The sequence below is a fragment of the Microbacterium sp. M28 genome (assembly GCF_025836995.1).
Taxonomy (GTDB): Bacteria; Actinomycetota; Actinomycetes; order Actinomycetales; family Microbacteriaceae; genus Microbacterium.
The window spans coordinates 3,115,015-3,225,043 of record NZ_CP107546.1 but is presented as its reverse complement, the minus strand read 5'-3'; the positions used below and the strand labels follow the sequence as shown (position 1 = coordinate 3,225,043).

Below are 110,029 nucleotides of genomic sequence, written 5' to 3'. Positions count from 1 at the left end.
GTCCGTGACGGGCTTGGGCATGGTGGTGCTGTTCGCCACCAGCGGGGCGCCCGATCTCGCGCTCACCCAGATCCTGGTCGAGACGGTGACGCTGGTCACGTTCGCTCTCGTGCTGCGTCGCCTGCCGTCGCGGATGGGCGAGCACAATGCGTCCGTCGGACGGGTGCCGCGGGCGATCCTCGCGATCGCGGTCGGTGTCACCATGGCGCTCGTCGCGATCGTGGCGACGCAGTCGCGGGTCGCCGATCCGATCTCGATCATCTTCCCCGACCTCGCCTACGACATCGGACACGGCAAGAACGTCGTCAACGTCGCACTCGTCGACCTCCGAGGGTGGGACACGATGGGCGAGCTCTCGGTGCTCGTGCTCGCCGCGACGGGCGTGGCGTCCCTCGTGTTCGTCACGCACCGCGCCGATCTGCTCGCCGCCACCCGCACGCTGCCGCGCTCCACCCGGCGCAAGGCCCGGCTCAACCCGCTCGTGGAGACGACGGACGGCGTCCGATTCCAGACCGCCGAGAACCGCAGCGCGCCGCGGGCTTGGCTCATCGGCGGGCAGAAGATGAAGCCGGAGAACCGGTCGATCCTGCTCGAGGTGATCGTCCGCATCCTCTTCCACACGATCATCGTCGTGTCGATCTATCTGCTGTTCGCCGGGCACAACAGCCCCGGCGGCGGGTTCGCCGGCGGCCTGGTCGCCGGCATGGCGCTCGTGATGCGCTACATCGCCGGCGGACGCTGGGAACTGGGTGCCGCCGCCCCGACGGATGCCGGGCGCCTGCTGGGCGCCGGACTCATCGTCGCCGTCGGCACCGCCGTCGTGCCGCTGTTCTTCGGGCTCTCGCCGCTGACCAGCACGTTCTGGGAGTGGGAGATCCCGCTCATCGGTCACGTCGAGTTCGTCACCTCGACGATCTTCGACATCGGGGTGTACCTCGTGGTCATCGGGCTGGTGCTCGACGTGCTGCGCAGCCTCGGTGCCGAGGTCGACAAGCAGGCCCTCGAGATGCGCGCGCGGGGGGTGAACGTCTGATGGACATCTCCCTGACCCTCGTCTTCGTGATGGCGGTGCTCTTCGCCTGCGGCGTGTACGCGATGCTCGAGCGCAGCCTCACCCGCGTGCTGATCGGCTTCCTCCTGCTGGGCAACGCGACCAATCTGCTGCTGCTGATCGTGATGGGCGTCCCCGGCAACGCGCCGTTCTACGGCGAGACCGACGTCAGCGACCCGCTGCCGCAGGCGCTGACGCTCACGGCCATCGTCATCACGTTCGCCGTGTCGGCGTTCCTGCTCGCCCTCATCTACCGCTCCTGGCAGCTCGGTCAGGCCGACACCGTCGAGGACGACGAAGCCGACATCGCCCTGCGCGAGCGCACGGATGCGGATGAGGACGTCCTCGACGACGAGGGCGACATGGAGGACGAAGAGGCGACGACCGACTTCGTGGGTGTGCAGACCGCGCCCATCACAGTCCTGCACGCGCGGGACCACCCCTCGATCCAGGACGACGCGCCGGTGGATTCGCCCTACGCGCCGCGTGCATCCGACCAAGAGGAGGACCGCCCATGAGCGCGCTCGTCCCCCTCCTCGTCGCCCTTCCCCTGCTCGGCGCCGCCGTCACGCTCGTCTTCGGACGCAGCCCTCGTCTGCAGATCGTCGTCACAGCGGCGACTCTGGGAGCCGTGGCGGTCATCGCCGCCGTCCTCCTCGTCGTGGTCGACGGCGGAACCCCGCTGGCCGTCTCGGTCGGCGGCTGGCCGGTGCCGTTCGGGATCATCCTCTACGTCGACCGCCTCGCCGCTCTGCTCGTGCTCGTGTCGAGCATCGTGCTCGTCGCGGTCCTGCTGTTCTCGATCGGGCAGGGCGCCGCCGACGGGACGGACGAGACGCCGATCTCGATCTTCAACCCGTCGTACCTGATCCTGGCCGCCGGCATCTTCAACGCGTTCATCGCGGGCGACCTGTTCAACCTGTACGTCGGATTCGAGATCCTGCTGGTCGCCTCGTATGTGCTCATCACGCTGGGCAGCACGGAGTCCCGCATCCGCACCGGCGCCGTCTACATCGTCGTGTCGCTGGTGTCCTCGATCCTCTTCCTCGCGTCGATCGCCATGATCTACGGGGCGCTGGGGACCGTGAACATGGCGCAGATCGCCGAGCGGATGACCGAACTGCCCCAGGAGACGCAGCTCGTCCTGCACCTGATGCTCGTCGTCGCGTTCGGCATCAAGGCCGCGATCTTCCCGGTGTCGTTCTGGTTGCCGGACTCGTATCCGACCGCCCCTGCGCCGGTCACGGCGGTGTTCGCCGGTTTGCTGACCAAGGTCGGCGTCTACGCGCTGATCCGCACCGAGACCCAACTGTTCGCCGAGAACAGCATCGACACGATCCTGCTGATCGTCGCCTTCGCGACCATGATCGTCGGCGTGCTCGGCGCCGTGGCGCAGGCCGAGCTGAAGAGGATCCTCTCGTTCACGCTCGTCAGTCACGTGGGCTACATGATCTTCGGTCTCGCGATCGCGACACCGGCGGCCATCGGGGCGACCGTGTACTACATCGTCCACCACATCGTCGTGCAGACGACCCTGTTCCTCGCGGTGGGCCTCATCGAACGAAGAGCGGGCAGCACCAGCATCCTGCGGGTGAAGGGCCTCATGAAGGCCGCGCCGATCCTGGCCGTGCTGTACTTCGTGCCGGCGATCAACCTGGGCGGACTGCCGCCGTTCTCGGGGTTCATCGGCAAGTTCGCACTGTTCGAGGCCGCGGCATCCGTCGGGACGCCGATCATGATGGTCCTCATCTTCGGCGGCATCGTCACGTCGCTGCTGACGCTCTACGCACTGATGCGTGCCTGGAACCTGGCCTTCTGGCGCGAGGAGGAGGACTCCGCCGAGACCGAGGGGCGCATCTCCTACCTGGGCAACGCGCCGGCCGCGGATGAGCAGCAGGAGCGCCGCCGCATCCCGAAGATCATGACGATCGCCACGGGCGGCATGGTGACCGTGACGCTCGCGCTGACCGTGTTCGCCGGTCCGCTGTACGCGCTGTGCGATCGCATCGGTGACGCCCTGCTCGAACCGGTGAGCCTGGTGCAGCTGGAAGAGGAGGTGCAGCCGTGACCCCCGACGCCCGCCCCGGTCTGTTCCAGGCCGTCCTGCTGCAGCTGCCCTTCCTCGCCTGGCTGGTCGTGCTCTGGATGCTGCTGTGGGGGCAGTTCACCGTGCTCGCGTTCGTGACCGGACTGGTGGTCGCGATCTTCGTCACGCGGGTGTTCCGCCTGCCGACGATCGAGCTCAGCGGTCGGATCAATCTCTGGTACGGAGCCCTCTTCCTGGTGCAGTTCCTCTTCGCCGTGCTGCGCGGCGCGCTGGGCGTCACCGTGCAGGTGTTCGACTTCCGACACCAGCCGGGGGCCGCGATCATGGCCGTCCCGCTCAAGTACGCGGATGATCTGGTGATGACGCACGTCGCCGTGACGGCATCCCTCATCCCTGGATCGCTCATCGTCGAGACCGACCGGGACCGACGCATCCTGTACCTGCACGTGATCGGAGTGCGGACCGTCGCGGATGTCGACCGTCAGCGCGAACAGGTGCTGCGCTGGGAGCAGCGCATCGTGCGGGCGCTGGGCAGCCCGGCGCAGTACCGTGCTCTCAGGGACGACGAGCGCGCGCTCGCCGCTGGCGGACGAGCGGGAGGCCTGCGATGAACATCCTGCTGATGGCGATCATGGTGGTCTTCGGCGTCGCGGCGATCCTGACGCTGATCCGGATCGTACGAGGCCCGTCGATCCTCGACCGAGCCGTCGCCTCCGACGTGCTGCTCACCGAGGTGATGTGCGTGCTGGGTGCCGAGATGGCGATCAACGGGCACTCCCGCAGCATCCCGGTGCTGCTGATCATCGCGGCCGTCGGGGTCTTCGGCTCCATCTCGGTCGCGCGGTACGTGGCGAGAAGGGACAACACCACACCATGAACCTTCTCGGTCTCGAGATCCCCGGCGCCGTCATCGACTGGATCGTGCTCATCCTGATCCTGTGCGGAGCGCTGCTGTGCCTGTCGGCCGCGGTCGGGCTGCTGCACTTCCACGACGTGCCATCGCGCCTGCACGCGGCGACGAAGCCGCAGGTGCTCGGTCTGCTGCTGATCTGCATCGCGATCGCGTTGTCGCAGCGGTCGATCGGCGGCATCCTCCTCGGCGCGGCGCTGGTCGCCCCCGTGGTCCTCATGCAGTTCGCCACGGCACCGCTGTCGGCGCACATGGTCGGACGGCAGGCGTACCGCAACGGCACCACCGATCAGCGGCACCTCGTCGTGGACGACCTCGCCGATTCGAAGCAGACGCCGCCCGCCGCCGGGTGAGCCGGGCGGGCTGGCGCAGTCCGGCGGTCCGGCGCGTTTCGCGTTCACAACTCCTCATTGATCGCGGGAAGATGCGGATTCCATCGCGGTGACCGTGGTTTCCGCGCAATCGATGAGGAGTTGTGCGCCGGCTCCCCACCCGCCCTGCACCGCGACGGAGTCGCTGCAGGTTCTTCTCATCCGCGCGTTCGCGCCCCACGGGACCCGCCGGATGGCCGAAGGTACCGTGATGAAGAGCGAGCAGACCGTCCCGCAGCGCACCGCCCAGGCTTTCGCGCGAGTCATCGTGACTCGATCCGACCTCCGTCTGGCCGGCATGACGGGACGGGACATCACGGCTTCCGTGAGAGCGGGAACGATCGTGCGGTTGCGGCGCGATCGATACGCCGTGCGACCCGTCACCGCGGACATAGCAGAGGCGGTCCGCATCGGCGGACGACTGTCCTGCCTATCGCTGCTGCGGATGATCGGTGTGTTCGTGCTGACGTGCACGGCGCTGCATGTGCACGTCGTGCCCGGCACGTCGCGCGTGCGAGCGCCGAGAGCGTCGACGACCCGCGTGCACTGGGATGCCGTCACCGACGACCGTGCGCCGCTGCACGTCGGGTCGCTTCGTGACGCGGTGCGTCTGTCGATAAGGTGCCAGCCACCGCGCGCGGCGATCGCCACTCTCGACAGTGTCCTGCACCATGGACTGCTGTCGGCGGAGGAGTTGCGGGAGATCTTCGAAGGCCTGCCTGCCCGTTTCCGACCGCTGATCGGGCTCGTGGATGCCTCGGCCGAGTCCGGGCCGGAGACGTTCGTGCGGCTCGTGCTGCGGAGCCTGGGGGTGCGCTTCGAGACGCAGGTGACGATCCCGGGGATCGGCCGGGTCGACTTTCTCGTCGAGGGCTGGCTGATCGTCGAGTGCGACAGCAGGGCCTTCCATGAGGGGTGGGACAAGCAGGTCGACGACCGCCGTCGTGACATCGCCGCGGCGCGCGCAGGCTACGTCACCGTCCGTCCTCTGGCGACGGACATCCTGGACGGTTCGGACACCGTCCGGCGGCAGCTGGCCGAGGTGATCGACGCGTTCGCGGCCCGACTTGGCGCTCATAACTCCTCATCGATCCCGGTCCGCTCCGGGGCGAACGCCGGAACGGCGCCGGCCGGCCGCCGCTCATCCGCGCTCCATGAGGAGTTGTGAACGGAGTCAGAGCCGGTCGGCGAAGGCCTGGATCAATTCGGCGGCCGGACTCGCGTCGCTGATGAGCGTCTCGTGGCCGTGGCCGCGGATCACCTCGAGTTCGGCGTCAGGGACCAGGTCGAGGATCTCCTCGCACCAGCTCATCGGCGCGAGCGGGTCGGACTCGCCGCGCAGCACCAGCACGGGACAGTCGATGCGGGGGAACGCGTCCTCCGGCCGGTGCACGATCATCGCGCGCATCTTGCGGATCAGATGCGGCCCACCGCGCAGGTACTCTCTGGCGCCGCGCCACAGCACGACAGGGGACTCGCCCAGAAGATCCCACAGCAGGTAACCGGCCTGGGCGCCGATCGTGCGCGCCGCGCTGTTCACGCTCGGACCGGCGAGCACGGCTCCGGCCACGAGCTCGGGATGCCGCGCGGCGAGCTCGGCGGCGACCTGGCTCCCCATCGAGTGGCCGATCACGACGACACCGTTGAGGTCGACGGAGCGCAGGTAGGCGGCGACGAGATCGGCGTGGCGTTCCATCGTCAGCGTGCGCACCGGTTCGGGCGCCTCGCCGAAGCCGGGGAGGTCAACGGCGACGACCTCGCCGCGCAGCCGGCCGGTCAGATCGAGGAACACACTGCGGCCCATGCCGATGCCGTGCAGCACGACGAACGGACGCCCTTGGCCGAATCTCTCGACGACGAGCGTTGCGCCGCCGTGTTCGAACTCCTGGATGCTGGCGGGGATGCCCTCGGGGGCGAGCAGGCGGGACGGCATATGAGGACGATATCCGAACGGCGATGTCCGTCGGCCGTGTGAGACTGGCGTGTGACCTTGCAGGATGCTCCCCACCCGATCGCGTTGAAGCCGAGTCTGCGTACACGCATCGCCCAGTCGTTGTCGGATCCCCTGCTGCGGGCGCTGGTCGCGTCCACGGCCGTCTCACGGATCGGCCGCGGCGTCTTCCTCTCGGTCACGGTCCTGTACTTCACGCTCATCATCGGCTTGTCAGCCGGTGAGGCGGCGGTGGTCCTCGCCGTCTCGAGCGCGTTCGGCGTCCTCGCGTCATTCCTCGGGGGATGGCTCGCCGATCGGTGGAGCGCGCGTCGGATGACGTTCGTCTTCGAAGCGGTCGGGGCGGTGCTGTTGGCGACGTACGCGTTCGCCAACACGTTCGTCGCCGCGCTGGTGATCGCCACCCTCGCCGGGTTCTTCGACACGATCGCGCATTCGTCCCGGTCGGCGATCATCGCCCGCGGCTTCGCCCCGGACAAGCGGGTGCACGCGCGTGCCGTGCTGCGGACGGTGACGAACCTCTCGATCGCCATCGGCTCCGGCATCGCGGCGATCGCTCTCGCGCTCGGCACGCCGGAGGCCTACCGGGCGGTCATCGTCGGTGCCGGTGTCATCGGCATCCTCGGGACTCTGCCGCTGCTTCGCCTGCCGGAGTCGGTCGACGCGCCGACCCGCAGCGTCGAACCGGTGCGGACCGAGACCGGCTCCATCGATACGCTCACGACGGCGGATGCCGTGCGCGCGGCCCGAGCGGACTGGCGTCGCCGCTCACCCTGGCGCGACCGCCGATATCTGCTGCTCACACTGCTCTCGGCGGTCTTCGGGATGCAGTTCGGCGTCGCCGAGCTCGGCGTCCCGCTCTGGATCACGACGCGCACCACGGCGCCGGAGGTCGTGGTCGCCGTCATCCTGATCCTCAACACGGCCCTCGTGGTGCTGTTCCAGGTCCGCGCGTCCCGCGGCACGCACGACGTGCGCACCGCGGGACGTGTCACACTGATCGCCGGGTGGCTGATGGCCGCAGCGTGCATCGTCTACGCGCTCGCCGCCGGTCTGCCGACCTGGGTCGCGATCGCCGTGCTGCTCTCGGCGGCGGTGCTGCACACGTTCGCCGAGATCCTGTCGCAGGCCGGGGCATGGGGATTGAGCTTCGAACTCGCCGACTCGGTACGGGCGGGCGCCTATCAGGGCGTGTTCGGCATGGGGTTCTCGGTCGGCGCGCTCGCGGCCCCGATTCTCGTCAACGCCACCGCGATCACGTACGGGCTGGTCGGCTGGGTGGTGCTCGCGGCGCTCTTCCTCGCGTCCGCCGCTGGCATCTGGCTGATCGCTCGCCGGGCGGCTGAGCAGCCGGTCCTGCGAGCATCCGATGCGGCCGAGGCGGCCGACGCGAGCTAGACGCGCACCACAGGGGAACGCCTGCGCCGATGACATCCTGCCCATCGGGATGGCGCAGACGCCCGTCGGCCCGGACCGGAATACGGTTGCCGAGACGGATCGGAGACCGTGATGATGCACACACCCCTCGACGGCGGTACGGCTGAGGCCGTCTTCGCCGAAGCACGCTTCCCAGGGGTGTGGCGCGAGCCGATCCGCAATCGTCGGATCGCCGAGCGCGCGCAGCAGTTCCTCGACCGGGCGCTCGTCGAGGCGGGGACGCCGATCCCGTGGTGGGGATTCGCCGACTACGTCCGGTTCGACGTGAACGGGGACCGGCAGCAGTTCGAGGATCTGTACTTCGACCGCCGGCGCCGCCTGTTCGCCGCGGCCATCGGCGCCTTGTTCAGCGATGACGTCCCGATCTCGGCGACCGAGGACGTGATGTGGGCCATCTGCGACGAGTACGCGTGGGCGCTGCCCGCGCACATCGCGCAGCTGTCGTCACCGCATCCCGAGGTCCCGCACGACGAGAGCATCGACCTGTTCGCCGCCGAGACGGCCTTCGCGCTCGCCGAGATCGTCGCGCTGCTGGGACGACGGCTGCATCCGCTGGTCGTCGCCCGCGTCCGGCGAGAGGTGGAGCGTCGCGTCCTGACGCCGTTCCGCGAGCGATCCTGGCCGTGGGAGACCTCGGAGACCAACTGGTCCGCGGTGTGCGCGGCGAGCATCGGCATCGCCGCCATGCACCTCGAGGCCGACGGCCTGGAGAGCATCCTGGATCGCTGCACCGCCGCCATGGACGTCTTCCTCGCCGGGTACGGGAACGACGGCATCTGCGTCGAGGGACTGAACTACTGGAACTACGGGTTCGGACATTTCGCGTTCTACGCCGAGGCGCTGCGCCAGCGCACCGGCATCGACCTCTGGCACGGTCCGCATCAGGACAGGCTCGCCGCTATCGTCCGCTACCCCCGTGGCGTCTCGCTCGGCGGGCGCGCGGTCGCCGCGTTCTCCGATGCCGAACCGTACGGCATGGTCGCCTCCGCGCTGGCCGGCATCACCGAGACTCTCGACCCGTCCTCGGCGGTCTCGCGCGAGCTGTGGTCGACGTCCGGCTGGGCGCACAACTGGGGGCCGGTGATCCGTCAGTTCGTGTGGGCGCGCGACCTGGCCGACGAGGTGGCCGACGCCCCGGCATCCGCCACCTGGTTCGCCGACGCGCAGTGGCTGGTCATCCGTGCGTCTGCGGGCGCGAACGAGCTGGGATTCGCCGCCAAGGCCGGCCACAACGACGAGCCGCACAATCACAACGACCTCGGGTCGTTCGTGCTCGCAGTGAACGGGGAACCGCTGCTGAGCGAGCTCGGCATGGGGTTCTACGACGCCGCCTACTTCCAGCCCGGTACGCGGTACGACAGCATCTCGGCCGGATCGCAGGGCCACAGCGTGCCGACCATCGGCGGCGTGCGTCAGCGTCAGGGCCGGGATGCCGCGGCGATCGTCGAGGAGGTCTCGGCGGGCGACGGCCACCTCGTGCTCGATCTGACCTCGGCCTACGATCACCCCGATCTCCGCAGGGCGCGCCGCACGCTCGCGTTCGCGGACGGGACGCTCACGATCTCGGATGAGTTCGCGCTCACGGACGCCGTGGAGATCGTCGACCGGATCGTATCGCTGTTCCCGATCGCCCTCGCGGGGGAGGCGGCGGTGATCCGCGGCGACCGCGGCGCTGTTCGGCTGACGTGGTCGGACGGCTGGGAGCCCAGGCTCGACGAGGCGCCGTTCCGCACGCACGACGGCGACCCCTCCACCGCGCACTTCCTGGATCTGGTGCGCACGGCGTCGAACACGCGGTGCACGATCACCGTTTCGGTCGTCTGATTACCTGCCCCGCGTTCGAATCGCTCTGTTTGCTCGAAATCGGCTGATTCCGAGCAAACAACGCGATTCGAACGGGCCCCGATCAGCCCGCCGGCCGCAGCACGAGCGTCTCGACGGTCGCGGCGTCCACCGCCTTCGCCGTGTACGCCCATCCGCGCTGTACTCCCGCCGCCCAGTCCGCGGTCTGATCCGTGTAGTGGTCGTCGAACGCATGGCCGGATGCTCCGGTGAGGTGGATCCAGCTGGACGCGTCGAAGTCGGACAGGTCCACGACCATCCGCATGGAGGGCACGGTCGTCGTCGCATAGGACGTCCCGAGCTCCCACCCCGTCGCGTTCACGATCGAGGCGCCGCCGCCCACCTTGTAGGGGCCACGGTTGAACAGCCACTCGATCGGCGCGATCCCGGATGAGCCGAGCGTGTCGCTGACGAGGGTGAGCGCGTGCAGGTCGCCCCAGCTCCAGCGCGACGGCGTCTCGCCCTGCAGCCCCGCCAGCTCGTCGTAGGCCTGCTCGGCCGACAGCGTCAGCATGGCGTCCATGCCGTCCACATCGATCGCCTCGTTGACCCACAGCGGGTCCTCCGGGTCGTCGAGCATGGCGCCGACGACCGTGAACAGGCGGCTCTGGCTCCCGAGCGGCAGCGGGGTCTCGCGGTTCGCGAAGATGTTCTGCGCCAGATTCGACCACAGCACGTTCGCGTACGCCGCCCCCGCCGATGAGGCGGCGTTCTGGGCATCCCAGGTGCGCAGGAGCTCGACCGCCTCCTGCGGCCCCTCGCCCTCGAGCTCCACCTCGCCCATGGCCGTGGCCAGCTGCTTGCCGATCCACATCTCGTCGTCCATCTGGATCGCCCGCATGTCGTGCGCGGTCAGCGGCGCCGCGGCCGCCCGACGCTCGATCAGGTGGGCGATGCGCCCCGCGCGGTACCCGTAGTCCCAGTCGCGGGAGAGGAAGTGCTCGTAGTCGTCCGTCACGATCGCATTGTTCGCCGTCACGATGTACCCGGATGCCGGGTTGTACGCCACGGGCAGCTCCTCGAACGGGATGTACCCGGTCCAGTCGTAGGCGCTGTCCCACCCGGGCTGCGGCAGCCAGCCGTCGCCGGCGCCCCGCGTGGGCAGGCGACCCGGAGTCTGGTAGCCGATGTTGCCCTCGACGTCCGCGTAGATGAGGTTCTGCGCCGGCACGTCGAACAGCGACGCGGCGTAGCGGAAGTCGTCGAAGTCCTGAGCGGTGGACAGCGCGAAGATCGCGGTCGACGTGGTCCCGGCATCCAGCGCTGTCCAGCGCAGACTGACCGCGTACTCGCCGTCGGGGACCTCCGGCGCTCCGGCCAGAGGCAGGACGGTGCCTCCCGTGCCGACCACCGGGTCGTCGCCGACGGCTGTGAAGTCGTCCGTCAGGCCCGAGATGATCGGACCGTGCGCGGTCTCGCGGACCGTGAGCGGAATGTCCTCGCCGCCGGCGACCTTGATGGTCTCCTCGCGGATCTCGAGCGGGACCAACTGGCCGTCGCGCCAGTACGAGTCGCCGTCCACGCGCTCGACATACAGGTCCGTGACGTCCGTGGTGAGGTTGGTGAAGCCCCACGCGACCTGGGCGTTGTGTCCGATCACGATTCCTGGCAGGCCTGAGAACGAGAAGCCGCCCACGTCGAACGGGCACTCCTCGGTGACCTCGGAGCACTTCAGCTGCACCTGGTACCAGACGCTCGGCAGGGAGGCGCCGAGGTGCGGATCGTTCGAGAGCAACGGCATCCCGGTCTCGGTGAGGTCGCCGGAGACGACCCACGAGTTAGACCCGATGCCCTCGCCGACGTCGCCGATCAGCAGGCTCGCGGCCTCGATGACGGAGTCGGCCTCCTGCCAGTCGACCGTCGTGAGGGCGGCCTGCGCGTCGGCCTCGTCCTCCGTCGGTGCCGAGTAGGCGGCCGGCTCCGCCGTGGTCTCCGACCCGAGCGCCGGCACGGAGGAGATCTTCGGGACGATCACGGGGTTCCGCTCGAACGGGTACTCCGGGTAGAGCTGCTCGAGCATGGCCTGGGTCTCGGCGGCGTCCGAGCCGTCCGCCCCGAGCTGCGACGCGAGGATCGCGCGCTCGGTCTCGTCCTCGATGTTCGTGCGCAGATCCCAGGCCATCGCCTTGAGCCATGCGACCGAGTCAGCCGGCTCCCACGGCTCGACCTCGTACTCCGGATTCTGGATGCCGAGCACGGCGTACTCCAGGCTGAGATCGGCGCCGCTGCGCGTCGCCAGATACGCGTTCACGCCGTCCGCATACGCCTGGTAGTAGCCGAGCGTGGTCTCGTCCATCGCCGCGACCTCATCCTCGGCGACGTCGCGCCAGCCGAGGGTGCGCAGGAACATGTCGGTCGCGACCTGGGACTCGCCGAACATCTCGGCGACCCGGCCGCTGGTCACGTGCCGACGGAAGTCCATCTCGAAGAACCGGTCCTGGGCGTGCACGAACCCCTGAGCGTGGAAGAGATCACTCGAGCTGTCGGCGGTGATGGTGGGGATGCCGGACGCGTCGCGCTGCACGGTGACCTGAGCCTGGAGCCCGTCCAGGTCCGCCTCGCCGGTCGTCTGCGGGAACGAGCGCCCGACGGTCCAGGCGAGGAAGAAGCCGGCGATCACGGCGATCACGACCAGGCCGGCGATCACGGCGAGCAGAACCGTGCGGACGCGTCGGCCGATCGATCGGTGCGGGGCCGCGGAGGTGGGCTCGTCTGTCGTCATCGTCAGGCTTCTTTCGGGTGGAGCTGTGAGACCGGGTTCCACCGGGTCGGGGTCCGCGTGTCGGGCCACGCGCACCTCGGCATCCTAACCCGGCGGGAGCCCTCCCACGGAGTCGGCGCCGTCACCCGATCAGGCTCGGCTGCAGGTCGCGCAGCGTGCGGCGGTGCGTCATGCGGGTGACTCCGACCATCGCGAGCAGGAGCGCTGCGACGAGCCAGATCGCGAGCACGGCGAGATCCCATCCGGCGCGGGCGAGGTTCCCGCCGTACATCAGCTGGCGCATGGCGTCGACGACGTACCCGAGCGGCAGCACGTGATGCAGCGCGGCCAGCGGCGCCGGCAGCGTCTGCCACGGGAACGTCCCACCGGCGGTGACCAGCTGCAGCACCATCAGGACGAGACCGAGGAACTGCCCGACCGAACCCAGCCAGACGTTGAGCGCGAGGATGATCGCGGCGAACGTCGCCGAGGCGAGCATCAGCACGCCGAGCGTCCCGATCAGGTTGTCGAACCGGAACCCGAGCGTGATCGACAGGACGCCCATCAGCCCGACCATCTGCAGCGCGCCGAGCGCGGCGGGTGTGAGCCAGCCCGCCAGAGTGACCCTGATCGGCGAGTGCAGCGCGGTGACCGCGCGACGCGAGATCGGCTTGACGATGAGGAACAGCGCGTAGATGCCGATCCAGGCGGCCAGCGCGGCGAAGAACGGCGCGAGTCCCGCGCCGTAGTCCTCGGCGGAGGCGACCTTGTCGCTGGACACGGCCACGGGGTCGGCGATCGTATCGGCCTGGCTCGTGCGCAGCTCGGGGGTGGAGGCCGGGATCCGATCGACGCCGCCCTGAAGGCCGTCGCGGAGCTGGACGGTTCCGTCCGCGAGCGTCGACAGCCCGTCGCGCAGCCGGGCGGCGCCGTCGTTCGCCGCCGCCGCTCCGGTGGCGGCGGTACCTGCGCCGGTCGCGAGCGTCGAGGCGCCGTCGGCGAGGGTCGAGGCGCCCGCCGCGACCGACGCCGACCCGGCGGCGAGCTGATCGACCTTGTCGACCGCGGCCTGCACGTTGCTGTTCCCGTCCTGGAGCCGCTGGCCGAGGGGATCGAGGCGGGCCAGTACCTGGTCGATCTGCTCCGCGGTGAGACCCTGGTCGGTCAACAGGGTCTGGATGTCGGTGCGCACCTGCGGGAGGGTGTCCGCGGCCTGCTGCACCGCGGAGCCGGCGCGATCGGCGGTGTCGGCGAGCTGCCGATTGCCGTCGCTGACCTGCTGCGCTCCGCTCGCGAGTGTCGCCGCTCCGTCGGACAGCGTGCGGGCGCCCGTGGCGAGCTGGGCCGTGCCGTCGGCGAGCTGCGCGGTGCCGTCGGCGAGTTCCGAGCTGCCGGATGCCGCGGATGCCGAGCCGTCGACGAGCTGCGTCGCGCCGTCCGTCGCCGTGACCATGCCGTCGCGGACGTCGCTGAGCCCCGTGAGGAGCTTCTCGGCCGCCTCGCTGCCGACCATCTCGGCCACCGAGCTGCGGATCTTCTCCACCGCCTGGGTGCCCATCGAGGAGGCGAGGTAGTTGTTGGCGTCGTTGGTCTCGAGTTCGATCCGCGCCTGGTGCGGGTCGGTTCCGGATGCCGAGGTGAGCGCCTCGGAGAAGTCGGCCGGGATCGTGACGGAGAAGTCGATGTCGCCGTCGTGGAGGGCCTGTGCGGCCTGTTCGGCGGTCATCTCCTGCCAGTCGAACGCGTTCCCCTCGATGAGGTTCTCGGCGACGTCTTCGCCGTAGTTCGCGGGGTCGTCGGCGGTGCCGGATCCGGTGTCCTCGACGACCAGGGCGACCGGGACCTCGGAGAACTTGCCGTACGGGTCCTGATTGGCCCACAGGTACAGGCCGCCGTAGAGGATCGGCACGCACATCAGCGCGAGCAGCGCGACGACGCCCATCCTGCTGGCGGTCAGCCGGCGCAGCTCCGCGGCGATCATGGCCGGCACCTTCATCGCACGTCCTCCTCTGCTGCGTCTTCCACGTCCTCCTGCGGCAGCGCGAGCGGCTCGATGGGTCCCGAGGCGTTGATGGCACCCAGCTCCTGCATCCGTTCCAGTGCCACAGCGGCCGAGCCGCCGAGGATCACGAGCATCGCGATCCCGCGGTCGGCGAACTCGCCGGCGATGCGCCACCACCCGTCGGGCCTCCCGCCATGCCGGTCGGGGGAGACCAGCACGATCGCTTCGACGCCCTCGCGCAGCACGGCGAGTTCGCACAGGATCCGCACGCGCGCGGCGGGGTCCACGGTGCCGATGGGGGCTGCGGCGATGTCGTCGTATCCGAGCCCGGTGAGCCAACGCCGCGCGTGCAACGGCGTCGCCGGCCTGCCCGCGAACATGAGCTCCTCGCCGACGACCCCGGCCAGGGTGATGTCCGGGTGCGGATCGCTGACGTCCGGGGCGTCGACGAGCGCGACCGTTCTGCGCAGCGCCTTCGCATCGGTGGCGCCGTCGATGCTCACGTGCCCTGTCTCGGGCTTCATCCGGCCGCTCGCGATCAGCCCGAGGACGGTGGGGCGCTGCTCGGTCTCGGCGAGGGCGTAGCGGACCGCGCCGCTGTGGAACTCGAGGCTGGTCGTCGGCAGGGCGCGGCCCTTGCTCACCTCGTGCAGTGCGACTCTCATTCCTGCGCCTCCGGGCGTGCGATCTCGGGATGAGCGGCGAGCAGCTCATCGGCCTCGCGCCAGGAGAGTCCGGCAATGCTCAGCACCGACCGCACGGCCAGGTTCTCGGCGCCGGTGCTCGCGGCATCCGTGCGGGAGACCACGGTGCGCGCCATCTCCTCGATCAGGCGACCCACGGTGGGGGCGGCGAGGTCGGTGCGGAAGCTGCCGTCCTCCTGGCCGCGGCGCACGAGCGCCGCCACGGTGCGGCGCAGCGGGGCGAGCGCCTCGGCCGTGTCGGCGACGTGGGCTTCGTCCAGCGCCAGGGCGGCGGCGACCTGCACGTGCGCGGCCTCCTGCCACAGCCGCGATGCGAGGCGGGCGAGGGCGATGCGGGCATCGGCGTCGTCGACCGAGGCGGCGATCTCGTTGAAGCGCTGGGCGCCGTTCGCGATCAGCTCGCGGATCAGCGCGTCGCGGTCCTCGAAGTGGCCGTACAGGGTGCGGCGGGAGAGGCCGGCGCTGCGGGCGATCACGTCGACCGAGGCGTGGGGGTGGTTCGCCAGGGTCTGGCGGGCCGCGTCCAGGATGCCGGCGCGGTTCTCGACGGCGTCGCGGCGGAGTGCACGGGAGGTCATGCCTCCAGGGTAACTATCATGCACAACCGTGTGCAAGTTAATCCAGTCGACTCACAGCATCCGCTCTGCCGCGCACAGAAACGGGGGCCGACACGCCGGATGTCGGACCGAACCGTGGGAACGGTCGGACAGATGGCGTGTCGGCCCCCGAACGGAGTCGACGGCGGGCGTCAGTCGGTGCCGGAGTCGAACGCGGCACCCTCGGATGCGGCGTCGACGGCATCCGCCAAAGCCTCGTCCGTCTCGGCGAGCGTGGTGCCCTCGACCGAGTCGGTGATCTCGTTGGCCTCACCGGCGGTCACGCGGCCGACGAGCTCGCCCGTCGCGCCGCCCACGAGTCCCAGGCCCGCGTACTGCTCGAGGCGTGCGCGCGAGTCGGCGATGTCGAGGTTGCGCATCGTGAGCTGTCCGATGCGGTCGACCGGACCGAAGGCGGCGTCGCCGACGCGCTCCATCGAGAGCTTCTCCGGGCCGTACGACAGGTTCGGCGAGACGGTGTCGATGATCGTCCAGTCGTCGCCGCGACGCAGACGCACCGTGACGGAGCCCGTGATCGTCGAGCCGACCCAGCGCTGGATGGATTCGCGCAGCATGAGCGACTGCGGCTCGAGCCAGCGGCCCTCGTACATCAGGCGGCCGAGGCGCCGACCCTGCTCGTGGTACGTCGCGAGGGTGTCCTCGTTCAGGATGCCGTTGACCAGGCGCTCGTACGTGATGAACAGCAGCGCCATGGCCGGGGCCTCGTAGATGCCGCGCGACTTCGCCTCGATGATGCGGTTCTCGATCTGGTCGCTCATGCCGAGACCGTGACGTCCGCCGATCCTGTTGGCCTCGTCGACGAGCGCCACCGGGTCGGGGTACTCGACGCCGTTGATGGCCACAGGGCGGCCGCGCTCGAACGTCACGGTGACGTCCTCGGTCTCGATCTCGACGGACGGGTCCCAGAACTTCACGCCCATGATCGGGTCGACGGTCTCGAGCGAGACGTCGAGGTGCTCGAGGGTCTTGGCCTCGTGGGTGGCGCCCCAGATGTTGGCGTCGGTGGAGTACGCCTTCTCGGCGGAGTCGCGGTACGGGAAGTCGTGGGCGACGAGCCAGTCGCTCATCTCCTTGCGCCCGCCGAGCTCGGTGACGAAGTCGGCGTCCAGCCAGGGCTTGTAGATCCGAAGGCGCGGGTTGGCCAGCAGGCCGTAGCGGTAGAACCGCTCGATGTCGTTGCCCTTGTAGGTCGAGCCGTCGCCCCAGATGTCGACGCCGTCCTCCTTCATGGCGCGCACCAGCAGCGTGCCGGTGACGGCGCGGCCCAGCGGCGTCGTGTTGAAGTAGGTCTTGCCGCCCGAGCGGATGTGGAACGCGCCGCAGGCGAGGGCGACGAAGCCCTCCTCGACCAGGGCGGTCTTGCAGTCGATCAGGCGCGACTTCTCGGCGCCGTACTCGAGTGCGCGCCCGGGGATCGATTCGATGTCGTCCTCGTCGTACTGCCCGAGGTCGCCCGTGTAGGTGTACGGGACGGCGCCCTTGTCGCGCATCCAGGCGACGGCGACGGAGGTGTCGAGGCCTCCGGAGAAAGCGATGCCGACGCGCTCGCCGACGGGGAGGGACTGAAGGACCTTGGACATGGCTCCCAGTCTATCGGCGCGCGGCGTGTCGCCTTGGTCGGGCGACTCGGAGGCCCGCCGCGAACGAATCCTGGGCGAATTCGTGACGAATCCGTGCCGACGCCGTCTTACCAGTAGAGGTTGATGATTTCGCCTCGTCGACGGCGCCCCTCCGGCGCCCTGACTTAAGGAGCAGACATGGCTGAGCAGGTTTCCGGGATGACGGCCAAAGCGCGCACCGCGGGGACGGTGTCGGGCGAGCAGGGACGGACGGTCATCGACGACGCGGTCGTCGCGAAGATCGCCGGCATCGCGACCCGCGAGGTCGAGGGCGTCTACGCACTCGGTGGCGGTGCCGCCCGTGTCGTCGGTGCGATCCGTGATGCTCTGAACTCCACCGATCTCAGCCAGGGCGTCAGTGTCGAAGTGGGTGAGCGTCAGGTCGCGGTCGACATCACGATCGTCGCCGCCTACCCCGTCTCGCTCCAGAAGGTCGCCGCGGACGTGCGTGTCGCCGTCTACCGCGCGATGGAGGAACTCGTCGGCATGGAGGTCGCCGAGGTCAACGTCACCGTCAACGACGTGCACATTCCATCGGACGACGAGGACGGCTCGGAGGAGGCGCGAGTCCGGTGACGCCCACCGTGACGGGGGCGGTCATCGCCGGCGCGCTCGCCGTGTGCTGGGTCGCTTTCGGCTTCTGGGCGTTCGTGCTCGTCGCCCTCGCGACCCTGGTCGGAGCGGGGATCGGCTGGATCGTCGACGGCCGCGTCGACGTCAGGGCGATCGCCGATGCGCTGCGCGGACGTCGCTCGTCGTCATGACGATGAACGGACCGTTCGGCGGTCGGACGACGATCACCGCGCGGGCGCTGCACCGGCTTGCGATCGGGGTCTTCTCCGACGCCGCCGGGGTGCGCATCGATCGGGTGCGCGTCGAACTGGAGGACCAGCGCGGCTCGCTTCGGGTCTCGGTCACGGTGCCGGTTCTGCTCGGCCGCTCCGACGACCTCGTGCAGAGGGGATCGGGAATCCGCAGGAGGGTGATCTCGTCGCTGGAGGACCTCGCCGGGCGCCGTGCCTCGGCAGTCGACGTCCGGTTCTCGGGGATCGAACGCACAGACAGGAGAGTGCAGTGATGGACAAGGCGCGCGTGTACCGCCGTGTGCTGCGCAGGGAGACGCACGCTTCGCGCACGACGCCGGCGGTCGTGGCGGCGGCTGTGCTGATCGTGCTCATCGTCGCCGGCTTCGGCGTGATGGCATGGTCGGTGCTCGATGTGGGGATCGCGCACCAGGTGTCGACGTATCCGGCGAGGGCGGGGATGGGGATCTTCGTCGCCGTCGGATGCATCGGCATTCTCCTGGCCGGGTTCTTCCTGGCCGCGGCGCTGCTGCCGGGCCGTCGCGCTCGCCGGGCCCGAACGGACGATGAGCATGCACTTCTCGTGGATGACGGTGTGCTCGCGGATGCCACCGCAGACGCCGTCGCGGCGCGATGTGGGATCGCGCGCTCGCAGGTCAGCGTCGTCGTGGGGCGACGCTCCGTGCGCGTCGAGGTGGTGCCGACCAGCGGCGTCGTGGTCGACGAGGAGTCCGCACGGCAGGCCGCCGTGCGGGTGTTCGATGAACTCGGATTCGTCGTGGATCCCACGGTCGTGGTGGCGCAGCGCGGGGTCGTCGCATGAACGCGACCAACCGCGTCGTCAATCGCGTCGTCCTGGTGGCGGCCGCCCTCGTGCTGGGCGCCGGGGGCGCCGCGCTCCTCCTGTACGGCGCGGGGTGGGCGTGGGCGGAACCAGTGCGCGACGGGGTCGATGCGGCCGTCGCCGGGGCGAGTGACCTGCTCGGGGGCGCTTCGGTCGCCGTGGCCGACGACCGCCGCATCCCCGTGGCAGCGCTCCTCGTGGCCGGTGCGGGCCTGATCCTGGTGGCGCTCGCGGTGATCTTCATCGCGACACGAGGTGGCGGACGCTCCTCCACCGTGCTGTCGGCCCGCGAAGCCGGCGGCGTCACATCGGCCGACGCGAACATCGTCCGCGCGATCGTCGACGACGCCATCGGCCGCCGCTCGGACGTGATCGCCGGGCACACCGACGTCCACATCGTCCGTGGCGAGCCCGTGGTGCGAGTGCGGGTGCGTCCGCGTCGCGGCGCGGATCTGGTCGGCGTGGTCGCGTCCGTGGCCGCGGCGATCGACGAGTGGGCGGTGTTGCGCGGAACGCGGATGCCGGTGCTCCTGCATCTCAGTGAGCTCCGCGTGGTGGACCGACTCCGATCCACGACACGGGTACGGTGACGCGGATGACGGTGACACGTCTGGAGGACGTCGACGACGCGTTGATCGTGACGCGTGCAGTGGATGGGGACACTGCCGCGTTCGCGGTCCTCGTACGCCGTTACGGGCCGATGATGCGGGCTCATACGCGTCGGCTGCTCGGGGGAGCGCCGACGTCGACGACATCGTCCAGGACACGTTCGTCGTCGCGTGGCAGCGTCTGGACGAGCTCGACGACCCCGCTGCGGTGCGGTCGTGGCTGATGCGCATCGTCAGCCGTCGCGCCATGGACCGCCTTCGCGCGACACGACCGCATCTCGATGTCGACGATCTCGACCACGCGGCGCCGGCGGAGACCGCGCCTCCCCGGATCGTCGAGGCGAGAGCGCGCGCCGCTGCGCTCGACGCGGTTCTGGCGGAGCTTCCGGAGGCGCAGCGGCAATGCTGGATCCTGCGCGAGCTCGGCGGGCAGTCGTACGAGGAGATCGCCGACGAGCTCGCCGTTCCGGCATCCACTGTTCGGGGCCTGCTGGCCCGTGCCCGCAAGTACATCATCGTGAGGATGGAGCAATGGCGATGACCCCAGACTTCGACCATGAACACCTCGATGGACACACCATCCAGGAGCTGAGCGCTTATCTCGACGCCGGGCGCGAGCCGCCCGATCCGTCCATCGACGACTCGCCCGGATGTCAGCTCGCGCTGGATGCCCTCGAGCGGCTGCATGGCATGGCACCCGAGCTGCTGCAGGCCGACGAGGAGGACGTCGCACGTGTCGATGACACGTGGGTGGATGCGGTGATGGCCGGCATCGCCCTGGACGCACGCGCGGGAAGGCGGATCCCGTTCACCAGCGAGGACGGCGACCTGGCGATCACCGAGGGGGCGGTGCGCGGGCTGGTGCGAGCTGCGGAGAACCGGGTGCCCGGCGCATTCGTCGGACGATGCCGGTTCGACGGCGACGTGACGCAGGTGGGTGCGCCGATACGGGTCGACGTCGACGTGAGCGTGCTGTACGGGCACCGCGTACGCGACGTGTCAGAAGCCCTCCGGGCCGAGATCTTGCGCAACCTGCGACGTCACACCGATCTCGTGATCGTCGGCGTCGACATCCGCGTCCATGACGTCCACCTGCTGCCTGTCGCCCAGAGAGGGGAGTGAGCGATGACCGACGAGGAACTCGCCACGGTGCTGGAGACCGCCGTCACCGGTGTACCGGGAGTCGTGGGCGTGTTGCGGTCCGGCTCGCTGCTGGGCAACGCGCTCGGAGCCGCGACCGAGGCGGTCGGGCTCCGCGACGGGGGTGCGCGGTTGCGCGCCTCCTCGGGCGCCGAACGCACGCGCGTGGAAGCGGCGATCGCCGTCGGGGATTCGAAGGCGGCGTCGGCCACGATCGCGGCCGCGCGTGATGCGATCGTGAGGACCGTGGCAGAGCATTCGCTGCCCCCGGCCGACGTCGTGCTGACCGTCGTGCGGGTGGAGCCGGTGTGAGCAGGCCGCACAGGTGCGCGGGATAGCCTGAAGGCTCCTGCGCTTCTGGAGAACCATGCCCCGCACCCTCGGAACCCTGCTCGCCGCCGGCCTGCTCGCCATCGGCCTGACGGCCTGCACGTCACCGGATGCCGCGCCGGACGTCCCGACGACGCAGGCTTCGGCCCCATCCGAGGCTCCGGAAGCGGATGCCGGTGCGGCCGCCACCGATCTCTGCGCGGCGGGCGACGGCGGGGGCCAGGCCTGCGTGATCAGGGGCGGCACGGTACCCGGTGATCTCGCGTTCTCCGGATACGAGGTCGTCAAACTCATCGACACGACGTTCGATGGCACTGTCACGGTCGACGGCGTGCGCGAGCTCGTCGTGACGAACGCGCGGTTCGGCGCCGACCTGTCCGTCTCCGGCGTCGACGGCGTCGTCATCAAGCTCTCGCAGGTCGCCGGTTCCGTGAGCATCGCGGATGCCCAGCACGCCATGCTCGTCCAGAACACGGTGTCCGGCGACCTGACCTGCGAGGCTGTCCCCGCTGACGGCGACGGCAATCAGGTCGGCGGCACGGACACCTGCCCCACGCGCTGACGCGGGACACGCCGCAGGGCGCTCGACCCGTCCGGGGATTTTCGCACCAGAGTGATGCTCGGAGGTGCGACATGGTCGAGGCGATCCTGTGGGGTTCGGTGGCCGCGGCGCCGCTCATCGTCGGTGCCGTTCTCGCCACGCTCAGGGCGTGGCCGCCGAGATGGCTGGGCATCGTGCTGGGTTTCGGCGCCGGCGCGCTGATGGCGTCGATCGCGTTCGAGCTCTGGGAGGAGGGGCTCGAGCTCGCCGGTGCGCTGCCGTTGACGATCGGGGTCGCCGCCGGAGCGATCTGCTATTTCATCGCCGACCGCATCGTCGAGAGGCGGGCGACCTCGTCCGCGGGTCAGGGCGCTCCGCTCGCCGTCGGCGCGCTGCTGGACGGCATCCCCGAGCAACTCGTGCTCGGCATAGGGCTTGCCTCCGGCGAAGGGGTGAGCGTCGCTCTCGTGATCGCGATCCTGGTCTCCAACCTGCCGGAGTCGATCGGCTCGGCATCCGACCTGCTCGAAGGCGGGATGAAGCGCACCCGCGTGCTCGGCCTGTGGGCGGGCGTCGCCGTCGTGTGCGCGCTGGCGACCGTCGCGGGCTTCGCTCTCGCGGACGCCGTGACCCCCGAGTTCCGCGCCGCTGCCAGCGGGTACGCGGCCGGCGCGCTGCTGGTCATGCTCGTGGACTCGATGGTGCCGGACGCGCAGTCCAAGGCGAAGGACCTCACCGGCCTCGCCACGGTCCTCGGATTCGCCGTCGCCGCCGGGCTGTCGTTGGCGGGCTGAGCCCGACGCTCAGTACCCCGGGTACTCCTCGAGCTTCTGCTCGAACTCGGCTCGGTCGGCTTCGCTGAGCAGCTCGGGCGCGAGGAACATGATCTGCAGTCCTTCGACCGGTTCGCCGGTGCGCGCGGACTGCGCCTCGCGGGATGCCGTGAACTCGCCCGTCTCGTCGTGCGAGGTGTCGTAGATCGTGGCGTAGAACCGGCGCGGGTCGGGGTAATCGTCGCTGTACCACTCCCAGGTGTCCTGCGTGCGCGGATCAGCCGATCCGTAGAGCTTCTCGCGCATGGACTCGTCGAGCCCCGATGTCTCGTCGTTCAGCGAGATGATCCCCCACATCCCGTGCTCGGTCAGCACCTCGTCGATCACGTCCATGACCGCGAGCTTGCGATCGTGGTCGTGGATCGGCTCGTTCGTGCCCCACTTGGCCGACGTGTACTGCACGAGCATGGACTCGCCCCCGTAGCCGTTGCGCTCCGGGCGCAGGTCCTCGTCGCCCGCCTGGGTCCAGGTGTAGCCGAACTCGGCGCTGAGGCGGTCCCGCATGTCCGCGAGCGCGGCATCCGAGGATGCGCGGATCTCCTCGAGCGACGGCTGCGCGAGGATGTCCGCGTTCGAGGTCCCCTTGATCCCGGGGTAGGCCTCCTCGTGCTTCTGCTCGGCCGTCTTGCGGCCCTCGTAGCTGCCGGATGCCGACGTCTGCACCGCTCCCATCGCGCCGACGGTCGCGGTGTTGAACAGCAGGGCGATGGACAGCGCCACGGCTCCGAGCCGACGACCGCGCCGCGTGAGCAGCGCGGCGATCGCGATGCCGACGACGACGAGCTGCAGGGCGAGCATCGTGACGCCGTAGATCGTGTCCGTTCCGCCGGCGAGGAACGTGCCGAGCAGGATCACGGCGAACAGGATGCCGGAGACCAGCGCGATCCACCCGATGGCGTTCGCCGGCCGCTTCGGCTCCTCGATCGTCGCGACGGCGTTCTGCACCGCGATCGCAGCGGGATCCGGCGTCCGGCGCGCACCCCGGTAGCCGCCGGGAGGCGGCAGGGGCGGAGCGCCGTCGGAGTTCGTGACGTAGCGGGACCGCTGCTGTTCGGGATCTACCATGGCTTGTCCGTCCCGGAGCCCGAGCCGTCGCCCTCGTCGTTCTCCTGCCGCTCCTCGCGGCCCTGGTCCAGCCGGTCCTCGAGGTTCTCGAGCTGGTCCTCGGACGGCTGCTCCTGCTCCTCCTGCGGCTCCTGGGGCTGCTCAGGTTGCTCCTGCTGCTCCTGCTGTTTCTGCTTGAGCCGCTCCTCGAGCTCGTCGATCGTCTCGCCCATGCTGCGTTCGGGGTCGGAGGACTGCTCGTCGGCCTCGGGTTCCCCGCATTCTGCGGGAGTCTCCAGCGTGACGGTGAGCGCCTCGGCGTACAGCGCGGTGGCGCCTGGTCCGTCACCCTCATCGCGCGCCGCGTCGCCCATCTGCTCGATCACGAGCGCGAGGTTGACGCGGACGCCGCAGACCTCGAGGCCGTGCGCCAGAGGCAGCGCCTCCTCGAACTTCGCGCGCGCCTCGGGGAGCTGCAGCGAGGCGGCGAGCCCTGTGCCGACGTTGAAGGGCGCCTTGTACGGCTCGAACCAGTTCAGGAGCTCCTGCCCGTGGGCGGCGCGGATCGTCCCCTCGTAATCGCCGACGACATAGGAGGTGATCGACTGATGCGCGAACGCGTACATGCTGAGGAGCTTGCCGGTGAGCAGCAGCGCGGCGATCGTCAGCGGGAGCGTGCCGATCACGATCCATTTCCGGATGCTGCGGCGGCGCCGGTTCGCGGCGAGCAGTGCGGCCGCGGCGTCCGTCGGCGTGGGAGCGGGCGCGGTCATACGTCACCCCCTGCCCGCACGGTGAGTCCGCGCAGCCGTGCGACACGCGCAGTCGCCACCGCGAGCTCCACGGCCAGCAGCAGCATCATGAGCGCCGCGGCGATCCAGTACAGCTCGATCACGTTGCCCACCTCGCCGGATTCGGCGTAGTTCGTGGTCGTCGTCGGCGCCTCGGGCAGATCGATCGCGGCATCCGCCGTCCGATGCTGGTACGGGATGCCGAGCTCATCGGCGATCGTCTGCAGGGTCGCCTCGTCGATCACCGACAGGGCGTCAGCGCCCTGGTACTGGATGTACGACCCGCCGGAGTCTCCGAGGGAGGTGTCCTTCATGGGGCCGCCCTCGGCCGTGCCGTAACCCAGCACGGACCCGCCGTCGGTGTACTCCGCGCTCGCGGCGAACGACTCCGGCTCCGTGGCAGCCGTCTGCTCGCCGTCGCCGAAGTAGAACACCATCCGGGACCGATCCGGCGAAGTCTCGGCCGCACTCTGCAGCGTCTCCGACACGAGCGCGCTCGCGATGCCGACCGACGACCCCTGCGACTGCGCGGTGACCTCGGGGCGGAGCACCTCCATCGCCGAGGCGAGAGCCGTCGTGTCGGTGGTCAACGGCATCCGCAGTTCCGCATCGGCGTCGAACGTGACCAGCGCGAAGCGGGCCCCTGGGTACTCGTCGATGATGGACTGCACGTCCGCGCGGACGCCGTCCAGGCGCGGCTGATCACCGGCCCAGTCCTCCGCGACGATGCTCGCGGTCGTGTCGACGACCAGCACGATGTCGGTGTCGGTCGCCAGTGTCTGGCTCGTTCCCCCCGGGATGCCGGGGCGCAGCAGCAGCGCGCAGCATGCCAGGACGAGCACGAGACGGAGAGCCCACAGCATCCGTCCGCGAGCAGCGGGAGCCTTGACCAGGCAGTACACCGTCAGCGCGACGAGCGGCAGGCCGATCGCAGCGATGAGCCAGGGGTTCAGCACGGGCTGGAAGATCACAGTCGCACCCTCCACAGCACCACGATGAGACCGAGCACGGGGAGCACGAGAAGGACGATCCACAGGTTCGGGTGGTCGCTCCAGACGACCTGTGCCTGCCCACGGAGCTCGGTGGCCTCCTCCTCCTGCACCTGCGTGACGATGTCGCCGACGGTCGTCGTCTCGCGCAGACCGAAGGCCGCGCCGCCGGTGGCCTCCGCCGCCGCGATGAGCTCCTCGCTGGGGCCGGCGTCCTTGCCCTCTACGGGGTTGAGCGCGAACACGCGGATCGCCTTGGATGCCGCGTACGCCGCGGCTTCCTCCAGGGTCACGATGGAGGCGCCGTTGACCTCGTTGTCGGTGGCCAGGATGATCGATCGGCTGCGCTCGTCGCCCTCGTGATCGAAGCCCATGGCGCAGGAGGCGAGTCCGTCGCCGATGAGCGACGCACCAGGACCGTTCAGGGTGCCGACCCAGTGCTCCGGGATCTCCTCCGCGTACTCGAAGCTCTCGCTGATGCGCTGCAGGTGCTCGCGGACGAAGTCGTAGTCGTCGGTCAGGGGGAAGATCTGCACGGCCGAGCTGTTGAAGATGACCAGCCCGATGCGCTCGCCTTCGAAGCCGTCCAGCAGTTCGTCGAAGACGGTCAGCACTTCGATGTCGACATCGGTCATGGAGCCGGAGACATCCAAACACAGCATGATGTCGCGGCTCGTGTTCACGGGCTGGATGGTCTGCGACGACATCGGGCGGGCGGCCACGACGCCTGCGATCAGCACGGTGACGGCCGCGAGAGCCAGCAGGCCGGTCAGCGCGAGAGCGCGTCGGTGGATCGCCTGGCGGAACGACGGCAGGATGCGCAGCCGCTCGGCGCGGGCGATCGGGGCGGCGTCGACCGCGGCATCCGCTCTGCGACGGCGGAACCCGGCCAGCAGGCCGATGCCCACCGCGATCAGCACGGCGAGGACGGCGCCGACGAGCATCCAGATGTTCGCTAGTTCCATGCCGTCACCACCGTTCTGGCGGCGGCGATTCCCGCCGCAGGGTCGATGGCGGGTCCGCGGCGGAAGACACTCGGGTAGTAGTGCCGGTGAAGCGCGTCGATGAGCGCGGGGTGGACCCCGAGCGCGATGAGGTCGTCGAGCGCGAGCACCGGAGCCTCGACGCCGCTGTACTCGTTGACGAACGCGCGCACCGTGCGGCTGAGCTCGAGGTTGGCGCGCTTGGCGTCGATCTCGCCGGAGCCGTAGGCCGCCTCGATGCGATCGATCTGCTGCAGGTACTCGGCCCGGAGGACCGCGAGCACCTCGTCGATGCGCGTCGGGCCCAGCGGTGCGACGCCGGCGAGCTCCAGCCGACGCTTCGGCCTGGTCAGGACGACGACGATCCAGGCGGCCAGGATCAGGACGGCCAGGATGCCGAGCGCGAGCAGCATCCAGCCCCAGCCGTACTGGGCCGGCGGGTAGAGCTCATCAGAACCGGACATTCGCCCTCCGGTTCAGCATGCGCAGGAGTGCCGTGACCGCGCCGTCCTGCGTGTCCAGGTCGACCCGGCTGATCTCGAGCCGGTCGAGCAGCTCGTCTCGGCGGGCGGCGTCGGCGGACGCGAGAGCCGTCAGCTCCCGCACGATCGCCTCGTCGCCCTGGACGAAGTCGGGTACCTGCCATCGGCTGTACACGTCGGCGCGCACGCGACCGGTGGTGTGGTCGAGCACCGGGTCGGCGTCGCGCAGGGCGATCCAGAGCACGTCGTGCTGCACGCGCAACCGGCGCAGCAGCCGCTCGGTCTCCTGGGTCACCGGGGCCTCGTCGGTGACGACCACGAGGATCATGCGCCGCGAGATGGTGCGCGCGACGTAACCGAGGAGTCCGTCCCGGTCGCTCGGGGCCGTGCTGGTGTCGACGGCGTGGTCGATGCGTCGGAGGGCGTGCTCGAGGGCGCCCTCGCTGCGCGCCGGGGCCATCCGCCGGATGCCCGAGGCGTCGCCGTGCACCACGGTGAAGTCGTCGCCGTGGCGCAGCGACAGGATGCCGAGAGCCCCTGTGGCGAGGATCGCGAGCTCCTTCTTCGGACGCTCGTCGTGCGCCAGGGCGGTCATGCCGCGGCCGGTGTCGACGACGAACATCACGGTGTGCATCCGGAGGGCCCTGTGGCGCTTGACCAGTGGCGTGCCCTGTTTCGCCGTGGCGCGCCAGTCGATGTCGCGCACCTGATCGCCGTACTCGTAGGCGCGCAGGTCCTCGAAGTCGTGGCTGCGCCCGCGCATGAGCGAGGCGTACGCGCCGTCGAGCGCGTGCATCGACTTCTGCGACGAGTGGATGAAGAGCTTCGCCCTCACCCTGGTGATCAGGCTGGTCATGCGTTACGGGGTCGGCACCGCGGCGAAGATCAGGTCGATGATGTCCTCGCTGCGGACGCCCTCGGCATCCGCTTCGAACGTCAGCAGCACGCGGTGCCGCAGGACCAGGTGGCGGAGCGTGCGGATGTCCTCCGGGACGACGTGCGTGCGCCCCATGAGCAGGGCGAGGGCCCTGGAAGCCTGCAGGAATGCGATGGATGCCCGAGGGCTCGCGCCGTACTTGATGAGGCGGGCGCGCTCCTCGCCGATGTAGGGCGCCGGGTTCCGCGTGACGTACGCGAGCTGGACGATGTAGTTGCGGATCGACGCGTCCACGTAGACGCGGCTCGCGATGTCCTGCAGCTGCTCGATGTCGGCGAGGGACACCGCGCTGCCGACGTGGCGGTCGGGGTCGAGCACACCGGAGTCGATCCGGTTGAGGATCTCGAACTCCTCCGCAGGGCTCGGGTACTCGACGATCTCCTTGAGCAGGAAGCGGTCCATCTGCGCTTCGGGGAGTTCGTAGGTGCCCTCCTGCTCGATCGGGTTCTGCGTCGCGATGACGAGGAAGGGTCGGGGGAGGTGGTGCACCTCGCCGCCGATCGTGGTCTGGTGCTCCTGCATCGCTTCGAGCATGGCCGACTGCGTCTTGGCGCTGGAGCGGTTGATCTCGTCGAGCAGTACGAAGTTCGCGTGCACGGGGCCGAGCACGGTGCGGAACGAGCCGGTCGCGGCGTCGTAGATCTGGTTGCCCGTGATGTCGCTGGGGAGCAGGTCGGGGGTGCACTGGATGCGCTTGAACTGCGCGCGGACCGTGTCGGCCAGCGTACTGGCGGCGGTGGTCTTCGCGAGCCCTGGGACGCTCTCGAGCAGGATGTGTCCGCCGGCGATGAGCGCGATCAGCAGGCTCAGGCGCAGCCGCTCCTGGCCGACCATCTTCGCCGAGTACGCGTCGGTGATGATCCGGAGGATCTCCGTCGCGCGGGAGAGCTCGGCGTCGTTCGTCTGTGGGCCGGACGCCTGACCGGTTGCTGCGGGCGGCTTGGGTGCGGTCGCGGCGGGGACGCTGCTGATCGGGGGAGTGGGCGCCGGCGGGGGCGGCGGGATCGCCGGGCCGCCGTTCGCCGCGGGATAGGGCTGGCTCATCTCGGTCTCCTCGCTCGCACCCGGGAGACACGTCGATGCCGTCCCCCGGGGAACAGCGTAACCCGCGGGCGGAATGCGGGTCGGCCTTCGAGCGCCGTCGAAGAGATCCGGCGGCCGACGTTCACGCGAACGGGGGATTCGCGCATTGGGGAGGGGGGAACGTCGGCCGCCGAGCTTGTGGGGAACCGGGTCAGCGGCTCCGTCCGTCTTTGTCGCGACGGTCGTCGTCGCCGCCGCGATGGCCGCGGTCGTCATCGCGGTGACGGTCATCACCGCGATGACGGTCATCGTCCTTGCGGAAGTCGGCGTCATCGGACGGGCTGCGCGGTTCGGGATTCACACGGACCGGCTCGTCGCGGTCGTCACGATCGCCTCGGTCATGCCGGTCGCGACCGTCGCGTCCGCCGTTGCCGCCGGGCGTCGTGGGGGAGACGGGTGCCGGGGCGACGGTGGAGCCGCCGTCACCTTCGCCATCGCTGTCACCGTCGTCGACCGGCGCAGGCGCCGGGACGACAGGGGCCGGGACGGGAACGGCGGATGCGGCGGGCGGAGCCGGGGTCGGCGTCCGGATCGTTTCGTTGCGGTCGAGGATCACCTCGTCCGTCATGACGACGTCCGTCACGACGCCGCCGGGGATGACGACGCTGGTCGACTCCGGCTCGGCTGCGCCGAATCCGGATGCCACGGCAGGAGCGGTCACCACGACGAGGCCGAGCGCGCCGGCGACGGCAGCCGTCACCAGGGTCTTCCTGTTCATCGGGTCCTCTCCCCAGACCGCGCGAAAGCGCTGTGTCCCGTATATCAGGATGACGGACGGATCTAACGGCCCGGGTAAAGGAAGATGAAAGCTCTTTTAGATCCGAAGGCATGGGTTCCGGCATCCGCATCCCCGACAATGGTTCCCATGCCAGTGCGCGAGCCGAACGCACCCGACGCGCGTTCCGACGCTGCCGGGTTCTCGGTGCGGGCGCGGCTGACGATCGTCATCACGCTGGTCGCGGCGCTCGGGATGCTGGCCGTCGGCCTGGCCGTGTACGCGGTCGAACGGCATCGGATCACCGAGAGCGTGCAGGATCAGCTCCGGGCGGATCTGGAGTCGGTGCGTCTCATCGTCGGGACGCCCCCGGATGGCGGGTGGGCCGACGCCACGGAAGCGCTCACCAGCGTGATGCGCGTGATCGTGCCCGGCGTGACCGGCGGCACGATGGGAGTGATCGACGGCGAGGTCGCGCTCGTCCCCGGCATCGGACGAAGCGTCGACCCCAGCGCGGACGAGGACTTCGTTGCGCTCGTGGTCGACGAGACCGCCGGTGGAGAGGTGGTGGCCGGCACGTATCGGGAGAACGGGCGGAACTGGGCCTACCTCGCAGCACCCATCGAGGTGTCGTCCGACCAGGACACCGCAGCGGTGTTCGTCACGGTCTATGACCTCGACCTGGAGTACGGCGGGCTCGAGCTGTCGGCCCGCGCCTACCTGATCGCCGCGGCCGTCGCTGTCGCGCTGATCGCGGCGGTGTCATGGTTCGTATCGACGCGACTTCTGCGGCCGTTGCGCGACATGCGGGAGATGGCGGAGCGCGTCTCGGCGCAGTCGCTCGACGAGCGCCTGCCCCAGCTCGGACGGGACGACGTCTCGAGCCTCGCCCGCACGATGAACGGGATGCTCGACCGCCTCGACGAGGCGATGGCCGCGCAGCGGCGGCTGCTGGGAGACGTGGGTCATGAGTTGAAGACGCCGCTGACGATCGTGCACGGCTACCTCGACGTCATGGACGCGAAGGATCCGATCGACGTCGAGCACACCCGGCGTCTTGCCGTCGACGAGATCGAGCGGATGGGGCGCCTGGTCGGCGACCTCGTGGACGTGGCGGTGCTGCTCGACGATGAGGGCCTGCGTCGCGCGCACGTTCCGGCCGGGACGCTGCTGCGAACGATCGCGCAGAAGGCGACGATGATCGCGGACTCGGAGGTCGTCCTCGGCGAGATCGCCGAAGCGGATGCCGAGATCGACGCTGCGCGCATCACTCAGGCCATGCTGCAGCTCATCCAGAACGCGACGACGCACGGCGGGGGCGCGGTCGAGCTCTCCTCCGCGATCATCGGCTCTCGACTCCTGCTGCGCGTCAGGGACCACGGCCCCGGCATCCCTGATGAGGACAAGCAGCGCATCTTCGAGCGCTTCCAACGACTCCAGGACGGCGGCCGCGGCCCCGATGGCAGCGGCCTCGGGCTCAGCATCGTCCAGTTGATCGCCGAACAGCACGGCGGCGAGGCTCTCGTCGAGGATGCCGAGGGCGGCGGTGCACTGTTCACGCTGAGCATCCCGATCTCGCCCGACGCGGCATCCGAAGCCGACGACGCGGATACGCTGGAACCGCAGGCGCGACCGACGGGAGGCGAGTGAGATGCCCTCGATCCTCATCGCCGATGACGAACCGCGCATCGCCGGTTTCCTCGAGAAGGGTCTGCGGGCCGCCGGGTTCGCCACCCGGGTCGCGAACAACGGGCGTCAGGCGCTCGAGCTCGCCCTCACCGACGAGTTCGACCTGCTCGTGCTCGACGTCAACATGCCGGAGATGACCGGGTTCGAGGTGCTCGAGCAGCTCCGCGGTACTGGCTCGCAACTGCCCATCATCATGCTCACGGTGCGCATCGAGTTGCGCGACACCGTCGCGGGTCTCGAAGGCGGCGCGGACGACTACATCGCCAAGCCGTTCCGGTTCGAGGAACTGCTCGCCCGCATCCGCCTGCGCATGAGGCAGTCCAGGACGCCCACGATCAACGAGCTCGTCCACGGTGATCTCGTGATCGACCTGTCCGCTCGAAGGGCGCGAGTCGACGGCGTGGAGATCGACCTCACCGCGCGTGAGTTCGCCCTGGCGGAGGAGTTCGTGCGGCATCCGGGGCAGGTGCTCAGTCGCGAGGTCCTGCTCAGCCGCATCTGGGGGTACGACTTCGACCCGGGGTCCAACGTCGTCGACGTCTACATCGGGCACCTGCGCGGAAAGCTCGGAGCCGAGCGCATCGAGACCGTCCGCGGCATGGGCTACCGGATGCCGTGATGCCGGTCCGTCAGGCGCGGATGCCGCGGCGCCGGCCGATCCACACCACGAACGCGCCGACCAGCACGATGACGGCGGCGATGCCGACGACATAGCCCGCGACGCCGATGTACCCGCCCGGCACCTGGTGCGGGTCGAGGAACGGGTAGGGGTACCACCACGGGCGACCGTAGAGCGGCGAGGTGATGTGCTCGGCGCGCAGCAGCGTGTACACCGCCCACACGATCGGGAACGCCGCGACGATCCAGAGCGCCGACCACGACAGGCCGCGGCGGCGCGGAGCGAACAGCACGTCGAGCAGCATCACCAGCGGCATCACCACATGCAGCGTCTCGTTGGTCCACACATCCGAGAGCCCTGCCAGCGGGATGTTGCGCAGCAGGATGTTGTAGACGATGCCGGTGACGATCATGTACGAGCTCGCGCAGACGAACAGCGTCGCGAGCCAGGCGGGCTCGGCATCCGTGTCTCGCCGGTGGCGCAGCAGCCAGATGCCGCCGATGATCAGCGCGACGACCGCGATGAGGTTCGACAGGATCGTGAAGTAGCTGAAGAAGTTCGTCACGACCGTCGGAACGTGCGATCCCCATTCCGTGTCGGAAGCGAACGCGTTGCTGATCGCGAGCCAGGCCTGCCGCGTGATCGCGGCTGCACCGAGCACGGCTGCAGCGAGTCTGACGTACGGCCACCAGGTCATGTGTTCCTCCGGGCGTCAGCGTAGCGGGCATCGCGCACGGAGGGATATATCGCGCACGCATATCGCCGATTCGGGGTGACGGAGCGCTCGATCGAGCCCGGACGTGCTTAGGGTGGGTGGGAACTGGGGGGTTCGCGGCAACAGAAAGGCCGAGAACATGGGGATAGCAGACGCGAAACTGGATGAACGACTGCGGCTGCACGAGAACGGCGCCGTCTCGCTCGGCGACCGGGTCGACGACGTCCTTCGGGACGCGATCGTGGCGGAGCAGCTGGAGCCGGGAGAGCGGCTGAGCGACAAGGAGATCGCCGAGGTGCTCGGCATCTCGCGCACGCCGGTGCGCGAGGCGCTGCAGCGGTTGACCTGGATCGGGCTGGTGGAGGTCTCGCCGAGTCGGTACACCCGCGTGACCGAGGTGTCCGACGAGCTGGCGGCCGGATCACTCGAGTACACCGTTCTGCAGGCGGGGCTGGCCATGCAGCTCGCCGTGCAGCGGATGGACGAGGCGGAGCTCGCCGAGGCCGTCTCGTATCTCGACCGCATGATCGAGGCCGCCGACCAGGATGACTCCCGGGCTCTGGTGGGCGCGGCGCGGGTGTTCATCGGATACCTCGCGCGGCACTCCGGCAACGCCGTGCTCGCACGCGTCATGCTCGAAGCCGCGCCGCTGCTCGAACGCAACCTGCGCCGGGTGCGCTTCGACACGAGCCCGCGCTCGGAGACCTATCGGCAGATGCGCGAGGCGATGCTCGCGCGGGATGCGGATGCCGCCGAATCCCTGCTGCGCCGCCCCCTACGGCCCTGGGGGGACTGACTGATACCGACGCGAATCCGTCGATCGAAGGGCTTCCGCGGCCGGGCGGTATATCGCTAGAGTCGTGCCCGGAGAGGGGCGTCCGTGGCGTGGCGGCGACGGCGAACGTCGCGTCGGCCCCGGACCGGACGAGGGGATGCGATGTCGGAGATAGCGGCGACGGTCGAGGAGAAGCGGGCGAGGCGACTGCGCAAGACGCGGCGCTTCGGGATCAGCATCCAATCGAAGCTCCTGCTCATGCTGCTCGCGACGGCGCTCGTCACGGCTCTCGTCGTCGGGATCATCGGCGTCGTCAACGGTCGGCAATCGCTGCTGCAGGCGGCCCAGGCGCACATGACCTCGATCCGGGAGATGCGCGCGCACGAGATCGAGCAGTCGCTCACCGCATTGCAGAAGTACGTGGTGGCGCTGTCCTCCCGGGAATCGGTCATCGAGTCCACGAAGGCGTTCGACGCGGCGTGGCACGAACTCGAGGATCAGCCCCTCGACCCGGCACGCGAGGAGGCGCTCGACGTCTTCTACGACGATGTCTTCGTCCCCGCTCTCGAGGAGCGCTCCGGGTTGGACTTCGACAAAGTGACGCTGCTTCCGCAGACGGATGCCGGCAAGTACCTGCAGTCGGTGTACACCGCCTCGACGCCCGAATCGGCGGATCGGCTCGAGATCCTCGACCCGGGCGACGGCAGCACGTACTCCGCGCTGAACGAGCGCTACCACCACATCTACCGGACGGCCATCGAGGATCTCGGTTACCAGGACCTGCTCGTGGCGAACGAGCACGGTGAGATCGTCTACTCCGCCTACAAGGGGGAGGACCTCGGCCTGAGCCTGCACGAGGGCGCGTACGCGAATTCTCTGCTGACGGAGGCGTTCGAGCGCGTGATGACGTCCGGCTCCGCTTCGGCGGTCGTCACGACGGACTTCGAGCGCTGGCAGCCGTCGGAGAATCGACCCAACATGTGGGTGGTGTCCTCCATCGCCGACGACGAAGGCGTGTACGGCGCTTTGATCGTGCAGGTTCCGATGTCGACCATCAACGACCTCACGACGGCGAACGGGGATTGGGTCGAGCAGGGCTTCGGGAACACCGGTGAGGTGTACGTGGTCGGTGCCGACGACCTGATGCGCAGCAACTCGCGCCTGCTCGTGGAGGATCCCGAGGCATTCGCGCAGCGCTCGCGCGCCGGCGGAACGGCGCAGGCGACGGTGGACACGATGCTGCGGCACGGCGGGAGCATCCTGCAGCAGCCGATCGTGTCGGCGGCCGTCGAAGCGGCGCAACGAGGCGACTCGGGGGTGATCGTCAACCGGGACTACCTGGGCGGCGAGAGCGTTTCGGCATATCAGCCGTTGCAGATCGGCGACCTGGACTGGGTCATCGTCGCCCGGGCGGACACGAGCGAGGCGTACGCTGCTGTCAACGACTTCACGCGGAATCTGATCCTGTCCGCTCTCGCCCTGCTACTGCTGGTGAGCTTCGCCGCTCTCGCCCTCGCGCAGACGTTCTCGCGTCCGATCCGCAAGCTCGCCGGCGCGGTGCGCGAGGTGGCGGCCGGCGATTACAGTGTTCGGGCTCCGGTGACCGGCAGGGACGAGGTCGGCGAGCTCGGCAACGCCTTCAATGACATGGCCGAGAGCCTGCAGCTCAAGCAGCAGCTCCTCGACGAGGAGCGCGCCGAGAACGACCGCATCATGAGCACCCTCATGCCGCCGGAGGTGGCGGAGCGCTACCGCGCCGGTGAGGAGGCGATCGCGCAGGCGCACAAGAACGTCTCTGTCGTGTTCGCCGAGCTCACCGACTTCGACGCTTTCGCACGCGATCTGAGCGAGCAGGAGGAGATCACCGCGCTCAACGAGCTCATGCGCCTGTTCGACGAGGCCGCCAAGAAGACCGGCGTCGAGAGCGTGCGGACACTGCGGGGCGGCTACCTCGCCTCGTGCGGGCTCATGTCGCCCCGGGTGGATGCCGTGCGCCGAGCCGTGCAGTTCGCCATCGAGATGCGGGCCGCTGTGGGGCGCTTCAATGCGCAGCACGGTTCGAGCATCGACGTGCGCGCCGGCGTCGACTCCGGAATGGTGACCAGCGGCGTCGTGTCGCGCTCCAGCCTCGCGTACGACCTGTGGGGTGATGCTGTGAACCTCTCGCAGCGCGTCCGAACCGTCACCTCGGAGCCCGGCGTGTACGTCAGTGACACCGTGCGCGGCCGCCTGCAGGAGACGGTCGGCTTCGAGGAGGCCGGAACGCTCGAGGTCGACGGGTCGGAGCAGACCGTGTGGCGGGTGATCGGGTGAGCGGCGTCGTCAACCCCTTCGATGAGGGCTGGGGGTGGTGGGCGCTCGCGCTCGCCGTCGGGCTGCCGCTGCTGCTGGTCGTGACGAGCGAGGTGCTGCACGAGCTCACCCGACGAGGGTCGCCGGCGGCGAAGCCGGTGCGATTCCTGCGCAACTGGGTGCTGCCGTTCGCCGCCCTGTTCGTTCTCCTCGCGTTCGCGCTGCAGTCCCCGGCCGACCAGGTGTGGCTGCGGATCGTCGCGACGCTCTTCGGCACGTTCGTGATCCTCCTCGTGCTGTCCGCGTTCAACGTGGGCATGAACCTGCGCCGCGGGGCGGGAAACGCCGCCTCGTGGCGGGGACGCGTTCCGAACATCTTCTTCGAGCTGGTGCGGCTGATCCTGGTCGTCATCGGTGTCGCGATCCTGCTCCAGTTCGTCTGGGGCGCGGATGTCGGCGCGATCTGGACCGGTCTCGGATTCGGATCGATCGTGCTCGGCCTCGCGCTGCAGAAGGCGGCGGGCGGCATCTTCTCCGGGCTCCTGCTGCTGTTCGAGTCGCCCTTCAAGATCGGGGACTCGATCGAGGGCGGCGGCGCCTCGGGACGTGTCGTCGACATCAACTGGCGCTCCGTGCACGTGCAGACCGCGAACGGGCTGCAGATCGTCCCCAATGCCGCGCTCGCCGACGGAGTCATCCTCAACAAGAGCCGGTCGGGAGGCATCTACAACGCTTCGGTCGATGTCGAATTCACCACGGACGACCCGCCCCACGAGGTCATCGAGTTGCTCGCGTCCACTGCGGCATCCCTACCGATGCTGGCTACCGACGCGCATCCGCGCGGCTCCTACCACGGGGCGGGCTCCTATTCGGTGTCGCTGCCGCTCGAGACGTCGGCCGACGAGGGGCGGGCGACCAGCCTCTTCCTGACCTGGCTCTGGTACGCGGCCCGTCGTCGCGGACTCGGGTTCAACGGCGACACCACGGACCCGCTGCAGGAGCCGGAGATCCGGGCGCGTGCGCTCGCCGTCGTCGAGAATGCCGTGCAGTTCGGCGATGCGCAGCGCGCTGCCGTGGATGCCGCGGCGGACCTCGAGCGCTACGGCATGGGGGAGACGATCATCCACAGGGGCGACGTGCTCGACAGGGTCGGGTTCATCGTCGACGGCGCCGTGCAGATGGTGCTGGAGACGGAGGAGGCCGGTCGGGTCGAGGTCGGCATCGCCGAGGCGGGCGAGTACATCGCGTCGACCGCGCTCGTCCGCCAGGCCCAGCTCGTGACGTGCCTCGCGCCGGGGGTGACCACGCTGATGTGGGTGCCGGTCGCGGTGCTCGACGAGCTGATCAATCAGCGCCCGGCCATCGCCGCTGAGTTCGGCGAGATGATCGAGGCCCGCCGCGGGCAGATCGCGAAGGCGCTCGAGCGTGCGGGACTGACGAAGGCGTGACACGTCGGGGGGCGTGTCCATCCCCCTTCGATAGGATGGAGCCGCCCGAAGCGGGCCAGCTCATCGGCCGGTGCAAACCCGGCGAAAGCAAGGGGGTTCACCCATGCCAGGAATCGTTATCGTCGGCGTCCAGTGGGGCGATGAGGGCAAGGGGAAGGCCACCGATCTGCTCGGTGAGCGCACCGACTGGGTCGTGAAGTTCAACGGCGGCAACAACGCCGGGCACACGGTCGTCGTCGGCGACGAGAAGTACGCGCTGCACCTGCTGCCCTCCGGCATCCTCTCGCCCGGAGTGAACCCGGTGATCGGCAACGGCGTCGTGATCGATCTCGAGGTGCTCTTCAGCGAGCTCGAGGCGCTGTCGGCGCGCGGCATCGACGTGTCGCGTCTGCGCGTCAGCGCGAACGCGCACATCATCACGCAGTACCACCGCACGCTCGACAAGGTCACGGAGCGCTTCCTCGGCAAGCGTCAGATCGGCACCACGGGCCGCGGGATCGGTCCGGCGTACGCCGACAAGATCAACCGCGTCGGCATCCGGGTGCAGGACCTGTTCGACGAGAACATCCTGCGGCAGAAGGTCGAGGGGGCGCTCGATCAGAAGAACCACCTGCTGGTGAAGATCTTCAACCGTCGCGCGATCACCGCCGATGAGATCGTCGATGACCTGCTCTCCTACGCCGAGCGGCTGCGCCCGATGGTCGCCGACACCGGTCACCTCATCGACGAGGCGCTCGGCCGCGGCGAGGTCGTCGTGTTCGAGGGCGGTCAGGCCACCATGCTCGATGTCGACCACGGCACCTACCCGTTCGTCACGTCGTCGTCTGCGACGGCCGGTGGGGCATCGACCGGGTCCGGTGTCGGCCCCGGTGCGCTCGATCGCATCGTCGGCATCGTCAAGGCGTACACGACGCGCGTCGGCTCGGGTCCGTTCCCGACCGAGCTGTTCGACGAGCAGGGCGAGTGGCTGCGCAAGCAGGGCTTCGAGTTCGGTACGACCACGGGTCGTCCGCGCCGGGTGGGCTGGTACGACGCTCCGATCACCCGCTATGCGACGCGCATCAACGGCATCACGGACCTCGTCCTCACCAAGCTCGACATCCTCACCGGGCTCGAGCGGATCCCGGTGTGCGTCGCGTACGACGTCGACGGCGTGCGCTTCGACGACGTGCCGGTGAATCAGACCGACTTCCACCACGCGAAGCCGATCCTGGAGTACTTCCCCGGTTGGAGCGAGGACATCTCGAAGGCGCGCAGCTTCGAGGATCTGCCGCAGAACGCGCAGGACTACGTGCTCGCGCTCGAGAAGATGAGCAGAACCCGCATCTCGGTGATCGGCGTCGGCCCGGAGCGCGACCAGGTCATCGTGCGCCACGACCTGCTCGACTGATGACCCGGTTCTGGCTCGGCGGCTACGGCGCCGGCATGGACGGTTCGGCCGACGGCATCGGTCTGCTTGCCGGAGACGCGCAGTCGGCCACCGCGCTCGCCTACCGCGGCGCGGTCGCCGAGGCGCCGTCGCCGTCGTGGCTGGCTCGGCATTCTCGGCTCGACGTCGTCTACGCGGCGCTGGAAGGGGATGCCGCGGTGCAGGCGTTCGTCCGCACGGGCGAGTCGAAGCTCGCACCCCTCGGTGAGCGCGTGCCCGTGGGCGAGTCGGTGTGCCATCTGGCCGTCGCGCCGAGCGGGCAGTACCTCGTCGCGTCCTGCTACGGCGACGGCAAGGTCGTGCGCATCGGTCTCGATGCCGACGGCCGCCCGGTTCCGGATGCCGTGGACAAGGCGGCGGCGCTGCGCGCCGCGCTGTTCGGCGAGGATCCGGATTCCGGAGCCGCCCCCCGGGCGGGCGTGGGCGCGGCGGCATCCGACCCGTACGACACCCCGGTCGGCACCGAGCCGAGGGTCTCGCATGCGCACGCGGCGGCGTTCCTACCGGACGGGCGTATCGTGACGACGGATCTCGGGTTCGATCTCGTGCGGTTCTGGCGTCCGACGGCGACCGGGCTCGCCCTCGATCACGAGGTCGTGCTGCCTCGTGGAACCGGTCCGCGCCACATGGTCGTGCACCCGAGCGGTCACCTTCATGTGGTGACCGAGTATTCGTGCGAGGTCTTCACGCTCGCGGCGGGCCCGGACGGCACCTGGGCCGTCGTATCCGCGACCCTTGCGAGCCCGATCGCCGAGGTCGGCGTCGACTTCCCTGCCGAGCTCGCGCGCAGTCACGACGGTCACGTGTTGTACACGGCGTTGCGCGGCAGCAATACGATTGCGGCTCTGCGGGTGCACGGCTCGGGCGATCGGCTGGAATCGATCGCGCTGGCCGATTCCGGCGTGGACTGGCCGCGTCACCATCTCGTGTTCGAAGGCAAGCTGCTCGTCGCCGGTCAGCGCTCCGACACGGTCGCGCTGCTCGACCTCGACGAGCGCACCGGCGTGCCGGTCGGTATCCGGCACACGACGCAGGCTCCGACCCCGACTCACTTCCTGCCGGTGCGCTGAGCGCGTCTTCTCGGGAGGGCGCCGGCACGATTCGCCCTGGGGGACGCTGAGGGGCGAGCTTCCGAAACGGCCTGGGCGCATGGTGGCGACGTCCGGCATCGCCTGGCCGCCCGGCTGGTGCTGTGGTCCGGTCGCGCAGTGTGCGGGGGCGTCGGGCATCGGCTCGGTGACCAGTCCGGTGCGTTGACCGGGCGCACGGGGCGTGTGCGCGTCGGATCGGAGCAGTGCGACATGTCGGCTTGTGGGCTGCGGAGGGCTCACTGGCTGAGGTGCTCTCCGTGCGGAGTCGCTGATCAGCTTCGCCGTCCGGTGGGACGCCTGGTGACGCATCGTAGTCCGAACGCTCGCATGATCGCACCGGGTCACCGGGTCACCGGGTCACCGGGTCGGTGAGTCGGTGGGTCAGCGGGCCGCCGGCATCAGTGGGCCGCGGGCGTCGTGTGGGCGCCGTCGGTCATCGCCTGGGTTGCGCTGGCGGGTTTGTCAGGCGGCGAGGTTGTAGCGGGCGGTGCCCCCGAGGCGTGGGGTGCGGGTGGGGTCGATGTGTGGGGGTGGGATGAACCAGACGCGGGCGGCCAGACCGGTACCGTCGATGCGGATGTCCCAGCCGTTGTCGTGGATGCGGTGGTGGCAGCTCTCGCACAGCAGGACGCCACGGTCGATGTCGGTGCGTCCGTTGTCGCGTTGCCACCAGTCGATGTGGTGGGCGCGCGTCATGGATGGGGGCAGGGTGCATCCTGCGCATCCGCCGTCGCGTTCGGCGAGGGCGAGTCTTTGCGCTCGGGTGAAGAGGCGTTTCTCGCGTCCCCAGTCGAGGATCTCGCTGTCGGTGCCGAGAACGGCGGGGATGATGCCGCCGCCCGCGGCCATGCGGCGGGCCGCTCCGATGCTGACGGGCTGGTCGATGCCGTCGATGGTGGCGTATCCGGTGCCGGTGGTGAGGTCGTGCAGTCCGACCCGGACGATCACGGTCGCCCCGGCCAGCAGGGGCGCGTCGTTGTCGCAGCCGAGGGCGTGGGCGCAGAGGTCGGCGAGCCCGTCGGCCTGGATCTGCGCGACGGTGCGCCGGTCGGCGTCGGGGGCGTCGGGGTCCAGTGCCTTGGCGCGTGCGTGGAACACGGCGGTGACGTATCCCTCGAGTGCGGTCTTGATGGGGGCGGCGGTGGCGACGTCGATGTCGGCGTCGAGGTGCAGGCGCCCGTCGCGTTCGTAGATGACCATGCGGTTCTGCGCGCGTGCGGCTTCTTCGCGGGGCAGGACCCCGTCGGGGTCGAGGTGTGCTTCCGCGTGGGTGAGGAGCTTTCGGACTTCGTCCAACGACAGCCCGGCCGCTTTCTCGGCCAGCAGGGCCTCCACCTCGACGAGTCGGTCGGTGTCGATCTTCAGCCGCACCCGGTCCAACAACCCGATGATCAACCCCGCTGCCGGGGCACCGATCGCACCGGCCGCCAGAGCCCCCTGCACGGCCGCGTACTTCGCCGGCAACCGTGCCCCGAGCAGGTCCGTGCGGGGGGCGGGCGCTTCACCGACCTTCACCAGCCGCGACGCCTCGCCGGAAGACCTTCCGGTCACCGTCGCGACGAACTGGGCCGCCGTGCGGAACCCCTGCTCCTTCGCGAGCGAAGCGGCCCCGAGATCGGCACGCGACTCCCGAGCGATTCCGGCGGCGACTTCGGCCTCGAGCGCATCCACCAGCCGATGCAGGGCGCCCAACGCCGCATTCGCCGCGACCAGACCCGCCCGATCCAACTCCGTCGCATCCGCGGCCTCCGCCCACACCGCATCGAGGCGGGAGACCGCCTCGTGCAGAGCATCCAGATGCGTCGTCGTCGACATGTCCCCAGAATACTCCGCCCGCAACAGGAATGGAAGAGATCTTCGAAAGAAATATTCGAAAGTCGCGAACGGTCGCGGCGGATCGCCAGGAAGCACGGATAGCGTTTCCCGACAGCGCCCGACAGCGCCCGACAGCGCCTCGCCCGACCCGACCGAGATCAGATGACCCACGCCCTCCTCGCGCCCGCGCGGCAGCCGTACGCCGCGCCCGCGCCCTCGTGGCGGCGAGCGTGCTGCTGGCCGCATGGATCGCCGCGGGTTGGATGCCCGGCCAGGCGGGTGCGCTCGTGGCCGCATCGCTGCCCTGGGTGGGGATTCCGATCGTGGCCGTCGTGATCACGAGCGCAGTGCTCGCCCGTCGGGCCCTGGTTGTGCCGCTCGCGGCCCTCGTGCTCTGGCTGGTGGCGATGGCGCCGGCTCTTCCCGCCATGCCGGTATCGGCCGCAGGCGCATCCCTCAGCGTCGCCAGCCAGAACGTCCGAGCGGATTCGGATGCCGCGGGCGACTCGGCGGCTGCTCTCGCCGCGACGGGGGCGGACGTCGTCGCGCTCGTCGAGTTGGCAGCCGCGAGTCGTGACGCGGCCGCAGCCGCGCTCGACGCCCAGTATCCGCATTCGTACCATGTCGGCACCGTCTCCCTCTGGAGCGCGTACCCGATCGTCGACGCCGAACCGCTGGAGCTCGGCCTCGGATGGAAGCGGGCACTGCGCGCGACCGTCCAGACCCCGCAGGGCGGCGTGCGCGTCTATCTCGTGCACGCGGCATCGCTGCGTCCGGGCGAGCAATCGGCACGCGACAGGATGCTCACCGGCATCGCCGACGAGATCCGCGCCGACCAGGCGGAGCGGGTGATCGCCGTCGGCGACTTCAACGCAGCGAGCACGGATCCTGCTCTGGCGGATCTTCGAGACGTCGCCGACCAGGTGCGACCGACCGACGGCAGCCTCGGAATGACGTGGCCCGCGGCCTTCCCCCTCGTGCGGATCGACCACGCCTTCGAGCGTGGGCTGAGCATCCTCTCATCGACGACGCTGCCTGTCGGGGCGAGTGACCATCGGGCGACCCTGACCACCGTGGGGTTCTGATCCGAGGCGCTGCTAGCGTGTCGACGTGAGCGACTATCGCGCGGTGTTCGACGCCCGGATCTCCTTCGTCAACGGCGGCGGCCTGACCGCCGAGGGCTTCCGGCTCGACCTCCCGGACCCGGACGTCACAGAGTCGGACGTCGCGCGCCTGCTCGTTCAGCACCTCGGCCTCGCGCTCGTCGGGGAGGTGCGGCTGGACGGGTTGCAGATCGTCGAGGAGCAGCACCGCGGCAGCCGCGGCATCCGGACCCCGAGCGACGCCGACGCGCCCGCAGGCTTCCGCCTCGTCGACCTCAGCCACACGATCCGGCAAGGCCTTGTGACGCTACCGGGCATCCCGGCCCCCGAGATCAGCCCGCTCGTCACGCGCAAGGATGCCGAGAGCCGCTACGCCCCCGGCACCACGTTCGTGATGGACACCATCTCGCTGCCGGGCAACACCGGCACGTACCTCGACACGGCGTTCCATCGCTACGAAGGCGGTGCCGACCTCGCGGCCCTGGCACTCGAGACGCTCGTCGACCTGCCGACCGAGGTGTTCCACCTCGACGATGCGCAGACGCGCGGCATCCCCGCGTCGGTCTTCTTCGACCGCGACGTGCGGGGCAAGGCCGTCCTGCTGCACACCGGGCGCGACCGCCTCTTCGGAACGGACGGCTATGCGACCGACGCGCCCTTCCTGACCGCCGACGGCGTACGCCACCTCGCCGATCAGGGGGTGACGCTCGTCGGCATCGATTCGGTGAACATCGACGACATGTCGGCGGATGCCGGAGGCGAACGCCCGGCGCATTCGGTGTTCCTGGCATCCGGCATCCACATCGTCGAGCACATGACGAATCTCGGGGAGCTGCCGCCGAGTGGGGCATCGCTCACGGTGGTGCCGCCGAAGGTCGAGAGTTTCGGGACGTTTCCGGTCCGCGCGTTCGCCAGAGTTCCCGCCGCTTGACCTCAAGTTATGTTGAGGTCCTAGCGTCCTCATCATGACAACGAGAACAGATGCGACGCCGACGACTGCGGCCGCTTCGCCCGGCATCCTGAGCGGAACCTACCTGTGGATCACGATCGGCGCCTGCGCTCTGGTCTTCCTCGGAGCGTTCGAATCCCTGGCGGTCACGACCGTCATGCCCGCCGTCAGCGCCGATCTCGACGGGGAGCGGCTGTACGCCCTCGCGTTCGCCGGACCGCTCGCGACGGGCGTGATCGGCATGGTCGTCGTCGGCAACTGGTCGGATCGCCGGGGCCCCGTGGCGCCGCTGTACACCGCCGTGACCGTCTTCGTCCTCGGCCTGCTCATCGCAGGTCTCGCACCGACCATGGAGATCCTCGTCGCGGGCCGGTTCGCACAGGGACTCGGCAGCGGCGGTCTGATGGTCGCGCTCTACGTGGTCGTCGCCCGTGTCTACCCGCAGGAGCTCCACCCCGCGATCTTCGCCGGATTCGCCGCAGCCTGGGTGATCCCATCGCTGGTCGGCCCGACCATCGCGGGCCTCGTCGCGGAACTTTGGGGCTGGCAGTGGGTCTTCCTCGGCGTCGTAGTCCTGGTGCTCGCCGCGCTGCTGATGGTGGTCCCAGCGCTGCGAGGCCTGTCGGGCGGGGGAGACCGGACGACGCCGTGGGCGATCGGCCGCCTCGGCTGGTCGGTGCTCGCCGCCCTCGCGGTGCTGGCATTGAACCTGCTCGGCGACATCCCCGGTGCGGGTCCCGCGCTGGCCCTCGCCGCCACCGTCGTCGCCCTGATCGCCGTTCGTCCGCTCGTCCCGAGAGGTACGCTGCGGGCCCGCCGCGGCCTGCCCTCGGTCATCCTCGTCCGAGGAATTGCCGCGGCCGCGTTCTTCGGCGCGCAGGTCTATCTGCCCTATCTGCTGACCGACCGCTACGCGCTCACCCCCACCCTCGCCGGCCTCGCCCTCACCGGTGGCGCGCTGGCATGGTCGGCTGCCGCCACCGTGCAGGGGCGTTGGGGCGCGCGCCTGTCGAGCGTGACGGCGGTGCGCGCCGGCACGATCTTCGTGCTGATCGGCATCGCTCTCGTGCTCGCGACCGCGGCGCTCGGACTGCATGCCATCGTGATCGCTGCAGCCTGGGTCGTCGCAGGGCTCGGGATGGGGCTCATGAGCCCCCGGACCAGCGCACTGACACTGGCGATGTCGACGCCGAAGACGCAGGGCTTCAACAGCTCGGCCATGACGGTCGCCGACTCGTTCGGAAGCGCCCTGGCGCTCGCGATCACGGGCACCCTGTTCACGTCCGTCGCGGCCGTGTTCGACCCGTTCACGGCGGTCTTCGCGCTGGCCGGCGGGCTCGCGATCGCCGCCGCGGTGCTCGCGCCACGGGTGAGACCCGACACGGCTGGAGTCGCGGCATCCGAGGAGGTGGCGGCATGAGCGCGGAGGCGAAAACCATGCGCGCGATCGTGCAGCGCGAGTTCGGCGCGTCCGACGTGCTCGTCCTCGAGCACGTCCCACGGCCGGAGCCCGGTGACGGTGAGGTGCGCGTGCGCGTCGCGGCCGCCGGTGTGCACGCGGTCGACATCGACCTGCGTCGGGGAGAGGGGCCGGCCTCGATGCCTGAGGTCGAGTTGCCCATGACACCAGGTCGCGAGATCGCCGGAACGGTCGACGCGGTCGGAGCGGGGGTCGAGGCAGCCCTTCTCGGCACGAGCGTCGTGGCGCACGTCGGATTCCGAAGCGGGGGCTACGCCGAGTACGCGCTGGTCTCGGCCGCGGCGCTGCATGCCGTCCCGGACGGCGTGACGTTCTCGCAGGCCGTCGCGTCCATCGGCACGGGCCGGACGGCGCAGCTGGTGCTGGATGCCGCGGGGCTGACGGCCGCGGACACGGTCATCGTCCCCGGAGCGTCCGGAGGGCTCGGAAGCCAGCTCGTGCAACTGGCGCTGTCGAGCGGCGCGACGGCCGTCGCACTCTACGGAGGCGAGGGCAAGCGCGCCGTCATCGAGCAGCTCGCTCACGTCGACGGATCGCACCCAGGACGCATGGTGGCCCTGGATGCGACGGACGAGTCGTGGCCGGCGCGCATGGCAGCCGCGCTCGATGGTGAGGCGCCATCGCTCCTGCTCGACGGCGTCGGCGGTGCGACAGCGCGCGCAGCGATCGAGGCCCTCGCGCGCGGGGCGCGCGTGGTGATCTTCGGATGGTCGAGCGGTGAGGTCGTGCGCATCGACACCGACGACATCGTGGCGCGTTCCCTCACGGTGACCGTGCCGCTGGGGCGGCCGATCGCCGATCTGCGGGCGCTCGAGGCACGGGCCATCGCCGCGACCGCCGAGGGGCGCACCGTGCCGCCGGTCGATGAGCATCCCCTCGCGGAGGCCGCCGCCGCGCATGCGGCGATCGAGCAGCGACGACAGCGCGGCAAGGTCGTGCTGGTCCCGTAGCCGGATGGCGATGATCCTTACGGTTCGAAGACGCCAGGAACAATTCCCGTGACTCGACGTTGCACATCGGCAAGACTGTGGAAGGTGCAGCGGATGACAGACGAGTACGACCTCATCGTCGTCGGGGCGGGCCCCGTGGGCGAGAACGTGGCGGACAGGGCGGTGCAAAGCGGAATCACCGCGGTCATCGTGGAGAGCGAACTCGTCGGCGGTGAATGCTCCTACTGGGCCTGCATGCCGTCGAAGGCGCTGCTGCGCCCAGGCCAGGCGCTGCGCGCGGCGCAGCACGTCGCCGGCGCGGCCGAGGCCGTCACAGGGACGCTGGATGCCGCGGCCGTCCTCGCCCGTCGGGACTCGTTCACCAGCGACTGGTCGGACGCGGGACAGGTCGCCTGGCTCGACAAGGCAGGCATCGCACTCGCCCGAGGGCACGGCCGGATCACCGGCGAACGCGAAGTCACCGTGACCGATGCCGACGGCGGCACGCGCGTCCTCCGCGCCAGGCACGCGGTCGCCATCAGTACAGGAACGGATGCCGTGATCCCCGGCATCCCAGGCCTCGCGGAGGCGCAGCCGTGGACGAGCCGCGAGGCGACCAGCGCCCACGAGGTCCCGGCATCCCTCGCGGTCATCGGCGGCGGCGTCGTCGCCGTCGAGATGGCGACCGCCTACGCATCGCTCGGCTCCCGGGTGACCGTGATCGCGCGCGGCGAGATCCTCGGGTCCCTCGAGCCGTTCGCGGGTGAGCAGGTCACCGCAGGGCTGCGCGAACTCGGCGTCGATGTCCGAACCGGCACCGCGACCGACCGCGTCGAGCGCGACGCGAACGGTGTCACGATCACACTCGGCGACGGCGAGCAGGTCACCGCAGCCGAAGTGCTCGTCGCCACCGGGCGCCGCCCGCGCAGCGGCGATATCGGCCTGGAGAACGTCGGTCTCGAACCGGGGCGGTACATCGACGTGGACGACACATTGCGCGTCCACGACTCCGATTGGCTGTACGCCGTCGGCGACGTGAACGGGCGCGTGCTGCTCACTCATCAGGGCAAGTACCAGGCGCGTGCCGCCGGTGACGTGATCGCCGCCCGCGCGCAGGGCGAGGACGTCCGGGACGCCGCCTGGGAGCGCCACGCAGCGACGGCCGATCATCGTGCGGTGCCGCAGGTCGTCTTCTCCGAGCCGGAGGTCGCAGCCGTCGGCCTGACCGCCGCACAGGCGCGCGAGGCCGGTCACGAGACCGAAGTGGTCGACTACGACCTCGGCTGGGTCGCCGGCGCGAGCCTGTACCAGGACGGCTATCGAGGGCAGGCCCGGATGGTGGTGGATGCCGAGCGCGACGTGATCCTCGGCGTCACGTTCACGGGACCGGATGTCGCCGAGCTGCTGCATGCGGCCACGATCGCGGTCGCCGGCGAGGTTCCGATCTCCCGGCTGTGGCACGCGGTCCCCGCGTATCCCACCGTCAGCGAGATCTGGCTCCGGCTGCTCGAGGAGTACGGTCGCCGATCGGCGTGAGGCGCGCGCAGCGACCCATCCGATTCCGCACCCGCTCCGAAGGCACAGAGGAGCATGAAAGGACCGTCCATGGATGAAGCCGCTCATGACGCGCCGAGAACCGGACCCCACGGTGTCCGTGGCGTCCCCTACGCTCAGAACCTGATCCAAGGAGGACAGAAATGAAGGCTGTACTCGCAGGAACCACCATCGCCGAAGCGGACGAGGACGACCTGATCCGCATCGAGGGCAACTGGTATTTCCCTCCGGCATCCGTCGCGCCGGACGTCCTCGTCGAGAGCCCGACGCCGTACACCTGCCCCTGGAAGGGCGAATGCCAGTACTACTCGGTGCGCATCGGCGACGACGTCCACGTCGACCGCGCCTGGGCGTATCCGCATCCCTACCCGTCGGCGTTCGACCGGGTCGGGCGGGATTTCTCCGGCTACGTCGCGTTCGCCCCGGACGTCGAGGTCGTACCGTAACCACTTCCCGAACGACCGGAGACATCACCGCATGATCGAGTTCCGATCCGTGTCCAAGCGCTTCCCCGACGGCACCCTCGCCGTCGAGGACTTCAGCCTCGTACTGCCCTCCCGCAAGACCACGGTCTTCGTCGGGTCTTCCGGATGCGGCAAGACGACGCTGCTGCGCATGATCAACCGTATGGTGGAACCCACCTCCGGGGATGTCGAGATCGACGGCGACAGCGTTCTCGACGGCGACCCGGTGGCTCTGCGCCGTCGTATCGGCTACGTCATGCAGAACTCCGGGCTGATGCCGCACTTCACCGTGATCGACAACGTCTCCACAGTGCTGCGGCTGACCGGCGTCGCCAAGAAGCAGGCACGTGAGCGCGCGCTCGCTCTGCTCGACACCGTCGGGCTGGACCGTGCGCTCGCCGACCGCTATCCGAGCCAGCTCTCGGGCGGTCAGCAGCAGCGCGTCGGCGTCGCCAGGGGATTGGCCGCCGATCCCAACATCCTGCTCATGGACGAGCCGTTCGGGGCGGTCGACCCGATCGTCAGGGCCGACCTGCAGCAGGAGTTGATCCGGCTCCAGCAGGAGCTCGACAAGACCGTCGTCTTCGTCACGCACGACATCGACGAGGCCTTCCTGCTCGGCGACCAGGTGGTCATCCTCGACAAGGGGGCGCGGATGGTCCAGGTCGGGACCCCCAGCGAGATCATCGAGAACCCGGCGGACGACTTCGTCGCCGCCTTCATCGGTGCCGAGCGCGGACGGCGGGCGCTGCGCCTCAAGAAGACGGCGCACGGCACCGTCGTGGTCGACTCGGAGGGGCGCACGCAGGGCGCGCTGATCGAGGACGGCCTATGACCTGGGTCCTCGACAACCTCGACCTCATCCTCGCGCTGAGCGTCGAGCACCTGCGCCAGAGCATCATCCCGATCGTGCTCGGCCTCGTGCTGTCGTTGCCCCTGGGGTGGGTGGCGTGGCGGTACCGGCTCGTCCGAGGGCCTGTCATCGTGCTCACCGGCCTGCTCTACACGATCCCGTCGCTGGCGCTGCTGATCCTGCTGCCGGCGTCCCTCGGATATTCCGCGACCAGCCCGCCCAACCTGATCATCGCGCTGACGATCTACGCCGTCGCCATCCTCGTCCGCTCGGTGGCGGACGGCCTCGACTCGGTCGACCCCGCCGTACGCCAGTCGGCCACGGCTGTGGGCTTCGGAGGCATGCGGCGGTTCTGGACGGTCGACATCCCGCTCGCCGGTCCCGTCATCCTCGCCGGACTCCGGGTCACCGCGGTCAGCACGATCTCGCTCGCGACGGTCGGCATCCTGATCGGCGTCGAGAACCTCGGCTACCTCTTCACGAACGGGCTGCAGCGCCGCATCATCGCCGAGGTGCTCGCCGGCATCCTGGCCGTGGTGCTGATCGCACTGATCATCGATCTGCTCCTGGTGCTGATCGGGCGGATGATGATGCCGTGGACGCGCGCCACCACGACGCGCCGCGTCGCGATGCCGATGAGGTCCGCCGCATGAACCTGTTCGCAGAGGCGCTGGCCTGGCTGTTCTCCCCTGAGCGGCTGGAGGGCCCGTACGCGCTGCCGATCCTGCTCGGCCAGCACCTGTACTACACGATCGTCTCGGTGCTCATCGCCGCCGCGATCGCGGTGCCGGCCGGCTGGCTCATCGGCCACACCGGCCGCGGCCGCGAGATCGCCGTCGCGATCTCGGGTGCGGCGCGCGCGATCCCATCGTTCGGGCTGATGATCCTGCTCGTCCTGCTGCTCGGGGTCCTGCGCGTGCCGGAGGCTGCGGTCATCACGTTCGTCGTGCTCGCGATCCCCTCGCTGCTCGCCGGCGCCTACACCGGACTCGAGGCGATCGATCGACGGACGATCGACGCCGCACGCGCCATGGGAATGACCGCGTGGCAGGTGTTCTGGAAGGTGGAGGTTCCGCTCGGCCTTCCGCTGCTCATCGCCGGCGTGCGCGCCGCGCTGCTGCAGGTCATCGCCACCGTCACGATCGCCGCATACGTCAACCTCGGCGGGCTCGGGTGGCCGATCATCCAGGGCATCCCGCTGCAGCGGTTCGACCAGGTGCTCGGGGGTGCGATCCTCGTCGCCCTCCTCGCCCTCATCGCCGATCTGCTGATGGCGCTCGCACAGCATGCGGCGGTGCCCACCGGCATCCGCGTCCAGCAGACCAGCCGAACCGGACGTCGGGCGCGCGCCACGGCATCCGCACCAGCCTGAATCCAGACCACCAAGAGAGGAACACCATGTTCACCGCACGAAAGTCCCGCATCGCGCTCGTCGGCGCGACGGCGATCGCCGCGTCGCTCGTCCTGGCCGGATGCTCGAACAGCAACCCGCTCGAAGAACCGACCGAGGAGGGCGCAGGCGGAGGCGGCGACACGATCGTCGTCGGCTCGCAGGCCTACTACTCGAACGAGATCGTCGCCGAGATCTATGCCCAGGCGCTCGAAGCCGAGGGGTTCACGGTCGAGCGGAAGTTCAACATCGGTCAGCGCGACGCGTACATCCCCGAGCTCGAGTCCGGCGCCGTGGACCTCTTCCCGGAGTACACGGGCAACCTGCTCGAGTTCTACGACGCGGAGGCGACCGCGACGAGCCCGGACGACGTCTACGCCGCGCTGCAGGAGGCGCTGCCGGAGGAGCTGACCGCGCTCGACTACGCAGAGGCCAGCGACCAGGACACCTACACGGTCACGAAGGAGTTCGCCGAGACGAACGGCCTCACCACGATCGCCGACCTCGCGAAGGTCACGACGCCCGTGACGCTCGGTGGCGCCCCCGAGCTGGAGCAGCGGCCGTACGGACCCGCGGGTGCCAAGGAGGTCTACGGCGTCGACCTGCAGTTCTCGGCCACGGGCGAGACGACGCTCGAATCGCTGCTGGCGGGCGAGATCCAGGTCGCCGACATCTACACGGCGGCTCCCGCGTTCCAGACCGAGGAGATCGTCGCGCTGGAGGATCCGGAGAACCTGATCCTGGCGTCGAACGTCGTCCCGATCGCATCGTCGGATGTCGCAGACGAGATCGCCGACGTCATCAACGCCGTCAGCGCGGAGCTCGGCGCTGACGACCTCGTCGCCCTCGGCGTGCAGAGCACCGAGGACCAGATGTCGCCCGACGACATCGCGGCGCAGTGGCTCGAGGAGGCCGGCCTGAGCTGACCCTCCCCGGAACAGCCGATGCCCGGGAGCCGCACGGCTCCCGGGCATCATCGCGCTCGGGGCGAGGTGCATGCGTGCGTGCGTGCGTGCGCTGCGCTGGCCGCGCTGTTCCGCGTGTCGCTGCGCTGGTCCGCGTGTCCGGGTTGTTGCGGGTGGAGCCGGCTCGGACCCGCGCGAAGCCGGACGTCCGCTCCGGGTGTGTCCGGGAAGTAGTGGGAGCAGCGCGCTCTTACCCGCACGAACCCGGACATGCGGGCGGGGCGGGCGTCCCGGTCCGGACATCCGCTTCGGATCGCTGCACCGGCCGGCGGCTCCCGAGAACCGCCGGCCGGCGGCATCCCGGCCCCGGAGAGGACCGGGCTAGATGCGGGAGTCCTGGCGCGGCACCCAGACCTTCTTGATGATGATGAGGATGGATGCCGTGACCGGGACGGCGACCAGCGCACCCAGCAGGCCCAGCAGCGTGCCGCCGACCATGGCGCCGATGACGACGAGCGAACCGGGCACCGAGACGGCCCTGCTCATCACGCGCGGCGTGAGGAAGTACGCCTCGAACTGCATGTACACGAGGTAGATCGCGGCGAAGATCAGCGCGAGCAGCGGGTCGCTGAACAGCGCGATCACCGAACCGATCATCCAGAACAGCACGGATCCGACGAGGGGGATCAGCGTGATCATGAATGCGGTCACCGCCAGCAACAGCGGGAACGGCAGGCCGAGCACCGAGTAGAGCAGCAGTACGACGAGCGAGTTGATGAATGCCAGCGTCACCATGCCCATCACGTAGCCGCCGACCGAATCGGTGATCTGCTCGGTGATGATCGCGGCGTTCGCGCGGTCGCGCGCGGGGATCAGACGCAGCATGGCCTGCTTGATGCCGGAGAGCGTCGCCACGAAGTAGATGATCAGCACCAGCACGATGATCGCGCCGGAGATGCCGCTGGCGATCGAGGCGCCGACCTGGAGCGCGCCGCCGCCGATCGCGGCGATGTTGCCGGGGTCGGTGAGGAAGCCCTGGACCTGGCCGACGAGGTCTTCGAAGTTGTCGCCGAACTGCGCCTCGAGAGTGGCGTACAGATCGCTCGCCTCGAAGTCCGCGATCATGCCGGGGACGTCTTTGATGAAGCTCGCGATCTGCTGCACGACCACCGGGACGACGGCCCAGATGACGAGGCCGAGCAGCACGAGCAGCGACACCAGCACGGTGACGAGCGCCCAGGCCCGCGGCATCCGATGCCGCTCGAGGAAGCGAACCGCCGGATCGAGGCCGAGCGCGGCGAACAGCGCCAGTGCGATGTAGATCAGGACCGTCGACAGGTTCGTGATGGCCAGTCCGAGCGCGATCGCGGCGAGACCGCCGAGCGTCACCAGGAAGCCGAAGGCGAACGGCCGGTCGATGCGCGTCCAGAACGAGCGCGACGACGGCGTCGGCTCGACGTACGGCCTCCTCGTGAGTTCAGGCTCCGGCTCCGGCGCGGGTCGTTCGGCGCGGCGGCGCGTGTGCGGCTTCTCGGCGATGGGACTGTCGTCCTCGGTCGCGCCCGCGGGGTTGTCGGTCGTCATGCGTTCACTCTAGGGGAGGGCGATATCGTGGGGATATGACCGACGACGCCGCCCGGAACGAACTGCTGCGCCTGCGGGCCAGCATCGACAACATCGACGCCGCACTCATCTTCATGCTCGCGGAGCGATTCCGTGCCACCCAGCAGGTCGGTCTGCTCAAGGCGCAGCACGCCATGCCGGCATCCGACCCCTCTCGCGAGGAGCAGCAGGTGTCCCGACTGCGCGCGCTCGCCGAAGAGGCCCACCTCGACCCCGAGTTCGCCGAGAAGTGGTTCAACTTCGTCGTCGCCGAGGTCATCCGCCACCACACCGAGGCGGCCGAGGGACGCTGACGAGCCGGCTCTCGCGATCGAGCGACGACCGGCATTCCCGACGCCAGGGGTTGACGTTCTCCCTTCGTGCGCGCATAGTTAAGCAATTCGCTAATTAAGGAATCGCTTACTTGGTTGCATCGGCCGACGATCTCAGCCTCGTTTTCCAGGCCCTCGCCGACCCGACCAGACGCGCGATGATCTCGCGCCTCAGCACCGGCTCGACGACCGTCGGAGAGCTGGCCGCACCGTTCGCGATGAGCCGACCCGCGATCTCGCAGCACCTGAAGGTGCTCGAACGCGCCGGCCTCATCGAACGCACGGTCGACGGCCAGTGGCGCCGGTGCACGCTCCGCACGGAACCCCTCGACGAGGCAGCGGCCTGGGTCGAGCGGAACCGCAACGAGTGGAACGGGCGCTTCGACATGCTCGACGAGCGACTCCGGCAGCTGAAAGGACAGACCGATGCCTGAGCAGACGGCGCCGAGCCGGAAGCAGTTCACCATCACCCGCGTCTTCGCCGCGCCCCGCGAACTCGTGTGGCGCGCCTGGATCGATCCCGACGAGGTCGTCTTCTGGTGGCATCCGCGGGGCGTCGTCACTCCCCGCGAGAGCATCGAGATCGACGCTCGACCGGGTGGGCGATACCGCTACACGATGATCGCGCCGGACGGAACGGAGTATCCCACCGCCGGGGTGTACCGCGAGATCACGCCGCCCGAGCGGCTCGTCTTCACGTGGGGCTCGCCCGAGGATCCGGACGACGCCGCTGCGGTCATCACCGTCGACCTCGTGGAGCACGGCGACGCCGCAGACGAGACCCGGATGACGTTCCATCTGCAGGGCATCGACGGCGCACGGGGTGATGAGAACGTCTACGACGGCTGGGACTCGGCTTTCGACATTCTCGATGAGCGCATCGAGGCGCAGGAGCACTTCGAGCCGGGGGCGCTCTGATGGGCATCCTCACCGTCGAGCAGATCGTGAGCATCGACGGCTACGCAGCCGAGCCGGATGGCGGCATCGGCTTCATGGATGCCGCCGACGTCGGCAACGCGAACGACGCCGACCAGCTCGAGTTCCTCCGGGGCGTCGACGCGATCCTGCTCGGTGCGAACACGTATCGGATGTTCGCCGCGTACTGGCCGACGGCCGACCCCGAGGTCGAAGCCGTCGCAGAGCCGATCGACCGGCTGCCGAAGTTCGTGCTCTCGAATACGCTGACCGAGGCGCCCTGGGGCGACGGCTCGATCGAGATCCTCTCGGGCGATGCTGCGAGCGCGGTCGCCGACCTCACGCAGCGCTACTACCGGATCGTCGTGTGGGGCAGTCTCAGCCTCACCGACGCCCTGTTCGAAGCGGGTCTGGTCGACGAGCTGCGCCTTCGCGTCGTGCCGGTGCTCATCGGTGCGGGACGCTCGTTCTCCCCTGCCGCGCTGGGGCGGCGTCGCGTCGACCTCGTCCGCGTGGTCTCGCATCCGAGCGGACACGTCGGGATGACGTATCGCCTCGAGCCGACCACATGAGAGGGGGCCCGGATCGCCGCGGCCATCCGGGCCCCCTCTCCGCGGGACTACTTCGACGTGCCCTGCGACACCGAGCCCTGCAGCTGGCGCTGGAACAGGATGTAGACGATCAGGACCGGCACGATCGTGATGATCACGGCGGCGAACATCTCACCGAAGTCGAGCGCGTAGCCGGCCGATGAGGCGTACGACGCCATGCCCTGCGAGAGCACGTACTTGCTCCGGTCCGTGTTCAACGAGATCGGCAGCAGGAACTGGTTCCACAGCCCGAGGAAGTTCATGATCGCCACGGCGGCCATCCCGGGCCTTGCCATGGGCAGCATCACCTGGAAGAACGTGCGCCACTCGCTCGCCCCGTCGACGTACGCGGCTTCCTGGATCTCGTACGGCAGCGACTTGAAGAACGAGAACAGGAAGAAGACCGTGAAAGGCAGCGCGAACGCGACGTAGGTGATGATCAGACCGGGCAGCGTGTTCAGCAGCCCCATCCCCTGCAGGATGAAGAACAACGGCACGATCGCGAGGAACACCGGGAAGGTGAGACCGGCGAGCATCAGGTAGTAGATCACCTTGCTCCCCGGGACGGAGAACCGTGCCAGCACGTAGGCGCACATCGCGCCCAGCACCATCACCAGGACGAGCGAGACGCCGACGACGATGATGGTGTTGATGAACATGCCACCGAAGTTCTCGCCCACCCATGCGTTGATGTAGTTGTCGAAGTTCCAGCTCGCAGGCAGACCGAACGGCGAGGCGAAGATCTCCTTCGTGGTCTTGAACGATCCGATGAAGGTCCACAGCATCGGCAGGATGACGACGAGCGACCACAGCGCGAGGATGACGTGGGATGCACCGCCGACGGCCTTGTCGCTCGCGGTGGACTTCGTGGTGGTCGGCCGGGTCTTCGACGTCGGGTCGACCGTGACAGCGGCACGTGTGTCGACGCTCATGCGCGTCCTCCTTCGTCTCTGCCGCCGACGAGGCGGAATATGCCGATCACGAGCGCGGCGAACAGCAGGGTGAGCACGGCGAGGACGACGCCCATGGCGCTGGCCAGACCGAACTGGCCCTTCTCGAATGCGGTCCGGAACAGGTACTGGCTCATCACGAGCGTGCTGTTGCCCGGGCCGCCCGTGGAGTTGAGTCCTGCCATGTAGACGAAGGCGTCCAGGGCCAGGATGCCGAGGTAGATGTATGCCGTCTGCACGTTGTCGCGGATCTGGGGGAGCAGGATCGCCGTGAGCGTGCGGAACCTGCCCGCGCCGTCGATGCGCGCGGCCTCCAGCGTCTCGCCGGGGATGCCCTTGATCGCGGCGATGAACAGCACCATGTAGAAGCCGACCATGCTCCAGACGATGACGAAGATCGTCGCGGCCATCGCCGTGCGTTCGTCACCCAGCCAGGCGAAGCCGTCGGTGTCGATGCCGACCACACCGAGCAGGCCGTTCAGCAGACCGCTGGGCGTGTAGATCATGTTCCACAGGATCGCGATCACGATCGCCGGGATGACGTACGGGAAGAAGGACACCACGCGGTAGAAGCTCGAGCCGCGCAGGCCCCGCACCTGGCCATGGCTCGGGCCGCCGATGGTGATCATGCTCGCGAAGATCAGTGCGATCACGATCGTGATCAGCGGGACGACGACGGCGAGCAGCATGTTGTTGCCCATCGCCTGCAGGAACGTCGGGTCCTGGAACAGCCGCACGAAGTTCTCGACGCCGACGAAGTCCATGTTCGGCGAGAAGCCGGTCCAGTTCGTCATCGCGTAGTACACGGCCTGGATGAACGGCGAGATGACGAAGATCAGGAAGATCGCCACGGGCAGTCCGAGGAACACCAGCAGGAACGAGACGTAGTCGAACGTCATCCTGCGGCGCAGCCCCGCACGGGGCGCCTTGCGGCGCCCCGTGCGGGTGGTGACGACGGCCCTGGTGTCCGGGGCCGCGTCGAGCGGGGGAGCGCTGAGGCTCATTTGATCTCGATCTTCTCGATCGAGCTGTCCTCGCGGATCTTGTCGGTCAGCGCCTGCAGCTGCGACGTGATCTCCTCGACCGACATCTTGCCGTCCAGGAACGAGTTCCAGATGGGCAGCTGGTCGGAGTTCATGCCGTACAGGTTGAACGACTTGATCGTGAAGGTGCCGCTACCGGCCGCCGCGATCATCTCGACCTGCGACAGGAGCGCCGTCGAACCGAAGCCGTCCTCCGGCACGGTGTCCTTGACCACGGTCGGGGCGAGCTTCTCCTTCGAGAACGCGGTCGCCGCCTCCTTCGAGAGCATCGTGCGCAGCAGCTCCTTGCCGCCGGCGACGTTCTTCGCCTTCGACGGGACGATGAACGGCTCGCCGGCTTCCGCACGCATGAAGCCGGCAGGCGTGGTGGCGTTGCCGTCGAGCGGCATCTCGCGCACGCCCTTCATCTGGAAGTTCTCCGCCGTGGTCTTCTTCATCTCGTTCTCGATCCACGACCCGGACGGGTACAGCAGCGCCTCCTGGTCGAGGCTCCACTGCGACTGCGCCTGGGTGAACTGCGTACCGCCACCGCCCGGCTTGACGTAGCCGGACGCGATCAGGTCGTGCAGGATCGTCAGGATGGACTGCAGAGTCGGGTGCGACCAGCATCCCTCCTCCAGGTTCTCCAGCGGCAGGCGAACGTCGTCGCCGGACTGGATGACCGCGGAGTCGACCACAAGCGTCTGGTAGTAGGTCGCTGCCTCCTTGCCCCAGAGGAACAGGTACTTGCCCTTCGCCTTCGCCGCCTCGCCGAGGGCCTTGAGGTCCTGCCACGTCTGCGGCGGCTCCCAGCCGTTCTCCTCGAACAGGCTGCCGGAGTACCAGACCCCGTACGTGGTGAGCACGTAGTTGAGCGCCGCGAACTTGTCACCGAAGGTGCCCGGCGCCTTGACGCCCTCGAACAGGGTGTCGGCGATCTTCTCGCCCTCGAGGTTGTCTGCCTCGAGAACGTCGCTGAGGTCCTCGAGCTGGTCGAGGATCGTGTTCCAGCCGATCGAGTTGGCGCCGGAGTTGTCGACCAGATCCGGCGGGTTGCCGCCGACGAAGCGCGGCTGGAGCTCCTGGGCGATCTTCGTGGAGGCCGAGACCTTCACGGTGACGCCGTCCAGCCCCTTGTTGCCCGCCATGATCTCGCCGGCGTTCTCGACGTAGTCGACGCCATACCCGCCGTCGAAGATGACCGCGTCGACTGTGCTGTTCGCGGCGACGCCGAACGGGTTGTCGGCCGTGACCTCGCCGGCCGGGCCCGCGCCTCCGCCTCCGCCGCCGGGTGCGGCGCAGGATGCGAGGGACATGCCAAACGGCAGCAGCAGCGCCGTCGCTGCCGCGCCGCGCAGCAGAGTGCGGCGGCTGATGGAGGATTCGGTGATTTCCATCTTCTTACCTTTCGTTGGTGGTGCTGGTCGGGTGGATGTCAGGCGCCGCGTCGGATGCGTCCGCGGTAGCGGTCTTCGAGCACGGAGTTGTGCTCGTCGCCGCCGGGGATGTTGGCGGATATGTACATCGGGGGAATCTCGCCGCGGTCGGTGATCGTCCTGGCGACTCCGAGTGTGAGCAGCTGGGCGATGTACGCTGCGGTGATCGACGAGATCGCCCCGGCGCCGATGCCGCCGGGCAGCTCGAGCGTCGTGTCGCCGTAGGGTGCGAGGTTGTCGATCACGACGTCCGCGGTCTCGCTCAGGCGCTTGCCGGACGGATGCTTCGACTGCACGCGTGCGGTGTGCTCCAGGCTGGTGACGGCGATCACGCTGTGGCCGCGCTCCTTCGCCCACAGGGCTGCGCCGACGATGGATCCGTTCACCCCGGAGTTCGAGGCGATCAGGAAGACGTCGTGCTCGCCGACCGGCACGGTCGCCATGAGCTCGTCGACCACCCACGGTTCGCGTTCCAGCGCGGCGCTGAGGACGTCGACGTCGCGGGAGCCGTGCATCACCAGGTCGCGGAGGGCGAAGCGGTTGGTGGGGATCAGCCCACCGGCGCGGCCGGAGATCTCCATCGCGAACGCCTCGGAGTGGCCGGTGCCGAAGGCGTGGATCACGCCGCCCGCATCGATGCACGCGGTGAGTAGGTCGATCGCCGCATCGAAGGCGCCGGCTTCGGCATCCGTCGTGAGGCGGGTCAAACGCTCCGATGCCTCGCGGAGGAGGTCGGCGGGCAGGGCGGTCATGCGCCCACCTCCGTCGTCTGCGTGACCGGGGGCCGGGGTCGACGGTGCGCCGACACCGCCATCGCGGTGGCGGCGAGCCGCTTCGCGGCCGGGTCGAACATCTGCTGCGCGATGAACAGGTACAGCAGGTCGATCACGAACAGCTGCGCGTGCTTGACCGACATGTCGTCCGGTCGCAGGTAGCCGACCGGGGCGGCCGTCGTGATCGACACGTCGGCGACGTCGGCGATCCAGCTCTCGTCGTCATGCGTGATCGCGACGGCGAAGGCGCCGACCGCTCCGGCCTGGGCGAGCATCTGGACCGTCTCGTTGGTCTGCCCTGTGCTGGAGACACCGATCGCGACGGAGTTCTCATCCTGCAGGACGGCGCTGGCCAGGCCGTCGTGGACGTCGGCCCAGGCGTGCGAGCTGATCCCGATGCGGTGCAGTCGGCGCTGCAGCTCGTCTGCGATGCCTGCGCTGCCGCCGAGGCCGTAGATGTCGACGTGCCGACTGCCGCTGATCGCCTGCGCGGCTCGGCCGACGGCATCCAGGTCGATGCCCTCCGCCGTCGTCTCGAGACCGCGCACGTGGGTGGTCAGGAGGGTGCGCAGGATCTTCTCCGGCGAGTCGGTCGGTTCGAACTCGGCGCCGATGTCGGTGTGCCAGGTCTGCTCGGCGCTGCCGCGGCCGAGCTCGGTGGCGATCGCGACGCGGAACTGCGTGTAACCGTCGAAGCCGAGCGATCGGCAGAACCGTGTGACGCTGGCGGGCGAGCTGCCGGCGCGCTCGGCGAGTTCGGTGATCGTGAGCTCCACGGGCGTCGTCGGGTGCGCGATGACGAGATCCGCGATGCGGGAGATCGCGGCGGGCATGCCGCGGCGGCGCGCGTCGATACGACTGATGATGGCGCCGTTGCCGGCGTCCGGGCTGCGTGGCACCATTGCCTCCAGAACTCGCCGCAGGAAGTTTCCGTTGCGGTGAAAACTATTCTCACTGTCGAGCCAGGTCAAGTTAGGACGCATAACATATGGGTCACAACATGCTGGCGGTCGGGGTGGACGGCGGCGGCACGGGCACCAGGGCGGTGCTCACGACGCTCGACGGACGGTGTCTCGGCTACGGCGTCGCCGGACGCGGGAACCCGATCTCGGCGGGTGCCGAGTCGGCCGCCGGAGCGGTTCTGGCGGCCGTCCGGACCGCGATGGCATCGTCGGGGCGTGCATGGAGCGAGGTGTCCGTGATCGTCGCGGCGCTCGCCGGTCAGCGCGCTTCCGGAGAAGGCGCCGATCTGCTGCGGACGCTCCTGCGCGCCGAGGGCTTCGATGGCGTCGTCGTGTTCGCGTCCGACCTGCTGGCGACGTACTTCAGCGGGACGGCGGCGGGCTTCGGTTATGCGGTGGTGTCGGGAACGGGCGCCTGCGCCATCCGTGTCGCGGGCGGACGGATCGAGGCGACCGCCGACGGGCTCGGCTGGCTGCTCGGCGATCGGGGCAGCGGGTTCTGGATCGGCCAGCGCGTCGCGAAGGCGGCCATTCGCGACCTGGACGGCGCCGGCCGCGCGACGGCCCTCACGCACGCGCTGCTGAATCGTCTCGGAATCGCTGACCCGGCGATCCGGGGTGAAGGTCGCCCGCAGGCGCTCGAGCAGCTCGTCTCGGTGCTGTACGGTCTGCCGCCGATCGAGCTGGCGTCGTTCGCCCCACTCGCGTTCGATGCGTCGGAGGATGCCGTGGCGGCCGGCATCCTGCGTCGAGCGGGCGAGCATCTCGCCGACTCGCTGTCCGCCGTGCTGACCGCGCCCGGTCCGCTCGTCCTCGGTGGGGGAGTGCTGTCCCGCCCTGGGGCGGTGCGCGACGCCTTCCTGCATCGTCTGGGCGATGCGACGGACAGCCTGGACCTGCGGGCGGTTTCGGATGGCGCGGTCGGGGCCGGTCTGCTCGCGGTGGCTGCCGGGGGTGGCGCGGCCACGACGGACGTGCTCGACGCGCTCGCCGACACGGTCGCGCGAGTACGGTGACGATTCAGGCATGGCCGCTCCTCTCTGAGCTCGTGACGCTACTCTATGATCTAATTCAGTAGAAACAATCACAACTACGCATTTTCTTTGAAGGAGTTCTTCGATGACCGAATCGCTGCCCCGTGCGCACATGCGCGAAGAGCTTCTCTCGCAGCCCGAGATGTGGGCTCGTGCGTCGGAGATGCGCGCGGAGCAGGCCCGTCTGCCCCAGCGCGGTGCCCGGATCGCCGTCGTCGGCTGCGGAACCAGCTGGTTCATCGCCCAGTCGTACGCGGCTCTGCGCGAGAGCACGGGCCAGGGCGAGAGCGACGCGTTCGCGGCTTCCGAGGCGTTCGTCGATCGCGGCTACGACGCCATCGTCGCGCTCACGCGCTCCGGCACGACGACGGAGGTGCTCGAGCTCACCGAGAAGGTCAAGGGCCGCGTGCCCGTCATCGGCGTGATCGGAGACCCGACCTCCCCTCTGGTCGACCTCGTCGACGACGCCGTGCTGCTGCCCTTCGCCGATGAGCAGTCGGTCGTGCAGACCCGCTTCGCCACGACGGCCCTCGCGCTGCTGCGCGCCTCCCTCGGCGAGGACCTCAGCTCGGCCGTCGCGGATGCCGCGGCTGTCCTGAGCGAGAAGCCGGATGCCGAACTCACCGCAGCGGAGCAGTACACCTTCCTCGGCCGTGGCTGGACGATCGGGCTCGCCCACGAGGCGGCGCTCAAGCTGCGCGAGTCCTCGCAGAGCTGGACCGAGGCGTACCCGTCCATGGACTACCGCCACGGCCCGATCGCGATCGCAGCCCCTGGGCGGATCACCTGGCAGTTCGGCGCGGCGCCCGAAGGGCTGGCCGAGCAGGTGCAGGCGACGGGCGGGCGCTTCGTCCAGCACGCTGTCGACCCGATGGCGGACCTCGCGCGCCTGCACTACGTCGCGCTCGAACGTGCGGTCGGCAAGGGGCTCGACCCCGACCAGCCCCGCAACCTCACGCGTTCCGTCATCCTGGGCGCGTGAACAAGTCCACGATCCCCGCGACCGGCCCCGTCTCGATCGGGGCCGGCGCCCCCGTGCTCGCATTCGACGTCGGTGGCACCGACATCAAGTCGGCGCTGTTCGACGCGGACGGCGCGGCCCTCGACCTGCGCCGGACGCCGACCCCGCATTCCGGCGAGGACCCGGCCGGCACGCTGATCCATGAGCTCGGCGTGCTGGCTGATGATCTGCGGTCCCGGCATCCGCTCGTCGTGCCTCAGGCGCTCGGCTTCGTCGTCCCCGGCATCGTCGATGCGGATGCCGGCGTCGGCGTCTTCGCGAGCAATCTGGGCTGGCGCGACGCCCCGTTGCGCGCCCTCGCGCAGGATCGCTTCGACGTGCCGGTGGCGTTCGATCACGACGTCCGCACCGCCAGCTGGGCCGAGCATCGCCTCGGCGGAGCGCGTGGCCACGAGAACGTCGTCGTGCTCATCATCGGCACGGGGATCGCCGGCGCGATCCTCGTCGACGGGCGCCCCTACACCGCCGGCGGCTATGCCGGCGAGATCGGGCACTCGCCCGTCGTGGACGGCCCGATGTGCCCGTGCGGAGCGCGCGGATGCCTTGAAGCGGTCGCCTCGGCCGGAGCGATCGCCCGCCGGTACGCGGAGGAGACCGGCAGCCGTCCGGCCGGCGCTCGAGACGTGATCGCCCGCGCCGGCGCGGGGGACGCGGTCGCCGCTCGCATCTGGGAGGAGGCGCTCGAGGCGCTCACGCTCTCGCTCGCGCAGCTCACGGCCGTCATCGCACCCGACGCGGTCGTGATCGGCGGCGGGCTCTCCCGCGCCGGCGGGGCACTGTTCGACGAACTCCGGGGACGGCTCGCCGAACGGTTGAGCTTCCACCGCATCCCGGCATTGATCCCCGCGCAACTGCAGGGCGACGCGGGGCTGATCGGCGCGGCCCTGCGGGCGAGGGAACTCGCATGATCCTCACGGTCACGCCGAACCCCGCGCTCGATCTGACGTGGGTCGTCGACCGCATCGAGATCGGCGGGACGCACCGCGCCGAGGCCGGAGCGGTGCGTGCCGGAGGCAAGGGTCTCAACGTCGCCAGGGTCGCGCACGCGGAGGGAGTCCCGGTCCGCGCGGTGACCACCGCCGGCGGTGCGACGGGCGACGAACTCCGTGCCGACCTGGAGGCGAGCGGCGTTCCGCATCGACTGATCCCGGTCGCGGGGGAGACCCGCCGCAGCGCGGCCTGGGTGGACCGTGCGCTCGGCGACACCACGATCGTCAACGAACGCGGCGTGAATCCGTCGACGCAGGAGTGGGCCCGCGTGGTCGACGTCTGCCGCGAGGAGGTGGCCGCGGCATCCGTCCTTGTGATCTCCGGCAGCCTGCCGCCAGGCGCCCCGGCCGGGCTGCTTCCCGAACTCATCGGCGTCAGCGCGGGCATCGACGTGATCGTCGACACGTCTGGACCCGGGCTGCTCGCCGCAGCGGATGCCGGGGCCGCCGTCCTCAAGCCGAATCGCGCCGAGCTCGTCGAGGCCACCGGGATCGCCGACCCGGTTGCCGGCGCCCGTGAACTGCTGCGCCGCGGTGCCGGGCTGGTGCTGCTCTCACTCGGCGCGGAAGGGCTCTGCGCGATCAGCGACACCGAGCTGCTGCGCGCCCGACTGCCGGAACCGCTCGCCGGAAACCCCACCGGTGCGGGCGACGCGGCGGTCGCGGCTGCCGCGTGCCTGCTGGCTGCCGGCATCCGCGACACCGAGACCATCGTGCGGCGTGCCGCCGCCTGGTCGTCCGCCGCGGTGCTCATGCCGCTCGCGGGGGAGATCTCGCCCCGGTGGCGCGAACTCGAGAACGCCCTCATCGTCGAGAAACCACCCAGCGCATGAGAAACCACGCCGGCGGTGGTTTCTCGCGCGCGAAGCGGTTTCTCGGCATCCGAAACCTGCAGAGGACCTCATATGCCCCTCGTCGCCACTCGTGACCTCGTCTCCGCAGCCGCCGCCGCTCGGCGCGGCATCGGAGCGTTCAACGTGATCCATCTCGAGACCGCCGAGGCGCTGGTCGCGGCATCCGAGCGGGCGGAGCTGCCGGTGATCCTGCAGATCTCGCAGAACTGCGCCGACTATCACGGCGGTCTGGAGCCGATCGCCCTCGCGACGCTCGCCGTCGCGCGGCGCGCCGAGACACCGGTGGCCGTGCACCTCGACCACGCGGAGCGTCCCGAACTCGTCGACGAGGCCATCGCCCTGGGCTTCGGGTCCGTCATGTTCGACGGCGGCGCTCTCCCGTACGAGGAGAACGTCGCACTCACCGCCGAGGTCGCCGCTCGTGCCAGGGCCGCCGGCGTCTACATCGAGGGTGAGCTGGGCGAGGTCGGCGGCAAGGACGGCGCCCATGCACCCGGTGTCCGGACCGACCCCGACGAGGCGCGTGCGTTCGTGGCGGCGACCGGTGTGGATGCCCTGGCCGTCGCCGTGGGCAGTTCGCACGCGATGACCGACCGCAGTGCGGCGCTGGACATCGACCTCATCCGACGGCTCCACGACACGCTCGAGGTCCCCCTCGTGCTGCACGGATCATCCGGCGTCGCCGATGCGGTTATCGTGGATGCCGTGCGCGCCGGAATGACGAAGGTCAACGTCTCGACCCATCTGAACGGCTTCTTCTCGCGCGCGGTCCGCGAGCGGCTGGCTGCCGATCCCGGTCTCGTCGACTCCCGCAGGTACGTCGCACTCGGTCGCGAGGCCGTCGCGTCCGAGGCGGCACGGATGCTGCGGTTGTTCGCCCTGCAGGGTGCGGCGTGAAGCGCGCCGCACGGTTCAGCGCGATCCTCGATCTGCTGGCCGCCGGAGGAGAGGTCACGGTCGATGAGCTCGTCGAGCGGTTCGGGGCCTCGCCGGCGACGATCCGCCGCGACCTCGACAGCCTCGCGGAACAGCGCCTGCTGACGCGCACGCACGGCGGCGCGGTCGCGCAGTCCGTCGCGTACGAGCTGCCGGTGCGCTACAAGAGCCACCTGCGCACGCACGCGAAGGAGCAGATCGCGCGCACGGCGGCGGCGCTCGTCGAGCCGGGCGCCACGATCGGGCTCTCCGGTGGGACGACGACCACCGCGATCGCCGCGGCGCTGGCGGCGCGCGAGGACCTCGGCGAGATCACTGTGGTCACGAACGCCGTCAACATCGCAGCGCAGCTCGCCACCCGTCCCGACATCAAGGTCGTGGTGACGGGCGGCGTGATCCACTCCCGCAGCTACGAGCTGGTCGGCCCGTTCGTGGAGCAGCTGCTCGCCGGCATCCATCTCGATATCGCCTTCATCGGCGTCAACGGGATCGCCCCGGATGCCGGTGCCACCACGCACGACGAGCGCGAGGCCGCCGTCAACAGGATGATGGCGCAGCGGGCCGAGCGCGCCCTCATCGTCGCCGACTCGGCCAAGGCCGGGGTCATCGCGTTCGCCCACGTCGGCGACGCGGCGCTCTTCCCGACGCTGATCACGGACGCCGGGATCGAGGACGCCGCGGCGAGTGAGTTGGCCTCGGCCGGCTTCGAGGTCATCCGCGCCGCCTGAACCCAACGGAGGCGCCGCGGTGATGCCACCGCGACGCCTCCTGAGCAGTCGATGTCGATCTTCTGCGCTCCCCAGCGCGCAACTCCCCAGTATCGAAGATCCCCGCGACCCCCCTCGCGCCTCCCCCTCGGACGCTCCGCGTGACATCGTCTGAACATCAAGAGCGGCATCCGAGGGATCTGATACATCGAATCGAGAAATTCTTCGCCCCGGCGATACGACGGCGAGAAGAGCAGGGTCAGAGCGCGGTGCCGTGCACCTGGAACGGCGTGCGCAGGCCGGTCGTGGACGATGCCGCCGCGAGAGCGACAGCCGGGTCCTCGCCCGCGCTCAGCCCGGTGTGCACCGCGGCGAGCAGCTCGCTCGCGACATCGTCGGCGACCACGGTCGGCGCGGCGATCACCGCTCTCGTGCCCGCGTGCAGCCAGACGCGCGTCATCCCCAGTGCCTCCTCGCCCCACCGCACCGAGGATCGGCCGAGTTCGCACGCGGAGAGCACGACCGTGTCCGGTACCCGAGGGATGAGGTCGACGTCGTAGCCGAACAGCGTTCCGTCGTGCAGCTCGAACCCGGCGAAGAGGGGGTTGTCCACGGTGTGCCGTCCGTGGGCGGCGATGTGCAGGACGTCGACGCGGTCGGCGAGGGTCGTCACGGCATCCACCCGTGCGTCCGACTCCGCCAGCACGGTCGCGTCCTGCCACGCGGATGCCGCGGCGCGTGTCTCCTCCTCCGCGCGAGGGACCCGCGGGCCCGCCGCGAAGCCCGCAGACGCCGGGCGACGACCGCCGCTTCGGTCGTCGAACCAGCGCGACACCGACGTCGCCAGCACGAACGGGAGCCCGGCCATCTGCGGCAGCATGCCCCACGGGATGCCGCCGAGGGCGCCAGGCACGGTGAGGATGAGACGCAAAGCGCCCTCCGCGACCGCGAGCGCAGGCTCGAGCAGTGCGGCGCCGAGCGACTGCATCCGCTCGTCCAGCGCGCGGGCCACGACCGCCGCCATCGGACCGGAACGCACGGCGGCGGCCACGTCGAGATCAGCGCGCAGACCCTGCGTTGCGCGCTCCACGTCCGCCCAGCGCAGCCGGACGATGCGTCCGTCGGCGGTCGTCGTGACCACGCACAGCAGCTCTGAGCCCGTGAAGACGTACGACAGTACGGCGGTCCCTGGTTCGAGGACCGCGCGGACCTCGTCGATTCCGACCCGGCGCCGGGTGTCGCCGGCTCCCGTTGCGGTCCACTGGCGCTCGCGCACGCGATCGCGCAGCGCGCGCACCTGCGGGTGCGTCGTCCACTCGCTGCCGGTCAGCTCGGCACGCAGCATCCGCAGCTCGGCCAGATCGGACGCCAGCTCCGGATCGTGCGGCGGGCGGACCGGCACGACCTGCTGGCTGAGGTGCCTGGCGCGTTCCGACCAGTCGAACAGGATGCTCGGGTCGCCGCTCTCGGCGGCGGAGCGCAGACCATGGAAGATGAGGTTCGTCCCGTGCATCGCGACGGACGCCTGCAGGTCGAGTGCGCCGAACGAGCGCTGCCAGTCCGACAGCAGATCCAGCCCGGCGGCGACGTGGCGGCGGGCTGCCGTTCCGCGCGATCTGGCGGCTCGGGCCTCCGCGGCACGCAGCTTCAGTGGTGTCGGAGCCTGCCGAGGGAGACGCGGCAGCGGTGCCTGCCCCTGACCGGTGCGCGCGGCCGCGACCGCGCCGCTCAGCCGCACTGCGGTCGCCTCGGTCGGGAAGCCCGCCGCCGTCAGCGCCGCCGCCGCATCGATGAACTCCTCCGCGCGCGGCGGTGACCCGGAGGCCACCTTCGCATCGAGCCGGACCGCGGCGCTGCGCGCAGCCCAGCTTTCGCTGCCCAGGGCACGGAAACGGCGAGCAGCCGCCCCGGCGACTTTCACTGCCCTGGTCGGATCGTGCTGGAGCAGCGAGCGGGCGAGATGGAACTCGGCCTCTGCTCTGGCCTGGCGCATCCTCGCCGCCCCGAAGACCACCGCCACGGATTCGAGAAGACGCTCGGCCTCTTCCACGAGCCCGGCGTCGCGCAGCACTTCGGCGCGGTCCAGGTCGCTCATGGCTGCGCTGACGTCGGACTCGGCGGCGATCACGGGACGCGAGCGCGCCATCAGATCGAGGGCAGTGACCAGGTCGCCGGCGAGAAGCGCGGCGTAGCCGAGGTTGTGCCGTGCCTCCGCCGCAGCCGACGCCTCACCCGCCGACTCGTAGATCTCGGTGGCGCGCTGCAGATCGATCGCGCAGGCGTCGAGGTCCCGCCGCTGCATGTGCACGAGAGAGCGATTCATCAGACAGTTCGCCAGTGCGACGCCGGTGAGACCGTCGACCGCGCGGGTCAGCATGACCTCGGCCTCATCGAGTCGACCGGCCCTGGTGCAGATCACCCCGAGCTGCCCCGCCAGCACGGCGGCCGTTTCGGGGGTGAGACCGTCTCGGGCGAGTGCTTCCCGCACGAGCGACTCGCCACCGGCCGGGTCGCCGGTCTGCGCGAGCACGTACGACAGCGTGCCGGCGACGCGGGCCTGCAGATCGGCATCGGCGTCCGGGGCGGCGGCGGCGCGGTCGAGCAGGCGGCGCGCCTGGGTGAACCGCTGCGCGTCCAGCGCCGCGCGTCCGCGCTGCCACAGATCCCACCCCGAACTCCCCATCGGTCCAGGATGCCGTGTTCCCGACGCGCCCGCGAGCGGATGACGCCCGGGGCGTCACCGATCGTTCACCCGACGTTCCGTTTCAAGTACGGCGGTCTCGTAATTGCCGGACACCTCCAGCAGTTCGAATACAGGTGTTCTCGCAATTCCCCCTCTTCCGAAAGGTTCCGCCATGCGCCGTTACACCCTCCCTGCGGTGGGCATGCTCGGTATTGCTGCACTCGCCCTGACCGGTTGCCAGTCCCCGGAGGCGGATGCCGCTTCCGCCGCAGACGCACCGATCACGATCGCCACTCTCCCCGCCTCGGACGACCCGACGCAGGAGAACCCCATCGAGGCCCTCGTCGAGCTGCTCGAGGCCGAGACCGGCCGCGAGGTCGAGGTGACCGACGTCCCCGACTACCTCAGCGTCGTCGAGGCGATCCGCAACGACCACGTCGACATCGGGATCATGAGCGGCTTCCCCTCCGCGCTCGCCGTCAACACCGGCGAGGTCGACGCACTGCTGGCCTGGAAGGGCTCCGACGACCCGGTGTCGACCTGCGTCGTGCTCGAGGACTCCCCGATCCAGAAGCTCGAGGACCTCGAGGGCAAGACCGTCGCGTTCGCCGACCAGGCCTCCAGCTCCGGCTACTTCATGCCCGTGTACATGCTGCACGAGGTGGGTCTGGAGCAGGGCGAGGACTACGAGGCGATCTTCGCCGGCGGCCATGAGGGCAGCTTCGCGGCTCTCGAGCAGGGCCAGGTGGATGCCGCGTGCACGGCGATCATGCTGACCGAGCTGGGGGCCCCGATGTTCCCGTTCGCCGAGGGGGAGTGGCGCGGTGTCGGCGAGAGCCCCGCGATGGACGTGATGGGAACGGTGCTCGCACGCCAGTCGCTCGACGACGAGACCCGCACGCAGCTGGAGGAGGCGCTGCCGAAGGTCTTCTCCGAGGAGAACGCCGAGGCGCTCTCGGCCTACAGCTCCTTCATCGGCCTCGAGGTCGAGATCGCTCCCGACCCCAGCGTCTTCTCGTCCTTCGCCGAGATCGCCTCGGTCGCCGGTGTCGAACTCGAGGACCTGGAATGAGTATCGTCACGAAGCAGGGTGCGGATGCCGCGGCATCCGCTTCTCGCCCGACGACCGTCCCCGTGAGCACCGCCGAAGTGCGTCAGGCCCTGCCGCTCGTGACCGTACGCGATCTGCAGGTCAGCTACGACACCGCAGCGGGGCCCGTGCTCGACGGCGTCGATCTCGACCTCTTCCCCGGCGAGACCGTCGCCCTGCTCGGAGCCTCCGGGTCGGGCAAGTCGACGCTCATGAAGAGCCTCACCGGGTTCGCGCCGATCTCCGGCGGATCCGTGCGGGTCGCAGGGCACGACGTCACGAACCTCGCCCGAGGCGAACTCCGAACGCTCCGCAGCGAAGTCGGCCAGGTGTTCCAGCAGTTCAACCTCATCCCTCGGCTCAGCGTGCTGACGAACGTGCTCACCGGTGGCCTGCACGAGGCCGGCGCCATCAACCTCGCCGGAGGCTTCCCCGCGGCGCAGCGGCGGCGGGCGATGGAACTGCTCGACCGGGTCGGCATCGCGCACAAGGCCACGGAACCTGCCCGCTCCCTGTCCGGCGGGCAGCAGCAGCGCGTCGCGATCGCGCGGGCGCTCATGCAGCAGCCGCGCCTGATCCTCGCCGATGAGCCGGTCGCGTCGCTCGATCCCAAGCTCGCCGGATCCGTGCTGCGCCTGCTCCGGCGGATCGCGATGGAGGACGGCATCCCGGTGCTGGTCAGCCTGCATGTGCTGCCGCTCGCGCTCGAGCACAGTGACCGCATCGTCGGACTCCGCCACGGCGAGATGCTCGTCTCCGGCGCGACCGCCGATCTCGACGCCAACAAGCTGTCGGTGCTCTACGACGAGGAGGACGACGATGACGACGACCGCTGAGCCGCGCACGCGGCGCGAAGCGCCGCAGCTGTCCGACGCCGAGCGCGACCGACTGGAGCGGGCGTTCCGCATCCCTCGGACGCGTTTCCTCATCGGCATCCCGGTGGCCATCGGCATCCTGCTGTGGTCGGCGAGCGGGGTCGGCTTCGACTTCGCCGCTCTCGCCGAGGGCACCGTCAACATGGCGGAGTTCATGTCGCGGCTGTTCCCGCCGGACTTCTCCGACATCGGCACGATCCTCGCCCTGCTCGTGGAGACCCTGCAGATGGCGATCATCGCCACGGTGCTCGGCGCCGTGCTGTCGCTGATCGTCGCGTTCGGAGCCTCCTCCAACATCGCGCCGAAGTGGCTGTACTACCCGTCGCGCTGGGTGATGAACATCATCCGCTCCGTGCCGGATCTCGTGTTCGCGCTCATGTTCGTCTCGGCCGTCGGGCTCGGACCGTTCGCCGGCATCCTGGCCATGACCCTGGGTTCGCTCGGCTCGATCGGGAAGATCTTCGCCGAGGCGATGGAGTCCGTCGACAACGGACCGATCGTGGCGATGCTGGCGGTCGGCGCCTCGAAGCGGCAGATCATCCAGTACGGCATCCTGCCCCAGGCCGCACCCCTGCTGGTGTCCTACACGCTGCTGCTGTTCGAGGGGAACGTGCGAGGCGCGACGATCCTCGGACTCGTCGGCGCCGGCGGCATCGGCCTCGAGCTCACCACGGCGATGCGGATGTACGACTACGGACACCTCAGCGCCATCATCATCTGCATCATCGTGCTCGTCACGGCGATCGACCAGGGCAGCGCCCTCATCCGAAGGAGAATCACATGACCACGATCGAACTCACCCTCAGCGCTCCGGTGAATCTGCGCGACCTCGGCGGCATCCCGATCGACGGCGGCGTGCTGCGCGAGGGCGTCGCGATCCGCACGGACGATCTCGCCTACGTCACCGCGGAGGTCGCCTCCGATCTGGTGGCCGGGGGACTGACGGCGATCATCGATCTGCGGTCCCCGCTCGAGGTCGAGGTCACCGGTCGCGGTCCTCTCGGTGCCTACCCGATCGCGTACCACCACCTGCCGTTGATCGCGGATGTGTCACGATCCCATGACGGCGAGGACTTCACCCACGAGGGCATGGGGCGGATGTACCTCCGCATGGTCGAGCACGCGGCACCCCAGCTCGTCGTCGCGCTGAACATCATCGCCTACACGCCGGGGGCCGCCGCGTTCCACTGCGCCGCAGGTCGCGACCGCACCGGCGTACTGGCCGCGATGCTGCTGCTCGCGCTCGGAGCAGGCGATGACGACATCGTCGAGGACTACTCCCGCACCGGGGAGAACATGGTCGCGATCATGACGCGCACGGCTCCCGTGATGGGACACATGTGGAAGGCGCTCGGGCACGACGTGGATGCCGTGAAGGCCTCGTCGTCGCTGCTGGAGGGGTCGATGGCAGTGTCGATGCGTGCTCTGCTCACGGCTCTGCGGGAGCGGCACGGCGACGCCCTCGCGCCGCTTCGCGCCGCGGGACTGAGCGACGATACGGTCGCGCGCCTGCGGGAGAGGGCGCTCGCGGTATGACCGCGGTTGCTCCACAGGAAGCTGGAGCCGCGGTGCGCCGCGGGCCCGGCCGCCCCAGGGACGAGGACATCGACGGGCAGATCATCGCAGCGACGCTCGCACTGATCGACGCCGAGGAGGACGTCACCGTCACCAGGATCGTCACGCGCAGCGGCGTGAGCCGTGCGGCACTGTACCGTCGCTGGCCTTCGCTGACGGCGCTCATCGCCGCGGCACTGGACGTCGGGCGCACGGTGCCGCCCGCGGTGTCGACGGACGGGGATCTCCGAGAGGCCGTCTTCACCGCGCTGCTCGGTGCACCCAGCTCTGTCACGGCGGCGGGGTACTCCGAGGTGCGGTTCCGCCAGCGCATCCGGCTCGTCATGGCGGATCGGACGCTGCAGAAGGCGTACTGGGAGTCGCACGTCTCCCGTCGTCGGGTGCCGATCGAGAACGCCTTCCGGGCAGGCATCGAGCGCGGCACCCTGCGGCCCGACCTCGACGTCGAGGCCTGCTTCGACGCCATCGCCGGCGCTGCCTACTACCAGATCGTCGTCCGCGGCGACGGGATGGATGCCCCGGGAGCGCGAGAACGCCTGCATGCCGCGTTCGAGGTGGTCTGGCGCGGCATGCAGGCGTGATGCGGGTCAGGACGGGCGCACGTCCGGCGGGAGCGTGGCGAGCACGGCATCCACAGCGCCTCTGATGCCCTTCGTCGGAACCTTCGCCGAACTCGCGAGCGACGGCGCGAGCGCCGCAGCGATCCTGCCGGCGACGTACGGAGCGGCGAACGACGTGCCGCTCCACGCCGCGAAACCGCCGCGGTAGTCGTCCGGGTCGACCGTCTGCCGATCGAAGCCCTCGAAGTCGGCACGCGTGGCCGCCTGCGCCCCTCCGGTGAACGCGGGCGTCGTGGAGACGACCGCGGCGCCGGGGGCGTAGGTGCGCACCCAGGGCCCAACGTTCGAGAACAGGGCCAGCGACCGCAGTGACGGGTTGAGTGCGCCGACGGACACGTGCGGCACACCATCGTCGGGATGCAGCCCGTTGTCCGTCCCGGGCCAGTGCCAGAGCGACGCGGGGAAGGCAGGGCGATCGACCGCGTCGTTGCCTGCGGAGCAGACCACGACCATCCCCGACTCCCTCGCCGCGCGCAGCAGGTCGTACAGGGTCATCGAGAACAGACCGTCGGTCGGCGTCTCGTGATAGTAGCCGAGAGACAGGTTGAGGACGTCGATCGGGTGTCCACCCGCCTCGCCGGCGACCCATCGTCGGTGCAGTTCGATCACGGCGGCGAGCGACGTGAGGAACGTGCTCTCGTCGACGACCCCGAGGGCCCCGGCCACGCGGACCGACACGATGTCGGCATCGGGGGCGGTCTGCCGAAGGATGCCGGCGATGAAGGTGCCGTGGCCGGCGACGGCATCGATCTCCCCGTCGAGCTGCCCGTACAGGTCGGGGTAGCGCTCGGGGTCGTCGTCTCCGATGAGTCCGATCGGCACCCCGTCGAGCGTGATTCCGCGCGTGACGATCGTGTCCGGCAGCCAGTCGTGGATGCCGCACCCCGTGTCGAGGACGGCGATCACCGCGCGGCGGCCGCCCTTCTTCGGATGCGGGCCGCGAGCCGGCTCCGGGCCGATCCACGCGATCGGCTGGCGGCCACCGCGGCCGGGCTCCAGGTAGTCGTCCGTGCCGACGGCACCCGCACCGCGGATGGGGTTCGACCGGGTGAACGGGTTGGAGCGCGTGAACGGGTTCGATCGGGTGAACGGATTCAGCCCCACCGGGTCGATCGACAGGACATGCTCCAGGCTCGCGCGGGGCATCAGGCCATTGCTCATCCTGCGGGCGCGCTGCAGCACGCGCCACGCGTCGGGGGCGATCGGCGATTCGGCGCCCTCCATCTCGCCCGGGGTCGTCAGATTCGCGCGGTGCAGTCCGGGGAGCCCCGGCAGGTTGTCGGCCCGCCGCCCGGCGCGGACCAGATCGTCGCCCTCGACACCGAGGTGCCAGCCGAAGGATCGGGCCGCGTCCATGAGAATCTTCAGGTCGCGGTCATACGCGCCGTGCTCGTCGTCCGGCCGCTCGGTGATCAGGAGGCGCGTCGGCAGGTACGCGGTGGGGTACGCCTGGATCTCGGGTATCGGGTCGATGGTCGGATCCAGCGCCGTCCCTCGCGGGATCGACCCCTCCGCCCTGTCCTGCCAGGTCCAGTTCCTCGGCTGATCCATGCGTGTCCCCTCCCGGCGGCAGGGCCGCCGCGTTCATTCCCCCGTGGAGCTCACACCTCGAACTGAGGCGTGAGCAGATCCTTGGCGTCCCCCGCCGTGACGGCCTGCACGCGGCACAGCCCCGGCGGCACATCCTCGAACGCGAAGCGGCCGTGCTCGGCCGGCTGCGCGGTCCAGGTGCGCTCGCCCTGGGACAGCCGCACCTCGGACGCGTCGGCGTCGATCCAGCCGTCGATGCGGCGCCGACCGCTCTCGGTGCGGCTGACGTGCAGGAGCACCGTGGCCGAGCCGTCGCTGAACTGCATCGTGGTGGTCTCGGCATCCCCTCGGACGGGCGACTCGATCCCCTCCATCAGGGTCAGCAGGGCGTATTCCCGTGAGAGGTCGGCGACGGCGACGGCCGCGACCATGCGGTCGACGAGATCCGTCGGCATCGGGTCGTGCAGCTCTGCCGCTGCGCGGAGCGCGGCGTACAGGTCCTGGTCGCTCATCGTGCACCTCCGGCATCCGTCAGTGCAGTGCGCAGCTTGGCGAGGCATCGTTGTCGTGTCGGGCCGATGCTCCCGATCGGCATGTCCAGGTCGGCGGCGATCCTCGCGTAGTCGGGTCGGTCGTCGAAGGCGACGACGCGCAGCAGGCGCTGGCACCGATCGGTGAGCGTGGCGAGGGCGGTCCAGAGTCGGGCGGCCTCATCGGCATCCGCGACGCGTTCCTCCGTGGATTCCTCGTGCGGAAGCATCGGCTCCAGAACCTCGTCGGCCGTCGCTGTCGCTGTGCGGTTCTGCTTGGTGACCCGCCAGGCTTCGCGGCGAGCCGTGACGGTCAGCCAGCCGGAGATCGCCTGCGGAGCGGCGACCGACTCGTGGCTGCGCACGAGTGCGAGCCACGTGGTCTGGACGACGTCCTCGGCGAGGGTTCGTTCGAGTCCGTAGGCGCGCACGACATGCCAGAGCACCGGCGTCATCAGACGCACCAGCTCATCCATGGCGCGTGCGTCTCCGGCACGCCAGTCAGCGAAGAGGGAAGCCGCGCGTTCCCAGCGCGCGGTGCCATCGCTGACGGCGCCTTCGGGGGAGGCGTCGGTCATAGCGCTCATTGTGCTCACACTTACCAGGAGCACGGCAAGAGCTTTCTGATACATGGACTCGGTACGGATACCGTGGAGAGGTGATTCCGCTCGCGATCCTCCTGTTCCTCAACGCCGCCTTCAACGTCATCGTGTGGCCGCGGTTCTACAAGCGCGTCGCGCAGGACCCTCGCGCGCGGGATGCCGAGGGGAAGGCGACGGCGTTCCTGAAGGTGCACGTCGTGCTCATCGCGATCGCGCTCGTGCTCGCTCTCGTCTCGGCGATCGCCGGTGTGGCGGCTCTGGTCGGAGTGCTGTAGCCCCGGCATGCCTGCTCGGACGCCGGGGCCGGGGCGTCAGGCGCGCGCGACGGGCTGCTGCAACTCGGTGACCCAGTCGGACTGGTCGTCGGACACGGCCCGGACGTAGAGTTCGCGGCACGGTCCGGCGGGCACGAAGCCGCGCGCGACGATCTCGGTGTGGATCTGCTGCCAGCTGAGGGCGATCCGATCCATGGAACCGAGGTGGATGCCGCAGATCGCCAACTCCGCCGCGGGCAGGTCGACGAACTCGAATCCGTCGCGCGCCGGCCCGTTGTACGCGTAGCCGGCGACGATCTCCGTTCCGTCCTCCGTCGCCGAGTACTGCGCGATCGGCGTGGTCAGCGATCCCTTCTCGTCGCCGATGATCTCGGCGACCGCGTCGAAGGCGGGGCCGACCACGCCGGCGACCTCGGGCTGGGAGGCCACGGTCGCGCGACGCGCCGCCAGCCGGACGGTGGGAAGGGGCTTCTCGATGATCTCGATGGTGGACATGTGATTCTCGCTTTCGATGAGGTGGAGCCGCCGCTCCACGTCGACGAGCCGTGCGGCCGCGAGCCGGTGCTCCTGCTCGACCTCGGCCCGGCGGATCCGCAGCAGGGCGCCGATGCGCTCGGCATCCACTCCCTGTTCGAGGATCAGGCTGATGTCGTCGAGACCGAACCCCAGCTGGCGCAGCGCCACGATGCGGTGCAGCCTCTCCAGCTGCGACGGATCGTAAGAGCGGTAGCCGCTGAACTCGTCCACGTGGGCGGGCACGAGCAGCCCGGCGGTGTCCCAGTGCCGGAGCATCCGGTGGGTCACCTGGCCGATCTGCGCGAACGCCCCGATGGACAACATGTCTCTGTTCTCCCGCCTCACACGGTGTCAGAGTCAAGCATCCCAGGTCAGAGGATCTCGAACTGCTTCGCGTGGGCGGCCCAGCCGGCCTCGGCGGGGAGGTCGCGCAGGCCTCGGTTGCTGACGGCGAGGACGACCGACACCGCGCACAGGGCGGCGGCGAAGAGGATCGTGCTCTGGCGGCCGACGAGTGTGAGACCGAAACCGGCGATGAGCGGGGCGAGCGGCATGGCGCCCATCCCGAGCACACCGGCGGCGCTGTTGGCGCGACCCAGCAGTTCGGTGGGCGTGGCGACCATGAAGTAGCCCATCATCGACGCGTTCAATGCGGGCAGCAGGAAGACGGAGGCACCGAGCACGACCGTGATCCACCAGGGGTTCTCGATGGCCGAGACGACCCCGGCGCCGACGGTCGCGGTGAGGAGCCCCGCGATCGTGAGCGTGCCCGCCTTGACGCGGGTGACCAGCGCGGGGGCGACGAATGCGCCGACGAGCATGACGGCGCCGAGCCCGGCGGACATCGATCCGATCGTGAGCTCCGAGTGACCGGACTGCTGCAGCCCGTAGACGACCGTGGTCACGGCGGCGTTGAAGCCCAGATTGATGATGGTTGTGAGCAGGAGGACGCCGCGCAGGTCGGGGCGGGAGAGCAACCAGGTGAAGCCGTCGCGGATCTCGTGCCCGGCGCTCGGCCGCTCCAGCGCCGACGCGGGCGATGGCGCGGCAGAACGGGAAGGTCCGGCGTCGACGCGGCGGGCGGCTCCGCGCAGCATCCACGCCGTGGCACCGGCGACCGCGTAGGCGACGGTCATCGCGATGCCGACGAGCCACGCCCCGACGCCCAGCAGCAGGCCGCCGAGCGGACCGCCCGCGAGACGGAGCGCGGCGTCCCGGCCCTGGTTCGCGGCCTGAGCCCGGCCCATGGTCGCGTCGGAGACGATCTCCTTCAGCGCGCTCTCGCCGGCCGGGTCGAAGAGGCCGGAGTGGACCATCAGCAGCATTTCGATGACGAGGATGGTGGCGAAGGTCAGCGCGTCCGCGAGCGCCATCATGGTAAACACGGCGGCCAGGACCGTCGCGACGACGGCACCGAGCAGCATGAGGGCGAGTCGTCCGTGTCGATCGGCGAGGACCCCGCCGTACAGCGTCGTGATCAGACGCGTGACCACGCCGACCCCGGCCACGATGCCCGCCTGGGCCGGGTCGTCCGTCACGGCCAGCGTGATGAGCGGGATCGCGAAACCCGCGAGGGATGCCGCCAGGCCCTTGCTCGTATCGCTGATCAGCCAGAGCAGATAGCGGGTGTTGCTCCAGAGCCCGACGGGTTTCGCAGTGGTGGTCATGCCTTCACCGTAGATGCACAGTTTTATTTGCGCAAGTTAAATCGCGCAAATAAGACTGGATAGACTGCGGGGATGGCTGAATCGACGGACACCGGGGGGAGCCCCGCCGAGCGCACGATGACGACGGCGATGCTCAAGGCGTTCGCGAATCCGCTGCGGCGTCGGATCATGCGCGTGTTCACCAAGCGCGAGTACGTGCGGGCCGCCGACATCGCGGAGGACCTCGGAGAGCCGGCCAACAAGATCAGCTTCCACCTGCGGGTGATGGCGGATGCCGGGCTCATCGTCGAGGCGCCCGAACAGGCGCGCGACGGCAGGGATCGGGTGTGGACGCCGATCAAGGATTCGCTGCGCGTCAGGGCGTCGACGACCGACCCCGACGACCACGCCCTCAGCGATGCGGTGATCGCCGCACTCGCCGAGGATCACCTCGAACTGGTTCATCGCCTGGTGGCGCACTCGACCTCGGCTGCTGCGCAGGATCCCGCCGATCACGGCACGCTGAGCGTCAGCAATCTGCACCTGACAGAAGCGGAGTACTCGACGCTCATGGACAAGCTCAACGCTGCGATCCTCGAGGCGGAGCGCACGCGTGACAAGGATGCCGCCGACGCGCGCGGCTGGCAGATCGACATCGTCGCCGCCGACGACACGATCTGAGCCACGGATGCCGCGGCGGCCGGATCCGGACCGCCCTTTCTGTGACCCACGGGTTCAGCGGATCTCGAACTGCTTCGCGTGCGCGGCCCAGCCGCCCTCGGCAGGCAGTGCGCGCAGTCCGCGGTTGATGACGGCCAGCAGCACGGAGACGGCGCACAGGAGAGATGCCGTGACGAGGGTGTTCTCACGGCCGATCGTGGCGAGCCCGAATCCGGCGATCAGCGGAGCGAGCGGCATGGCGCCCATGCCGAGGACGGCGGATGCGCTGTTGGCTCGACCCAGCAGCTCGGTGGGCGTCGCGACCATGAAGTAGCCCATGAGAGCGGCGTTGATGGCGGGGATGAAGAACACCGTCACGCCGAGCATCACCATCAGTGCCCACGGCTCCTGTGCCGGGATCATGCCGAACACGCCGATCGTCGCGACGGCGAGACCACCGATGATGATGATGCTCGCGCGCACACGTGAGACGAGGGCCGGCGCGATCAGGGCACCCAGCAGCATGGCGACGCCACCGGCCGTCGCCAGGAGGCCGATCGTGATCGTGGAATGCCCCGACTGCTGCAGCGCGTAGATGACGGTGGTCAGCGCCGTGCTGAACCCGAGGTTGACGATGGTCGCCACGAAGAGCACGCCCCGCAGGTCGGGGCGGGAGAACAACCATCGGAAACCGTCGGCGACCTCGCGCAGGGCGTTCGGCCTCCCGACGGCCACCGCGGCGGCTGCGAGACCGACGTCGGATGCCGCGGCATCCGCTTCTCCGACGCCCGGCGTCGCGCCCGTCTCTGGGATTCGGGACGCCTCGTCCGGCGCCGAACGCCGCAGCATCCACGCGGTCGCCATCGCCACCAGGTGCAGCACCGCCATCGCCGCGCCGATCAGCCAAGTACCCGCCGCCAGCAGCACGCCGCCCAGCGGCCCACCGGCGAGCTGCAGCATCGCATCGCGGCCCTGGTTCGCCGCCTGCGCCCTGCCCATCGCGTCGGCGGGAACGATCTCCTTCAACGCGCTCTCGCCGGCGATGTCGAACAGCCCTGTGCGTGCCGCGAGCGCGATGTCGATCAGCAGCAGCGTCGTGAACGTGAGGGCGTCGGTCAGCGCGAGCAGGGTGAAGGCGCCGGCGATCACGACGCCGGCGGCCGAGCCGATGATCATCATGACGATGCGGTCGTGCCGGTCGGCGAGGACTCCGCCGAAGACCGTCGTGAGCGTGCGGATCGTCATGCCGACCGCGCTGATGATGCCGGCCTGAGCCGGGTCGTTCGTGACGATCAGCGCGACCAGGGGGATCGCGAAGCCGAACAGCGCCGACGCGAGTCCTTTGGCGGTATCGCTGATCAACCAGGTGATGTAGCGGACGTTCCGGGCCAGGCGGTGGGAGGTGACGGTGGACATGGCTTCAGGATAGATGCGCAACAGTACGTGCGCAACAGTCATTGCGCAATGATCGGTGTGGATAGAATCCGAGGATGGCAGACGAGAGGCGTCCGGCAGGCGCGAAGCCCGTGCATCCGGAAGCGAAAGCAGCGACGACCGCGATGCTCAAGGCGTACGCGCACCCGCTCCGCCGCCGCATCGCCAGGGCTGTGGCCGGGCGAGGGCACGCCCGCGCCGCGGACATCTCCGCCGATCTGGGCGTTCCGGCCAACAGCATCAGTTTCCACCTGCGCGTCCTCGCCGCCGCCGGCCTGGTCGAGGAGGCACCGGAGCACGCCCGCGACAAGCGTGACCGGGTGTGGAAGGCGGTCGAGGGCTCATGGAATGTCGGCTCTCCCGAGCACCCGATCGCCGACGAGGTTCTCGGCGGCGTGCTCATGAACGCCCTCGCTGACGATCATCTCGAGATGCTGCGCAAGGTCATGGTCTGGGCGCCGGAGTACGTGTCCGGTCGCGACCCGGTCGTGCACGGCACGTTCTCGCAGGCGAATCTGCGCCTGAACGAGGCGGAGTTCACCGAGCTCGAGCGGCGCATCCAGGAGGCCATCAAAGAGGTCGGCGACGCGCACGACCCGGACGACCCCGAGACCCGGGTCTGGAGTCTCGATATCATCGCCGCCGACGACACGCTCTGAGGGTCGGATGCCGCGGCATCCGACCCTCAGAGCGTGTCAGCGGTTCTCCGCCTACGGAATCGTCCGGCGGAACGCGAGGAACGAGATCACCGAGAACGCTGCGACGGCGACGAGGCCCCACAGCGCCAGGCCGACGGCACCGAGTGCGAGGATCCCCTCCCAGACCTGGCCCCACAGCTCGAGGCGCGTGACGACGAACACCAGCACGAGCAGCAGGAGCACGAGCGCGAAGATGGCGATGAGCAGCACCATCTGTCCCCAGCTCTTGTAGACCGTCGCTCCCGTGAAGCCGATCACGAAGAAGAACAGCGCGAGCGTGAAGTACACGACGAACGCGCCGAGCGGTCCGGCCTCCCACAGCCACGGCAGGTAGAAGACGTACCCGTTGACGCCGTACCCGTTCGTCAGCATCTCGATCCCGCCTCCGATGAGGAACAGGATGCCCATGAGGGCGCTCGCGAGGATCGCGGTGAGCATCGTGCCGAGGAAGAATTCGCGCCGCGTGATGCTCATGGCCTGCGAGAACGGGAAGGTGAGGGTCATCGCCGACATCCCGACCGCGAAGAAGTACCACAGGGGTGCCTGCCCTCCGCCGCCGTACTTCGGCTGATCGATCGGGATCATGGCGTAGATGAGGACGGAGACGACCACGGCGCCGGCGAGGATCACCAGCGGGTACCAGATGAAGGTGCCCTTGTTGATGAGCTGCAGTCGGATGACGTTCAGTGTGCGTCGCATCAGTGGACCCCCTCGTTCGCGGCGCCGGCTTTCTGGGTGAGGCGGACGACGAGCTGCTGCAACGACACCGGAGCCAGATCCAGGCCGGATGCCGCGATGCTCGCACGATCGTCGTCGGTGAGGGCGCCGAGCACGGTCGCCGAGGCGACGCGTCCGAGCGCCTCGCGGTGCAGGACCTCCCGCCCGGCGGACCAGGCGTCGACCTTCTCTGCGTCGCCGATGACGGTGACGGCGCGGTCGCGGACGGCATCCGTGTCCTCGTCGAGCAGGATCTGCCCGTTGTCGATGACGATGACCTTCTCGATGAGGTTGGAGACCTCGTCGATCAGGTGCGAGGAGAGGATGACCGTCCGAGGGTGCTCCGCGTAGTCCTGGATCAGGCGGTCGTAGAAGATCTGCCTGGCCACGGCATCCAGCCCGAGGTACGGCTCGTCGAAGAACGTGATCTCGGCGCGGGAAGCCAGTCCGATGATCACGCCGACCGCGGACAGCTGTCCGCGGGAGAGCTTCTTGATCGTGGTCTTCATCGGAAGCTGGAACTCGGCGATCAGTTCGTCGGCGAGCGCCTGGTCCCAGTTCGCGAAGAACAGGCGCGCCGCCTGGAAGGCGTGCCGGGGATAGGCGTCGTCCGGGTATTTCTGGCTCTCGCGGACGAAGCAGATCCGGCTGAGCACGTGCGCGTTCTCGTACGGGTGCTCGCCGAAGACCTTCACGGTCCCCGAGGACTCGAAGTTCTGCGCCGTGAGGATGGACATCAGCGTGGTCTTGCCGGCGCCGTTGCGTCCGAGGAGGCCGTAGATGGCGCCGCCCTCCAGCGAGAGCGACACGTTGTCGAGTGCGCGCTTGTCCTTGTATCGCTTGGAGAGGTTCTGCACCTCGATGACAGCGGTCATGCGGGGGTGTTCCCTTCTGCGTCGGTGGATGCCGCCGCGCGTTCGCGCAGCAGTGCGGTCAGGTCCTCCTGGTCGAGTCCGAGCGTGCGGGCTTCGACAAGGAGGGGGTCGATGTAGCGATCGGCGAAGGCGGAGCGACGCTCTCCGAGGAGCCGGTCGCGAGCGCCGTCGGTGACGAACATGCCGATGCCGCGGCGCTTGTACAGCACGCCCTTGTCGGTGAGCATGGCGACTCCCTTGGCTGCGGTGGCGGGGTTGATGCGATAGAAGGCGGCCAGCTCATTGGTCGAGGGGGCCTGGGACTCCTCCGGCAGTGAGCCGTCGATGATCGAGTCCTCGATCTGCTCGGCGATCTGCAGGAAGAGCGCTTTGCCTTCTTCGATCACGACGCCTCCGGTGGTTTATTGGTTACTTACTCGACTAAGTAACCATAGAACTGGAATCGATGTCAAGAGGGCAAGGCGAAGGGCCGGCGCCATGTGGTGCCGGCCCTTCGCGGAGATCTGCGGTGCGCGTCAGCGGTAGAAGCCGTCGCGCAGGTTGATGCCGTGCTCGAGCCATGCCTTCATGGCCGCCAGCATGCCGGTCCAGCCCTCGCAGTTGCCGAACGCCGACTTGGCCCCGTCGGTCGTCGCCTGCCAGGACTGCTCGGTGATGGTCACGAGCGTGCGGGCGCCGTCGTCGATGGCCGTGAACTCGAACGTGGTGCGCGTCGTGCCGGCGCCGCCTGCCGCGTTCTCTCCGCCCCATTCGATGACGATGCGATCCGGCGCGGATGCCTCGATGACGGTGACAGGGAACCGGCCGGGAAAGTCGGCGAAATCCCAGGTGACGTCGGCATTCGATTCCAGACGTCCGCGGGCGCCGCCGGTGGTGAAGTAGTGCGAGAGCTGCGTCGGGTCGGCGACGGCTTCGTAGGTCTCGGAGATCGGTCGGGACACGCGACCCGACACGGAGAAGGACAGTTCGGTGAGCGGTTCGGTGGCTGACATGTTGTAAGATTACAACATGAAGTCGACCGAGGGAAGCGTTGCCGACGATGACCTCGTGTTCAAGGCGCTCGCCGCCCCGGTCCGCAGGCGCATGCTGGACGCATTGCGCAACGCACCGTGCAGCACGGGAGCGCTGTGCGCCCAGTTCCCCGAGCTCGACCGGACCACCGTGCTGCAGCACCTGCGCGTGCTGGAGCGAGCGGAACTCGTCACCGGTCGCAAGGTGGGTCGCGAGCGGCACCTGACGCTCGCCCCGCTGCCGATCAAGCGCATCCACGACCGCTGGATCGGCGAGTACGCGCGGGCCGCGGTCGACCTGCTTGCAGACCTGGATGCGGGTGCCGAGAGGGACGGCGATCAGGACGCCTAGGGTGGGGTGGTGTCCGAGTTCCCATACGAGCGCCTTCGGCGCTTCCCCGACGTCGAGGCGCCCGAACTGCAGGCGCACGATGCGACCGATCTGCTGCTCGTCGAGCGGTGTCTCGCGCACGTCGCCGACCATGACCTGACCGGCTCCGACATCGCCGTGATCGGCGACGGATACGGCGCGATCACGCTCGCCCTGGTGGATGCCGGGCTCCGCGGCATCCGCCTGCATCAGGACCTGGCGACCGGACGGCGGGCGCTCGTCCGCAACGCCGAGGAGCTCGGGATGCTCCGGACCCTGGATGCCGACGGCGCGTCAGCCGGCGTCGGACCAGGACTCACCGCGAGCTCTGCAGGGGACGGCGCTCCGTTCGTCCCGCACGAGCTGGATGCCGCCCTGCTGACCGGTGTGCGGCTCGTGCTGCTGCAGCTGCCCAAGGCGCTCGCCGAGCTCGCGGAGATCGCGGATGCCGTGGCCCGGTGGGCGGCGGACGACGTCGTGCTGATCGCGGGCGGCCGGGTCAAGCACATGACGCTCGCGCAGAACGAAATCCTCGCGCGGTCGTTCGCCCGGGTGCAGCCGCAGCGTGCGGAGCGAAAGTCCCGCCTGATCGTCGCGGAGGATCCGCGCGACGTGCCGGAGGCGCCGCCGTTCCCTGTGCGCGAGACGCACCCCGAGTTCGGCGTGACGCTCGCGGCGCACGGCGGGGCGTTCGCGGGTGCCCGCATCGACGTCGGTACGCGCGTGCTGCTCGACGTCCTGACCGATCGGCGTTCACAACTCCTCATGGATGGCCCCGGCGACGCCCGAGAAGGCGCAGATTCCGCGGATTGCGGACGTTCGGACGGGCAGATCTGCGGAGTTGTGAACGAGATCGTCATCGACCTCGGCTGCGGCACCGGTGTGCTCGCCGCCGTGTACGCTCTCACCCACCCTGACGCCCGCGTGATCGCGACCGACCGATCCGCCGCGGCGGTGGCCTCCGCCAGGGCGACGATGGCCGCGAATGGTGTCGCAGATCGGGTGCAGGTCACGCACGACGACGCCGGATCCGACCTGCCGGATGCCTCGGCCGACGTCGTGCTGCTCAACCCGCCCTTCCATCTCGGGACGAGCGTGCACACTGCTGCGGCGACCCGCCTGTTCGACGCCGCCGCTCGGCTGCTCAGGTCGGGCGGCGAGCTCTGGACGGTCTACAACTCGTCGCTCGCCTACAAGGGCGAGCTGACACGACGGGTGGGGCGGACGGAGCAGGTGCACCGCACCCCGAAGTTCACCGTCACCCGCAGCATCCGCTCAGAGCGCTGAGTCCTCCGCCGGCTCGTCGACGTCCTCGAGCAGATCGATGACGTAGTCACCGCCGCGGTCGCCAACGGGCGGTTTCCACGGCACCCGGTCGACCTTCTGAAGGCGCGCGGTGCCCGGTACCGGGGTCTGGGTGGTGATGAACGGCCGCGCGGGGGAGCCTGCGGTGAAGTTGCCGCCGAGATCCGGACGAGGACGGTGCGGGCGGACCGGGCGAGGAACCTGCGTGGTCGTCATGGTGAACTGCACCACGTGGATGCCGGTGACGACGCCGACGACCTCGGGGAGAGGCTCGTCATCATGGTGCGTCTCGACGGCGTCGATCGTGCCGCCGAGGTCGGGACCGAGCTCGGCGGCATGTTCTTCCCGGACCCCGTGACGCACCCGCAGCCGCACCCGCGAACCGACCTCGAAGGGGTCGCCGCAGCATGCCCATTCCCACCGCGAGAGCCAGATCCGCATGGAGTCGAGGATACGCCGGTGTATCCGGCAAATCCCCCGTTCAGGCGCCGATTCCACGGGGTTCCGACACGCCGCGGATTTGCCCTGACCAGCCATTTTGTTACGGTGGAGGGCGGGCATCACGCCCGAAGACCAGTCCGCGGACGCGTCCTTCTTTCGATTCTGCTGTGCTAACGAAGAGGCGTGGACGTACGGTCGATGTTCTTTGCGGAGGATCCGAAATCCACCGTCCGTGCCGCCATGCAGCGTTGTCGAAACGGCCTTGTGAACATCACCCGGGCGCAACCGAAGCGGGCTCACCGAGACCCTGAAAACGGTGAGTCGCGGGGGAAACGTGACCGAAACCGCTCTTGAAGCGCGCCATCTGTTCAAGGTGTTCGGACGGAACCCGAACCAAGCCGTCCGTCGCCTGAAATCCGGTGAATCCCGCAACGACGTCGTCGATGCCGGAACCGCTGCCGTCATCGACGCCAGCTTCACCGTGAACAAAGGCGAGATCTTCGTCATCATGGGCCTGTCGGGTTCCGGCAAGTCCACCATCATCCGCATGCTGAACGGCCTGCACGACGCGACGGACGGCTCCGTCACCGTCGGCGGCGATCAGATCACTGGCATTCCGGCATCGCGGCTGCGCGAGATCCGGCGCGACAACGTGTCGATGGTGTTCCAGCACTTCGCGCTGCTGCCGCACCGCACCGTCGCCGCGAACGTCGCCTATCCGCTCGAGCTGCGCGGAGTTCCGAAGGCCGAGCGCCTCGCGAAGGCCGAGGAGGTCCTCGCGATGGTCGGGCTGGAGGGCAACGGCGACAAGCTCCCGTCCCAGCTGTCCGGCGGCATGCAGCAGCGCGTCGGCATCGCCCGCGCGCTCGCGGCCGACACCGAGATCCTGCTGATGGACGAGGCGTTCAGTGCGCTCGACCCGCTGATCCGCCGCGAGATGCAGGAGCAGCTGCTCGAACTGCAGCAGAAGCTGCAGAAGACGATCGTGTTCATCACGCACGACCTCAACGAGGCGATGTTCCTCGGCGACCGGATCGCCGTCATGCGCGACGGCCGGATCGTCCAGATCGGCACGCCGGAGGACATCCTCACCGACCCGGCGAACGACTACGTCGAGCAGTTCGTGCAGGACGTCGACCGGGCGCGCGTGCTCACGGCATCCAACGTCATGGAGCTGCCGCGTCCGGTCGTCGCCGAGACGACGGGTCCGCGGACGGCGCTTCGGCAGATGCGCGACGCCTACATGTCGGCCGCGTACGTCACCGGGCGCGACCGCAAGCTGCTCGGGATCGTCACCGACCGCGACGCGATCAAGCTCGTCCGCAAGGGCGAGACGTCGCTCGCGTCGATCCTCAAGCCCGTTCCGCAGAGCGTGGCCGAGGACGAGGTGCTGATGAACCTGTTCGTGCCAGCGGTGGAATCCCCGCTGCCCCTCGCGGTCGTGGACGGCGGCGGCCGGCTCGTCGGCGTCATCCCTCGCGTCACGCTGCTCGCGGCGCTCGGCCCCGGCCCGGGCGCCACGGAGGAGATCACTCTGCCGCTGCGCCCCGTCCCGCAGGCCGAGATCGACGCCGTGCTCGATGAGGCGCAGGATGCCGCGGGCACCGCGCCCGTTGCTCCGGCCGCCGAGAAGGAGGTGCTGTGATGGATGGCTTCCGCATCCCCATCGGTGAATGGGTCGCCTCGGTCGTCGACTGGGTCAAGGACAACCTCGCGGCTCTGCTCGACGTCATCTCGTTCGTCGTGCGGTTCCTCGTCGACGGTCTGACCGACATCCTGGTCGGCACGCCGTTCCCGGTCATGATCGCGATCTTCGCGCTCATCGCCTGGCTCGTGCGCTCGTGGCAGATGGCCGTCGGCACGGTCATCTCGTTCCTGCTCATCGTCACGATGGACCTGTGGGACCTGTCGATGCAGACCCTCGCCCTCGTGCTGGTGTCAGCGCTCGTGGCGATCGCGATCGCGGTGCCGCTGGGCATCTGGTCGGCGCGCAACGACACGGTCCGGATGATCCTCAAGCCCGTGCTCGACTTCATGCAGACGATGCCCGCGATGGTGTACCTGATCCCGGCGATCGTGTTCTTCAGCATCGGTGTCGTGCCGGGTCTCGTCGCGACGGTGATCTTCGCGCTGCCTCCCGGCGTCCGGCTCACCGAGCTCGGCATCCGCGGTGTGGACTCCGAGACCGTCGAGGCCGGGCAGGCCTTCGGCGCGAAGCCGGGTCAGATCCTCCGCGGCATCCAGCTGCCGCTCGCGATGCCGTCCATCATGGCCGGCGTCAACCAGGTCATCATGCTCTCGCTGTCGATGGTCGTCATCGCCGGAATGGCCGGCGCGGACGGACTCGGCAAGGAGGTCGTCCTGGCGATCTCGACCGTCGACACCGCCAAGGGCGTCGAGGCCGGACTCGCCGTCGTGCTGATCGCGGTCTACCTCGACCGCGTCACCGCGGCACTCGGCACCCCGCACGAGTACCCCTCGTCGCTGCTGGGCGTCCTCGCCCGTCGCCGTGCAGCGCAGCGGACACAGGCAGCGGATGCCGCGGCGCAAGCTGCCGCGGAGGCGGACCGCGCACAGGCATCTCCGCACCGTGCGCCGAACGTCGGCGTCTGACGAAACCCACTGAACCCATACGGAACGCACCACAGCATACGAAAGGCAGCACCATGAAGAAGTACCGGCACATCACAGCCATCGCAGCACTCGGCGTCACCGCCTCCCTCGCCCTCACGGGTTGCGCGACCGGTTCATCCGGTGACTCGGCCGGGGGCTCGGCTGACGGCGACAAGGGCACCATCACGCTCGGATACCTCCCGGCGTGGACGGACGGCCTGAGCATGGCGTACCTGCTCCAGGACCAGCTCGAGAAGCTCGGCTACACGGTCGAGTTCGAAGAACTCACCGAAGCAGGCCCGCTGTACACCGGCCTCGCGCAGGGTGACGTCGACATGTACCCGTCGGCCTGGCCTGAGGTGACGCACGCGTCCTACATGGAGAAGTACGGTGACGACCTCGAGGACCTCGGGGCATACTACGAGAACGCCGTGCTGACGCTCGCCGTTCCGAGCTACACCGAGATCGACTCGATCGACCAGCTCAAGGGCAAGGGCGACATGTTCGACGGCACGATCGTCGGCATCGAGCCGGGCGCCGGACTCACCAAGCAGACGCAGGAGGTCGCGATGCCGGCCTACGGTCTGGATGGCGAGTACACGCTGCAGACGTCGTCGACCGCCGCGATGCTGACGGTGCTCGGCGAGGCGATCGACAAGAAGGAAGACGTCGTCGTCACGCTGTGGAAGCCGTTCTGGGCGAACAGCTCCTACGACATCAAGACGCTCGAGGACCCGGAGGGCGCCATGGGCACCCCCGAGACCCTGAACTTCATCGGTCACAAGGGCTTCGCCGAGGAGTTCCCCGAGGCGGCAGAGCTGGTCGAGCAGATCAAGCTCGACGACGCGCAGTACGGCTCGCTCGAGGACCTCATCGTCAACGAGTACGGCGAGGGCAAGGAAGCCGAGGCAGTGGATGCCTGGCTCGAGGAGAACGGCGACCAGTTCGACTGGGTCGTCACGGAGTGACCCTCGCCTGATCACCGGGGGCGTCGCAGTCCGCTGCGACGCCCCCGTTTTTGTCTGATGACGACGAAGCGCCGACGAAAGACGCAGAACATGAACACACGCATCCGCATCACCACGGGCATCCTGGCGCTCGGAGTCGGAGGGGCCGTCGTGCTCTCCGGCTGCGCGACCGGCGACGATGCCGCCTCGAACGGGGACGCCGAGAAGGGCACCATCACGATCGGCTACCTGCCGGCGTGGACCGACTCGCTCAGCAACACGTTCCTGCTGCAGGACCAGCTGGAGAAGCTCGGGTACACGGTCGAGCTGGAGACGCTCACCGAAGCCGGCCCGCTGTACACCGGGCTCGCGGAGGGCGACATCGACATCTACCCGTCCGCGTGGATCGATGTCGCGCAGGCCAGCTACTGGGAGCGGTTCGAGGGCGACCTCGAGGACCTCGGCGAGTACTACTCGGAGGCGAGCGGGCTGCTCGCCGTGCCGTCGTACGTCGACTTGGATTCGATCGCGGATCTGAAGGGGCAGGGCGAGCGCTTCGGCAACAAGATCTACACGATCGAGCCAGGATCGGGCGCCGCGACCTACGCGCAGGAGTCGTTGCTTCCGGCGTACGGCCTCGACGAGGAGTACGAGCTCGTGACCTCGTCGACGCCGGCGATGCTCACAGTCCTCCAGGACGCGATCGAGAAGAAGGAGGACGTCGTCGTCACGCTGTGGCGCCCCTACTGGGTGAACGACGTCTTCGACATCAAGGAGCTCGAGGACACCGAGGACGGCTACGGCGAGCCGGAGGGCCTGCACTACATCGCGCACAAGGGCTTCACGGAGGAGTTCCCCGAGGCGGCCGACCTGATCGGGCAGATCACCCTGGATGACGAGCAGTACGGTTCGCTCGAGAACCTCGTCGTCAACGAGTACGGTCCCGACAAGGAGCCGGAGGCGATCGACGCCTGGCTGGAGCAGCACGCCGACCAGCTCGACTGGGCCGTCGTGGAGTGAGGACGCCCCCTCTCGTTCGTTGAGCGGGCCCGCCCCCTCTCGCTCGTTGAGCGAGCGAAGCGAGTCGAAACGCGGTCGCCGCTGACCAGCGGTGACCGCGTCCGCCGACAGGCGTAGCCTTCTGGCATGGACGGTTTCGCGGCTGTCGACTTCTTCTTCGCGCGCGAGGTCCTGCAGAGGGGCATCGCGGCGCTGTACCTCGTCGCGTTCGTCTCGACGCTGAACCAGTTCCGTCCGCTGCTGGGCGAGCGCGGCCTGCTGCCGGCGCCACAGCTGCTGGACTGGGTCGCGGCTTCGGCATCCCGCAGGCGGATGCTGCACCCCACGCTCTTCACCCGCATCCGCTATTCGGATCGGCGGCTGGTCGCGCTGTGTTGGGCGGGCATCGCCGTGTCGGCATCCGTCGTCATCGGCATCCCCCAGCAGGGGCCGGGCTGGGTGCCGATGCTGGCGTTCCTCGCCCTGTGGCTCGGATACATGTCGATCACGAGTATCGGGCAGACGTTCTACTCCTTCGGCTGGGAGATGCTGCTGCTCGAGGCCGGGTTCCTCGCGGCCTTCCTCGGCTCGGTGCACGAACCGCCGCCCACTGTCGTGATCGTGCTGTTCTGGTGGCTGGTGTTCCGGCTCGAGTTCGGCGCCGGGATGATCAAGATCCGCGGCGGCCGCGAGTGGCGAGATCTCACCGCGCTCACCTATCACCACGAGACGCAACCGATGCCGGGGCCGCTGAGTCGGCAGGCGCACCTTCTGCCGCGGTGGTTCCACCAGGGAGAGGTGCTGGGCAACCACTTCGCGCAACTGGTGGTGCCGTTCTTCCTGTTCGCGCCGATCCTGTCGCTGCTGCTGCCCGGGCCTGTGCCGCTGCTCGTCGGTGCCGTCGCGGGCGGGATCGTCATCGCGACCCAGCTCTGGCTCGTCGCCACGGGCAACTTCGCCTGGCTGAACTGGGCGACGATCGTGCTCGCGTTCTCGGCGATCGGGCTTCCCGGATCGGGCCGGGAGGAGGCGATCCCGCTGTACTGGATCGTCCTGACCTCGGCGGTCGGCCTCCTCTACGTCGTGCTGAGCTGGCCGGCGCTGCGCAATCTTTTCGCCCGCCGCCAGCTCATGAACGCGAGCTTCAACCGGTGGCAGCTCGCGAACGCGTACGGCGCTTTCGGCACAGTCACGAAGGAGCGCATCGAGATCGTCGTCGAGGGCACGCTCTCCGAAGATCCGGATGCCGCGGACTGGCGCGAGTACGTGTTCAAGGGAAAACCAGGGCCGCTGCGCCGCATCCCGCGCCAGTTCGCGCCGTATCACCTGCGACTCGACTGGCTGATGTGGTTCCTTCCGCTCGGACGTTCGCTGGACGACTGGTTCACGGCGTTCCTGATCCGGCTGCTCGAGGCGGATGCTCCGACTCTGCGTCTGCTCGCCCAGGATCCGTTCGACGGCGAGCGCCCGCGGTGGGTGCGGGCCGTGTCGTACCGCTATCGGTTCGCGCCGCGCGGCGCCGGCGCCGTGTGGGTTCGCGACCGGCAGCGCGAGGTGATGGGCGCGGTCTCGCTGCGGTGAGCGTCAGCGCTGCTCCAGCTTTCGGGCCAGTAACTGCGGTTGTTGCAACGGGATGCCGTGCCCGGCATCCGGCACGATCTCCCACGTGCTTCCGGGCAGCGCACGGTGCAGGGCCTGCGCGGATCTCCGCATGAGCGGCTTCTCGCGCGAACCGGCGAGAACAGACGCCCGGCCGGGGAAGGCTCTCCATCCGTCCGGGATCGTGAAGCGGATGTTCTCGCCCACCGCTGCGACCAGGCTCCGGGATGTCATCGCCGCCGATGTCCGCAGGTAGTCATCGAGCAGTGCGGGCGGTATGAACAGCTCCTTGGCCTGCAGGCGCGCGAACCATCGGACGCGGGCGAGGCCCGATGTGGATCGCAGCAGAGCGAGCGTGAGATCGGGCGCGGGGGTCGGCAGCGTCTGGGCGCTGATCACGACGACGCGGTCGACCAGATCGGGGCGTTGCGCCGCGAGCATCACCGTCAACTGGGCGCCCAGCGAGAAGCCGACGACCGTCGTCGGCCCCGGGCCGTCACCCTCCAGGATGGTTTCGAGCTCTCGTACGGCGTCCTCGTGCGACGTGTACGGCTCCGCTGCGCTTCGCCCGTGACCGGGGAGATCCGGGATCAGCAGGCGCGTTCGCGGGTCGAGGTGCTCGCGCAGGGGCGTCCACATCCAACCGGCGACGCCTCCGCCGTGCAGCAGCAGGAGGCGCGGGCGCGACACTTCGCCGTGGCGCTCGAGATGCATGCGGCCACCCTACCGCGCGCGCTGCGGCGATCATCGGATACCGCCAGCGATGCCGGCCGGCCGAGGCGCGAGTTTGGTTCGATCCGACAGCGCATCATCCCTGACGGACTCGACGGTGTCAGGATGCCGGGAGCAGCGACAAGGAGAATCGATGACGACCTCGCCCATCAGGAAGACCTACGACGCACTGCACGCCCGTCCGCTCGGCAGGCGCATCTTCAGCACGATCGTGAGCGTCAAGGCGCCGTACTTCCGGACGATCCGACCGGCGATCATCTCGCTGGAGCCCGGTCGCGGAGTGGCGCGCATGCGCGATCGCTGGGGTGTGCACAACCACATCGGCACCGTGCACGCGATCGCGTGCTGCAACCTCGCCGAACTCGTCGCCGGCACCACGATCGACTACTCGCTGCCCGAGTCGCACCGGTGGATCCCGAAGGGCATGGACGTCGCCTACCTCAAGAAGGCGAAGGGCACGCTCACGGCGGTCGGCACGATCGACGGCCTCGACACCCTCGAGGTCGGAGAGTCGCGTGACGTCATCGTCGCCGTCGACGTCACGGACCGTGACGGCATCGTCGTCGTGCACGCCGACATCACGATGTGGGTGACGCCCCGCCCGGCATCCTGACCGGGCCTGGCCGCACCGCACCGTCGGACCGGTCGCGGCGCCGTGCGTCGGTACAGATGCACGACCCGGGAACGGATGTCGGACTGAAAACCGGTTCCCGGTCGTGCAGGTGTACCCGGATCGTGCAGGTGTACCCGTCACACCGCCCTGCAACGTTGCGATCCGGACGCTACGGCACGATCGAGTCGATGTAACCGCCGTCCACGCGGACCGCCGCGCCGGTCGTCGCCGAGGCCAGGGGCGAAGCGAGATAGGCGACCATGTTCGCGATCTCCTCCGGCTCGATGAGCCGCTGCAGCAACGACTGCGGCCGATGCAGCCGCATGAACTCGCGCTGGGCCTCCTCCCACGGCAGGGCGGAATCCACCAGCTCGTACACGAACGTCTCGACGCCGCCGGTGTGGGTCGGCCCTGCCAGCACGGAGTTCACCGTGACGCCGGTGCCGGCGGCATCCTTCGCGAAGCCTCGGGAGACGGCCAGCAGCGCCGTCTTGGACATGCCGTAGTGGATCATCTCCGCCGGGATCACGACCGCCGAGTCGCTGGCGATGTTCAGCACGCGGCCCCAGCCTCGGTCCTTCATGCCCGGCAGCGTCGCGCGGATCAGGCGCACGGCTGCGAGCACGTTGACCTCGAAGTAGCGGCGCCACTCGTCGTCCGAGATGGCGAGAGCCTCCTCCGCGCCGAAGATGCCCAGGTTGTTCACCAGCACGTCCACCGGCCCGACGGCGGCGAGCACGGCATCCGTTCCGTCGGTGGTCGTGACATCGCCCGGGGCTGCGACCAGCGTGCGGTCCGGGTTCTCGGACTGGAGCTGTTCGATCACGGATGCCACGGATGACGCACTGCGTCCGTTGATCGCGACGCGGGCCCCGGCGTCCGCCAGCGTCGCCGCGATCGCACGGCCGATTCCCTGAGTCGATCCGGTGACCAGAGCTGTCCTGCCGGTGAGGTCGATGCGCATGAGGGTCCTTTCGTGGCTGGTGACCACAGGTGCAACGCGCCGGATGCTCAGGACATGCCCGAGGTGAGGAGCACGGGCGCGCCCGAGTCGATCGATGCGTACGCGGCCTCGACGACGGCGATCGCGGTGACCGCGTCAGCGGTGGAGACCCGGGCATCGGCACCCTGCTCGATGGCCGCCACGAAGTCGGCGATCTGCCGCAGGTACGGACCGTCGGTTTCCGGTACCGGCGGTAGATGATCGGTCGCCTCGGATCGCGAGGACGCCTCCGCGCTGTCGTGCGACAGGATGCCGAGCGTGCCGGACATCTCGACGCCGGTGCGGAACGCGAGTCCCGGCGCACCCCACGTCGCCTCCAGGTGGGAGTGGATGCCGTTGACGTGGATCAGGTCGACCCGGGCGGTCACGGGCACCGGCACGGTGTCATCCGCGGTCGGCGGGTCTTGCACGGCGGACACGCTCGCGACCGGGCCCGCGAACCAGAGCGCCTGGTCGATGTCGTGGATCATGAGGTCGCGGATGACACCGCCGCCCGTGCTCTCGTGGAAGAACCACGGCGCCGTGGGGGCGGGTCCCCTTCGGAAGAAGCGCTGCGACGTGACCTCACCGACCTCCCCGGCCGCGAGCCGCGCTCTGATGTTCGCGTACGCGGGGAAGTAGCGGACGACGTGCGCGGGGAACAGTCGCACGCCCGCCGACTCCGCCGCGTCGAGGATGCGCTGCGCCTCGGCTGCCGTCGGCGCCAACGGCTTCTCGCAGACGACGTGCACACCGGCCTCGATCGCGGCGAGCGCGAAAGCGGCGTGCGTGGCACTCGGCGTCATGATGTCGACCACGTCGACATCGGAGAGCAGGGTCCCGATGTCGGCGGCCATGTCCAGGTCGTACTCGGTCGCGAGCTCCGCAGCACGCGAACGAGAACGCGACAGCACGGTTCCGCGTGCGCCGATGGCCCGCCAGGCGTCGGCGTGGACGCGCGAGATGCCACCGGCGCCGATCAGGCCGACTCTGAGTTCCGTCATGCGGCTCCTTCGCAGGGGTCAGGCGTTCCGCACGCGGGTGGCGATCATGCGCGCTCGTCGTCCAGGCGCAACGGCATCGGCTCCGGGGCCGGTGCGGCGGCATCCGGTCCTGCTGCCGCCGGGGCGGCCGTGATCTCGCGCGCGACCTGCTTCTCGAGCAGATCGACCGCGGCATCCGACAGCAGGATGAGCCCGTCGAGCTCCTCGCGGACGCGCTTGTACGCGATGTTGCGCTCGGCCTGGGTCGCGGTGTCGTCGACAGCGACCTTGAGCAGTTGCTGGGCGCGATCGAGCTTCTTGCGCTCGGCTTCGGTGAAGCTCGAGTCCCGCAGCCGGCGGGCGTCCCTTTCGGCGACTTCGAAGGCGACGGCGTAGTTGCCGACGGCATCCAGGTACTCGCCCACCTGCTGCTCGCTGACCTTGGCATCCGCGGATGCCGGACGCAGCGTGTCCGCGAGCTTCTTGGCGCGCAGGAACGCGGCGGTCAACGGCTGACGGCCGTCGCTCATGGCCGGGAACGCGATGAGCTTCGCGACGTCGAGCTCGTAGTCCAGCCAACGCGCCGTGATCTCGTCGTGCTCGGCGAACAGCCTTTCCAGCAGCTGGTTCGGCGACACCTGCGGCTCAGAGGAGATCTGCTGCGGATGCGCCTTCGTCGGCGAGCCCTGACCACGGGCCGCGATCTGGGCGGCCTTGATCTCACCCTTGATCCTGATGGTCTCCAGGCGGCGTTCGTGCCGCTGCCGGGAGGCGCGCTCCCAGGCCTTCCCGATGCCACCGGCGACACCCATGATCGGGAAGATCAGCCACCAGTACCTCCCGGCGAAGTCCCAGAAGTCTTGAAGGAGCACGTCCATGATGGGTCCCAGCCTAGCCCTGCCGTGCCGGGTGCGAGAGGGGTGCACGCGGCGTCCGATTCCCGCCAGCGCGAGCGCTCGCACCGGTTCAGGATGGAACCCGATCCGGAGCTGCCGGACGGGAAAAGGGCATCCATCCATGAACACCATCGCACTGATCACCGGCGCGAACCGCGGCCTGGGCCTCGCCACCGCCACCGCGCTCGCTCGCACGGGCGCCACCGTCATCATCGCCGGCCGGGACGAACAGTCCGCCCAGGCGAGCGCGGCAGACCTCGTCGAGCAGGGGCTGAGCGCGGAGCCACTGACCCTCGACGTCACCTCCGCGACGAGTGTCGCCGCCGCCGCAGCGGAGATCGAGCGGCGTCACGGCCGGCTCGATGTCCTGGTGAACAACGCCGGGATCCTGCCGGAGGCGACGGCGACCGGCGGTCACGAGTTCGTCGACGTGGCGTCGCTGGTCTCGACCTTCGAGACGAACGTGTTCGGCGTCGCGACCGTCACCGAGCATCTGCTGCCGCTGCTGCGGCGCAGCGAGGCCGCGCGCATCGTCAACGTCTCATCGACCATGGGGTCGCTGTCCGATCAGTCCGACCCGGCATCCCCGTACTACGAGAGCATCGTGCCGGCGTACCAGGCGTCGAAGGCGGCGGTGAACAGCCTGACGATCGGCCTGAGCAAGAAGCTCGCCGACAGCCCCATCAAGGTGACGTCGGTCTGCCCCGGCTGGGTACAGACGGACCTGGCTCCGGGCAACCGAGAGCATGCGCCGACGAGCGCGGAGGAAGCGGCGCAGGTCGTCGTCGCCGCGGCGACGCTCCCCGCAGACGCGCCGTCGGGAACCTTCCTGAGCGCGGACGGGCCTGTTCGCTGGTGAGGGGAGGGCCGGGCGTCAGCGCCCGGACCTCTCCGCGCACGGCACGCACAGCTCGGCGAACGGCCGCACCTCGAGCCGCTCCGGAGGGATGCCGTTGCCGCACGCCGTGCAGACGCCGTAGGTTCCGGCATCCACTCGAGTGAGGGCGTCCTCGACCTGGCGCAGCTCGGCCTGAGCGGCTTCGGCGAGACCGGTCAGCCGCGACCACTCGGACGACAGCGTCACGCCCTCGGGGTCGTGCTCGTCGTCGTCGTTCGCCCCCTCGCGGTCATGCGTCAGCTGCGTCAGAGCGGTGATCGCCGACTCGGCACGGGCCAGCGCATCGACACGCAGCTCTTCGAGGCGGATGCGGGGATCGACGGTCATCCCGTCATCCTGCCCTACTCGGGGCGCTTCGTGGCCCCGTTCGCCAGGCGTGCGCCGCGTCCTACGCGGAAGTGCCCGGCATCCTGAACCGGATGCCGGGCACTTCACGCGGGGGAACGTCAGCCGACGGTGGCGGCGATGTCCGGGTGGTCGCTGAAGATGCCGTCCATGCCGGCATCCAGGAACACCTGGATCTCGCCGGCGAGGTCACCGGCCGCGGCCGGATCGCTCGAGGACCGGAACTCGGCAGGCAGGAACTGGTTCTCCAGGCGGAACGTCCAGCCGTGCACCTCGAGCCCTGCGGCGTGGGCGTCCGCGAAGACCGGCGACGGCGCGGCGAGCGTGCCCTGCGCGGTGCGGGGGATCAGTACCGACTTCTCGACACCGACGCCGGCCGCGTACTCGGCGATCCCGGCGAGGCCGGTCGGCGTCACGAGGTCGGCGTAGGTGCGGGTGTCGCCGGCCAGGGTGAAGTCGTACGGGCGTCCGGACGAGCTGATGAGCTGGGCCAGTGTGACGTCCGTGAGGCCGCTCAGATCCTTGAGGTTCGCGACCTCGAAGCTCTGCACGATGACCGGCGCGTCCGCGGAGTCCAGGCCGTTCTCCTGCAGCGCGGCGACCAGGGGCTCCTCGAGCGACAGGCCGATCGAATCGAAGTAGCTGGGGTGCTTGGTCTCGGGGTACACGCCCACCTGGCGGCCGTCGCAGCTGATCGAGTGGCGCGCCAGATCCATGACCTCGTCGAGGGTCGGGATGACGTACAGCCCGTCGAACGCCGTGTTGGCCGGGCGTACCTGCGGCAGGCGCTCCTTGGCACGGAGCGTGCGCAGCTCGGCGAAGGTGAAGTCCTCGGTGAACCAACCGGTGATGCGCGCACCGTCGATGACTTTGGTCGTGCGGCGGTCGGCGAACTCGGGACGCGCGGAGACGTCGGTGGTGCCGCCGATCTCGTTCTCGTGGCGGGCGACGAGCACGCCGTCCTTCGTGGACACGACGTCCGGCTCGATGTAGTCGGCGCACTGGATGATCGCCTGCTCGTACGCGGCGAGAGTGTGCTCGGGGCGGTATCCGCTGGCGCCGCGGTGGCCGACGACGGTGACGAACTCCTTCTCGACCTTCGTGCGGTCGAGATCGATGACGGCGAACTCGGTGTCGTCGGGGGTGCCGGTGACGCGCGCGTCGTTGCCGGGGAAGTTGTTGTCGTTGGCGATCAGCAGGTTGCCGTCCTTCAGCTGCACGACGGTCTCGAGCGACTGCACCGGCAGCGACCAGACCTCACCCGTGCCGTAGCCGTTGCCGGCGCTGAGCGCATCGGGGTTGGAGATGCGCAGTGCGTCGAGCACCAGCTTCTTCTCGACGTAGCCCGCGGCATCCTTCTTCTTGAGGTTGATCTCGTAGATGCGCTTGGTGACCGCCTGATCGCCCTCGAAGTCGTCGCGCTCGACCACGAGGAGGACGTCGTTCTTGACGGTGAACGCGTCGCCGATGACGTTCGGCTCCTGGTCGGTCTGGTAGTTCCAGGTGCGACCGGTGTACGCGCCCGTCTTCGTGTCGAACTCGTGGATCTCGCGACGGCGCAGGTCGGTCTCGCCGGTGTACGCGCCCTCGACGATCGGGTACAGGTAGCGGCCGTTGACGGAACCTGCCATCGCCTCGAAACCACGGCTGGCCGGCAGCGTCGGGGCCGCCCCGCCGAGGTACGGGTTCTGCGGCGACTGCACGCCGTCGAGGGCGAACGGCTTCTCCAGAAGCGTGCCATCGGAGTCGAAATGCAGCAGGAACGGCCCGAACTCCTCGCCCACCCAGAACGTGCCGTCCTTCGCGCGGACGACCGACTCGATGTCGAAGTCGGCGCCGGTGAGCAGACGCTCGTCTGTGCCGTCGTTCACGATCGGGAAGTCGAGGATGTCGTTCCGGTCGTTGTACGAGATGAAGCGCTCCACGGCGATGTCGCCTTCGCCGCCGTTCGCGGTCTGCCAGGCCGGACGTACGAGGTAGTTGCGCAGGAGGAAGTCGGCCGAGTTGCCCTTCGACCCGAATCCGTTGTCCGGCTGCGCCCAGAACGTGCCGTCGCCGTTGTCGATCACGGCGGAGAACCCCGGGATGACCTGGCCGTCCCACGGCCCCTGCCGTCCGTTGCCCGCGCTCGCCTGGGCACCGGATGCCGGTCCTTCCGCGAGGAAGTCGGCCGACAGCTCGGCCCACGCGACGAGCGTGGGCTCGAAGGCGTGCATCTTCGAGGTCGGGGTGGTCTGGTTTCCGGATGCCGCGGCGGTCGGGGCGGCGATCAGCAGCGAGGCTGCGGTCGCGGCGACGGCGGCGGTGGCGAGGGCGCGATGGAGTCGTCTCATACCTTCGAGTCAATCGGGGCGCGTGGGAGCGCCCGTGACGACGTCGTGGCCGGCCGGTGACGAGGCGGTGAACGGATGCCGGAGGGGAGCGTGCGGCAGGGAGGTGGCGCGAATGGCCGTCTCACGCGCGGTGATGCGGCGAATCACGACCACTGTCGCGCCGGCATCCGCGCGCGGGAAACCGCGGAGATCAGCCCAGGAGGAGGGAGAGGACCGTCGCGCCGCCGCCGACGAGGATCAGCGCGCCGATCGTGACCCAGGCGGTCACGCGGATGCGCTTCTGACGGCGCTCCGAGTAGATCGAGAGGTCTTCGGCCTCTTCGTGGTGCTCAGACATCGTTGCTCCTCAGGACTGCGTTTCGACTCGCTGCGCTCGCTCAACGAGCGAGTGGCGCCGACTCGGTGACGGTGGGGCCGAAGTAGCTCGGCAGGGTGGCCTGCGAGCGCTCGCGCAGTTCGGCGACCGAGAGGGTGAAGATGTCCTGCACCTCGAGCTGCGGCTCGGTGTCGGTGACGCCGATGCGCATGACCGGGTAGTCGCGCCCCTCGCAGAGGCCGCGGAACTTCACGTCGTCCTCGCGCGGCACCGTGACGATGACGCGACCGGTGGACTCGGAGAACAGGGCGGTCGCGGCATCCACTCCGTCGCGCTCGATGATCTCGTTCAGCCAGACGCGCGCGCCGACACCGAAGCGCATGACGCCCTCGGCGAGTGCCTGCGCGAGTCCGCCCTCGGAGAGGTCGTGCGCCGACGAGATCAGCCACTCGTCGCGCGCGGCGCCGATGAGTCCGGCGAGGCGCTTCTCTGCGGCGAGGTCGACCTTCGGAGGCAGGCCGCCCAGGTGCGCGTGCACGGTCTCGGCCCAGGCCGAACCGCTCAGCTCCGTCGACGTCGTGCCGAGCAGGTAGATGTTCTGGCCCTCGTCCTGCCAGCCGGACGGGATGCGACGCGAGACGTCGTCGATGAGCCCGAGCACGCCGACCAGCGGGGTCGGGTGGATCGGCACGTCGCCGGTCTGGTTGTAGAACGACACGTTGCCGCCGGTCACGGGGGTGCCCAACTCGTAGCAGCCGTCCGCCAGGCCGTCGACGGTCTGGCCGAACTGCCACATGACCTCGGGGTTCTCGGGGGAACCGAAGTTCAGGCAGTCGGTGATCGCGGTGGGGGTCGCTCCTGTGACGGCGACGTTGCGGTACGCCTCGGCCAGGGCGATCTGCGCGCCCGCGTACGGGTCCAGCTGGCTGTAGCGACCGTTGGCATCGGTCGAGATCGCGAATCCGAGGCCGGACTCCTCGTCGACGCGGATCATGCCGGCGTCGTCGGGGAACGCGAGTGCCGTGTTGCCGAGCACGTAGTAGTCGTACTGGTTGGTGATCCAGCGGGTGTCGGCGAGGTTGGGCGACGCGACCAGATCGAGGAACTGATCACGCAGTACCGAAGGGTCGTTCGAGCGGGGGAGGTTCTCGGCGGCATCCGCCTGCAGCGCGTCGATCCAGGTCGGGTAGGCGACGGGCCGGTCGTACACGGGGCCGTCGACCGCGACCGTCGACGGGTCGACGTCGACGATGCGCTCGCCCTGCCAGTCGATGATGAGGCGGCCGTCTCCGGTGACCTCGCCCAGGACGCTGGTCTCGACCTCCCACTTGTTCACGACGGCCATGAAGGCATCCAGCTTCTCCGGCGCGACGATCGCCATCATGCGCTCCTGCGACTCCGACATGAGGATCTCCTCGGCCGTGAGCGACGGGTCGCGCAGCAGCACGTTGTCGAGGGACACCTTCATGCCGCTGTTGCCGTTGGCCGCGAGCTCGCTGGTCGCGCAGGAGATTCCGGCGGCACCGAGGTCCTGGATCGCCTCGACGAGCTCGCCGCGGTACAGCTCGAGGCAGCACTCGATGAGCACCTTCTCGGCGAACGGGTCGCCGACCTGCACGGCCGGACGCTTGGTGGGTCCGCCGTCGTCGAAGGAGTCGGATGCCAGGATGCTGGCGCCGCCGATGCCGTCGCCGCCGGTGCGGGCGCCGAACAGGACGACCTTGTTGCCGACGCCGGTGGCGTTGGCGAGCTTGAGGTCCTCGTGGCGCAGGACGCCGACCGCGAGCGCGTTGACGAGCGGGTTGGCCTGGTAGACGGCGTCGAAGACCGTCTCGCCGCCGATGTTCGGCAGGCCGAGGCAGTTGCCGTAGAAGCTGATGCCCGCGGTCACGCCGTGCACGACGCGTGCCGTGTCGGGGTGGTCGATCGCGCCGAAGCGCAGGGCGTCCATGACGGCTACCGGGCGCGCACCCATCGAGATGATGTCGCGGACGATGCCGCCGACGCCAGTGGCAGCGCCCTGGAACGGCTCGATGAAGCTGGGGTGGTTGTGCGATTCGGCCTTGAAGGTGACGGCCCAGCCCTCGCCGACGTCGACGACGCCCGCGTTCTGGCCCATGCCGACCATCAGGCGTTCCTTCATCTCGTCGGAGACCTTCTGGCCGAAACGGCGCAGGTAGTTCTTGCTCGACTTGTAGGAGCAGTGCTCCGACCACATGACGGAGTACATCGCCAGCTCGCCCGAGGTGGGGCGGCGGCCGAGGATCTCGCGGATGCGTGCGTACTCGTCATCCTTCAGGCCCAGCGCGGCGTACGGCTGCTCCTTCTCGGGAGTGGCGATCGCGTTCTCGACGGAGTCGGGAACGTGCTGACGGGCGGATGCTTCGGGGGTGGTCACGCGCACTCCAAGGGAAAGGGCCGAGCGGGGCGTGATCAGTCTACCGGCGCGGCGTGCCAGGGCTTCCCGCGGATCGGGACGCCCGTTGCAGGCCTACCCCTTGCCGTTGCCCTTGCCCTGGTCGGAGCCGTCCTTCCCCTTGCCCTGGCCTTTGTCGCTGTTGCCCTTGTCGTTCTTCTCGCTGTTGCCCTGCTGGCCCGTGCCCTGGTTCCCGGTGTCGTCGGACTCGTTCGGCGCCTCCGGAGCATCCCCGTCGGTGTTCGAGGTCGTGTCCGTCTGCGCCGGCTCGATCAGTGTGCGCAGTGTCGTCGACGGCACGACACGCCCCGGCCCGTCGGCCGGGGGAAGGAGGAACGCCGCGCTGGTGGCCAGCGTCGCGGCGGCCAGCGCCGCACCGGCGATGACGGCTCGGCGGCGTGAGGGGTGGGATGCCGCCGTTGCAGGCAGCACCGCGGTCCGCGCGGTTTCTGCCGGTGCGAGCGCGGGAGTCCGGCCCGGCTCGGGGGCCACCGGCAGGGGATCAAGCGAACTGGAGCGCGCGAGCTCCTTGGCTGCGGCGGCGACCTCTGCGGCGGTGGGACGCTCGTCCGGTTCGAGCCGCGTCATCCGTTCGAGCAGGTCCCGCCACTCGTCGTCGACGGTCTCGGCGATCGTCGGCGGCTGCATCACGCGCGCCAGTGCGGCCGCGCGACCGGAGCCGAGTTCGGGATATCCGATCCGGCCGGTCAGCGCTTCGAGCACGACGAGGCCGAGGGAGAAGATGTCGACCGCGGTGCCGGGGTCGGCATCGCGCAGCTGCTCCGGCGCCATGTAGGCGAGGGTTCCCAGTACGATTCCCGGCGATGTCATCGGCGATCGGTCGATCGAGCAGGCGATGCCGAAGTCGGCGAGCTTCGCGGTCCAGGGCACCGCGGCATCCCCGGTCCGCGCGAGCAGCACGTTCGACGGTTTGACGTCGCGGTGGATGATGCCCGCCGCATGCGCGGCGGCGAGCCCCTCGGCCAGGTTCTGCATCAGGTGCGCGAGCTGGCGGGGCGGCAGCGGACCCTCCGCCATGCGCGCCGCCAGCGTCGGCCCGTCGACGAACTCCATCACGAGGTACTGCGGGCGACCCGGCTCCAGCTGCGCGTCGTACAGCGTCACCAGAGATGGATGGTTCATCGAGGCGAGCAACGCCTTCTCGGTGTGCGCCCGATCGACCGAACTGACGGCATCCCCGCCGTCATGGATCATCTTGATCGCCACGGTCCGGCCGAGATGGGTGTCCTCGGCGCGGTAGACCGTCGCCATCCCGCCCTTGCCGACGCGGTCCTCCAGCAGGTATCTGCCGTCGAGCAGGGCGGAGGTGGGCGACACGACTTCCAACGTCATCGTGTACTCCTCGCAGGTGCATCCGGGTCATGCATCCGAGTCAAGCTATCGCGACGTCCGGTGTTCGTCAGCGCCCTTGACGTCTCGGCGAAAGGATGATTCGCGGCTACGGCTTCGTGTCGTCGTGGAGCACGATGCGCCCGAGCTCGACGCCGCCGCCCGGCAGCTCCCAGTAGTGCAGCCGCCGCGCGCCCGCCACGTTCTGCTCGACGCTTGAGCGCATGCAGCGGGCGCCGTCCTGGCGCACCACATACGAGTCGCCACCGCCCTCGCCGGTGCGCAGCCGATGCAGCTCGCGTGCGGGGATCTCGCGGTCGCGGCCGGTGATCGCGTCGACGCACGTGCGGATCGCCTTGCTCAGCTGACCCTCGTCGAGCGGGCTGAGGGAGTCGATGAAGTCCGGGCCCAGTGTGTAGTCGCGCAACGGCCAGCGGCCGCGCTCGCCGGGGGCGGTGCGGTTGCCCCAGGTGCGTTCGATCTCGAAGCGGATGCCGTCGGCGGTGGCGTCGACATGGGAGCGCTCCGCGGCCCGGCGGGCATCGCGCAGAGCACGGCCCGTCTCGCGGCGGTCCTGCTCGGCACCCGCGAGCTTCGCCTCGGTGGAGGCCCGTTCGGCGCGCTCATCGGCGAGCTGGGCGCGCAGACGTTCGTTCTCGGCGCGCAGCCGGTCGAGCTCGCCGGCATCCGTGACGAGTGCGCCCGAGCCGCGGGCGACGAGGTTCGTCAGGGCGAGGAGATCGCCGCGCAGGCTCGTGATCTGGTGCGACAGTGCGACGACGTCCGTGCGGGTCGCGACATCGGGCGACGGGATCAGTGCTGCTGGCGGAAGTGCGGATGCCTCGTCCGCGGCGGGGGTGTGAGCTGCGGCATCCGATGGCTGCTGCGGAGGGCGATCCTCGCTCAGCCACGGCGCTCCGCCCGCGATCAGGGGCAGTGAGGGCACCAGCGCGGCATCCGGGTCGACGTCGGTTCGGCTGAGCGCCGGAGTCCCGTCCGGCAGGCGGGTGACGCGCACGCGGATCACGTCTCCGACGGCGAGCACGTCGCTGACGGGGCCGTCGCCGGCGTCGACGTCACGGCGCCGCAGCACGGCGGACAGGCGCGGATGCAGCTGCACGGTCGCGCGCAGCTCCGTGACCTTCACGACGAGCGCGAGGGTGTGCGATCCATCCGGGAAGGCATCCGGGTCCGGTGCGACCGGCTCGGGATGCAGTTCGTTGCCGTCCAGGATGCCGCTGGTGCGCTCGCCGACGACGAGTGCGGCGAGAAGCGGGATGTCCGGCGGCAGCAGTTCGGCCGTCGCGGTCACGGTGGTGCCGTCGTCGAGCCGCACCATGGCGCGGGTGCCGTCGGCGACGAACCCGTGCACGACACCGGAGGCGCGTCGGACCCGCGGGGCGGCCGCCGACTCGACCCGGCGCTGCACGCTCTGCGCGATGGCGTCGTCGATCAGGTCGTCGGTGGTCGCGTGGTCGGGAAAGCGCAGGTGCGATCTGGTCCATGCCGGGTCGGCGCCGAAGTCGGTGGGGTAGGAGCGGGCCGTTCCGCCGAAGGCGTGGGTCTTGGGCGGCAGCAGCTGCTCCAGGTGCCGGGTCACGCCGCCGGTCTCGACCGTGACGACGTCGGCGATCCCGTCCAGCTCCTGGCGCAGCCGGGGGACGTCGAAGGAGAATCCGCCCTCCGGATCCGTCGAGACGAGCAGAAGCGGGTGCGCGCGTCTCGCGAGGATGCGGGCAGCGAGATCCTCCGCCTGGGAGGGGGTGACGACGTCGGCGGAGACCATGGTTGCGAGTGTAGGCACGTCGTCGCGACGGGATGCGGAGATCGCCCCGTGATTCGTCAGCCGGCTTCGATCCGGACTTCGAGCTTGGGTCGGCGTCATACGTCACTGCCGGTTCACTCGGCGTTCATAGCCGGGCAGAACGATCGGGCGACCCCATCCATCGATCCCCCGAGGAGTCTCCGTGATCCCCCGCCTGCTCACCGTCGCTGTGATCGGCGCCTCCGCCGTCGTGCTCGTCGGCGCCGCCCAGCCGCATCCGAACCCCCAGCCACCCGAACACGCCAAGGGCCACGCATACGCGTACGGCCACTCGAAATCGAAGGCCGATGACGTCACCGCGAAGCTCGAGACTCCCGCGCTGTGGGATGCCGACGACGCCGACGCGGACGACCCCGCCATCTGGGTCGACGAGGACGACGCCGAGAACAGCCTCGTCATCACCACGGCCAAGGAGGCCGGGATGAACGTCTACGACCTCGAGGGTCAGCTGGTCCAGCACATCGACCCGAAGCTGGCGTCTGGCGAGGGCGACGCACCAGGACGCTACAACAACGTCGACCTCATCCACGACTTCGAGCTCGACGGCGACGAGGTCGACCTCGCGGTCGTCTCGGACAAGGGCATGGACGACCTCGGCATCTTCGTCATCGACGACGGCGAGCTGACCGAGGTGACGGCTCCGGACGCCGGGCGAATCTTCTCGGCATCCCAGGAGGAGGTCAACAGCGAGCACACCGCGTACGGCCTCGCCACGTGGCAGGAGGACGACGGAGCGTACGCGCTGGTGAGCCGCAACTCGGAGACCGAGGTCGCGCTGCTCGAGCTGAGCGACAAGGGCGACGGCACCGTCGGCTGGGACGTCGTGCGCGAGCTCGCGCTGCCGGCCGAGTTCGCCATGCCGGATGGGTCGACGTGGACCACGTGCGACGACCCGGGTCAGTACGCGCAGGTCGAGGGCATCGCGGTCGACGAGGAGAGCGGCACCGCCTACCTCGGCCAGGAGCTCGTCGGCATCTGGAAGGTCGATGCCGACCTCACCGGCGAGGCGGAGCTCGTCGACACCGCGATCGAGTTCGGCCTCCCCGGCACCTACGACGCCGAGCTCGACGAGTGCGTCTACGGAGAGAACCCCGGCTTCGGCGGCGACGTGCTGCGCACCGACATCGAGGGGCTCACGATCTACGAGACCGATGAAGGTGAGGGGTACCTGCTCGCGTCCAGCCAGGGCGACGACAGTTTCGCGGTCTACGACATCGAGGATGACAACGCCTATGTCGGATCGTTCAGCGTGGTCGACGGCGCCGTCGACGGCACCCAGCACAGTGACGGCGCCGATGTCGTCAATGTGAGCCTGCCCGGCTTCGACGGCGGGCTGCTCGTGCTGCAGGACGGTGACAACACGCCGGAGGGCTCGGACGAGGAGAGCACGAACTTCAAGTACCTCGCCTGGGAGGACGTGGCCGAGAAGAGCGGCCTCGACCTCGACATCGCCGACTGAGACGAACTCCCCAGGCCCCGCGAGAAACCACCTCGCGCGCGAGAAATCATTGACGAGGTGGTTTCTCGCGGCGGAGGTGGTTTCTCGCGGGCGCGGCGGTCAGGATCAGGATGCCGCTGGCTCGGCGTGCCGGGTCTGCCCTCGGTGACGTCGCCCGTGCTCTGGACGGCCTCGAGCGGGCCGGCTTCGCTGTACCGGATGCTGCGATGCCGGTGTATCTGGAGAGCATCCGGGCGATCGCGGATGCCGAGGTCGCCGCGACGCCGACCGAATCCGCCGAGGCCGCCGTGCGCTACGTCGTGCTCGGATCGGTGCTCGTCGAACCGCTGCTGCTCGCGCTGCGGCGCGTCGCCGAGCAGGTCGCGTCTGCGGAGCGATTCGGCGGAGCGCAGCCGGGAGCCTGACGCTAGAAGTCGCCGCCGGGGTAGGTGCCTTCGGGCAGGGTGAAGCAGACCGAGTAGGAATCGATGACGATGGTGCCGGGGCGTCCCTGGCCGAAGAGGTATCCCTCCCCGGTCGTCGGCGACTCCACAGTCGCGACATAGTCGTCCGTGATGCCGCGGCGGTTGGTCACCTCGAACTCGCCCGCCGGGAAGAGGGTGTCGATCTTCTGCTCCATGTCCTTCGTGATCGACTCGGGGTCAGCGCCGGGAACCAGGGTCACGGTGGTGATGCCTTTCCAGCGGTGCTGCACCTCATCGCAGCGGAAGAGTCCGCCTTTCTCGTTCTGGTCGACGCTGATGACGGCCTCGGTCGGCACGAGCGCAGCGATCTGCCGTTCCATCGCCTGCGTGTCGGCTTTGGCCTCTTCCCAGGTCAGCGTGCTCGCCGCTTCTTCGGCCGGCGCCGGTCCCGTGCAGCCGGTCAGAGCCAGGGTGAGGATTCCGAAGACGAAGAGGGCGGCGCGCGCTCGCGCGGTCATCGCGTCACCAGCTTCTCCAGGTCGTGCCGCCCTGGACGCGAGAGCGGGACCTCGGTGCAGAAGAGCGCTGCATCGTTCACGAAAGTCCCCCGGCATCACGTCGAACGGTTGCGCCGGATGACAGCGTCCACCCGGCACGACGCGGCAGTGCCGCGTGCGCCCTCAGCCTAGGCGCTCCGTTGCGCGCGGCGATGGGCAGTTCTCCCCGGACACTTTCGGCCGTTCCGGCTCTGCTCGCGATGTTTCCGGCATCGTGTGTCAGCGTGTGAGCATGACCGATGCGAATCCGGCTTCTCGCGCGACGTCCAGCCGGCTGCTGCCGTTCGCGATCGGCGTCGCCGGGGCGGTGCTGGGACTTCTGCCGTGGGCCGTCGCCGGGACGCTGCCGTTGCAGAATCTCTGGGCGACCGAGGTGATGCCCGAAGCCATGCCGTTCGTGCTGCTGCCGCTGAGCCAGTACTCCGCGACGATGCTGTTCTCGCTCGTGCTGCTCGGTGGGGTGTTCGCCGGTCTCGCGGTGCGGGTGACGCGCCGTCGGCGCGCCATGGTGCTGTGGCCCGCGGCGCTCGGCGTGGCGGTCGTGCATGTGATCGCCGCAGCGCAGAGCTTCCTCGTGCTCGCCGAAGGGCTCGGGATACTGCGTGGCTCGGCTGGAGCGCGGGAGGTGCTGTACTTCGGCGGGCTACTGGGGGGCACGATCGCGGCGGCACTGCTGGCGCAGCTCGGCCTCTGGATGACGGCGCGGCCGTCGGTCGCCGTCGCATCTTTGGCGATCGCGCTCGCGGCGGTGCCCTTCGCGACCTGGGTCGCGCGGTGGTTCGGCGCGTTCGCCGGTCCGATGGGTCCCCCGCCGGTGATCTCGATGGTGGGCCACTGGCTGCCGGGCGTCGTCGTCGGCGGCGCGCTGGTGTGGTGCGGGGTGCGTCCGGCTGGTCGACTGGTCGTGTGGGTCGTCGCGCTGCTGTCGGTGTGGGTGGTGCCTGCGCTGTTCACCGCGATCGGCTACGGTCTGGGGATGCGGGTGCTGCAGGGGAATCCGGTCGAGATGGCCGAAGCCGCCGCGCAGGTGTTCCCGTTGGCACTCGCGGAGGTGTGGTGGCCGGCGGTGCTGGCTGCGGCGATCGCGGTGGTCGGCACGGTCGTACGGGCAGGGTGGGCCACCCGGGCGACACCAGCGGACACTTCGGGCGCGGATGCGGCGGCTCCCTCGTGACCCTCGTCGTCCTCATCGTCGTGGTGATCCTGGTGGGGTTCATCGTCTCGCTGTTCATCCGCGATCGGCAGTTCCGCAAGCACGGTCGCCGCATCAAAGTGCGACTGGATGACGTGCGTCACGTCGGTACCAGCGAGACGGGCGCGGTGACCGTTCGGTACCGGGCGTCGTGGGCGGAGGACGGCAGGACGAAGCTGATCGAGGGCCGGGAGACGATTCCGGCGAAGCGGCTTCGGCAGATGCAGGTGGGCCGCAGCGTGTACGTCTTCTATCTGGGAGACGGGCGCGCTCAGCTCGACCTCGGATGAGGCGGGTTCAGCCGCGCAGCAGTGCCCGCAGGGTCTGGATCGTGTCGGCATCCGTCGCGGTCTTGTCGGGGCGGTAGCCCTTGACCCTGGCGAAGCGGAGGGCGATGCCGCCGGGATAGCGCGGCGACTGCTGGACGCCGTCGATCGCGATCTCGACGACGAGCTCGGGCCGCAGGAAGACGGCGCCGGGCGAGCGGTGCGTCTCGTAGCCGGGGAAGGTGTCGGTCTGCCACTGCAGCAGTTCGTCGGTGAGCCCTTTGAAGGTCTTCCCGACCATGACGAACCCGCCCGGCTCACCGAACTCGCCGGTCGGGTCGTGGGCGCCGAGATGCAGGTTGGAGAGCTTTCCCCGGCGGCGGCCGGATCCCCATTCGGCGGCGAGCACCACGAGGTCGTAGGTGAGGACGGGTTTGACCTTCACCCAGGACTTGCCGCGCCGCCCCGCCGTGTACGGGGAGTCGATCGCCTTGACGAGGACGCCCTCGTGCCCGGCGGTGAGGGCGTCGCGGGACAGCTGCTCGGCGGCCTCCGGATCGGCGGTGACGATGCCCGGCATCCGCCACTCGTCGGCGATGCGCTCGAGCTCAGCGAGGCGGGTGGAGAGCGGCTCGTCGAGCAGGTCGCGCCCGTCGACGTGCAGCAGGTCGAAGAACCACGGGCGCAGTGCGAGTTCGCGTGAGACGTCGGCTCCGAAGCGCGACATGGTCTGCTGGAACGGCCGCGGCCCGCCGTCCTCATCGAGTGCGAGGGTCTCGCCGTCGAGGATGAGATCGTTCGCAGGGAGAGCGCGCACGATCTCGACGAGCTCGGGCACGCGGTGCGTGATGTCGGCGAGGCTGCGCGTGTAGACGCTGACGTCGTCGCCGCGGCGATGGACCTGGATGCGGGCTCCGTCGAGCTTGTACTCGACCGAGGCCTCGCCGGTGAGTTCGAGCGCGGCGGTGGGCGTCGCGGCGGTGCCGGCGAGCATCGGCAGGACGGGACGCCCCACCTGGAGTCCGACGTTCTCGAGATCCTCGGCTGATCCGGTGAGGGCGAGCAGAGCGGTCTCGCCGAGGTCGCCGGACAGCATCGCCGCCCGCCGTACGGTGGCGACCGGCCGATCGGATGCCCGCGCGATCGCATCGAGCAGCACCCCGCCGAGCGCGCCGGTGCGCAGTTCGCCGAGCATGGCGCGGGCGAGGAAGTCCCACTCCGCAGCGGTCGCGCGTGAGGCGAGATCGGTCAGCGCGTCGGTGCGGACCGCCGCCGAACCGGTTCCGGATGCCGTGGCGAGCGCATCGAGGGCGGCGTCGACGTCGGCGATCGTCAGGATCGTGTCATCGGCATGGGTGAGGTCGAGGACGGCGAGCCCGCGCCATCCGACGCCGAGCCTGCCCTGTCTCGGTGACGCGAGCAGGAGACCGATCAGCGGTGCGATGTCGCCGGGATCCGCGCGCGCGAGCAGCCGCGCGAGCGCGTCGATCTTCGCGAGGCGCGATGACGTGGCGGCGACCTCTTCGGCAGTGGAGACGAGCTCGCTGAGCTTCATGACGGCATTGTCGCACCGGGGTGCGACATCGGAAACCGCGCCGGTGGAATCAGCGTGTCAAGGGGGTCGTCGCCCGCGGGATGCCCCCGTAGGACTGAAGCAGAGAGAAGGGAAACCGCATGGCTGCAGGCGATATCGAGACGTTCCAGCGCGACGGCATCTGGTTCAACCGCATCGAGGGAGAGGCCCGCACTCTGGGCACCAGCTTCACCTCGAAGGCGGAGGCCGTGAAGGTCGGGCGCGGAGCGGCTGCGGCGCGCCAGGTGCAGCACACCGTGCGTACCGAGGAGGGCCCGTCA

At 69.4% G+C, this 110,029-nt stretch carries 114 protein-coding genes (2 of these 114 running past the window's edge); 68 read left to right on the top strand and 46 right to left on the bottom strand.

Annotated elements, in window-relative coordinates; translation table 11 throughout:
* The 7 genes from OED01_RS15645 to OED01_RS15615 all read left to right on the top strand — a co-directional run.
* Positions 1-1,033, top strand: partial view of a Na+/H+ antiporter subunit A gene (locus OED01_RS15645; protein ID WP_264156207.1) — the 3' end only. It extends 1,898 nt beyond the left edge of the window; the window shows 1,033 of its 2,931 coding nt (coding positions 1,899-2,931); its start codon lies off the left edge, out of view; its stop codon occupies positions 1,031-1,033.
* Positions 1,033-1,569, top strand: a complete 537-nt coding sequence (locus OED01_RS15640; protein WP_264156206.1) for a Na(+)/H(+) antiporter subunit C — start codon at positions 1,033-1,035, stop codon at positions 1,567-1,569. Before OED01_RS15645 ends, OED01_RS15640 begins: the two co-directional genes overlap by 1 nt.
* Entirely contained in the window at positions 1,566-3,119 is a 1,554-nt protein-coding gene (locus OED01_RS15635; RefSeq protein ID WP_264156205.1) for a Na+/H+ antiporter subunit D, read from the top strand. Before OED01_RS15640 ends, OED01_RS15635 begins: the two co-directional genes overlap by 4 nt.
* On the top strand, positions 3,116-3,709 hold the full coding sequence (locus tag OED01_RS15630) for a Na+/H+ antiporter subunit E (RefSeq protein WP_264156204.1): 594 nt from the start codon (positions 3,116-3,118) through the stop codon (positions 3,707-3,709). Before OED01_RS15635 ends, OED01_RS15630 begins: the two co-directional genes overlap by 4 nt.
* Positions 3,706-3,975, top strand: coding sequence for an MrpF/PhaF family protein (locus tag OED01_RS15625; RefSeq protein ID WP_264156203.1), 270 nt, complete (start codon positions 3,706-3,708; stop codon positions 3,973-3,975). Before OED01_RS15630 ends, OED01_RS15625 begins: the two co-directional genes overlap by 4 nt.
* Positions 3,972-4,361 (top strand): monovalent cation/H(+) antiporter subunit G, encoded by a 390-nt coding sequence (gene mnhG, locus OED01_RS15620; protein ID WP_264156202.1) that lies wholly within the window; start codon positions 3,972-3,974, stop codon positions 4,359-4,361. The genes OED01_RS15625 and mnhG overlap by 4 nt, the downstream gene beginning before the upstream one ends.
* A 229-nt stretch (positions 4,362-4,590) precedes the next feature.
* Positions 4,591-5,547: a hypothetical protein gene (locus OED01_RS15615; protein WP_264156201.1), complete on the top strand. Its 957-nt coding sequence runs from the start codon at positions 4,591-4,593 to the stop codon at positions 5,545-5,547.
* Positions 5,548-5,553: 6 nt separating this feature from the next.
* Here the strand turns inward: OED01_RS15615 and OED01_RS15610 are convergent, their stop codons facing one another.
* On the bottom strand, positions 5,554-6,312 hold the full coding sequence (locus tag OED01_RS15610) for an alpha/beta fold hydrolase (RefSeq protein WP_264156200.1): 759 nt from the start codon (positions 6,310-6,312) through the stop codon (positions 5,554-5,556).
* A 51-nt stretch (positions 6,313-6,363) separates the two neighbouring features.
* Between OED01_RS15610 and OED01_RS15605 the strand changes: the two genes are divergently transcribed.
* Positions 6,364-7,728: an MFS transporter gene (locus tag OED01_RS15605; protein ID WP_264156199.1), complete on the top strand. Its 1,365-nt coding sequence runs from the start codon at positions 6,364-6,366 to the stop codon at positions 7,726-7,728.
* 111 nt (positions 7,729-7,839) lie between these two features.
* Positions 7,840-9,591, top strand: coding sequence for a heparinase II/III-family protein (locus OED01_RS15600; RefSeq protein WP_264156198.1), 1,752 nt, complete (start codon positions 7,840-7,842; stop codon positions 9,589-9,591).
* Between the two features lie 82 nt (positions 9,592-9,673).
* Here OED01_RS15600 and OED01_RS15595 read toward each other — a convergent pair whose 3' ends face one another.
* The 5 genes from OED01_RS15595 to argG all read right to left on the bottom strand — a co-directional run bounded on the left by OED01_RS15595 (position 9,674) and on the right by argG (position 17,213).
* Positions 9,674-12,331 carry a penicillin acylase family protein gene (locus tag OED01_RS15595; protein WP_264156197.1) on the bottom strand — a complete coding sequence of 886 codons (2,658 nt, stop codon included), beginning with the start codon at positions 12,329-12,331 and terminating at the stop codon, positions 9,674-9,676.
* 121 nt (positions 12,332-12,452) lie between these two features.
* Positions 12,453-14,306, bottom strand: a complete 1,854-nt coding sequence (locus OED01_RS15590; protein WP_264156196.1) for a YhgE/Pip family protein — start codon at positions 14,304-14,306, stop codon at positions 12,453-12,455.
* Positions 14,303-14,977: a hypothetical protein gene (locus OED01_RS15585; protein ID WP_264156195.1), complete on the bottom strand. Its 675-nt coding sequence runs from the start codon at positions 14,975-14,977 to the stop codon at positions 14,303-14,305. Before OED01_RS15585 ends, OED01_RS15590 begins: the two co-directional genes overlap by 4 nt.
* Positions 14,974-15,594 carry a TetR/AcrR family transcriptional regulator gene (locus OED01_RS15580; RefSeq protein ID WP_264156194.1) on the bottom strand — a complete coding sequence of 207 codons (621 nt, stop codon included), beginning with the start codon at positions 15,592-15,594 and terminating at the stop codon, positions 14,974-14,976. Before OED01_RS15580 ends, OED01_RS15585 begins: the two co-directional genes overlap by 4 nt.
* Before the next feature lie 170 nt (positions 15,595-15,764).
* Entirely contained in the window at positions 15,765-17,213 is a 1,449-nt protein-coding gene (gene argG / locus OED01_RS15575; protein WP_264156193.1) for an argininosuccinate synthase, read from the bottom strand.
* Positions 17,214-17,411: 198 nt separating this feature from the next.
* On the opposite strand from argG, the gene OED01_RS15570 reads away from it, so the two are divergent.
* From OED01_RS15570 to OED01_RS15525, 10 genes are all read left to right on the top strand, one after another.
* Positions 17,412-17,828 (top strand): Asp23/Gls24 family envelope stress response protein, encoded by a 417-nt coding sequence (locus OED01_RS15570; protein ID WP_264157988.1) that lies wholly within the window; start codon positions 17,412-17,414, stop codon positions 17,826-17,828.
* Positions 17,825-18,016, top strand: a complete 192-nt coding sequence (locus OED01_RS15565; RefSeq protein ID WP_264156192.1) for a DUF2273 domain-containing protein — start codon at positions 17,825-17,827, stop codon at positions 18,014-18,016. Before OED01_RS15570 ends, OED01_RS15565 begins: the two co-directional genes overlap by 4 nt.
* Entirely contained in the window at positions 18,013-18,330 is a 318-nt protein-coding gene (locus OED01_RS15560) for a hypothetical protein (protein WP_264156191.1), read from the top strand. The genes OED01_RS15565 and OED01_RS15560 overlap by 4 nt, the downstream gene beginning before the upstream one ends.
* On the top strand, positions 18,330-18,878 hold the full coding sequence (locus OED01_RS15555) for a hypothetical protein (protein ID WP_264156190.1): 549 nt from the start codon (positions 18,330-18,332) through the stop codon (positions 18,876-18,878). The genes OED01_RS15560 and OED01_RS15555 overlap by 1 nt, the downstream gene beginning before the upstream one ends.
* A complete protein-coding gene (locus OED01_RS15550; protein WP_264156189.1) occupies positions 18,875-19,489 on the top strand; it encodes a hypothetical protein in 615 nt (204 codons plus the stop codon). The genes OED01_RS15555 and OED01_RS15550 overlap by 4 nt, the downstream gene beginning before the upstream one ends.
* Positions 19,440-20,048 carry an RNA polymerase sigma factor gene (locus OED01_RS15545; protein ID WP_413231591.1) on the top strand — a complete coding sequence of 203 codons (609 nt, stop codon included), beginning with the start codon at positions 19,440-19,442 and terminating at the stop codon, positions 20,046-20,048. Before OED01_RS15550 ends, OED01_RS15545 begins: the two co-directional genes overlap by 50 nt.
* On the top strand, positions 20,039-20,629 hold the full coding sequence (locus OED01_RS15540; protein WP_264156188.1) for an alkaline shock response membrane anchor protein AmaP: 591 nt from the start codon (positions 20,039-20,041) through the stop codon (positions 20,627-20,629). Before OED01_RS15545 ends, OED01_RS15540 begins: the two co-directional genes overlap by 10 nt.
* 3 nt (positions 20,630-20,632) lie before the next feature.
* Entirely contained in the window at positions 20,633-20,959 is a 327-nt protein-coding gene (locus tag OED01_RS15535; RefSeq protein ID WP_264156187.1) for a hypothetical protein, read from the top strand.
* A gap of 55 nt (positions 20,960-21,014) precedes the next feature.
* Positions 21,015-21,539 (top strand): hypothetical protein, encoded by a 525-nt coding sequence (locus OED01_RS15530; protein WP_264156186.1) that lies wholly within the window; start codon positions 21,015-21,017, stop codon positions 21,537-21,539.
* 71 nt (positions 21,540-21,610) lie between these two features.
* Positions 21,611-22,312, top strand: coding sequence for a ZIP family metal transporter (locus OED01_RS15525; protein ID WP_264156185.1), 702 nt, complete (start codon positions 21,611-21,613; stop codon positions 22,310-22,312).
* Positions 22,313-22,321: 9 nt separating this feature from the next.
* On the opposite strand, the gene OED01_RS15520 is transcribed toward OED01_RS15525, so the two are convergent.
* From OED01_RS15520 to OED01_RS15485, 8 genes are all read right to left on the bottom strand, one after another.
* Complete coding sequence (locus OED01_RS15520) at positions 22,322-23,416, bottom strand: hypothetical protein (protein ID WP_264156184.1); 1,095 nt, start codon at positions 23,414-23,416, stop codon at positions 22,322-22,324.
* Positions 23,410-24,168: a hypothetical protein gene (locus OED01_RS15515; RefSeq protein ID WP_264156183.1), complete on the bottom strand. Its 759-nt coding sequence runs from the start codon at positions 24,166-24,168 to the stop codon at positions 23,410-23,412. Before OED01_RS15515 ends, OED01_RS15520 begins: the two co-directional genes overlap by 7 nt.
* A complete protein-coding gene (locus OED01_RS15510; RefSeq protein ID WP_264156182.1) occupies positions 24,165-25,157 on the bottom strand; it encodes a vWA domain-containing protein in 993 nt (330 codons plus the stop codon). The genes OED01_RS15515 and OED01_RS15510 overlap by 4 nt, the downstream gene beginning before the upstream one ends.
* Positions 25,154-26,140, bottom strand: coding sequence for a VWA domain-containing protein (locus OED01_RS15505; protein WP_264156181.1), 987 nt, complete (start codon positions 26,138-26,140; stop codon positions 25,154-25,156). Before OED01_RS15505 ends, OED01_RS15510 begins: the two co-directional genes overlap by 4 nt.
* The gene (locus OED01_RS15500) at positions 26,131-26,622 is read right to left on the bottom strand and encodes a hypothetical protein (protein ID WP_264156180.1); all 492 of its coding nucleotides are present in this window, start codon (positions 26,620-26,622) and stop codon (positions 26,131-26,133) included. Before OED01_RS15500 ends, OED01_RS15505 begins: the two co-directional genes overlap by 10 nt.
* Positions 26,609-27,496 (bottom strand): DUF58 domain-containing protein, encoded by an 888-nt coding sequence (locus tag OED01_RS15495; RefSeq protein ID WP_264156179.1) that lies wholly within the window; start codon positions 27,494-27,496, stop codon positions 26,609-26,611. Before OED01_RS15495 ends, OED01_RS15500 begins: the two co-directional genes overlap by 14 nt.
* A 3-nt stretch (positions 27,497-27,499) precedes the next feature.
* Positions 27,500-28,621, bottom strand: coding sequence for an AAA family ATPase (locus OED01_RS15490; RefSeq protein ID WP_264156178.1), 1,122 nt, complete (start codon positions 28,619-28,621; stop codon positions 27,500-27,502).
* A gap of 190 nt (positions 28,622-28,811) precedes the next feature.
* Positions 28,812-29,378 (bottom strand): hypothetical protein, encoded by a 567-nt coding sequence (locus OED01_RS15485; protein WP_264156177.1) that lies wholly within the window; start codon positions 29,376-29,378, stop codon positions 28,812-28,814.
* Between the two features lie 147 nt (positions 29,379-29,525).
* Between OED01_RS15485 and OED01_RS15480 the strand changes: the two genes are divergently transcribed.
* Positions 29,526-31,025, top strand: coding sequence for a sensor histidine kinase (locus tag OED01_RS15480; RefSeq protein ID WP_264156176.1), 1,500 nt, complete (start codon positions 29,526-29,528; stop codon positions 31,023-31,025).
* Position 31,026: 1 nt separating this feature from the next.
* Positions 31,027-31,683, top strand: coding sequence for a response regulator transcription factor (locus OED01_RS15475; RefSeq protein WP_264156175.1), 657 nt, complete (start codon positions 31,027-31,029; stop codon positions 31,681-31,683).
* A gap of 10 nt (positions 31,684-31,693) precedes the next feature.
* Here the strand turns inward: OED01_RS15475 and OED01_RS15470 are convergent, their stop codons facing one another.
* Positions 31,694-32,380 (bottom strand): Pr6Pr family membrane protein, encoded by a 687-nt coding sequence (locus OED01_RS15470; RefSeq protein WP_264156174.1) that lies wholly within the window; start codon positions 32,378-32,380, stop codon positions 31,694-31,696.
* A gap of 157 nt (positions 32,381-32,537) precedes the next feature.
* On the opposite strand from OED01_RS15470, the gene OED01_RS15465 reads away from it, so the two are divergent.
* From OED01_RS15465 to OED01_RS15445, 5 genes are all read left to right on the top strand, one after another.
* A complete protein-coding gene (locus OED01_RS15465; protein WP_264156173.1) occupies positions 32,538-33,194 on the top strand; it encodes a GntR family transcriptional regulator in 657 nt (218 codons plus the stop codon).
* A gap of 141 nt (positions 33,195-33,335) precedes the next feature.
* Positions 33,336-35,486 carry an adenylate/guanylate cyclase domain-containing protein gene (locus OED01_RS15460; protein ID WP_264156172.1) on the top strand — a complete coding sequence of 717 codons (2,151 nt, stop codon included), beginning with the start codon at positions 33,336-33,338 and terminating at the stop codon, positions 35,484-35,486.
* Positions 35,483-36,913, top strand: a complete 1,431-nt coding sequence (locus OED01_RS15455) for a mechanosensitive ion channel domain-containing protein (protein ID WP_264156171.1) — start codon at positions 35,483-35,485, stop codon at positions 36,911-36,913. Before OED01_RS15460 ends, OED01_RS15455 begins: the two co-directional genes overlap by 4 nt.
* 103 nt (positions 36,914-37,016) lie before the next feature.
* The gene (locus OED01_RS15450; RefSeq protein ID WP_264156170.1) at positions 37,017-38,303 is read left to right on the top strand and encodes an adenylosuccinate synthase; all 1,287 of its coding nucleotides are present in this window, start codon (positions 37,017-37,019) and stop codon (positions 38,301-38,303) included.
* Positions 38,303-39,412, top strand: coding sequence for a lactonase family protein (locus OED01_RS15445; protein WP_264156169.1), 1,110 nt, complete (start codon positions 38,303-38,305; stop codon positions 39,410-39,412). The genes OED01_RS15450 and OED01_RS15445 overlap by 1 nt, the downstream gene beginning before the upstream one ends.
* Positions 39,413-39,895: 483 nt before the next feature.
* Here the strand turns inward: OED01_RS15445 and OED01_RS15440 are convergent, their stop codons facing one another.
* On the bottom strand, positions 39,896-41,248 hold the full coding sequence (locus tag OED01_RS15440; RefSeq protein ID WP_264156168.1) for an HNH endonuclease: 1,353 nt from the start codon (positions 41,246-41,248) through the stop codon (positions 39,896-39,898).
* Positions 41,249-41,478: 230 nt separating this feature from the next.
* On the opposite strand from OED01_RS15440, the gene OED01_RS15435 reads away from it, so the two are divergent.
* From OED01_RS15435 to OED01_RS15390, 10 genes are all read left to right on the top strand, one after another.
* Positions 41,479-42,333, top strand: coding sequence for an endonuclease/exonuclease/phosphatase family protein (locus OED01_RS15435; protein WP_264156167.1), 855 nt, complete (start codon positions 41,479-41,481; stop codon positions 42,331-42,333).
* Positions 42,334-42,358: 25 nt separating this feature from the next.
* Positions 42,359-43,282 (top strand): cyclase family protein, encoded by a 924-nt coding sequence (locus tag OED01_RS15430; RefSeq protein WP_264156166.1) that lies wholly within the window; start codon positions 42,359-42,361, stop codon positions 43,280-43,282.
* Between the two features lie 34 nt (positions 43,283-43,316).
* Positions 43,317-44,720, top strand: coding sequence for an MFS transporter (locus OED01_RS15425; protein WP_264156165.1), 1,404 nt, complete (start codon positions 43,317-43,319; stop codon positions 44,718-44,720).
* Positions 44,721-44,737: 17 nt separating this feature from the next.
* Complete coding sequence (locus OED01_RS15420; RefSeq protein WP_264156164.1) at positions 44,738-45,730, top strand: alcohol dehydrogenase catalytic domain-containing protein; 993 nt, start codon at positions 44,738-44,740, stop codon at positions 45,728-45,730.
* A gap of 93 nt (positions 45,731-45,823) precedes the next feature.
* The gene (locus OED01_RS15415; protein WP_264156163.1) at positions 45,824-47,245 is read left to right on the top strand and encodes a dihydrolipoyl dehydrogenase family protein; all 1,422 of its coding nucleotides are present in this window, start codon (positions 45,824-45,826) and stop codon (positions 47,243-47,245) included.
* Between the two features lie 161 nt (positions 47,246-47,406).
* Entirely contained in the window at positions 47,407-47,709 is a 303-nt protein-coding gene (locus OED01_RS15410) for a DUF427 domain-containing protein (RefSeq protein WP_264156162.1), read from the top strand.
* A 31-nt stretch (positions 47,710-47,740) separates the two neighbouring features.
* On the top strand, positions 47,741-48,562 hold the full coding sequence (locus OED01_RS15405; RefSeq protein ID WP_264156161.1) for an ABC transporter ATP-binding protein: 822 nt from the start codon (positions 47,741-47,743) through the stop codon (positions 48,560-48,562).
* Positions 48,559-49,233 (top strand): ABC transporter permease, encoded by a 675-nt coding sequence (locus OED01_RS15400; RefSeq protein WP_264156160.1) that lies wholly within the window; start codon positions 48,559-48,561, stop codon positions 49,231-49,233. Before OED01_RS15405 ends, OED01_RS15400 begins: the two co-directional genes overlap by 4 nt.
* A complete protein-coding gene (locus OED01_RS15395) occupies positions 49,230-49,952 on the top strand; it encodes an ABC transporter permease (RefSeq protein WP_264157987.1) in 723 nt (240 codons plus the stop codon). Before OED01_RS15400 ends, OED01_RS15395 begins: the two co-directional genes overlap by 4 nt.
* Positions 49,953-49,978: 26 nt before the next feature.
* Complete coding sequence (locus tag OED01_RS15390; RefSeq protein WP_264156159.1) at positions 49,979-50,896, top strand: ABC transporter substrate-binding protein; 918 nt, start codon at positions 49,979-49,981, stop codon at positions 50,894-50,896.
* 360 nt (positions 50,897-51,256) lie between these two features.
* Here the strand turns inward: OED01_RS15390 and OED01_RS15385 are convergent, their stop codons facing one another.
* Entirely contained in the window at positions 51,257-52,459 is a 1,203-nt protein-coding gene (locus OED01_RS15385) for an AI-2E family transporter (RefSeq protein WP_264156158.1), read from the bottom strand.
* A gap of 35 nt (positions 52,460-52,494) precedes the next feature.
* Between OED01_RS15385 and OED01_RS15380 the strand changes: the two genes are divergently transcribed.
* The 4 genes from OED01_RS15380 (at position 52,495) to OED01_RS15365 (ending at position 54,296) form a co-directional block, all read left to right on the top strand.
* Positions 52,495-52,791 carry a chorismate mutase gene (locus OED01_RS15380; RefSeq protein WP_264156157.1) on the top strand — a complete coding sequence of 99 codons (297 nt, stop codon included), beginning with the start codon at positions 52,495-52,497 and terminating at the stop codon, positions 52,789-52,791.
* A 110-nt stretch (positions 52,792-52,901) separates the two neighbouring features.
* Entirely contained in the window at positions 52,902-53,243 is a 342-nt protein-coding gene (locus OED01_RS15375; RefSeq protein WP_264156156.1) for an ArsR/SmtB family transcription factor, read from the top strand.
* Positions 53,236-53,727: an SRPBCC family protein gene (locus OED01_RS15370; RefSeq protein ID WP_264156155.1), complete on the top strand. Its 492-nt coding sequence runs from the start codon at positions 53,236-53,238 to the stop codon at positions 53,725-53,727. Before OED01_RS15375 ends, OED01_RS15370 begins: the two co-directional genes overlap by 8 nt.
* The gene (locus OED01_RS15365) at positions 53,727-54,296 is read left to right on the top strand and encodes a dihydrofolate reductase family protein (protein ID WP_264156154.1); all 570 of its coding nucleotides are present in this window, start codon (positions 53,727-53,729) and stop codon (positions 54,294-54,296) included. The genes OED01_RS15370 and OED01_RS15365 overlap by 1 nt, the downstream gene beginning before the upstream one ends.
* A 47-nt stretch (positions 54,297-54,343) precedes the next feature.
* Here the strand turns inward: OED01_RS15365 and OED01_RS15360 are convergent, their stop codons facing one another.
* From OED01_RS15360 to OED01_RS15340, 5 genes are read right to left on the bottom strand one after another with little or no spacing between them, the layout of a single operon-like run.
* Positions 54,344-55,246: a carbohydrate ABC transporter permease gene (locus OED01_RS15360; RefSeq protein WP_264156153.1), complete on the bottom strand. Its 903-nt coding sequence runs from the start codon at positions 55,244-55,246 to the stop codon at positions 54,344-54,346.
* A complete protein-coding gene (locus tag OED01_RS15355; RefSeq protein WP_318841113.1) occupies positions 55,243-56,268 on the bottom strand; it encodes a carbohydrate ABC transporter permease in 1,026 nt (341 codons plus the stop codon). Before OED01_RS15355 ends, OED01_RS15360 begins: the two co-directional genes overlap by 4 nt.
* Positions 56,265-57,683 (bottom strand): N-acetylglucosamine/diacetylchitobiose ABC transporter substrate-binding protein, encoded by a 1,419-nt coding sequence (ngcE, locus tag OED01_RS15350; protein ID WP_264156152.1) that lies wholly within the window; start codon positions 57,681-57,683, stop codon positions 56,265-56,267. The genes OED01_RS15355 and ngcE overlap by 4 nt, the downstream gene beginning before the upstream one ends.
* Positions 57,684-57,721: 38 nt before the next feature.
* Positions 57,722-58,474 (bottom strand): SIS domain-containing protein, encoded by a 753-nt coding sequence (locus tag OED01_RS15345; protein ID WP_264156151.1) that lies wholly within the window; start codon positions 58,472-58,474, stop codon positions 57,722-57,724.
* Complete coding sequence (locus OED01_RS15340; RefSeq protein WP_264156150.1) at positions 58,471-59,394, bottom strand: MurR/RpiR family transcriptional regulator; 924 nt, start codon at positions 59,392-59,394, stop codon at positions 58,471-58,473. The genes OED01_RS15345 and OED01_RS15340 overlap by 4 nt, the downstream gene beginning before the upstream one ends.
* A gap of 89 nt (positions 59,395-59,483) precedes the next feature.
* Between OED01_RS15340 and OED01_RS15335 the strand changes: the two genes are divergently transcribed.
* From OED01_RS15335 to OED01_RS15310, 6 genes are all read left to right on the top strand, one after another.
* Positions 59,484-60,473, top strand: a complete 990-nt coding sequence (locus OED01_RS15335; protein WP_264156149.1) for an N-acetylglucosamine kinase — start codon at positions 59,484-59,486, stop codon at positions 60,471-60,473.
* Positions 60,474-60,576: 103 nt separating this feature from the next.
* Positions 60,577-61,473: an SIS domain-containing protein gene (locus OED01_RS15330; RefSeq protein ID WP_264156148.1), complete on the top strand. Its 897-nt coding sequence runs from the start codon at positions 60,577-60,579 to the stop codon at positions 61,471-61,473.
* A complete protein-coding gene (locus OED01_RS15325) occupies positions 61,470-62,420 on the top strand; it encodes an ROK family protein (RefSeq protein WP_264156147.1) in 951 nt (316 codons plus the stop codon). Before OED01_RS15330 ends, OED01_RS15325 begins: the two co-directional genes overlap by 4 nt.
* Positions 62,417-63,334 carry a 1-phosphofructokinase family hexose kinase gene (locus tag OED01_RS15320; RefSeq protein ID WP_264156146.1) on the top strand — a complete coding sequence of 306 codons (918 nt, stop codon included), beginning with the start codon at positions 62,417-62,419 and terminating at the stop codon, positions 63,332-63,334. Before OED01_RS15325 ends, OED01_RS15320 begins: the two co-directional genes overlap by 4 nt.
* 72 nt (positions 63,335-63,406) lie before the next feature.
* Entirely contained in the window at positions 63,407-64,252 is an 846-nt protein-coding gene (locus OED01_RS15315; RefSeq protein WP_264156145.1) for a class II fructose-bisphosphate aldolase, read from the top strand.
* The gene (locus OED01_RS15310) at positions 64,249-65,019 is read left to right on the top strand and encodes a DeoR/GlpR family DNA-binding transcription regulator (protein ID WP_264156144.1); all 771 of its coding nucleotides are present in this window, start codon (positions 64,249-64,251) and stop codon (positions 65,017-65,019) included. Before OED01_RS15315 ends, OED01_RS15310 begins: the two co-directional genes overlap by 4 nt.
* A gap of 238 nt (positions 65,020-65,257) precedes the next feature.
* On the opposite strand, the gene OED01_RS15305 is transcribed toward OED01_RS15310, so the two are convergent.
* Positions 65,258-67,681, bottom strand: coding sequence for a CHAT domain-containing protein (locus OED01_RS15305; protein WP_264156143.1), 2,424 nt, complete (start codon positions 67,679-67,681; stop codon positions 65,258-65,260).
* A gap of 172 nt (positions 67,682-67,853) precedes the next feature.
* On the opposite strand from OED01_RS15305, the gene phnD reads away from it, so the two are divergent.
* From phnD to OED01_RS15280, 5 genes are read left to right on the top strand one after another with little or no spacing between them, the layout of a single operon-like run.
* Positions 67,854-68,753, top strand: a complete 900-nt coding sequence (gene phnD, locus OED01_RS15300) for a phosphate/phosphite/phosphonate ABC transporter substrate-binding protein (protein ID WP_264156142.1) — start codon at positions 67,854-67,856, stop codon at positions 68,751-68,753.
* Entirely contained in the window at positions 68,750-69,607 is an 858-nt protein-coding gene (locus OED01_RS15295; RefSeq protein WP_264156141.1) for a phosphonate ABC transporter ATP-binding protein, read from the top strand. Before phnD ends, OED01_RS15295 begins: the two co-directional genes overlap by 4 nt.
* Complete coding sequence (gene phnE, locus OED01_RS15290) at positions 69,591-70,430, top strand: phosphonate ABC transporter, permease protein PhnE (RefSeq protein ID WP_264156140.1); 840 nt, start codon at positions 69,591-69,593, stop codon at positions 70,428-70,430. Before OED01_RS15295 ends, phnE begins: the two co-directional genes overlap by 17 nt.
* Positions 70,427-71,182 carry a tyrosine-protein phosphatase gene (locus tag OED01_RS15285; protein WP_264156139.1) on the top strand — a complete coding sequence of 252 codons (756 nt, stop codon included), beginning with the start codon at positions 70,427-70,429 and terminating at the stop codon, positions 71,180-71,182. Before phnE ends, OED01_RS15285 begins: the two co-directional genes overlap by 4 nt.
* 32 nt (positions 71,183-71,214) lie before the next feature.
* Positions 71,215-71,802, top strand: a complete 588-nt coding sequence (locus tag OED01_RS15280; protein WP_264156138.1) for a TetR/AcrR family transcriptional regulator — start codon at positions 71,215-71,217, stop codon at positions 71,800-71,802.
* Between the two features lie 6 nt (positions 71,803-71,808).
* Here the strand turns inward: OED01_RS15280 and OED01_RS15275 are convergent, their stop codons facing one another.
* The 3 genes from OED01_RS15275 to OED01_RS15265 are packed head-to-tail and all read right to left on the bottom strand — an operon-like array spanning position 71,809 to position 74,479.
* Positions 71,809-73,392: a S8 family peptidase gene (locus OED01_RS15275; RefSeq protein ID WP_264156137.1), complete on the bottom strand. Its 1,584-nt coding sequence runs from the start codon at positions 73,390-73,392 to the stop codon at positions 71,809-71,811.
* A gap of 50 nt (positions 73,393-73,442) precedes the next feature.
* On the bottom strand, positions 73,443-73,883 hold the full coding sequence (locus OED01_RS15270) for a hypothetical protein (protein ID WP_264156136.1): 441 nt from the start codon (positions 73,881-73,883) through the stop codon (positions 73,443-73,445).
* The gene (locus OED01_RS15265; protein WP_264156135.1) at positions 73,880-74,479 is read right to left on the bottom strand and encodes an RNA polymerase sigma factor; all 600 of its coding nucleotides are present in this window, start codon (positions 74,477-74,479) and stop codon (positions 73,880-73,882) included. The genes OED01_RS15270 and OED01_RS15265 overlap by 4 nt, the downstream gene beginning before the upstream one ends.
* Positions 74,480-74,559: 80 nt before the next feature.
* Between OED01_RS15265 and OED01_RS15260 the strand changes: the two genes are divergently transcribed.
* The gene (locus tag OED01_RS15260) at positions 74,560-74,778 is read left to right on the top strand and encodes an SCO4848 family membrane protein (RefSeq protein WP_264156134.1); all 219 of its coding nucleotides are present in this window, start codon (positions 74,560-74,562) and stop codon (positions 74,776-74,778) included.
* Between the two features lie 36 nt (positions 74,779-74,814).
* Here the strand turns inward: OED01_RS15260 and OED01_RS15255 are convergent, their stop codons facing one another.
* Both OED01_RS15255 and OED01_RS15250 read right to left on the bottom strand, forming a co-directional pair.
* Positions 74,815-75,618 carry a MerR family transcriptional regulator gene (locus OED01_RS15255; protein ID WP_264156133.1) on the bottom strand — a complete coding sequence of 268 codons (804 nt, stop codon included), beginning with the start codon at positions 75,616-75,618 and terminating at the stop codon, positions 74,815-74,817.
* A 47-nt stretch (positions 75,619-75,665) separates the two neighbouring features.
* On the bottom strand, positions 75,666-76,961 hold the full coding sequence (locus tag OED01_RS15250; protein ID WP_264156132.1) for an MFS transporter: 1,296 nt from the start codon (positions 76,959-76,961) through the stop codon (positions 75,666-75,668).
* Positions 76,962-77,033: 72 nt separating this feature from the next.
* Between OED01_RS15250 and OED01_RS15245 the strand changes: the two genes are divergently transcribed.
* A complete protein-coding gene (locus tag OED01_RS15245) occupies positions 77,034-77,621 on the top strand; it encodes a winged helix-turn-helix domain-containing protein (protein WP_264156131.1) in 588 nt (195 codons plus the stop codon).
* A gap of 54 nt (positions 77,622-77,675) precedes the next feature.
* Here OED01_RS15245 and OED01_RS15240 read toward each other — a convergent pair whose 3' ends face one another.
* Entirely contained in the window at positions 77,676-79,016 is a 1,341-nt protein-coding gene (locus OED01_RS15240; protein ID WP_264156130.1) for an MFS transporter, read from the bottom strand.
* A gap of 74 nt (positions 79,017-79,090) precedes the next feature.
* On the opposite strand from OED01_RS15240, the gene OED01_RS15235 reads away from it, so the two are divergent.
* Entirely contained in the window at positions 79,091-79,693 is a 603-nt protein-coding gene (locus OED01_RS15235; protein WP_264156129.1) for an ArsR/SmtB family transcription factor, read from the top strand.
* Between the two features lie 51 nt (positions 79,694-79,744).
* Here the strand turns inward: OED01_RS15235 and OED01_RS15230 are convergent, their stop codons facing one another.
* The 4 genes from OED01_RS15230 to OED01_RS15215 form a co-directional block, all read right to left on the bottom strand.
* Positions 79,745-80,431, bottom strand: coding sequence for a hypothetical protein (locus tag OED01_RS15230; RefSeq protein ID WP_264156128.1), 687 nt, complete (start codon positions 80,429-80,431; stop codon positions 79,745-79,747).
* A complete protein-coding gene (locus OED01_RS15225; RefSeq protein WP_264156127.1) occupies positions 80,431-81,324 on the bottom strand; it encodes an ABC transporter ATP-binding protein in 894 nt (297 codons plus the stop codon). The genes OED01_RS15230 and OED01_RS15225 overlap by 1 nt, the downstream gene beginning before the upstream one ends.
* Positions 81,321-81,710, bottom strand: a complete 390-nt coding sequence (locus OED01_RS15220; protein ID WP_264156126.1) for a GntR family transcriptional regulator — start codon at positions 81,708-81,710, stop codon at positions 81,321-81,323. Before OED01_RS15220 ends, OED01_RS15225 begins: the two co-directional genes overlap by 4 nt.
* 129 nt (positions 81,711-81,839) lie before the next feature.
* Entirely contained in the window at positions 81,840-82,316 is a 477-nt protein-coding gene (locus OED01_RS15215; protein WP_264156125.1) for an SRPBCC domain-containing protein, read from the bottom strand.
* A gap of 16 nt (positions 82,317-82,332) precedes the next feature.
* Here OED01_RS15215 and OED01_RS15210 point away from each other — a divergent pair, with 16 nt between their 5' ends.
* Together OED01_RS15210 and OED01_RS15205 are read left to right on the top strand one after the other, a co-directional pair.
* Positions 82,333-82,686, top strand: coding sequence for an ArsR/SmtB family transcription factor (locus OED01_RS15210; RefSeq protein WP_264156124.1), 354 nt, complete (start codon positions 82,333-82,335; stop codon positions 82,684-82,686).
* A gap of 9 nt (positions 82,687-82,695) precedes the next feature.
* On the top strand, positions 82,696-83,991 hold the full coding sequence (locus OED01_RS15205; RefSeq protein WP_264156123.1) for a class I SAM-dependent methyltransferase: 1,296 nt from the start codon (positions 82,696-82,698) through the stop codon (positions 83,989-83,991).
* Here the strand turns inward: OED01_RS15205 and OED01_RS15200 are convergent.
* Positions 83,980-84,450 carry a DUF6578 domain-containing protein gene (locus tag OED01_RS15200; RefSeq protein WP_264156122.1) on the bottom strand — a complete coding sequence of 157 codons (471 nt, stop codon included), beginning with the start codon at positions 84,448-84,450 and terminating at the stop codon, positions 83,980-83,982. The genes OED01_RS15205 and OED01_RS15200 overlap by 12 nt on opposite strands.
* A 334-nt stretch (positions 84,451-84,784) precedes the next feature.
* Here OED01_RS15200 and OED01_RS15195 point away from each other — a divergent pair, with 334 nt between their 5' ends.
* The 5 genes from OED01_RS15195 (at position 84,785) to OED01_RS15175 (ending at position 90,590) form a co-directional block, all read left to right on the top strand.
* Positions 84,785-86,095: a quaternary amine ABC transporter ATP-binding protein gene (locus OED01_RS15195; protein ID WP_264156121.1), complete on the top strand. Its 1,311-nt coding sequence runs from the start codon at positions 84,785-84,787 to the stop codon at positions 86,093-86,095.
* Complete coding sequence (locus OED01_RS15190; protein ID WP_264157985.1) at positions 86,095-87,063, top strand: ABC transporter permease; 969 nt, start codon at positions 86,095-86,097, stop codon at positions 87,061-87,063. The genes OED01_RS15195 and OED01_RS15190 overlap by 1 nt, the downstream gene beginning before the upstream one ends.
* A 53-nt stretch (positions 87,064-87,116) precedes the next feature.
* Complete coding sequence (locus OED01_RS15185; protein ID WP_264156120.1) at positions 87,117-88,031, top strand: glycine betaine ABC transporter substrate-binding protein; 915 nt, start codon at positions 87,117-87,119, stop codon at positions 88,029-88,031.
* Positions 88,032-88,121: 90 nt separating this feature from the next.
* Entirely contained in the window at positions 88,122-89,030 is a 909-nt protein-coding gene (locus OED01_RS15180) for a glycine betaine ABC transporter substrate-binding protein (protein ID WP_264156119.1), read from the top strand.
* Positions 89,031-89,156: 126 nt separating this feature from the next.
* Positions 89,157-90,590 carry a lipase maturation factor family protein gene (locus OED01_RS15175; protein WP_264156118.1) on the top strand — a complete coding sequence of 478 codons (1,434 nt, stop codon included), beginning with the start codon at positions 89,157-89,159 and terminating at the stop codon, positions 90,588-90,590.
* 3 nt (positions 90,591-90,593) lie between these two features.
* Here OED01_RS15175 and OED01_RS15170 read toward each other — a convergent pair whose 3' ends face one another.
* Positions 90,594-91,322, bottom strand: coding sequence for an alpha/beta fold hydrolase (locus OED01_RS15170; RefSeq protein ID WP_264156117.1), 729 nt, complete (start codon positions 91,320-91,322; stop codon positions 90,594-90,596).
* Between the two features lie 151 nt (positions 91,323-91,473).
* Here OED01_RS15170 and OED01_RS15165 point away from each other — a divergent pair, with 151 nt between their 5' ends.
* Entirely contained in the window at positions 91,474-91,953 is a 480-nt protein-coding gene (locus tag OED01_RS15165; RefSeq protein ID WP_264156116.1) for a hotdog fold domain-containing protein, read from the top strand.
* A gap of 169 nt (positions 91,954-92,122) precedes the next feature.
* Here OED01_RS15165 and OED01_RS15160 read toward each other — a convergent pair whose 3' ends face one another.
* From OED01_RS15160 to OED01_RS15150, 3 genes are read right to left on the bottom strand one after another with little or no spacing between them, the layout of a single operon-like run.
* Positions 92,123-92,917 carry an SDR family NAD(P)-dependent oxidoreductase gene (locus OED01_RS15160; protein ID WP_264156115.1) on the bottom strand — a complete coding sequence of 265 codons (795 nt, stop codon included), beginning with the start codon at positions 92,915-92,917 and terminating at the stop codon, positions 92,123-92,125.
* Positions 92,918-92,964: 47 nt separating this feature from the next.
* Positions 92,965-93,939, bottom strand: coding sequence for a Gfo/Idh/MocA family protein (locus OED01_RS15155; protein WP_264156114.1), 975 nt, complete (start codon positions 93,937-93,939; stop codon positions 92,965-92,967).
* A 44-nt stretch (positions 93,940-93,983) separates the two neighbouring features.
* A complete protein-coding gene (locus OED01_RS15150; protein WP_264156113.1) occupies positions 93,984-94,796 on the bottom strand; it encodes a hypothetical protein in 813 nt (270 codons plus the stop codon).
* Positions 94,797-94,935: 139 nt separating this feature from the next.
* Here OED01_RS15150 and OED01_RS15145 point away from each other — a divergent pair, with 139 nt between their 5' ends.
* Complete coding sequence (locus OED01_RS15145; RefSeq protein WP_264156112.1) at positions 94,936-95,673, top strand: SDR family NAD(P)-dependent oxidoreductase; 738 nt, start codon at positions 94,936-94,938, stop codon at positions 95,671-95,673.
* A 15-nt stretch (positions 95,674-95,688) separates the two neighbouring features.
* Here OED01_RS15145 and OED01_RS15140 read toward each other — a convergent pair whose 3' ends face one another.
* The 6 genes from OED01_RS15140 to OED01_RS15115 all read right to left on the bottom strand — a co-directional run bounded on the left by OED01_RS15140 (position 95,689) and on the right by OED01_RS15115 (position 104,258).
* Positions 95,689-96,039: a TraR/DksA family transcriptional regulator gene (locus tag OED01_RS15140; protein ID WP_264156111.1), complete on the bottom strand. Its 351-nt coding sequence runs from the start codon at positions 96,037-96,039 to the stop codon at positions 95,689-95,691.
* A 119-nt stretch (positions 96,040-96,158) separates the two neighbouring features.
* Complete coding sequence (locus OED01_RS15135) at positions 96,159-98,390, bottom strand: esterase-like activity of phytase family protein (protein ID WP_264156110.1); 2,232 nt, start codon at positions 98,388-98,390, stop codon at positions 96,159-96,161.
* Positions 98,391-98,580: 190 nt separating this feature from the next.
* Positions 98,581-98,727 (bottom strand): hypothetical protein, encoded by a 147-nt coding sequence (locus tag OED01_RS15130; RefSeq protein WP_264156109.1) that lies wholly within the window; start codon positions 98,725-98,727, stop codon positions 98,581-98,583.
* A gap of 40 nt (positions 98,728-98,767) precedes the next feature.
* Positions 98,768-101,104, bottom strand: a complete 2,337-nt coding sequence (gene purL / locus OED01_RS15125; RefSeq protein ID WP_264156108.1) for a phosphoribosylformylglycinamidine synthase subunit PurL — start codon at positions 101,102-101,104, stop codon at positions 98,768-98,770.
* Between the two features lie 93 nt (positions 101,105-101,197).
* Entirely contained in the window at positions 101,198-102,475 is a 1,278-nt protein-coding gene (locus OED01_RS15120; protein WP_264156107.1) for a serine/threonine-protein kinase, read from the bottom strand.
* A gap of 106 nt (positions 102,476-102,581) precedes the next feature.
* Positions 102,582-104,258, bottom strand: a complete 1,677-nt coding sequence (locus OED01_RS15115) for a S1 domain-containing protein (protein ID WP_264156106.1) — start codon at positions 104,256-104,258, stop codon at positions 102,582-102,584.
* Between the two features lie 181 nt (positions 104,259-104,439).
* Between OED01_RS15115 and OED01_RS15110 the strand changes: the two genes are divergently transcribed.
* Together OED01_RS15110 and OED01_RS15105 are read left to right on the top strand one after the other, a co-directional pair.
* Complete coding sequence (locus tag OED01_RS15110) at positions 104,440-105,756, top strand: phytase (RefSeq protein ID WP_264156105.1); 1,317 nt, start codon at positions 104,440-104,442, stop codon at positions 105,754-105,756.
* A gap of 110 nt (positions 105,757-105,866) precedes the next feature.
* Positions 105,867-106,160 carry a hypothetical protein gene (locus OED01_RS15105; RefSeq protein ID WP_264156104.1) on the top strand — a complete coding sequence of 98 codons (294 nt, stop codon included), beginning with the start codon at positions 105,867-105,869 and terminating at the stop codon, positions 106,158-106,160.
* A 2-nt stretch (positions 106,161-106,162) separates the two neighbouring features.
* Here OED01_RS15105 and OED01_RS15100 read toward each other — a convergent pair whose 3' ends face one another.
* Positions 106,163-106,678, bottom strand: coding sequence for a hypothetical protein (locus OED01_RS15100; RefSeq protein ID WP_264156103.1), 516 nt, complete (start codon positions 106,676-106,678; stop codon positions 106,163-106,165).
* A gap of 271 nt (positions 106,679-106,949) precedes the next feature.
* Here OED01_RS15100 and OED01_RS15095 point away from each other — a divergent pair, with 271 nt between their 5' ends.
* Both OED01_RS15095 and OED01_RS15090 read left to right on the top strand, forming a co-directional pair.
* Positions 106,950-107,891, top strand: coding sequence for a hypothetical protein (locus OED01_RS15095; protein ID WP_264156102.1), 942 nt, complete (start codon positions 106,950-106,952; stop codon positions 107,889-107,891).
* Positions 107,888-108,199: a hypothetical protein gene (locus OED01_RS15090; protein WP_264156101.1), complete on the top strand. Its 312-nt coding sequence runs from the start codon at positions 107,888-107,890 to the stop codon at positions 108,197-108,199. Before OED01_RS15095 ends, OED01_RS15090 begins: the two co-directional genes overlap by 4 nt.
* Positions 108,200-108,206: 7 nt before the next feature.
* Here OED01_RS15090 and OED01_RS15085 read toward each other — a convergent pair whose 3' ends face one another.
* Complete coding sequence (locus OED01_RS15085; RefSeq protein WP_264156100.1) at positions 108,207-109,730, bottom strand: ATP-dependent DNA ligase; 1,524 nt, start codon at positions 109,728-109,730, stop codon at positions 108,207-108,209.
* A gap of 119 nt (positions 109,731-109,849) precedes the next feature.
* On the opposite strand from OED01_RS15085, the gene OED01_RS15080 reads away from it, so the two are divergent.
* Positions 109,850-110,029, top strand: the 5' portion of a protein-coding gene (locus tag OED01_RS15080) for a DUF2188 domain-containing protein (RefSeq protein ID WP_264156099.1). Its footprint extends 51 nt past the window's final position; 180 of the gene's 231 nt are visible here — the first part of the coding sequence; it begins with the start codon at positions 109,850-109,852; the stop codon falls past the right edge of the window.

What these genes read in the sequence shown, in the direction of transcription:
- OED01_RS15360 (WP_264156153.1), bottom strand. Translation starts at nt 55,246, where the DNA reads ATGAGCGTCGACACACGTGCCGCTGTCACGGTCGACCCGACGTCGAAG.
- OED01_RS15415 (WP_264156163.1), top strand. Translation starts at nt 45,824, where the DNA reads ATGACAGACGAGTACGACCTCATCGTCGTCGGGGCGGGCCCCGTGGGC.
- OED01_RS15210 (WP_264156124.1), top strand. Translation starts at nt 82,333, where the DNA reads ATGAAGTCGACCGAGGGAAGCGTTGCCGACGATGACCTCGTGTTCAAG.
- OED01_RS15635 (WP_264156205.1), top strand. Translation starts at nt 1,566, where the DNA reads ATGAGCGCGCTCGTCCCCCTCCTCGTCGCCCTTCCCCTGCTCGGCGCC.
- OED01_RS15475 (WP_264156175.1), top strand. Translation starts at nt 31,027, where the DNA reads ATGCCCTCGATCCTCATCGCCGATGACGAACCGCGCATCGCCGGTTTC.
- OED01_RS15170 (WP_264156117.1), bottom strand. Translation starts at nt 91,322, where the DNA reads ATGCATCTCGAGCGCCACGGCGAAGTGTCGCGCCCGCGCCTCCTGCTG.
- OED01_RS15245 (WP_264156131.1), top strand. Translation starts at nt 77,034, where the DNA reads ATGGCTGAATCGACGGACACCGGGGGGAGCCCCGCCGAGCGCACGATG.
- OED01_RS15480 (WP_264156176.1), top strand. Translation starts at nt 29,526, where the DNA reads ATGCCAGTGCGCGAGCCGAACGCACCCGACGCGCGTTCCGACGCTGCC.
- OED01_RS15555 (WP_264156190.1), top strand. Translation starts at nt 18,330, where the DNA reads ATGGACAAGGCGCGCGTGTACCGCCGTGTGCTGCGCAGGGAGACGCAC.
- OED01_RS15450 (WP_264156170.1), top strand. Translation starts at nt 37,017, where the DNA reads ATGCCAGGAATCGTTATCGTCGGCGTCCAGTGGGGCGATGAGGGCAAG.
- OED01_RS15160 (WP_264156115.1), bottom strand. Translation starts at nt 92,917, where the DNA reads ATGCGCATCGACCTCACCGGCAGGACAGCTCTGGTCACCGGATCGACT.
- OED01_RS15275 (WP_264156137.1), bottom strand. Translation starts at nt 73,392, where the DNA reads ATGGATCAGCCGAGGAACTGGACCTGGCAGGACAGGGCGGAGGGGTCG.
- phnD (WP_264156142.1), top strand. Translation starts at nt 67,854, where the DNA reads ATGCGCCGTTACACCCTCCCTGCGGTGGGCATGCTCGGTATTGCTGCA.
- OED01_RS15525 (WP_264156185.1), top strand. Translation starts at nt 21,611, where the DNA reads ATGGTCGAGGCGATCCTGTGGGGTTCGGTGGCCGCGGCGCCGCTCATC.
- OED01_RS15105 (WP_264156104.1), top strand. Translation starts at nt 105,867, where the DNA reads ATGCCGCTGGCTCGGCGTGCCGGGTCTGCCCTCGGTGACGTCGCCCGT.
- OED01_RS15520 (WP_264156184.1), bottom strand. Translation starts at nt 23,416, where the DNA reads ATGGTAGATCCCGAACAGCAGCGGTCCCGCTACGTCACGAACTCCGAC.
- OED01_RS15580 (WP_264156194.1), bottom strand. Translation starts at nt 15,594, where the DNA reads ATGACCTCCCGTGCACTCCGCCGCGACGCCGTCGAGAACCGCGCCGGC.
- OED01_RS15445 (WP_264156169.1), top strand. Translation starts at nt 38,303, where the DNA reads ATGACCCGGTTCTGGCTCGGCGGCTACGGCGCCGGCATGGACGGTTCG.
- OED01_RS15150 (WP_264156113.1), bottom strand. Translation starts at nt 94,796, where the DNA reads ATGGACGTGCTCCTTCAAGACTTCTGGGACTTCGCCGGGAGGTACTGG.
- OED01_RS15405 (WP_264156161.1), top strand. Translation starts at nt 47,741, where the DNA reads ATGATCGAGTTCCGATCCGTGTCCAAGCGCTTCCCCGACGGCACCCTC.
- OED01_RS15230 (WP_264156128.1), bottom strand. Translation starts at nt 80,431, where the DNA reads ATGCGACGCACACTGAACGTCATCCGACTGCAGCTCATCAACAAGGGC.
- OED01_RS15185 (WP_264156120.1), top strand. Translation starts at nt 87,117, where the DNA reads ATGAAGAAGTACCGGCACATCACAGCCATCGCAGCACTCGGCGTCACC.
- OED01_RS15305 (WP_264156143.1), bottom strand. Translation starts at nt 67,681, where the DNA reads ATGGGGAGTTCGGGGTGGGATCTGTGGCAGCGCGGACGCGCGGCGCTG.
- OED01_RS15250 (WP_264156132.1), bottom strand. Translation starts at nt 76,961, where the DNA reads ATGACCACCACTGCGAAACCCGTCGGGCTCTGGAGCAACACCCGCTAT.
- OED01_RS15395 (WP_264157987.1), top strand. Translation starts at nt 49,230, where the DNA reads ATGAACCTGTTCGCAGAGGCGCTGGCCTGGCTGTTCTCCCCTGAGCGG.
- mnhG (WP_264156202.1), top strand. Translation starts at nt 3,972, where the DNA reads ATGAACCTTCTCGGTCTCGAGATCCCCGGCGCCGTCATCGACTGGATC.
- argG (WP_264156193.1), bottom strand. Translation starts at nt 17,213, where the DNA reads ATGTCCAAGGTCCTTCAGTCCCTCCCCGTCGGCGAGCGCGTCGGCATC.
- phnE (WP_264156140.1), top strand. Translation starts at nt 69,591, where the DNA reads ATGACGACGACCGCTGAGCCGCGCACGCGGCGCGAAGCGCCGCAGCTG.
- OED01_RS15225 (WP_264156127.1), bottom strand. Translation starts at nt 81,324, where the DNA reads ATGACCGCTGTCATCGAGGTGCAGAACCTCTCCAAGCGATACAAGGAC.
- OED01_RS15175 (WP_264156118.1), top strand. Translation starts at nt 89,157, where the DNA reads ATGGACGGTTTCGCGGCTGTCGACTTCTTCTTCGCGCGCGAGGTCCTG.
- OED01_RS15240 (WP_264156130.1), bottom strand. Translation starts at nt 79,016, where the DNA reads ATGTCCACCGTCACCTCCCACCGCCTGGCCCGGAACGTCCGCTACATC.
- OED01_RS15130 (WP_264156109.1), bottom strand. Translation starts at nt 98,727, where the DNA reads ATGTCTGAGCACCACGAAGAGGCCGAAGACCTCTCGATCTACTCGGAG.
- OED01_RS15595 (WP_264156197.1), bottom strand. Translation starts at nt 12,331, where the DNA reads ATGACGACAGACGAGCCCACCTCCGCGGCCCCGCACCGATCGATCGGC.
- OED01_RS15115 (WP_264156106.1), bottom strand. Translation starts at nt 104,258, where the DNA reads ATGGTCTCCGCCGACGTCGTCACCCCCTCCCAGGCGGAGGATCTCGCT.
- OED01_RS15135 (WP_264156110.1), bottom strand. Translation starts at nt 98,390, where the DNA reads ATGAGACGACTCCATCGCGCCCTCGCCACCGCCGCCGTCGCCGCGACC.
- OED01_RS15535 (WP_264156187.1), top strand. Translation starts at nt 20,633, where the DNA reads ATGACCGACGAGGAACTCGCCACGGTGCTGGAGACCGCCGTCACCGGT.
- OED01_RS15330 (WP_264156148.1), top strand. Translation starts at nt 60,577, where the DNA reads ATGACCGAATCGCTGCCCCGTGCGCACATGCGCGAAGAGCTTCTCTCG.
- OED01_RS15560 (WP_264156191.1), top strand. Translation starts at nt 18,013, where the DNA reads ATGACGATGAACGGACCGTTCGGCGGTCGGACGACGATCACCGCGCGG.
- OED01_RS15550 (WP_264156189.1), top strand. Translation starts at nt 18,875, where the DNA reads ATGAACGCGACCAACCGCGTCGTCAATCGCGTCGTCCTGGTGGCGGCC.
- OED01_RS15315 (WP_264156145.1), top strand. Translation starts at nt 63,407, where the DNA reads ATGCCCCTCGTCGCCACTCGTGACCTCGTCTCCGCAGCCGCCGCCGCT.
- OED01_RS15190 (WP_264157985.1), top strand. Translation starts at nt 86,095, where the DNA reads ATGGATGGCTTCCGCATCCCCATCGGTGAATGGGTCGCCTCGGTCGTC.
- OED01_RS15465 (WP_264156173.1), top strand. Translation starts at nt 32,538, where the DNA reads ATGGGGATAGCAGACGCGAAACTGGATGAACGACTGCGGCTGCACGAG.
- OED01_RS15530 (WP_264156186.1), top strand. Translation starts at nt 21,015, where the DNA reads ATGCCCCGCACCCTCGGAACCCTGCTCGCCGCCGGCCTGCTCGCCATC.
- OED01_RS15400 (WP_264156160.1), top strand. Translation starts at nt 48,559, where the DNA reads ATGACCTGGGTCCTCGACAACCTCGACCTCATCCTCGCGCTGAGCGTC.
- OED01_RS15085 (WP_264156100.1), bottom strand. Translation starts at nt 109,730, where the DNA reads ATGAAGCTCAGCGAGCTCGTCTCCACTGCCGAAGAGGTCGCCGCCACG.
- OED01_RS15420 (WP_264156164.1), top strand. Translation starts at nt 44,738, where the DNA reads ATGCGCGCGATCGTGCAGCGCGAGTTCGGCGCGTCCGACGTGCTCGTC.
- OED01_RS15100 (WP_264156103.1), bottom strand. Translation starts at nt 106,678, where the DNA reads ATGACCGCGCGAGCGCGCGCCGCCCTCTTCGTCTTCGGAATCCTCACC.
- OED01_RS15120 (WP_264156107.1), bottom strand. Translation starts at nt 102,475, where the DNA reads ATGACGTTGGAAGTCGTGTCGCCCACCTCCGCCCTGCTCGACGGCAGA.
- OED01_RS15500 (WP_264156180.1), bottom strand. Translation starts at nt 26,622, where the DNA reads ATGTCCGGTTCTGATGAGCTCTACCCGCCGGCCCAGTACGGCTGGGGC.
- OED01_RS15270 (WP_264156136.1), bottom strand. Translation starts at nt 73,883, where the DNA reads ATGAGCGACCAGGACCTGTACGCCGCGCTCCGCGCAGCGGCAGAGCTG.
- OED01_RS15285 (WP_264156139.1), top strand. Translation starts at nt 70,427, where the DNA reads ATGACCACGATCGAACTCACCCTCAGCGCTCCGGTGAATCTGCGCGAC.
- OED01_RS15495 (WP_264156179.1), bottom strand. Translation starts at nt 27,496, where the DNA reads ATGACCAGCCTGATCACCAGGGTGAGGGCGAAGCTCTTCATCCACTCG.
- OED01_RS15600 (WP_264156198.1), top strand. Translation starts at nt 7,840, where the DNA reads ATGATGCACACACCCCTCGACGGCGGTACGGCTGAGGCCGTCTTCGCC.
- OED01_RS15365 (WP_264156154.1), top strand. Translation starts at nt 53,727, where the DNA reads ATGGGCATCCTCACCGTCGAGCAGATCGTGAGCATCGACGGCTACGCA.
- OED01_RS15165 (WP_264156116.1), top strand. Translation starts at nt 91,474, where the DNA reads ATGACGACCTCGCCCATCAGGAAGACCTACGACGCACTGCACGCCCGT.
- OED01_RS15380 (WP_264156157.1), top strand. Translation starts at nt 52,495, where the DNA reads ATGACCGACGACGCCGCCCGGAACGAACTGCTGCGCCTGCGGGCCAGC.
- ngcE (WP_264156152.1), bottom strand. Translation starts at nt 57,683, where the DNA reads ATGGAAATCACCGAATCCTCCATCAGCCGCCGCACTCTGCTGCGCGGC.
- OED01_RS15155 (WP_264156114.1), bottom strand. Translation starts at nt 93,939, where the DNA reads ATGACGGAACTCAGAGTCGGCCTGATCGGCGCCGGTGGCATCTCGCGC.
- OED01_RS15095 (WP_264156102.1), top strand. Translation starts at nt 106,950, where the DNA reads ATGACCGATGCGAATCCGGCTTCTCGCGCGACGTCCAGCCGGCTGCTG.
- OED01_RS15440 (WP_264156168.1), bottom strand. Translation starts at nt 41,248, where the DNA reads ATGTCGACGACGACGCATCTGGATGCTCTGCACGAGGCGGTCTCCCGC.
- OED01_RS15585 (WP_264156195.1), bottom strand. Translation starts at nt 14,977, where the DNA reads ATGAGAGTCGCACTGCACGAGGTGAGCAAGGGCCGCGCCCTGCCGACG.
- OED01_RS15610 (WP_264156200.1), bottom strand. Translation starts at nt 6,312, where the DNA reads ATGCCGTCCCGCCTGCTCGCCCCCGAGGGCATCCCCGCCAGCATCCAG.
- OED01_RS15235 (WP_264156129.1), top strand. Translation starts at nt 79,091, where the DNA reads ATGGCAGACGAGAGGCGTCCGGCAGGCGCGAAGCCCGTGCATCCGGAA.
- OED01_RS15320 (WP_264156146.1), top strand. Translation starts at nt 62,417, where the DNA reads ATGATCCTCACGGTCACGCCGAACCCCGCGCTCGATCTGACGTGGGTC.
- OED01_RS15180 (WP_264156119.1), top strand. Translation starts at nt 88,122, where the DNA reads ATGAACACACGCATCCGCATCACCACGGGCATCCTGGCGCTCGGAGTC.
- OED01_RS15515 (WP_264156183.1), bottom strand. Translation starts at nt 24,168, where the DNA reads ATGACCGCGCCCGCTCCCACGCCGACGGACGCCGCGGCCGCACTGCTC.
- OED01_RS15460 (WP_264156172.1), top strand. Translation starts at nt 33,336, where the DNA reads ATGTCGGAGATAGCGGCGACGGTCGAGGAGAAGCGGGCGAGGCGACTG.
- OED01_RS15335 (WP_264156149.1), top strand. Translation starts at nt 59,484, where the DNA reads ATGGGTCACAACATGCTGGCGGTCGGGGTGGACGGCGGCGGCACGGGC.
- OED01_RS15355 (WP_318841113.1), bottom strand. Translation starts at nt 56,268, where the DNA reads ATGAGCCTCAGCGCTCCCCCGCTCGACGCGGCCCCGGACACCAGGGCC.
- OED01_RS15200 (WP_264156122.1), bottom strand. Translation starts at nt 84,450, where the DNA reads ATGCGGATCTGGCTCTCGCGGTGGGAATGGGCATGCTGCGGCGACCCC.
- OED01_RS15345 (WP_264156151.1), bottom strand. Translation starts at nt 58,474, where the DNA reads ATGACCGCCCTGCCCGCCGACCTCCTCCGCGAGGCATCGGAGCGTTTG.
- OED01_RS15370 (WP_264156155.1), top strand. Translation starts at nt 53,236, where the DNA reads ATGCCTGAGCAGACGGCGCCGAGCCGGAAGCAGTTCACCATCACCCGC.
- OED01_RS15490 (WP_264156178.1), bottom strand. Translation starts at nt 28,621, where the DNA reads ATGAGCCAGCCCTATCCCGCGGCGAACGGCGGCCCGGCGATCCCGCCG.
- OED01_RS15265 (WP_264156135.1), bottom strand. Translation starts at nt 74,479, where the DNA reads ATGACCGACGCCTCCCCCGAAGGCGCCGTCAGCGATGGCACCGCGCGC.
- OED01_RS15255 (WP_264156133.1), bottom strand. Translation starts at nt 75,618, where the DNA reads ATGTTGTCCATCGGGGCGTTCGCGCAGATCGGCCAGGTGACCCACCGG.
- OED01_RS15385 (WP_264156158.1), bottom strand. Translation starts at nt 52,459, where the DNA reads ATGACGACCGACAACCCCGCGGGCGCGACCGAGGACGACAGTCCCATC.
- OED01_RS15470 (WP_264156174.1), bottom strand. Translation starts at nt 32,380, where the DNA reads ATGACCTGGTGGCCGTACGTCAGACTCGCTGCAGCCGTGCTCGGTGCA.
- OED01_RS15485 (WP_264156177.1), bottom strand. Translation starts at nt 29,378, where the DNA reads ATGAACAGGAAGACCCTGGTGACGGCTGCCGTCGCCGGCGCGCTCGGC.
- OED01_RS15625 (WP_264156203.1), top strand. Translation starts at nt 3,706, where the DNA reads ATGAACATCCTGCTGATGGCGATCATGGTGGTCTTCGGCGTCGCGGCG.
- OED01_RS15615 (WP_264156201.1), top strand. Translation starts at nt 4,591, where the DNA reads ATGAAGAGCGAGCAGACCGTCCCGCAGCGCACCGCCCAGGCTTTCGCG.
- OED01_RS15570 (WP_264157988.1), top strand. Translation starts at nt 17,412, where the DNA reads ATGACGGCCAAAGCGCGCACCGCGGGGACGGTGTCGGGCGAGCAGGGA.
- OED01_RS15215 (WP_264156125.1), bottom strand. Translation starts at nt 82,316, where the DNA reads ATGTCAGCCACCGAACCGCTCACCGAACTGTCCTTCTCCGTGTCGGGT.
- OED01_RS15410 (WP_264156162.1), top strand. Translation starts at nt 47,407, where the DNA reads ATGAAGGCTGTACTCGCAGGAACCACCATCGCCGAAGCGGACGAGGAC.
- OED01_RS15145 (WP_264156112.1), top strand. Translation starts at nt 94,936, where the DNA reads ATGAACACCATCGCACTGATCACCGGCGCGAACCGCGGCCTGGGCCTC.
- OED01_RS15640 (WP_264156206.1), top strand. Translation starts at nt 1,033, where the DNA reads ATGGACATCTCCCTGACCCTCGTCTTCGTGATGGCGGTGCTCTTCGCC.
- OED01_RS15505 (WP_264156181.1), bottom strand. Translation starts at nt 26,140, where the DNA reads ATGGAACTAGCGAACATCTGGATGCTCGTCGGCGCCGTCCTCGCCGTG.
- OED01_RS15425 (WP_264156165.1), top strand. Translation starts at nt 43,317, where the DNA reads ATGACAACGAGAACAGATGCGACGCCGACGACTGCGGCCGCTTCGCCC.
- OED01_RS15390 (WP_264156159.1), top strand. Translation starts at nt 49,979, where the DNA reads ATGTTCACCGCACGAAAGTCCCGCATCGCGCTCGTCGGCGCGACGGCG.
- OED01_RS15140 (WP_264156111.1), bottom strand. Translation starts at nt 96,039, where the DNA reads ATGACCGTCGATCCCCGCATCCGCCTCGAAGAGCTGCGTGTCGATGCG.
- OED01_RS15540 (WP_264156188.1), top strand. Translation starts at nt 20,039, where the DNA reads ATGGCGATGACCCCAGACTTCGACCATGAACACCTCGATGGACACACC.
- OED01_RS15295 (WP_264156141.1), top strand. Translation starts at nt 68,750, where the DNA reads ATGAGTATCGTCACGAAGCAGGGTGCGGATGCCGCGGCATCCGCTTCT.
- OED01_RS15590 (WP_264156196.1), bottom strand. Translation starts at nt 14,306, where the DNA reads ATGAAGGTGCCGGCCATGATCGCCGCGGAGCTGCGCCGGCTGACCGCC.